Raw genomic sequence first — 115,343 nt, 5'->3', positions numbered from 1 at the left:
CATGGCCGTGGTGTTGTCGCGGCCCCAGACGAAACGCGGCCGCAGCACTTTCACCGCGAACTGCGGTGTGGACAGCGCCAACGCCACGCGCTCTGCCTCGGCCTTGCTGGCGCCGTAGGTGCCAGCCGCCCGCGCGGGATACGGCTGGTCTTCGCGTGCCTGCTGCAGCGGCGCGCCGCTGGTCAGCGCCGACTCGCTGCTCAGCACGATGGCAACGGGCACGCCCGCGCTGCGCGCCGTCGTCAGCACGTTGCGGGTGCCCTCCACGTTGGTCTGCCACTGGCTGGACGAGGCATTGCGATGATCAGTGTCGGCGGCCGCGTGGATCAGCGCCGCGCAACCCGACATCGCTGCGGCGATGCCCGGGTCCAGCAGATCACCGTGCACGGGCTGGGCGCCCAGTGCCTGTACCGCTGCGGCGGCCTGTGGGCTGCGCACCAGCGCACGCACGTGGTGACCTTCGGCGCACAGGCGGCGAATCAGATTGCGGCCCACATAGCCGCTTCCTCCGGTCAGGAAGAGGGTGGAAGAACTCATCGGGGTACCTCGAGGGGAGAGAACGGATTCAGCGCGGCGGTGCGTCGATCAACGCGCCGATGTCCTGCAACAGCTGCTGTCGCTGCGCCGGTGGCCACTGCACGTAGTCCAGCGACTCCAGCAGCTTCATGCCTTCCAGCGCCAGGTAAGCCAGCATCGCGCTGCGCGGGTGGCGCGCCTGCTGCTGGATTTCGGCCAGGATCTGCGCCTGGTTGTGCTGGATGGGGGCGCGCAACTGCGGGTCCTGCGCCATGGCGGCGCACAGCGCCAGCGCCACGGGTTGGAATGCTTCGGGAAAGGGTTGGGCGGCAGCGGCAAGGCGCCCGCGCAGCACCGCATCCTGGTCGAACCCGGCTGCCGCCTCGCGATTGAAGGCGTTGTCGCGGGCGACCGCACGTTCCACCACCGCCTGGATGAGGCCGGCCTTGGACTGGAAGTCGTAGACCACCGACGCCTTGCTCACCCCGGCCTCGGCGGCCACGGCATCCAGGGTCAGGCGCGCGGCGCCCACCTGGGCTACCACGCGCTCGGCAGCGTCCAGCACCTGCTGCGGATCAATACTCTTGCGGCGACCCATGGGCGCGCTCCATTTTTAACCATCCGGTCGATTATAAATGGAGCCCTGGCCATGTAAAGCCTGCGTGCGGCTTACAGCGCGTCGTACAGGGCCCCAAGCTGCCCCAGGATCTGCGTGGCCGCCGCCAGTTCGGCATCGGAATGCTGTGCCAGGGCCAGCTGCATCCACTGTTGGATGCGTGCTTCGCGCTGCCGGTGCCGGGCGCGCCCGGCAGCCGTGAGCTTCACCCGTACCTTGCGGCGGTCCTCGGCCGATTCCTGCTTGTCCACGTAGCCAGCCGCAACCAACCCCTTCAGCAGTTGGGTCACCGCAGCCGTGGACGTTTCAGTGCCTTCGGCCAGCGCGGTCACCGACAGCGGTCCGCGCTCGTCCAGCAGCTTCAGCACGCGTGCGTGGGTCATCGACAGCGCGCCTGCTTCGCGGGTGGCGCGGCCGCGCAACCGCGCGTCGGCCGCACTGAGCTGATAGGCGGCACGGGCCAGGGCATCGAACGCGGCGCGCTCGACAGGCGGGACAGCATGAACCATGGCAGACCACGGGCTGGAAACGGTTTGACAGGATAGCGCACGGAATTTAGTTTAGTACTTAGCGAATGGCCATCGCGCTTCCATCCTTTCTGGAGACACCGCAATGAGTTCACGTTCCGCAGCACAAAGCTGGGTGCTGGATATCGCCCTGGCCCAGGGCGGTTTCGACGCCCTGCATCCGGAGGCCAAGGCCACCCTGGTCCAGCTGGGCCATGACCCGGCCGATTTCGACCGGGTGTTTTCCCTGGTGAAGAGCGGCGCCATGCTGCCCAAGGCCTGGGCGACGGTGGCCGGCGAAATCGAGCGCAAGGCCGCCCATTACGACCGCGATGGCCACGCACAGACCGCGGCCGACCTTTACGTGCGCGCGGCGGTCATGTGGGGCCGCGCGCAGTACTCGATCTTCGATGCGGCCGATCCGCGCAAGCACGCCTTCCGCGCGCACGCCAACCATGCGGTGGCCCGCATCGGTGCGCTGCGCCAGGGCCGCGTGCGCCGTGTCGAGATTCCGTTCGAAGGCAAGACCCTGTATGCCCTGCTGCACCTGCCTGCCGGCCCGGTGCGGGGGGCGGCCGCAGTCATCCTGGGCCCGGGCATGGACATGATCAAAGAGGACTACATCCATGCCGCCGACCGCTACTACACCTCCCGCGGGGTGGTGGCGCTGTCCATTGAAGGCCCGGGCCAGGGCGAAACCCGCGCCAACGGCCTGGTGGTGACCCTGGACAACTACGAGCGGGCGATCAGCGCCTACATCGACCATCTGGCCGCGCTGCCGGAAGTGGATGCCGATCGCATCGCCATGTTCGGCATCAGCATGAGCGGCTACTGGGGCCACCGCGCCGCCACCTGCGAGCCGCGCCTGAAAGCCTTGGCCAGTTTCGAAGGGGTGACCGGCGATTTCACCACGATCTTCGAACGGGCCCAGCCCACCTTCAAGACCAACTACATGTACATGTCCGGGCACACCGATGCGGCCACCTTCGACCACGAGCTGGCCGAGCGCATGCCGCTGGGCCAACGCGTGGCCGATATCCGTTGCCCGGTACTGGTGGGCATCGGCGAATTCGACGAATTGACCCCACTGGCCGATGCCATCGCCAACTTCGAGCGTATCCGCGCGCCTAAGGAACTGCGCGTCTACGAAAACGAGTTCCATCCGCTGGGCGGTGTTGCCGCCGAGATCTTCCGTTACGGCGCGGAGTGGCTGGAACGGGTGCTGGCTGGCGAATTGAGCGATGCCGGCCGCGATGTGCGCCATTACGTGCAGCGTGACGGCACGGTCCGCGATGGCAGTGCCGACCCGCGCTGGTGGCTGGACCAAGTGCCGCCGGCCATCGCCCAGCTGCGCACGCCCGCCTGAGGCAGCACCGGGGCCGGATCACCTTGCGGGTGACCGGCTCCCCATCCCGCCCGTTTGCGCGCATCATCGGCGTACATGCCGACATCCCCCGCGCGCACGGCGTTCAGCCAGCCTTGATCCGCCCCGCCGCATACGGCCACAAGGGCCTCGGCGAATTTCAAACGCTCGATTGAAACGCCGCAAACTTCGCCGAACTGGACACCATCCTCAGCTTCCGCCAGACTGCCGCCCTTTCCCGTTGATCGGATTCCATGGCGAAGCTGCTGGTCCTGCACGGCCCCAACCTCAACCTGCTCGGCACGCGCGAGCCGGAGGTCTACGGGCACACCACGCTGGCCGATATCGACCAGGCCCTGGCCGCCCAGGCGGGCGCCGCCGGCCACGCCGTGGACAGCCTGCAGTCCAACGCCGAGCACGTGCTGGTGGACCGTGTGCAGGCCGCACGTGCTGATGGAACCGCTTTCATCCTGATCAACCCGGCCGCCTTCACCCACACCTCGGTCGCCCTGCGTGACGCGCTGGCTGCGGTGGCGGTGCCCTTCATCGAAATTCACCTGTCCAACCCGCACACCCGCGAACCGTTCCGCCAGCACAGCTATTTCAGCGACAAGGCGGTAGGCGTGGTGTGCGGCTTCGGCGCCGACAGCTACCGCTACGCGATGGACGCGGCCCTGCTGCGGCTGTCGGCCACCTGATTGTCGAACCCGGCGCCCAAGGCGCCCTCCTCACCTAGATAGAAACCAAAGAGGCCCTCATGGATCTGCGCAAAATCAAGAAGCTGATCGACCTGCTGGAAGAGTCGAACCTGGCAGAAATCGAAATCAAGGAAGGCGAAGAGTCCGTGCGCCTGTCGCGCGCCCCGGTGGCCGGCTACGCCGCCCCGGTCGCTGCCCCGGTGTACGCCGCTCCGGCGGCCCCGGCCGCGCCGGCCATGCCGATGCAGTCGCCCACCGAAGCCTCCACCGGCGGCACCGCCAAGCCGGGCCCGGCCCTGCCGGAAGGCCACGTGCTGCGCTCGCCGATGGTCGGCACCTTCTACGCCTCGGCGGCCCCGGACAAGCCGGCCTTCGTCACCGTTGGCCAGCAGGTCAAGGAAGGCGAAACCCTGGCCATCATCGAAGCGATGAAGATGTTCAACCCGATCGAAGCCGACAAGTCCGGCACCATCGTCGCCATCCTGGGCGAGAACGGCCAGCCGGTGGAATTCGACCAGCCGCTGTTCGTGATCGGCTGAGGGGCACGCCATGCTCGACAAAGTCGTCATTGCCAACCGAGGGGAGATCGCGCTGCGCATCCTGCGCGCGTGCCACACCCTGGGCATCCGCACGGTGGCCGTGCACTCCACGGTCGACCGCAACCTCAAGCACGTGGCCATGGCCGACGAGTCGGTCTGCATCGGCCCGGCACCGTCGCCGCAGAGCTACCTCAACATTCCGGCACTGATCGCCGCCGCTGAAGTCACCGACGCCCAGGCCATCCACCCGGGCTACGGCTTCCTGTCGGAGAACGCCGATTTCGCCGAGCGCGTGGAAGAGTCCGGCTTCATCTTCATCGGCCCCAAGGCCGACACCATCCGCATGATGGGTGACAAGGTCGAAGCCATCCGCGCGATGAAGTCCGCCGGCGTGCCGTGCGTGCCTGGCTCGGGCGGCCCGCTGGGCGAAGACATCGTGGCCAACACCAAGATCGCCCGTGAGATCGGCTACCCGGTCATCATCAAGGCGGCCGGTGGCGGCGGTGGCCGCGGCATGCGCGTGGTGCACGCCGAAGCCTCGCTGAAGACCTCGATCGAAACCACCAAGAGCGAGGCCAAGGCCGCGTTCGGCAATGGCGAGGTCTACATGGAGAAGTTCCTGGAGAATCCGCGCCACGTGGAAATCCAGGTGCTGGCCGACGGCCAGGGCAACGCCATCCACCTGGGTGAGCGCGACTGCTCGATGCAGCGTCGCCACCAGAAGGTGGTGGAAGAAGCGCCGGCACCGGGCATCACCGCCGAGCAGCGCGAGCAGATCGGCAAGGTGTGCGTGGAAGCCTGCATCCGCATCGGCTACCGCGGCGCGGGCACGTTCGAGTTCCTGTACGAGGACGGCCGCTTCTACTTCATCGAAATGAATACCCGCATCCAGGTGGAACATCCGGTCACCGAAATGGTCACCGGCATCGACCTGGTGGCCGAGCAGCTGAAGATCGCCGCTGGCCAGAAGCTATCGATCAAGCAGAGCGACGTGGTCCTGACCGGCCATGCCATCGAGTGCCGCATCAACGCCGAAGATGCTGAAACCTTCGTGCCGAGCCCGGGTACCATCACCGGCTTCCATCCGCCGGGCGGCCCCGGCGTGCGCGTGGACACCCACATCTACAGTGGCTACCGCGTGCCGTCGAACTACGACTCGATGATCGGCAAGCTGATCGTGCACGGCCCGGACCGCGAAACCGCCATCGCCCGCATGCGGGTGGCGCTGAGCGAAATGGTGGTGGACGGCATCAAGACCAACGTGGCGCTGCAGCAGCGCATCATGCGTGACAAGGGCTTCCAGGCCGGTGGGCAGAACATCCACTACCTGGAAAAGCGCCTGGCCGAACGCAAGAACAAGCCGATCGCACTGACCTGATCGCGCGGCCAACGCTGGACACGAAAAGGGCGGGGATTTCCCCGCCCTTTTCTGTTGGGTGCGACGAACGATCGACGACGACGCCGGGCAGGGCCCGGCGCTGTCCAGCGCGCATCAGCGCTTGTCGGCCACTTCGGCGGGAATCTGCGAATTGGCCAGCGGGCGTACGCCATTGGGTGAGGTCGGATCGACAATCACCATGGTTTCGGTAGAACCATCGGGCCAGACCACCTGGAAGGTGCTGCCGGCCGGCAGCGAAGCAAACGGCACCCCACTCTGCGCGCGGTACACCGCGGCAACCTGGCTGGCACCGGCGCGGCGCACTTCTTCCTGCGCCTTCACCGTGGTCAGCTCCACTTTGGACAGGTGCCGGTAGCGATCTTCGTAGGTATCGATCATCAACAACCCGACCGCGCCGGCCGAATAAGCCACGAACAACACCACCCAGAACCAGAACTTGGCGCCATGTAGTAAACGACGGTAGTTCATCGCCCTGCTCCCGTACCAATCAATCGCTTGATCCACTCTTTCATCTTCCCCGCACCTTGCCGCGAAACCGCGGCGTCATACACGAAATCCCGGAAATCCTGCGTTCCACTCTGCGAACAGATCCCTCCGTTCGCGCAATAACTGTTCACCAGCACGCTGTCAGCGCCACACGGCAGCCCCAGCTCGCAGGCGGCAACCCGCCAGGCCATTTCACTCAGCTGTTCGCCGGCAATCAGGCCGGACATCGCCTTGTCGCCGGCCGCGCGCAGGCCCATCGCCGGGGCCAGCGCCATGTATGCCTCCGGGTCGCGCGAATCCTGCACGCGCTGCACCAGGTCACGCCGGTACTGCTCGCTGTCCTGCAGCGGTTCGCCCTCGGCGAACAGCGACGCTTCGGCAGCCAGGTTGCCTTCCTGTGCCGCACGGCGGCGTTCACCGATCACCAGCGCCGGGCCCAGCCGGTCGCCCGGCACGAAGCCGCCGCAGCGCTGGGCCACGCGTTCGCGCGCCTGCACCATGGCGGGCGCCGCGCTCAGGCCCAGGCCGGCCAGCACGTTGTTGTCCAATCGGTAGCCGCCCGGATCCACCGCATACTGGGCGCAGTAGTCATACACGCGGCTCAGCATCCAGCGCGCTTCGTGGTTGCCGTTGTCGGCCTGTACGCGCAAGCGCTGTGCATAGGCGAACAGGTCGGTATCGCCTTCGATATCGGCGCGGATATCCAGCGGCAACCCCGACGGCAGTGCGCTGCTGCGCTCGATGCCCGACAGCCGGCGTGCCAGGGCTTCCGGCATCACTGGCGCCAACGCATCACCCACCGAAGGCGCGGACACGGCCATCGGTACCGCCACGCCGTCCCGCACCTCATGACCATGGCCGCTGGCCCGGTAACCGGCCACGCCAAGCACCGCCACGGCCGGCAGCACGAGCAACCAGGTTTTGAGGGTGGGAGCGAAGGCCATGGGCGACAGAAGTGGACGCGGGACACAGCAAAGCCGGCATTTTAGCAAGGCCCCGAAGCGCTGTCTGAACCGCTTGGACCCATCTCAGGGCATACGGAGACGCCCGGATGGTCTAGCATGGCCCCCTTTCCCGCGATTGCCCCCACCGCCATGCCGTTCCTGGAACTGACCCTGCGCTGCACCGAAGCCACCCAGCCCCGCTATGAAAACGCGCTGGAGGACGTGGGCGCGCTGGCGGTCACCCTGCTCGATGCCGAGGCCGATACCAGCAACGAGCAGGCCATCCTGGAACCGGGCGTGGGCGAAACCCCGCTGTGGGACACCCTGGTGCTGAGCGCCCTGTTCCCGGCCGACAGCAATGCGCTGTTGCTGCTGGCCGCACTGGAAGCGTTCGATCCCGAACTGGACTGGAGCGGCGGCAGCTTCCGCGCGGTCGAAGACGAAGACTGGGAACGCGCCTGGCTGGACCAGTTCCAGCCGATGGACTTCGGCAGCCGTACCTGGATCGTGCCGTGGAACCACGAACTGCCCGACGCTGCGCAGGCCGCCGATGCGGCGGTGGTGCGCCTGGACCCGGGCCTGGCCTTCGGCTCGGGTACCCACCCGACCACCGCGCTGTGCCTGCGCTGGCTGGACCAGCTGGCGGTATCAGGCCAGTTGCAGGGCCAGCGCGTGCTCGACTTCGGCTGCGGTTCCGGCATCCTGGCGTTGGCGGCACTGAAGCTGGGTGCGGCCGAAGCGATCGGCGTGGACAACGACCCGCAGGCGCTGGTGGCCACCGCCGACAACGCCGAGCGCAACGGCGAACAGGCGCGCATGCACGTCTACCTGCCGCAGGACGAACCGGTCGCCACCTACCCGATCGTGGTCGCCAACATCCTGGCCTCGGCGCTGGACGCACTGGCCGAGCTGCTGGCCGCGCGCGTGGCCGCAGGTGGGCGCATTGCGCTGTCGGGCATCCTGCATGGCCAGGAAGGCGAACTGCTACAGCGCTACGCCGTCTGGTTCGATGACCTGCAGGCCACCCAGGACGGTGATTGGATGCGCATCACTGGCGTGCGCCGCGCCTGATCGTGGTTGAATGAGCGCTGGATCCGAGCCGGTGCCCTGACCATGTCCGAGCCGAACCCGCCGCGCCGCCCGCTGGCCACCTTCCTGCGCACGACGCCGGGAGACGATGCCACGCCCGCAGACAGCACCGATCGCGCCGAGCCACCGATCGTGGATGACGCTGCCGCGGCGCCGGCGCACCACGACGTCGCGCCGCCGGCGGTGGACCTCGACGCAGCCGTGGTGCGCCCGGAACTGGACGCAGGCGAAGCTGGGGCCGACAGCGCCGACGGCGCCGAGGACGACGCGACCGACGCCGTGGCCGTTGCCAACGACGCACCCAGCTTCCTGGGCATGCGCCCGCGCGCACGCCCCACACCGCGCTGGCACTGGGCACTGGTGGCCGGGCTGGCCCTGCTGCTGGTGCTGCAGAGTGTGCTGGCCGACCGCGCACGGCTTGCCGCCGATGCCAGCCACCGGCCCTGGATCAGCGCACTGTGCGGCGTCCTGCGCTGCAGCCTGCCGGCCTGGCGCGAGCCGACGGCATTGACCATGACCAGCCGCGAGATCCGCCCCCTGCCGGGGCAGGCCGGCGTGCTGCAGGTGCAGGCCAGCATCCGCAACGATGCGCGCTGGGCACAGGCCTGGCCAGACCTGCGCCTGTCACTGTCCGACGCCGATGGCCGCCTGATCGGCAGCGGCGTGTTCACCCCGGCGCAGTACCTGGGCGAAGCCCCGGCTGCCACCCTGGAGCCCGGGCAGAGCGCGCGTGTCGCCTTCCGCGTACAGGAGCCGGCGGCCTCCACCGTCGCATTCACCTTCGAGTTCCTCTGACCAAGGTCGAGGCGTCAGGCCGTGGCAGCTCGAGCACGCTCGCGCTAGACTGACGGCCAATCACACGTCCGCCTGCGCGCACCGCGCGCACCGGCCTTCAGATCGGGAACCCCCTTGAACGCTGTCCTCACTCGTCCTGACACCAGTCGTGGCGCTGCCCGGCCACCGCTGCGCGAACACGTAGCCCAGTCCGTGCGTCGCTACCTGCGCGACCTTGATGGCTGCGACGCGGACGACGTGTACGAGATCGTGCTGCGCGAGATGGAGATTCCGCTGTTCGTGGAAGTGCTCAACCACTGTGAAGGCAACCAGAGCCGCGCCGCGGCGATGCTGGGCATCCACCGCGCCACCCTGCGCAAGAAGCTGAAGGAATACGGCATCAGCGCGTAAGCGCACTGATGTGTAGCGTCGAGCCATGCTCGACTGCTTCTGCGCCGGGCAACCCGTGAAAGGCAGTCGAGCATGGCTCGACTCTACCCGGTAGATCCACGCCATGCGTGGATGAAGGCCTCAACCCCCGCCCGCCTTCCAGTAGTACCGCACCACATGGAAAAACACCGGCGCGGCGAAGCACACTGAATCCAGGCGATCGAGCATGCCGCCGTGGCCCTCGATCATGTGCCCCCAGTCCTTGATGCCGCGGTCGCGCTTGATGGCCGACATCACCAGGCCGCCCCAGAACCCCATCAGGTTGATCAGCAGCGACAGCCCGAACGCCTGCAGCGGCGTGAACGGGGTGATCCACCACAGTGCCGCCCCCAGCGCGCTGGCACTCAGCACCCCGCCCACGAAGCCTTCCACCGTTTTCGACGGCGACAGTTTCGGCGCGATCAGATGCCGGCCCAGCAGCTTGCCCCAGATGTACTGCAGCACATCGGACGACTGCACCACGATCACCAGGAAGGCGAACAGCAGTACATTGCGCGCCGGGTCATGGCCCGGCACCTGCAGGTTCAACAGCAGCGGCACGTGCGAAATACAGAACACGCAGATCATCAGGCCCCACTGCACCTTGGCCGTGCGCTCGAGGTAGTGGGTGGTGTCGCCGCCGATGGTCGACAGGATGGGCAGGAACAGGAATGCGTAGACCGGAATCAGCAGCGTGTACATGCCGTACCAGTCGATCCAGACCAGGTAGTACTGCCAGGGCAGCACGATGTAGAACGCCGCCAGCAATGCGTAGTAATCGCCCGACCGGGTCGGCGCCAGGGTGATGAACTCGCGCAGCGCGAACAGCGAAATGATGGCGAACAGCACGATCACCCCGGCGCGGCCGAACAGCAATGCGCCGCCCACCACGATCGCCATCACCCACCACGCACGAATGCGCGAGACCAGGTTGGCGATGACCGCGTTGGGCCGCCCGCGCTGGCGCCAGCGCAGGGTCTCGGCCACCACCGTGGCCAGCACCAGCACCGCGCCGATGCCAGCAAACAGCAGGCCGGTCTGCTGGCCGACGCTCTGCGTGGCCAGATCGCCGGACACATCGATCATGAAACTCATGCCCGGCCCCCGTTCGGTGCCAGGTCAAGCAGTGCCTGCCGGCTACGCGCCAGGAAGGCCGCCTTGTCTTCCTCGGCCTGCAGGCGCAGCGGCGTGCCGAAGGTGGCCGTGCACAGCAACGGCAGCGGCAGGAAGCGGCCCTTGGGCATCACCCGCTTCAGGTTGTCGATCCACACCGGTACGAACTCCAGTTCCGGGCGCTGCCGCGCCAGATGGTAGATGCCACTCTTGAACGGCAGCAGCGGCTCCTCGCCGGTGTTGCGCGTGCCTTCCGGGAACAGGATCAGCGAGCAGCCTTCGTCCACCGCATCGCGCAGCACCTGCAGGGGATCCTGCTGGCGGTGCGCCGCCTCGCGTTCCACCAGCACGCCATTGAACACCGCATCGATCAGATAGCGGCGCAGGCCATCGCGCTGCCAGTATTCGGCCGCGGCCACCGGCCGCACCTGGCGGCGCAGGGCGGGCGGCATCGACGACCAGATCAGCACGAAATCACCGTGGCTGGCGTGGTTGCCGTAGTACACGCGGTGGTCGCTGGACGGCGCGCAGCCGATCCACAGCGCACGCGCGCCGGTCAACACATGGATGGCGCCACTGCAGGCGCGGGCGATCAGTCTGGCGAACATCGCTTTCCCCTTACGTCTGCGGCCACAGCACGGCCAGCAGCAGCGCTACGAACTGCAGCCCAGTGAACAGGTACTGCCGCAGCAGCAGCCCGCGCATGCCGAGCCAGCGCGCGTTCCAGTCGCGCAGCGGCGCATCGGCAGGCTGGCGGCGCAGCCCGGCCACGTGCAGCGTCTGGTCGACCCGCTGCGCGGCGGCCTCGTCGCTCAGGCCTTCGCGCAGCAGCAACTGCAGCAGGCCGGCATCCAACTGCACGCGCACGGCGAAGTACGCCTGCACCATGCCCAGCGCCACGCTCAGCAGCACCAGGCCGGCGGCCACCATCGCCAACCCCGGCTCGATGCCCAGCAGCAGCAACCCCAACAGCAGCAGGCCCAGCGACATCGCGGCGGGCCAGCGGCCCTGGCGCAGCAGCAGGTGCATCATCGGCAGGTCCGGGGCCTGGCTCATACCGTTGTCTCCTGTGCGGCAGCGGCCGCGATCGCCAACAGGTGAACGTCGTGCAGCACGATGGACGGCCGTGCCTGGCGCACCTGCGCCACCGCCTGCGCGGCATTGCCCGCGCGGCCACTGCACAGCAGCCACGTCGCCACGCTGGCGGCACTACGCGAATAACCCAGCGCGCAGCACACCAGCAGCGGCCCCTGCGCGTGCAGGCGCTCGATCGCGGCGGCCGCCGCGCGCAGCTGCTCCGCCGTGGGCACCACCAGATCGAGCATCGGCACCCCGGCATACAGCGCGCCAGGGGCACGACAGGACAGCTCCGCGCAGGTATCGACCACGCCCTGCAGCGGCAGCGGTAACGATGCACTGGGCAGACGACCCAGCCACACGCCATCGGCCACCTGCACCGGCTGCGGCGCGCGCCGGGTCCACAGCCGTGAATTGATCCACGCCGCCGCCAGGTAGGGCGCCAGCAGCCAGCGCGCGGCCATGCTCAAGCGACCATCGGCGCGCTTCTGGAACACCGCCGTGCCCAGCCCGGCATAGGCCAACGCCACCAGCAGCAGCGACAGCACCGGCCACAGCAGCCACAACGCCGCGCCCCGCCACAGCAACGCCGGCAGCAGCAACAGCACTGCACCCAGCAGATACATCACCGCCAGGCGCCAACGCTTCGGGTCACGCGCCGTGCGCCATGCGCGCAACAGCGGCTCACCCTGGTCGGGCCACAGCCACACACACAGCCAGCCCACCAGCAACCCGGTGGGTACATCGATGAAGTGGTGCTGGAAGGTCGTCAGCACGGACACACCGATCAGCAGCGCCCAGATGTGCAACAGCCAGCGCCACGCGCCGTGCAGGTACTGGGCGAACTTCACCCACAGCACGATCAGCAGCACGATGTGCAGCGACGGCGCCTGGTTGAACGGCTTGTCGAAGCCCAGCAGCACATCGAACAGCCAGCCGAACACCCCGTCGATTTCGGGGCGCTGGAAGCTGAAGCGCAACGGCCACAGCAGGAAACAGCTCACCGCGATCAGCTGCGCACTGAACAGACGCAACGCGTGCCGGTCCAGCTCCAGCCGCTGCCGGCACAGGAACAACGAAATGGCGTAGAACAGGTCGATCGACCAGTACGGCACGATGGTCCAGGCCACGAACGGAACGCGGGCTTCCCAGGCGAAAACCATTACCGGCACGTCCGGCTGGCGGCCGGCCATCCAGTTGGCGAACCCATAGCTGGCGAAGAAGAACGGCCCCAGCAGGACCAGCCACAGCAGGGCGCGCCGCCAGGGACGCGCCGCTGCGGTGGTGGGCATGGCAGCAACGGTGGCCATCAGCCGACCCGGCGCGCCAGCGAAACGGTGAAGATGCCGAACTCGTCGATGCGCTGGGCCACTTTCTGGAACCCAGCCAGGCGCACCAGCTCGTCCATTTCCTGCTGGGTACGACGGCGCATCACCCAGGCCGCGCCGCCGCGGTGGCTGGTGAGTGCCCGCGCGATGAACTCCAGCTGCGGGTGCCAGGGCTGGCCGGTGTAGGCCAGGTAGCCGCCCACCGGTACGGTCGCGGCAATGCCCTGCAGCGAGCGCAGCACCGCATCGTTGTCGGGGAACAGTTCGTACAGCCCCGACACCACGGCCAGCGTCGGCGCCGGGTCCACCTTCGCCAGCTGCGCCGGGTCGAACGCATCACCCTGTTCGAAGCGGGCGATGTCGGTTGCCCCCAGGCGTTCGATCAGGGCCTGGCCCTGGGTCACGTTCAATTCGCTGAAATCGCGCAGCACGATGCGCTCGGCGCGCTGTTCGCCCTGCCCCAGCGCTTCCAGCACGTAGCGCCCGTGGCCGGCGGCCACGTCCAGCACGCGCACCGGCGTGCCCTGCCCGCGCAGGCGCTGGGCGGCGTCGCGCAGCAGTTCCTGCAGGTGCTGGCCGCGCACGCGGATGCCGCGCCAGCCGATCGCGTCCAGGTAGTTGCGGTCGACCATGCGCCCCAGCGGGCCCTTGCCACGTGCCTGGTCGCGGTAGATGTAATCCAGCGTGCTGCCCGAATCGAAGCCGGTCTGCAGGCCCAGTGCGATGCCCTCGGACAGCGTGCCACCGAAGCGCAGGCCGCCACGCACGACGCGCCAGCGCAGGTCGGCCAGGCTGTGGCGTTCGGGCGGCCACGACAGAATCTCCGATTCCTCGAAGGTCGGACCGTGGCGATGTGCATCGCGGCGCGACAGCTCACGCAGCGGTTCGGCGAACCGCGCCTGGATGAAGCTGCGGATGCGTGCCAGCGCCGGCGCGCGGTCACGCTCGCCCAGGGTGTCGTGGAAGAAGCCCGGCAGGTGCACACGCTCCTTGATCGGGCTGGACAGGCGCTCGTAGAAGCGGTCCTGCGGGCCGCGGTGCACGACGAAATCCGAGCCGGAGACCAGCAACTGCACCGGCACGCTGATCGCCTGCGCATCGGCCACGATGCGGTCGGCCGCCTCGTACAGGCCCAGCAGCACGCGCACCGAAATCGGCCGGGTGATCAGTGGATCGGTGCGGTAGCTTTCCACCCGCGCCGGATCGTGGGTCAGCCACTGCGGCTTCACATAGCTGTTGACGAAGAAGTTGCCGCGCAGCTTCTGCATCAGCCCCAGCCCGGCCCGCGCGAACGGCACGTACAGCTTCACCTTGAACGCCGGCGATGCCATGACCAGCGCGCGCAGGCGCGGCGCGTAGTCGTGCACCCAGGTCGCGGCGACCACCGCGCCCACGCTCTGCGCGATCACCACGATGTCTTCCACCGCGATACCGTGCTCGGCGCCGATGTGGGCAATGAAGCTGTCCAGATCGCGTACCAGCGCCGGGAAACCGGGGGCATCACCGCGCGCACCGGGCGAACGGCCGTTGCCACGCGCGTCCCACGCGAAGAAGGCGGTATCGGGCAGGTCCAGTTCGTCCACCAGGTGGGTGACCCGCCCGGAATGCTCGTGGCCGCGATGCAGCAGCACAACGGCCTTGCTGGCCGTAGTGCCCGTGGTGCTCGCCCAGTACCGGTAGAACAGCGGTACCTGGTCGAAGCTGTGGAATTCCCGTTCCTGCGCCTGACGCATGCAATCTCCGTATTGTCGTGGTGTTTATTGCGGTGAAACCGCCGATTCCTGCAGCCCCCGGCGCACCCGGTTGAACAGCGTCACTGCGCACAGCAGCGCAGCCACACCGGCCACCCAGCCCACCGTGACCGCCCCCACCCAGCCGAAAGCCAGCAGCAGGCCCAGTACGCCGATCACGAAGGCGCGATCGCTCTTGCCCATGGGGCCATCGTAGCGCCGGCTGGCGCCGACCATCAGGCCCAGTACGCCGCCGTATTCGCTCAGCGCCGCCGCCCAGGCCAGCAGCCACAGCGCCACCGGGTTCACGCCCGGCACGCTGAGCAGGCTCAGGTACAGCGCGGCGTCGGCAATCACATCGCACAATTCGTTCAGATAGGCGCCCAGCCGCGACTGCTGGCCGAATTCGCGCGCCAGCATGCCGTCCACGGCGTTCAGCGCCATGCGCAGCAGCATCCACAGCGGCAGCAGCAGGTACAGCAGCGGCTGTGCCGGGGCACAGCACCACACGGCGGCGGCCACCAGCAGCGAGACCACGGCGGCGGCCACGGTGACCGCGTTGGCGGTGATGCCCAGGCGGTAAAGACCGCGTACGGCCGGACGCAAGAGGTCCTGGAAACGTCCTTTCAATGCATAGATCGACACGATCTGAACCCGCTGATCCCTGGCAGTTCGGGCATAGCCTACCCCATGCCGCGTTCAGCCCGGCATGCCGATACGGGTGGTTGCCATGGCACGCGCCGGCAAACGGCCCCGGCAGCGCCCGCCAAGGCCCCCCAGCAACTACAATATCGGCCCCGCTCCGCTGCCGATTGCCCTGTCCCCATGACTGCTGATCTGTTGCCCGTCCGCCGGGCCCTCCTTTCCGTTTCCGACAAGACCGGCCTGGTCGAGCTGGCCACTGCGCTGGCGGCACGCGGCGTCGAGCTGCTGTCCACCGGGGGTACGGCCAAGGCCATCCGCGATGCGGGCCTGGCCGTGAAGGACGTGGCCGATGTCACCGGCTTCCCGGAAATGATGGACGGCCGGGTCAAGACCCTGCACCCGATGGTGCATGGCGGCCTGCTGGGCCGTTCGGGCCTGGACGATGCGGTGATGGCCGAGCATGGCATCGGCGCCATCGACCTGCTGGTGCTGAACCTGTACCCGTTCGAAGCGGTCACCGCCAAGGCCGACTGCACCCTGGCCGACGCGGTGGAAAACATCGACATCGGCGGCCCGGCCATGCTGCGCTCGGCGGCCAAGAACTTCGCCCGCGTGGCAGTGGCCACCGACCCGTCGCAGTACGCCGAACTGCTGGCCTCGCTTGAAACCAACGACGGCCAGCTGAGCGCGGCCACCCGCTTCGCGTTCTCGGTGGCCGCGTTCAACCGCGTGGCCCAGTACGATGCGGCCATCAGCAACTACCTGTCGGCGGTCACCGCCACCGACGCCGCCGTGCCGGTGCGTGCCGAATACCCCGCGCAGATGAATTCCACCTTCGTGAAGGTGATGGACCTGCGCTACGGCGAAAACCCGCACCAGAGCGGCGCGTTCTACCGCGACCTGTACCCGGTGCCGGGCACCCTGGCCACCTTCCAGCAGCTGCAGGGCAAGGAGCTGAGCTACAACAACCTGGCCGACGCCGATGCCGCATGGGAATGCGTGCGCCAGTTCGACGCGCCGGCCTGCGTGATCGTCAAGCACGCCAACCCGTGCGGCGTGGCCGTCGGTGCCGGCAACGGCGATGCCTATGAACTGGCCTACGCCACCGACCCGACCAGCGCCTTCGGCGGCATCATTGCCTTCAACAAGCCGCTGGACGCTGCCACCGCCAAGGTGATCCTGGACCGCCAGTTCGTGGAAGTGCTGATCGCCCCGGACTACGAGCCGGCCGCGCTGGAATACGCGCAGAAGAAGGCCAACGTGCGCGTGCTGCGCATCCCGCACGGCGATGGCCTGAACAACTTCGACAGCAAGCGCGTGGGCTCGGGCCTGCTGCTGCAGTCGTCGGACAACCGCGGCATGACCCGCGACGAACTGAAGGTGGTCAGCAAGCTGGCGCCGACCGACAAGCAGTTCACCGATCTGCTGTTCGCCTGGAAGGTGGCCAAGTTCGTGAAGTCCAACGCGATCGTGTACGCCAAGGACAACCGCACCATCGGCGTGGGCGCCGGGCAGATGAGCCGCGTCTATTCCGCACGCATCGCCGGCATCAAGGCCGCCGACGCCAACCTGGTGGTCGAAGGTTCGGTGATGGCGTCCGACGCGTTCTTCCCGTTCCGCGACGGCATCGATGCCGCCGCCGCCGCCGGCATCAAGGCGGTGATCCAGCCGGGCGGTTCGATGCGCGATGCTGAAGTCATCGCCGCCGCCGACGAACATGGCCTGGCCATGGTGTTCACCGGCGTTCGCCACTTCCGTCACTGATACAAGGAGCGACACGGATGTCTGCAGTCTCTTTCAACACCCTAGCTGTGCTCGCCCTGGCCGGCACGGCCCTGCTGGCCGGCTGTACGCCGGCCGCCGACCCCGCACCGGCTGCGGCCCCTGCGGCGCCGGACGCTGCGGCTGCGGCCGCCGAACCGGCGTCCCAGCTCAGCCGTACCGCCCGCCTGCAGGCCTTCCTGGCCCAGCGTTACGGCAAGGGCGCCGCCCTGTCGGGTGACTGGCGCGGCAGCTGGACCCAGGACGGCCAGACCCGCCCGGTCAGCTGGCAGGTCTGCGCCGAACAGCCGGTGGTGACGGGCGACAGCTGGCAGCAGCTGCTGGCCGTCTGCGGCGCGCTGGTCGAAGCCGGCCACCCGGAGCCGGGCACCATCGACTTCTACGTGCTGCGCCCGAAGGCCGACGGCTTCGACGTCGCCGCCGAACTGACCGGTGGCACCTATGGCAGCAGCGGCCAGCCGGGCACCGTGCAGGTCGTGCGCGCCGGCAGTGATTTCTACGGCTTCCGCGTGGAAGACGGCTGGTTCGGCCAGGGCTATTCGCTGATCTCGCAGTCGCTGATCCTGCCCGGCCCGAAGGGCCTGGTCGATACCGGCAGCATGCGCAGCCATATCGACAATGGCGCGGCCTACGACTGCGACGACACCGAATCGGCCGAGGACTGCCGCAGCAAGGTGTTCAACATCGACTTCACCCAGCGCTTCGACGACAGCGACCGCACCGCGCGCGTCTGGCCGCTGCAGGTGGAGGAAACCGGCAGCACCTGCGGCGGTGCCGCCGTGCGCCAGCAGCACCGCTTCACCCTGGACCCGAAGACGTGGACCTATTCCTTCCCCGAGGCGCTGCTGCGCGAGGGCTGCGAGTGAGGCACCGCGCCCGCCCATGAACAGCCCCCTCGGCGAACTGATCCTCTACCGTACCGACGATGGCCGGACGGAGGTGCATCTGCGCGCTGCGGAAGGGACGGTGTGGATGACCCAGGGCGAGATGGCCGAGCTGTTCGACACGACGCCACAGAACATCACCCAGCATGTGCGCGCCATCTATGACGATGGTGAGATTGAGGAGGACGCAACCTGTAAGGATTACTTACAGGTTCGCCAGGAGGGCGCTCGCGAGGTCCGGCGCACCGTCAAGACCTATCGCCTCGAGTTGATTCTGGCAGTCGGCTTCCGCGTACGATCCCCGCGCGGCCGCCAGTTCCGGCGTTGGGCCGGTTCGTCACTCGCCGAGTACCTGACCAAGGGCTTCCTGCTCAACGATGTCCGGCTCAAGGATGCCGAGCGCGCGGATTACTTCAAGGAACTGCTGAGTCGCATCCGCGATATCCGCAGTTCGGAAAAGCGTTTCTACCAGACCCTGCGCGATCTGTTCAAAGCCAGCAGCAGCGACTACGACGGCAGCGCAGCCACCGCCAAAACGTTCTTTGCCACCATCCAGAACAAGCTGGTCTACGCTGTCACCGGCCGCACTGCCGCCCAATTGATCGTGGAACGTGCCGACGCCAACGCCCCTCATATGGGCCTGACCAACTGGACAGGCGACAAGCCTCGCAAGTCGGATGTCGTCGTTTCCAAGAACTACCTGCATCGACAAGAGCTGGAACAGCTTAATCGTCTGGTTTCCATGTTCCTGGATTTCGCTGAAGATCGCGCCGAACGACGGCTTGAAACCCGCATGCTGGACTGGCTCAATCAGACCGATCGCTTCCTTGACTTCAACGAGCGCGCCATTCTCGATGGCCCCGGCCGCGTGTCCAACCAACAGATGGAAGCGATCATCACGGAGCGCTACGCCGAATTTGACGCTGCACGACGCGCTTCCGCAATGATCGCGTCCGAGCGCGACGCCGAGCTTGATCTTGCGGACCTGACGGCTGAGGCAAGACGCCTGGCGTCCATCAAGAAAACCAGCTGATTGATTCCCCCGATCCCTTTCACTTCTGCCCCCAGGATCTCCCCTCAATGAAAATCCTCGTCATCGGCTCTGGCGGCCGCGAACACGCCCTGGCATGGAAGCTGGCCCAATCCCCCCGGGTCAGTGAAGTGCTCGTGGCGCCCGGCAATGCCGGCACCGCCACCGAGGACAAGTGCCGCAACGTGGCGGTGAAGGTGACCGACATCGACGGTCTGCTGGCGCTGGCCCAGGCCGAAGGCGTGGCGCTGACCGTGGTGGGCCCGGAAGTGCCGCTGGTGGCCGGCGTGGTCGACCGCTTCCGCGCCGCCGGCCTGCGCATCTTCGGGCCGACCGCCGCCGCCGCGCAGCTGGAAGGCAGCAAGGCCTACGCCAAGGACTTCCTGGCCCGCCACAACATTCCCACCGCGTTCTACGCCGTGCACACCGACGTGGACGCGGCGCTGGCCTACATCCGCGACAAGGGTGCCCCGATCGTGGTCAAGGCCGACGGTCTGGCCGCCGGCAAGGGCGTGATCGTGGCGATGACCCTGGCCGAGGCCGAAGACGCCGTGCGCGACATGCTGTCCGGCAATGCCTTCGGCGACGCCGGTGCGCGCGTGGTGATCGAGGAATTCCTGGACGGCGAGGAAGCCAGCTTCATTTCCATGGTCGATGGCGTGCATGCGCTGCCGATGGCCACCTCGCAGGACCACAAGCGCGTGGGCGACGGCGATACCGGCCCGAACACCGGCGGCATGGGCGCCTATTCGCCGGCACCGGTGGTGACCGCCGAGGTGCATGCGCGGGTGATGCGCGAGGTGGTGAACCCGACCGTGCAGGGCATGATTGCCGACGGCATTCCGTTCACCGGTTTCCTGTATGCCGGGCTGATGATCGATGCCAGCGGCGCACCGAAGGTGATCGAGTTCAACGTGCGCTTCGGCGATCCGGAAACCCAGCCGGTGATGCTGCGCCTGCAGTCGGACCTGGTGGACCTGGTGGAAGCGGCCATTGACGGTCGCCTGGACCAGGTGGAGGCGCAGTGGGACCCGCGCCCGTCGCTGGGCGTGGTGCTGGCCGCCAAGCCGTACCCGGAATCGCCGATCACCGGCGATGTGATTTCCGGCCTGGCCGATGTGCCGGCCAGCGCCAAGGTGTTCCATGCCGGCACCACGCTGGACGCGCAGGGCAAGGTGCTCAGTGCTGGTGGCCGCGTGCTCTGCGTGGCCGCACTGGGCGACAGCGTGCGCGAGGCGCAGGCCAATGCCTACGCCGGCGTAGCCAAGGTGCGCTGGGCCAACGAGTTCCACCGCACCGACATCGGCTGGCGCGCGATCGCACGCGAGGGGTGATGTGCGGGGTGCAGCCACGCGTGGCTCTACAGTAGATCCACGCCATGCGTGGATGAGCCCCACCGACGCAAAGGCCCGGCAACGCCGGGCCTTTGCTTTAGAGGACTGCGTCCAGACCCTTGCGGTCGATCAGGTTCAGAAGCTTCAGCGAGGGCCCGCTCGGCTTCTTTTCGCCCTGCTCCCAGCTGCGGACTGTCGAAACGCTGGTATTGAGCACACCGGCGAATACGGGCTGGCTGAGTTGCAGCGACGTGCGTAGTGCACGGATCTGCGCACTGCTGTATTCGGGTACGGGCTCCAGACACAGGGCCTCGTACATCCCCATGCGTCGCTTGTCGATGAAGCCGCTGGCATAAAGGCCAGCAGCACCTTCATGCACCGCATCAAGGATTGGGCTCTTTGCACGTCTACGTTCAACACGCTTGGTCATGGCATATCTCCTGCAGATCGCCGCACATCACTGCCCTGTCCAACTGTGCAGGGCTCATCTTCAAGAACTCAGACGCATATAGCTCAAGTGCATCCCGTTCCGCCCTGCTGAGGTTCGCGCGCTCGTTCTTTTCATAGCAGAAGAGGAAGAACCAGTAGCGCCCCAACTGGGTCGCCACGATGGTGCGGGCGCTACCGCGCTTTCCGCGGCCCGGCAGCGCGACACGCTTCTTGATAAGACCGCCCCCCAGATCGGCATCAACCAGCCCTTGACGTATTTCGCTTACCGCGCGACACAATGCCGAGTTGGTCAACGCAGACCTTCGTGTGCTGCGGTTGAAGCTTCGGGTTCGGAAAACACGTAGCATGAGCATACCGTGCCACCGAGTGGTACGGCGTGAATATCAGCCTCAAGCACATGCTTACGTGGGAATTGCCTGTGGCTGATCGTCGGTCTGGCGGCAGGCGGGAACAGAAACGACCCGGCATGGCCGGGCCTCGGCTTCAGGGACGGGAGCAGGCAGAATGAGCCAACATCAGGAATATCCGGATGGCTTTGATTGCGTCTGGCTGGGCGTGGACCAGACCGGCGCCGTGGCGGCATTCATCACCGCAGGCGAGGGAGACATCCCTGCCGCACTTCTGCGCCAGGCCGCGGTGGACATCTTCGATATCGAAATGATGTTGATGGAGCTGCCGGTGGTTGGCAGGGCCATCATGCACATGAAGGTTCCCCGGGACGATGACGGTGTGGCCATGGCTTCGCGCGGCATCCATGTGTACGACTGGAACCGCGGCGGCTACGCGCGCTTTGCCACCCCTACCCTGGCCATTCAGCGCTCGGCGCTCCGCCGGGACCTGCAGGTGCTGGCGGGTCTGGCGACCTTCAACACGATCGATTTCCGGCAACACGCCTCGATCCCGGTCTGGGCGCTGATGGAGACGACGGGAAAGCCGATGCCATGAGGCAGGATCAGTAGATCCACGCCATGCGTGGATAAGCCCCGCCAACGAAAAGGCCCGGCATTGCCGGGCCTTTCGTCTTTGCAACGCTGCACCGCGTTACGCGTTGAACAGCGCCTTCATCTTCTTCAGCGCGTTCGCTTCAACCTGGCGGATGCGCTCGGCGGAAACACCGTACTCATCGGCCAGCTCCTGCAGCGTCACCTTGCTGTCGGCATCCAGCCAGCGGCGGCGGATGATGTCGCGCGAACGGGCGTCCAGTTCGGCCAGGCCTTCGCGCAGCAACTGCAGCTGGTTGTCTTCGCTGTCGGCACGTTCATAGGCCATCGACGGATCTTCGTCGTTGGCGACCAGGAACGCGGCCGGCGACGGCGGGGCGTGTTCGTTGTCCTCATCGCTGGGCGCATCGAAACCGATATCGCGACCGGACAGGCGCGATTCCATTTCCATCACTTCGCGCTCGGACACGTTCAGGTCCTTGGCCACCGCGCTGACTTCGGCCGCGTTCATCCAGCCCAGGCGCGTCTTCGACTTGCGCAGGTTGAAGAACAGCTTGCGCTGCGCCTTGGTGGTGGCGACCTTCACGATGCGCCAGTTCTTCAGGATGAACTCGTGCATCTCGGCACGGATCCAATGCACGGCGAAGGACACCAGGCGCACGCCCATGTCCGGGTCGAAGCGCTTGACCGCCTTCATCAGGCCGATGTTGCCTTCCTGGATCAGGTCGCCCAGCGCAAGGCCGTAGCCGTTGTAACCGCGGGCCACGTGCACCACGAAGCGCAGGTGCGAATGCACCAGCTCGCGCGCAGCGTCCAGATCGTCACCGTCGCGGAAACGACGGGCCAGGTCCTGTTCGTCATCGACCGACAGCACCGGAATCTGGTGCACGGCACCGATGTAGGCGTCCAGCGAACCGAGCGCACTGGGAATCGGGAGATTGTTTGCCACAAGGGCAGTAGAGGTGTTCTGGCTCATAGGGCTCATCTTAGCAGTCCGGGTTTTGGACTGCTAAAGCGGTAGGAAGTTCCAGTGTTCCGCAGGCGAAACAATGGGCCGTTCAACATCCCTACCCTATCGCGAATTGATGACAATGGCGAGCGCACGCCGCAACACATAAAATCAATTAAAAACAATGACTTACGCCCTCATCAGTGGATGAATTGTGGTTTTGGGCCGCAAAATCCCACCACGGCGCCCCATTCAGCCCGGGGATGTTGCCGGTCATTCAGCCGCAGGCGGCGCAACCCGGTCGTGCCGGGCCATGCCCGGCAGGCCAAGCCCCGTCCGCAACTCAGTAATAGCCGGACAGGTTCAGGAAGAAGCCCTTGCTCTCGTACCGCAGCTCGGTCAGGTCGTCGCTGAACTCGGTGAAGTTGTAGCCGGCACCGATCTTGAAGTTCTGCCCGACCTGGCGGTCCACGCCCAGCAGCCAGCCCTTCTTGTCGCCGCCCTCGCGCACATCCAGCCAACGGTATTCGGCCAAGCCTTCCCACTGCGACCACAGCCGGTAGCGCAACTGCAGCGCAGAGAAGTTCACCCGGCTGTCCAGCCAGGGGCCTTCGCCGCGGCCGGTGCGGTAGTCACCCCAGCGCGCGGCCAGCTTGGCCGCCACTTCCCAGCGTTCGCCGATCTGCCGCACGCCTTCCAGCGAGATGATCTGCGACTTCTGGTCGTACACGTTGCCGCCTTCCTGGCCCAGCGACGCCACGTCGTACAGATAGGTGTACTTGCCGAACGCGACCCAGCGCGTGTTGTCGTGCGGGCGCCAGGCGAAGCCCAGGTTGGATTCCACCAGCTTGGCATCGGCCAGGGCGTTGATCTTGTCCTGGGTATCGGCGTAGTTGGCGCGCAGCGCGATGCGCCAGTCCTCGTTGATCTTGTACAGCAGGCGGTTGGTGGTCACCCACTGCTCGCGCTGCTCGGCGCCCTGGTCGCGGCGGTACTCCAGCTTGCTGGTCCACTGCGTGTTCGCGTCGGTGCGCCCACCACTGACGCTGTAGGCGCGGCGGTCCACGCGGCCGGTGGTGGCGTCCAGCTTGCCATCCATCACGCTGAAGCCCAGGTTCCAGCCCTGCGCTGGGTAGAAGTCCATGCCGAAGGTGTTGACCAGGCCCGCCGTGTCCTCGCGCCGGTCCTTCAGGTACTGGCTTTCGTTGAACACATTCACCTGGTTGCTCAGGCGCCAGCGCTGGCCCAGCGTCCAGCCCGACTGCAGGCCGGTGTCGTACAGCGGGTCGGTGGTGGTGCGGTCGGTGCTGTAGCTGTAGTTGCCGTAGAAGCTGTGCTCGGGCGTCATCCAGTACTCGGCTTCCAGCTTGGCGCCGTCGCCGCGGCTGCCGCTGCTCACTTCGGCGCCCACGCTGGAACGATCGCCGAACAGATAGCGCGTGCCCAGGGTCAGCAGGTTGTTGTCCTCGTAAGCGCCGCCGTCATCATCCACGGTCAGCTGGCCGGTACCGTACAGCTCCCATTTGGCGCCGAAGCGCTGCCGGTAGCTCAACGCAGCCAGCGTGCCGTCCACATCCACGCCTGCGTTTTCCTCGCGCACCCGGCGCAGCTCCGCACCCAGCTGGCCGTTGTTGCCCAGCCGCCAGTCCAACGTCAGCTGCGACTGTTCCAGCGCCACATCACCCCGTTCGGCGCGGCTCTGGCGGCCATACAGGCTCAGGTTGTCGGTGAAGTAGCCGAGGAATTCGGCACCGTACTCCTCCAGCGCCACCCCGGTATCCATGCGCGATACCGAGAAGCCGGCATCCACGTCGCGCCACCAGGCGCCGAAGCTCCAGTCCTGCGTGGTCCAGCCCAGCTCGCGCAGGTTGGCGCGTGCTTCCACCGCACGTGCATCGCCCTTGCGCGCGGCATTCACCGGGTTGCGCTGGATGAAGCTCAGGCCGCCGTTGTCGGAATAGAAGATCGGCGCGGCGGTGGCTTCGCTGCGGGTCTGTTCCAGTTTCAGGTAGGTACCGCGCCCGGCCTGCAGGGTCAGGTCGGCGCCCATCAGGCTGTAGTCGTCGCCGCTGCGGTTTTCGTCCACGTAGGTGCCGCCCACCGCGACGTGGTCGCCGAACCATTGCTTGCCGCGCAGGCCGGCGCTGACATCGTCGGTGCTGAAGCCCACCGGCACGTACTCGTAATCGACCAGCAGCACCTGGTCGTAGCCGTCCAGCGGCGTGTCGCGGGTGAGCGTACGCACGTTCTCGCGGGTGATCTGCGAAAGCGCGCGGGTCAGCAGGATGCGGCCCTGGATCTCGTTCACCTCGTAATCCACGCCGCGCTGCAGGGTGCTGCGCACTTCGGTACGGCCGGTGGTGCGGTCGCGCACTTCCAGCACCACCTGTTCCGAGCCCGGCAGCAGATCGGTATGGCGCAGGTAGTACAGGCTGCCGCCGGTGCCCAGGAACTCGCTGTGGCCCAGCGCCGACTGCGCCTCCGACCCGAAGGCTTTCAGATACGAACGCGGATCGCCCAGCGGGGTCGTCGCCCGCGATCGCCAGCTCAGTGCCGCGCCATACAGCGAGCGCACGTACTGGCCGTACTCGGTACCGGTGAACCCGGTGGCGAAGTTGCCCCACAGCGCCTGGTTCTGGTCCCAGTCCACGCGCACGTACAGCTTGCCCTGGGTGTCCACATCGCGGTAGGTGGTCGAATCATCGCCGTACACCGGGTAGTACTGGTCCGGGTCCAGGCGGCGGAACACATCGCGTGCATCGGCGTCCAGGAAGCCACTGAACAGACGCTTCAACTCGCGGTCGTAGGTGTCGGCCTGCGCGGTCACCAGGTACTTGCCGCGCAGCTTGCTCTTCAGGTAGAACGCCAGGCGACCTTCGCTGAGGAAGCTGTCGTCGCGGTCCTGGTCGGCCACCAGCGGGTCCAGGTTGCCACTGGCGGTATTCTTCGACAGGGTCACATCGGCCAGCGCCACCAGGAAGCGGTAGCTGCCGGTCACCTCCACGTCCAGCGTGCGCTGCAGGGGCGGCGCGTCCTGCGCTTCCACTTCCACCTGGTAACGGTGCTGGCCGATCGGCTCCAGGAATTCGGCGGCGAACTTCTGCTCCAGGTCGACCGGGAAGCTCTGCCCGTTGATCAGCACCCGTGCGTTGGGCGCCAGCCCACGGCCATAGATGCGCACGCGCGAACCGTAGATGGCGATGTTCTGCTGGCGCAGCGCGTTCTGCCCGTAGATGGCATTGGTCAGCTGCTGGTCGCGCGCATCCTCACCGTTCAGCACCTTGCCCAGGGTCTTCTGCACGTTGTCGCGCACCTGCTGGGTGCCGCGCTCATAATCGGTGGGCAGCACCAGCTGGAAGCGCTGCGCGCTGGTTTCATCGAATGCGCCGTCGTGGCCGTAGGCGCGGGCGATGTACTGCAGTTCATCGCCTTCGCGCAGGTTCAGCCCGGCCGGCAGCTGGCCATCCCATTCGGTATTGCCCACGTAGTCCACCGGCATCGGAATGCGCGCCAGCGGCGTGACCAGGTCGGTATCGGAACCGCGGTACAGGGTGATCTCGATGCGTTCGATGAACGAGGCGTAGTTGTTGTAGCCATGGAAGCGCAGCGGCTTGGTCAGCCGCCCGTTCTCGAACGGCGCCATGGAGCCGGTCTGCACGTTCAGCACCGGCGCCGACAGCGACGGATCTTCGGTGGCCCACACCACTGCGCCGTCAGGCAGTTCGGTCACGAACTGCCCACCCGGTGCGGCAGCGCGCGCGTCGGCAGGCGTCGGCACCATCTGCGGCGTCGGATCGCCGTGCACCTGCAGCAGCAGATCGTTGCCGCGCCGGCAGCCTTCGGCGCCACACAGGGTCTGCGGCAGTTCCGGTGCCGGTGCTGCGGTGCCGGTCTGCGCCCACGCAGAAGGCAGCAGCAGTGCGGTGGCCAGGGTGATGAGTGCGGTCGTCTTGATCATGGCCCTCTCCTCAGCGGTCCGCGCGGTCAACGGTGGCCGGCGCAGGCAGTACCTGCACCTGCACCCGGTCAGCCCACCCGTCCGGCAACCGCGCCAGCACGGCCCGCTGCAGCACCTGCCCGCGTTGTTCCGCCAACGCCTCCTGCCCTGGCTCGGCCCGCACCTGCAGCACCCCGCCCTCGCGTGCCTGCAGCGCGTTGGCCGCCTGTACCAGCACCGCCTCGTTGCCCTCGGCCAGATCGGCGCGGCCCGGCACGAACAGGGCCGGCGCGAACTCCAGCCGCAGCGCCGGGCGACCGCTGTCGAACCGGGCATCGGGCAGCTGCACACCGAAGTCGAAGCGCACCGGCAGCCCCGGGGTGATCCGCCGCAACAGCGGGTTGCGCGTGGTGAAGCGCGCATCGGCCGGCAGCGTGGTCGGGTCCACCTTCAGGATGAAGTTGCGACCGCGGGCCTGGCCGCCGTTGATGCCCACCAGGTGGTAGCGACCGAAGGCATCGGTCTCCATTACCAGGCCTTCCACCGATGCCACCCGCACGCCGGGGATGCCGCGCTCGCCGGCATCCTGGATGCCGTTGCCGTTGCGATCCTCGAACACGCTGCCCAGGATCAGGCTCTCGTCCAGCAGCGGGTCGCCAACCACTTCCACGTCGGCCGACGCCACGTTGCCGATGCTGGCATTGACCGCATCCACCGCGGTCACCCGGTTGGTGTGGATGCCCTGGCCCACGCCCGCCCCCACGCGCAGGTAGTACACCAGCGTGGCGCGGCCACCGGCGGCGATATCCACCCGTTCCACCCGCAGCGGCGAGCGCGCGCTCACGAACGCGGCGTTGTCCAGATCGCGGGCCTCGAAGCCTTCCTGCACGAAGGTGAAGCCGGCCGGCAGCGTATCGATCACGTTCACGCCCAGTGCGTCCACTTCACCCAGGTTCTCTACGGTCACCACGTAGCGCACCAGTTCGCCCACCTTCACCGTGCGCTGCGCTGCCTGCTTGGTCAGGCGCAGCACGGCACCACTGGCGGTCACGGTGATGTTGACCCGGCCGTCGGCGCAGACGGGGGTAGGAATGGAGACGTCGCAGATGTTGTAGGTGAAGGCGTCCTGGCCGCTGTAGCCGACGAAGGCGGTGTAGATGCAGACGCCATCGGTGCAGCCCAGGCGGCCGTAGCGCGGCTCGGCCAGCACGCGCAGCGAGCGCGGGTTGATCGGCGCGCCGCTGGTGCTGATGTTGTCCAGCAGCGAGATCGTGACCGGCTCGCCATCGGGCGTGGTCACGGTCTCATCCACCACTTCAACGGCGTTGGCCTGTACCTGGACCGTCACGCTGGCGGTGCCGCACTGCACTGGCGCCGCTTGCGTGCAGACGGTGTAGGCGAAGGTGTCGCTGCCGCTGAACGTCGCCGCCGGCGTGTAGCGCACGGTGCCATCGGCCAGCACCTCGGCGGTGCCCGAGGTGGGCGCGGTACTGATGGTCACGGCCACCGACGACGGCACCACCGGGCTGCCGGAGACCAGATCGTTGGCCAGCACCGGCACGACCACCGGGCTGTCCTGCGGCGTGCTGGCGGTGTCGTCGGCCGGTTGCACGGTGCTGCCAGCTGGCGGGCTGGCCAGGGTCACCGTCACCGTGCCGATATCGCAGACAGCAGGCTGGCTGACCAGGCAGATCTGGTAGGTGGTGGTGTAGGTGGCACCGGCCACACCGGCGGCCACGTCCACGCTGCCATTGGCCTGGATGGTGATGGCCGTGGTGTTGGTGGGGGTCAGCAGCACCGTGGTCGGGTCCAGCGCGGCGCCGTTGAACGTGTCGTTCACCAGCACGTTCAACACCGCCGTCGCGCCGGTGGCCGGCACATCGGCAATCGCATCATCGACCGCGACCAGGGTGCCGCCCACGGCGGTGACCGTGATCGACAGCGTGGCGGTATCACACACGCCGGCATACGGTGCAGGCAGGCACAACTGGTAGATGAAGGAATCGCTGCCGCTGAAGCCTGCGTTGGGTGTGTAGGTGTAGCTGCCATTGGCACTGAGCACCACGGTGCCCTGCACCGGTGCGGTCACCAGCGAGAACACCGAACCGCCACTGGCGTTGTCATTGCCGGCCACGCTGCCGCTCAGCGCCTGTCCGGCCGGCGTGGTGCCCACATCGTTCACCGCATCCGGACGCACCAGCACCAGTGCCGTCGCCTGCGCACAGTTGCCCGTGTTGCTGGCCTCGCAGATCTGGTAGGTCAGGCTGAGCGCGCCGGCCGCCGCACTGCCGGCAATGCTGATGATGCCGTTGGCGTCGATGCTGATGCCTGCAGGCGGTGCGATCAGGGACACGGTGACCTGCGCCGGCTGCACCGGCACACCATTGATCAGGTCATTGCCCAGCACCGACGGCGTGGAACCGCCGGCACCCGGCAAGGTTGGCGTACCACTGAAGTTGTCGCTCACCGCCTGCAGGGTCGTGGCGCTCACGGTCACGCTCACCGACGCGGTATCGCAGACATTGAGGTTCGGTGCAGGCAGGCAGACCTGGTAGGTGAAGGTGTCGGTGCCGGTGAAGCCCGGGTTCGGGGTATAGCTGATGGTGTTGTCACCGTTCACCACGGCGGTCCCGTTCAAGGGCGCGACGATCACCGTGAACACCGGGTTCACCGGCAGCGTGTCGTTGGCCGCAACGTTCAGCGCGGTGGTGCCGGTACCGGCCGACAGCGTGTCATCGGCCGCGTTCGGGCGCACCGCCACCAGTGCAGTGGCCTGCGCGCAGTTGGTCGCCACCGCGTTGTCGCAGACCTGGTAGTTCAGTGTGGTGGCGACCGGAACCAGACCCGCAGCGACGGTGATGACGCCGCTCGGGCTCATGCTGTAGCCGGTGGGCGGCGTGATCAGCGCGGCGGTCACCGGCGTGGTGCCCGGTACGATGGGGGCCCCGTTGAAGCTGTCATTCAGCAGCACGCTGGCGGTGGTGCCGCCGGTGGCCGGCACGATGGGCGTAGCACTGAAGTCATCGTTCAGCGCGCTCACACTGGTCGTGCCCACATTGACGGTGACGGTGGCGGTCGAGCACACCCCTGCTGCCGGTGCGGGCAGGCAGACCTGGTAGGTGAAGGTGTCGCTGCCGGTGAAGCCTGCCGCAGGCGTGTAGCTGATCGTGTTGTCGGCGTTGACGACGGCAGCCCCACTGCCCGGCGCCACCAGCACGGTCAGCGTCGGGTTGGAAGGCAGCGTGTCGTTGGCGGTGACATTGAGCACCGTGGTGGTGCCAGCGGTCGCCGTGAGCGTGTCGTTGGCCGCAGCGGGGCTGACCGCGACCACTGCGGTGGCCTGCGCGCAGTTGGTCGGCACTGCGTTCTCGCAGACCTGGTAGGTCAGCGTTGTCGCCGCGGGCGGGGTGCCCGGTGCCACGGTGATCTGCCCGTTGGCGGCCATGGTGTAGCCCGTCGGCGGGGTGACCAGCGTGGCGGTGACCGGCGTGGTTCCGGGGGTGATCGGCAAACCGTTGAAGGTGTCGTTGAGCAGCACGCTGGCGGTGGTGCCGCCGGTGGCGGGCGCGATCGGCGCGGCGGTGAAGTCATCGGCCGTGGCCACCAGGGTGGTGGCGGCGACGGTGAGGCTGACCGTGGCCGAATCGCAGACACCGGCGGCCGGTGCCGGCAGGCACAGCCGGTAGGTGAAGCTGTCGGCCCCGGTGAAGCCTTCCGAAGGCGAGTAGCGGATGGTGCCGTCTGCCAGCACGGTGGCAAGACCGTTGGCAGGCGCCGCCGTCACCGTCACCACCGGGTTCAACGGCGCGGTGTCATTGGCCAGCACGTTCAGGATGGTGCTGGTACCGGCGGCAGCCAGCAGGGTGTCGGCCACCGCGTCCGGGCTGACCGCCACCACGGCCGTGGACTGCGCGCAGTTGGTGGGCACAGCGGTCTCGCAGACCTGGTAGTTCAGGGTGACCGCCGCCGGCGTAGTGCCCGCCGCGACAGTAATGACGCCGGAGGCGTTCATGACGTAGCCGGTGACCGGGGTCACCAACGAGGCGCTGACCGGGGTGGTGCCCGGTACGATCGCCACCCCATTGAACGTGTCGTTCAACAGCACGCTGGCGGTACTGCCACCGGCGGCGGGCGCAATCGGGGTGCCCGTGAAGTCATCGGCGAGCGCGGTGATGCCGTTGGCGCTCACGGTCAGGCTGACCGTGGCGGTGTCGCAGACCGCACTGCCGGGCGCCGGCAGGCACAGCTGGTAGGTGAAGCTGTCTGCGCCGGTGAAGCCGGGCGTCGGGGTGTAGTTGATGCTGCCATCGGCATTGACCGTGGCGGTGCCATTGGCCGGTGCGGCCGACACGGTCACCACCGGGTTCAGCGGCGCGGTGTCGTTGGCCAGCACGTTGAGCAACGTGGTGGTCCCCGCCGTTGCGGTCAGGGTGTCCGCCATGGCCTCCGGGCTGACCGCCACGATGGCCGAGGCGCCGGCGCAGTTGGTCGGTACGGCGTCTTCGCAGACCTGGTAGTTCAACGTCACTGCGGCAGGCGTGGTGCCGGGTGCCACCGTGATCACCCCCGCCGGGTTCATGCTGTAGCCGTTCACCGGCGTCACCAGCGAGGCGCTGACCGGCGTAGTGCCGGGCACGATGGCTGCGCCGTTGAACGTGTCGTTCAACAGCACGCTGGTCGTGCTGCCACCTGCCACGGGGGCGATCGGCGCCGTGGTGAAGTCATCGTTGAGCGCGGCGAGCGTGGTCGCACTGACGGTCACCGTCACCGTCGCCGAATCGCAGACCGTGGCGCCAGGGGCCGGCAGGCACACCTGGTAGGTGAAGCTGTCGGTACCGGTGTAGCCTGCGGTCGGGGTGTAGCTGATGCTGCCGTCGGCGTTCACCGTGGTGCTGCCGTTGCTCGGCGCAACCGACACCGTCACCGTCGGGTTGGCCGGGGCGCGATCGTTGGCCAGCACGTTCAGCACGGTGGTGCTGCCGGCGGCGGCGGGCAGCGCATCGGCCACCGCCTCCGGGCTGACCGCCACCACGGCGGTGGCGGCCGCACAGTTGGTCGGCGCCGCGTTCTCGCAGACCTGGTAGTTCAGCGTGGTCGCCGCCGGCGTGGTGCCCACCGCAACGCTGATCACCCCGCTGGCCGACATGCTGTAGCCGCTGGGCGGCGCAAGCAGCGAAGCCGTCACGGCAGTCGTGCCCGGCACGATGGGCGCGCCATTGAACGTATCGTTGAGCAGCACGCTGGTCGTGCTGCCGCCGGTGTCCGGCGCGATCGGCGCTGCGGTGAAGTCATCGTTGGTCGCCACCAGCCACGTGTTGCTGACCGTAAGCGATACGGTTGCAGTGGCGCAGACCGTTGCCGCCGGCGCGGGCAGGCACAACTGGTAGGTGAAGCTGTCGGCACCGGTGTAGCCTGCCGTCGGCGTGTAGCTGATGCTGCCGTCGGCATTCACCGTAGTGGTGCCGTTGGTCGGCGCCACCGACACGGTCACCACCGGGTCCTGCGGTGCGGTGTCATTGGCCAGCACGTTCAGCACGGTGGTGGTGCCGGCGGTGGCCGGCAGGGTGTCGGCCACCGCCACCGGGCTGACCGCGACCACGGCCGAGGCCGACGCGCAGTTGCCCGGCACCGCGTTTTCGCAGACCTGGTAGTTCAGCGTCGTTGCCGCCGGCGGTGATCCTGCGGCCACGGTGATCACGCCGTCGGCTGCCATGCTGTAGCCCGGCACCGTGGTCAGCAGCGACGCGGTTACCGCCGTGGTCCCGGGCACGATGGCCACGCCATTGAACGTGTCGTTCAACAACACACTGGCGGTGCTGCCGCCCGCTGCGGGCGCGATCGGGCTGCTGCTGAAATCATCGTTGGCCGCCGCCAGTGTCGTGGCTGCCACGGTGACGGTCACCGCAGCGGTATCACAGACCGCTGCAGCGGGCGCCGGCAGGCAGACCTGGTAGCTGAAGGTATCGGTGCCGGTAAAGCCGACGGTGGGCGTGTAGCTGATGGTGCCGTCGCCATTGACGAGGGTCGTGCCGTTGCCCGCGGCCACCGACACCGTCACCACCGGGTTGAGCGGCGCTGCATCGTTGGCCAGCACGTTCAGTACGGTGGTGGCGCCAGCGGCCGCCGGCAGTGCATCGGCCACCGCGTCCGGGCTGACCGCCACCAGTGCGGTGGCCGCGGCACAGTTGCCCGGCACCGCGTTCTCGCAGACCTGGTAGTTCAGGGTGGCCGCGGCCGGTGTGGTTCCCGCGGCCACGGTGATCACACCGCTGGCCGACATCGTGTAACCGGCCGGCGCGGCAATCAGGCTCGCCGTGACCGGGGTGGTGCCCGGCACGATGGGCGCGCCACTGAAGGTGTCATTCAACAACACGCTGCTGGTGCTGCCTCCGGTGGCCGGTGCAATCGGGCTGGCGCTGAAGTCATCGTTGCTGGCCACCAGCGAGGTGGCGCTGACGTTGACGGTCACCGTGGCGGTATCGCACACGCTGCCGCCCGGGGCGGGCAGGCACAGCTGGTAGGTGAAGCTGTCGGTTCCGGTGAAGCCGGCGGTCGGCGTGTAGCTGATCGTGCCATCGCCATTGGCCACGGCCGTGCCCTGGCTCGGGCCGGCACTGACGGTAACCACCGGGTTCAACGGCGCGGCGTCATTGGCCAGCACGTTCAACACGGTGGTGGTGCCTGCGGTGGCCGGCAGGCTGTCGGCCACCGCATCGGGGCTGACCGCGACCAGCGCGGTAGCGGCAGCGCAGTTGGTCGGCACCGCGTTCTCGCAGACCTGGTAGCTGAGCGTGGTCGCGGCTGGGCGCGTGCCCGCGGCCACGCTCACCACACCGTCGGCCGACAGGCTGTAGCCGGTCACCGGCGTCACCAGCGAGGCGGTGACCGGCGTGGTGCCCGGCACGATCGCACTGCCGCTGAAGGTGTCGTTGAGCAGCACGCTGGCGGTGCTGCCACCGGCAGCAGGATCGATGGGCGTGGCCAGGAAGCTGTCATTCACCGCGACCAGCGAGGTCGTGCTGACCGTCACCGCCACCGTGGCGGTATCACAGACGCTGCCGTGGGGTGCCGGCAGGCACAGCTGGTAGGTGAAGCTGTCCGGCCCGGTGAAACCGCCCGTGGGGGTGTAGCTGATGCTGCCGTCGGCGTTGACCACGGCGCTGCCATTCACCGGCGCCACGCTGACGGTCACCACCGGCGTGGCCGGTGCCACGTCGTTGGCCAGTACGTTCAATACCGTGGTCGCACCGGCCGCGGCCGGCAGCGCATCGTTCACCGCATCCGGGCTCATCACCACCACCGCGGTGGCGGTGGCGCAATTGGTCGGCGCGGCGGTCTCGCAGACCTGGTAGCCCAGCGCGACCGAGCCCGGCAAGGTACCGGCCGCGACGCTGATGACGCCATTGGCGGCCATGCTGTAACCGGACACCAGGGTGGTCAGGCTGGCGGTGACCGGAGTGGTGCCCGGCACGATGGCCGCCCCATTGAAGGTGTCGTTGAGCAGCACGCTGGCGGTACTGCCACCGCCCGGCGGGACCGGGCTGGCACTGAAGTCGTCATTCACCGCTACCAGCGCGGCAGCGGCCAGGGTGAGCGTGACCTGGGCGGTATCGCAGACCGCACCGTCCGGCGCGGGCAGACACACCTGGTAGGTCAGGGTATCGGTACCGCTGGCGCCGGCGTTGGCGGTGTACTGCAGGCTGCCGCTGGTCGCCAGCACCGCGGTGCCCAGCGTGGGCGGCGAGGTGACGGTATAGCTGGCACCGGCAGGCACGTTGTCGTTGGCCGCCAGATCAAAGGTACCGGGCTGGGTGCCGGTCACGCTGCCGCTGTCATCGACGGCATCGGGCGCAACCAGCACCTGCACGGCGGCGCTATCGCAGGTGCTGCCGCCCTGCTCGCACAGCGAATAGGTGAGCGTGGTGGCACCGGCCGGCGCGTAGCTGGCCACGGTGATGATGCCGTTGCCATCGATGCTGAAACCGGTGGGCGGGGCCACCAGATTGGCCGTGACCTGCAGCGGATTGACCGGGCCGCCGTTGAAGGTGTCGTTGCCGAACACCGTGGGCGTGGTGCCGCCGGCCCCCGGTGCGAACACCGGGCTGCGGAAGTTGTCGTCCACGGCATCAAGGGTGTTGGCCACCACGTTGATCGTGACCGTGGCAGTGGAACAACTGGCGGCGTCCGGTGCGGGCAGGCAGACCTGGTACTGTACGGTCTGCGTGCCGGCGGCGCCGGGCACATAACTGAAGCTGCCATTGCCCTGCAGGGTGAACGTACCCGCAGCCGGCGGGGTCAGTACGCTGTAGGTCGCGCCCGCCGGCGCGTTGTCGTTCAGACCGACATCGCCCACCAGGGTCTGCCCGGCCGAGGTGCTGAAACCATCGTCCACCGCAGCAGGCGCCACCACCAGCGCAACCTGGGCGGTATCGCAGTTGCTCGTGCCCGCCTCGCACAGCTCGTAGGTGAGCGTCTGCGCACCGGCAGCAGCGCCGGCCGGCACGTTGATCACCCCGGCACTGGTGACGGTGTAACCCGGCGGCGGCGTGTTGACCAGGCTCACGCTCACCTGCGCGGCCGTCACTGCAGCGCCATTGAACAGATCGTTGCCCAGCACGCTGGGGGTACTGCCGCCGGTCACCGGCGAAATGGCCGGCGTGCCGAAGGCATCGTCCACCGCATCGACCGTGTTGGCGGTAATGACAAACGTGACCGTTGCAGTCGAGCACACCGCACTGTTCGGTGCGGGCAGGCAGACCTGGTAGCTGGCGCTGTCGGTGCCGCTGCTGCCGGCTGCCGAGGTGTAGGTGAAACCGCCATCCGCGGCCAGCACCAGCGTTCCCTGGGTGGGGGCGACCAACACGCTGAATTCCGCACCGGTACCGGCACTGTCATTGCTGGCCACCGAGCCGGTCACCGCCTGCCCTGACTGCACGGGCACGTTGTCGGCTACGGCGGTGGGCGCGACCAGCACCTGCACGCTGGCGGTATCGCAGTTGGCAGGCGCTGCGGTTTCGCACAACTGATAGGTCAAGGTCGCCGCACCCGGCGTCGTGCCCGGCGCGACGGTGATCACGCCGCTGGAAGCATCCAGACTGAAGCCCGCTACCGGTGCCTGCAGCGTTGCAGTGACGGTGCCTGCGGTAACCACCACACCATTGAGGGTGTCATTGCCCAGCACGCTGGGCGTCGTGCCACCGGCAAGTCCGGGCACTGGGGTGGCAAACAGATCGTCGTTGGCCACCAGCGCATTGGCGCCGAGGGTGACGGTGACCGCCGCGGTATCGCACACCGCAGCATTCGGTGCGGGCAGGCAGACCTGGTAGCCGAACGTGTCGCTGCCGGTGACGCCGGCATTGGGCGTGTAGGTGTAGCTGCCATCGCCACTCAGCGTCACCACACCCTTGCCGGCAGCGGTGCCCAGGGTAAAGGTCGAGCCGGCCGGGGTGTTGTCGTTGCTGCCGACATTGGCCGACACCGGCTGTCCGGCGCCCGGTGTCGCGATGCTGTCGTCCACCGCGTCGGGGGCAATGACCAGCTGCACGCTGGCGGTATCGCACAACGTCGGCGCGGCCGTCAGGCAAATGCGGTAGCCCAGGGTGACCGGACCGGCCACGGCGTTGGCCGGCACCGTGACCACGCCTGCCGCGTTGATCAGGTACCCCGCCGGTGCGGTGATCAGCGTGGTGGTCAGGTTGGCCGGCACCACCGCCGCGCCATTGAACGTGTCGTTGCCCAGCACGCTGGCCGTGGTGCCGCCGCTGGCCGCGGCGATCGGCGCGGCGCTGAAATCATCGTTCACCGCATCGATGGTGTTTGCGGTCAGGTTCACCGTCACCGTGGCGGTGTCACACACGGCCGCGTTCGGGGCCGGCAGGCAGAGCTGGTAGCCGAAGGTATCGGTACCGGTGGCGCCCGCATTGGCGGTGTAGGTGAACGCGCCCGTGGGTTGCAGCACCACGCTGCCCTGGCTGGGCACCGCGCCACTCTGCACGAAGGTGGAACCGGCAAAGACATTGTCATTGCTGGCAACGTTGCCGTTCACTGCCTGCCCGGCCTGCACGGCCACGCTGTCATCCAGCGCATCGGGGCTGACCAGCAGGCTGACCGTGGCGCTGGCGCAGTTGCTGGGCGAAGCCGCTTCGCAGATCTGGTAGGTCAGGCTGACCGGCCCGGCTGCGGCGGTGGCCGGCACGCTGATGGTGCCGTTGGCCGCGATGGCATAGCCGGACGGGGCGTTGGTCAATGTGGCCACCACGGCGGCATCGGCGAACGCCGCACCGCCCAGGGTGTCGTTGCCGAACACGCGCGGTGTACTGCCACCGCCGCCCGGCGGGAACGGCGTGGCGCTGTAGTCATCGTTGTTGGCGACGATGGCCGCCGCCTGCACGGCGATGGTGGACGTGGTGGCGGTGTTGTCACCCGGGCTCGGATCGGTGGTGCCCGAAGGCGGCGTGATGGTGGCCACGTTGGCGGAAATGGTGGCCGGGGTGACCGTCGGTGCGGTGCCATTGACCAGCACCACCAGCACATCGCCCACGCCCACGTTGACGCCGACATTCAGACTGCCGGTGCCCGACGCCGCCGAACAGGACGTGGCGGCGGAAACGGCCGCGCAGGTCCAAGTGACCGCGCTCAGCTGCGAGGGCACCGAATCGGTCAGCGTGGCGCCCACCGCCTGCGACGGGCCGGTGTTGCGCACTTCGATGCGGTACTGCACGGTGCCACCCGCGGCGACCGGCACCGGCGTGGTGATGGTCTTGATGATGCTCAGCTGCGCGCTGGCGGCCAGTGTGTTGCTGTCGCTGCTGCTGTTGTTGCCCGGGGTGGGATCGGACACATCGGCCGGCGCCGTCACCGTGGCGGTGTTCACCAGCGGGTTGCGGTACGCCTGTGCCTGCGCGCCGGTCATCGCCAGGGTGGCCAGCAACGCCGCGCCCCACTGCAGCGCGCGCACGCGCAGGCAATCGTGGCCGGGCAGGCGGTTCAAGCGACGGGCGCGGGCGGTGTGCATGCTGTCATCCTCGAAAGCACCGTGCAGGCTCTGGCGTTCCCCGCCTGCGCGTCACATGGAGCGTCGTTGCTGCCGGGCCGCGCACTGCGCAGCGGCCCGGGTGGATACGGCTAGTACGCGCCCGGATCGGCGCTGAAGCTGACAGGCACGGTGATCGTGGCCTGCCCCCCATTGATCAGGTTGACCCCCAGGCTGACGCTGGTGCCGCCGGCCGCACCGCCACTGGCGGCACTGCATGCGCTGCCGGCCGAGGCACTGCAGGTCCACGGCGCGCTCAGCGTGGCGCCTGCCGGCAGCGTGTCGCTGACCTGCGCGGCGGTCACCGCATCGGGGCCGGCATTGCTAACGGTGAGCACGTAACTGGCGCTGCCGCCCGGTGTGTAGGTCGCACTGCCATCGCTCTTGCTGATCGAAAGATCGGCCTGGCGCGTGCGGTTGGTGATGCGGCAGACCACGGTGAGTGGCTGCGCGGCCAATGCGGGCGCGGTGAAGTTGAAGCTCTGGCCAGTGCCGCTGCTGAGGGTGGTACCGCCTTGGTCCTTGCACTCCCAACTGCTGGCGTAGCGCGCCAGAACGGTGGCGGTGCCGGCGGTTTCAGCCAGGGTGTAGACCGTGCCGGGCGTGGTGACCACGGCGCTGGTGGCGCCGTTGTTGCCGACGTTGGCCACGCTGGCCAGCACCGTCGCGCCCTGTGCCACGCTCAGGTTGAACACGCCGGTGTCGGTGGTCGGCGCCAGCGTCTTCACCAGCTGCACGGTGGCCGCGCAGCTCTGCGAAATGCTCTCTACGGTGAACACCGCCTGGCCGATGCGGATGCCCAGCAGGGCCAGCAGGTTGTCGACCACCCCGCCCAACACCGTCGTCAGCACCGGTCCCACCAGTGCATTCACCACGGTCCGCAAGGGCGGCAGCAGCGTGGATACCAGCGCGTTGACGATGGTGTTCACCGGCAGCGGCAGCGTGATCAGCGCATTGACCAGGCGCACCACCGGCGTGCCACTGGTGATGGTCACGTCCAGCGAATTGATCAACGAGGTGACCATGGTGCTGGCGCTGACCGTGCCTGCGGTAAGCGTGCGTGTCTGTGGAAATGCACCGGGTACCACCACCGATTGCAGGCCGGGCGTGGCCGTGGCGACCGCGCGCACCGACACGGTCAACGGCACATCCACGTCGGCGACCTTGAGGCTGCTGGACAGCAGGCTGACCGCCACGGTCACGTTCAACGTGGTGGCATTGATGGGGGTCACGCTGGCCGGGGTGAGCACCGCGCTGCGGTTGAAGAACACCGCGTCGCTGATCGTGCCCACGTACACGTTCACCAGGCCCGGCCGCGCCTGCAGGGTCACCGCATTGCTGGCCAGGCTGACCGCGCTGATGGTGCCTTCTGCGCGCGCCACATCGGCGTACACCGACAGATGCACCAGCGACGCATTGATGCTGGTGCCCGACAGCGAGACCAGCCCGCCCACGTTCAGTCCGTTCACCGCCGAGATCAGCGGCGCCACGTTCAGGCCCTGCACGATGTCGAAGTCCAGCTTGATGCGGATCGCGGCGCTGTGGAAGCTGGTGCCGACCGGGCCGCAGTTGAACACCGGCGGTTCCACCACCTGCGCCCACACGCGCACATTGGCCAGCCCGCCCAGCCCCAGCGGCCCCAGCTGCGCGGTGGTCAGGGTGATCGGCGTGGGCGTGGTGACCACGTTGCGGAAGTTGTACAGCTGCACGCCGCCGGTGATCAGGTCCAGCACGTCCAGGTTCACCGTGGCCAGCGAGCCGGGCGGCAGGCTGACCTGCAGCAGATCGGCCAGGCGGATGTTGCCGGTCAGCCCACCGATGGACGGGCTGAGCAGGCCCAGCGCGCTGGCGGCCGCGGTCTTGCCGTCGGCCTGCAGCACCGACACCATCGCCGCCTGCAGCTGGGCCAGGGTGATGTTGGCGTTGAGCACCTGGCTGGGATCGCTGACCACCACCCCGCCGTTGAGCTGGGTGAGCAGCGCATTGAGATTGATGTCGGCGCCGGCCAGGTTGTTCCAGTCCAACGCGGTCAGCTGGACGCTGGTGGCGGGCAGCAGCGTGCTGAACAACAGATTCAAGACGGGGCTCTGGGTGGAATCCACCGACACCAGGCGCGGCCCGGCGGAAACACAGGCGCCATTGGCGGTACAGGCATCCTGGGCGCGAGCCGTCGGCACGGCCATTATTAATGTGCACAGGATCACACTAAATAGCAGGACATTTACTTTGGTGAGTAACGCTGACACCCGCTTCACAACTGAAGCCTTATCCATCGCCCATTCCCTGCGCCGCGGCTGCACGCGCCCAACACCGCCCGGACATTGCCGGTGATGAGGCATGTGACGCACACTGGCTTCGATGTTTCTGATGTTTTCCGACGCTGCGTGGCCGGTTTGGCGATTAATTACGTTTGCGCGCGCGGGGGTCAAACAAGACGGCGTGAAGACCGTAGTAAGCAGCACTGTCGCCAGGGAGGAGACGATGGGAAACCCAGGTGCGGCAAGGGCAGACAGTCATTCTGTACAGGCACGTAAAAGAATCGCTGCCCGGTAAGTATCGATAACCACCCATCAACTAGGGACAGGGAAAGGGGGAATACCGATGTTGTCGATGGCTGATCGAATCCGCGGTGCGCGCACGGCGGCCGGACTTTCACAGACACAGCTGGCGCAGGAAACCGGGGTAAAGCGCAGTGCGGTCGCGCAATGGGAGCGGCGCGGCGGCACCCATCCCAGCGTGTCGCATCTGGCCCGGATCGCGGTGGTGACCCAGGTCCGCTTTGAATGGCTGGCCACCGGCCGCGGCTGCGGCAAACCCGATGATGAGGAGCTGGGTGCGGCGCCGCCCAGCGCCGATTACGCGCGCAACGACCTGGAGGGCAACATCCTGTCGCTGGTGCGGCGCCTGCCACCGCGCAAGCGCCAGGTGGCGCACGACATCATCGAAATGCTGGGGGTATGACGCTGCGGCGGGCCCGCCCGGGGTTACAGGCGGGCGCGCGGCGGCAGTGACCAGTCGATCGGCGCCTGGCCATGGCGTTGCAGGTATTCGTTGGCCATGGAGAAATGGCGGCAACCCAGGAAACCGCGGTGCGCCGACAACGGCGAAGGATGCGGCGCCTTCAGCACGCGGTGGCGGCCGGTGTCGATCACCTTGCCCTTCTTCTGCGCGTAGGCGCCCCACAGCATGAACACCAGGCCGTCGCGCTCACGGTTGAGCACGTCCACCACGTGGTCGGTGAAGCCTTCCCAGCCACGGCCCTGGTGGGCGCCAGCGCTGCCCTCTTCCACCGTCAGCACGGCGTTCAACAGCAGCACGCCGCGTTGTGCCCACGGCATCAGGCAACCGTGGTCGGGCCGGGGAATGCCCAGGTCGCCCTCGATCTCTTTGTAGATGTTCAGCAGCGAAGGCGGCACCGGCACGCCGGGCTGCACCGAGAAACTGAGCCCGTGTGCCTGCCCCTGGCCGTGGTACGGGTCCTGGCCCAGCACCACCACCTTCACCTGCTCGAACGGCGTGGCATCGAATGCCGCGAACATCTGCGGGCCGGGCGGGAACACCGCCGCGCCACTGGCATTGCGCTGGCGAAGGAAGGCGGATAGCTCGCGCATCTGCGGCTGCAGCAGATAATCGCCCACGCGCGCTTTCCAGCTCGGCTCCAGCTGGATCGCCGGGGTTTCCACGACATCGTCGATCATTTCAATACGGGTCCATCGTTCAAGCGGGCCAGGCGCAACTGGAACAGCACCTTGGTCACCAGCAGGCGTTCTTCGATCGGCTTGAGCACCAGATCGTTGGCGCCGGCCTGCAGCAGGCCGGTCTGGTTGTGCGGGTTGCCATCGCCGGTCATCACCAGCACCGGCAGGCGGCGCTTGCCGTAACCGAAATCCACGCGCACGCGCTGCACCACGTCACGGCCACTCAATTCGCCCTTCAGGGTCACGTCGGTCAGCACCAGATCGATGCGATGGCGGCTGCGGCCCAGCGATTCGGCGGTAAGCAGGGTGAAGGCTTCTTCGGCGCTGACTACGTGCAGCACGTTCAACTGCTGGCGCTCCAGCATGCGCTTGGTGGCTTCGGCCACCACGCGGCTGTCCTCGATGTAGAGGATGGTGGCGCCGGGAATGGTCTGTGGCTGCACGTAGCCACGAATGAACGTCGCCAGGGCTTCGTGGCCCAGCGCCTTGTCGAAATAGTCGGTGACGAACTCGGTGAAGCGGCGCTGCTCCAGGTGCTGCTGCGCGTCACCGGACACCACGATCACCGGCACGTAGGCCTGGCCGGCGGCCTCGCGCACCTTGCGGGCCAGGTCCAGGCCGTCGCCATCACGCAGGGTGAGCGAGGTGGTGACCAGATCGACCGGCCCCTGCGCCAACACCTGCTGGGCCTCTTCGATGCTGTCGCAGCCGATCACGTCCACACCGGGCAGGTCGCGCTGCAGCACGTCGGCAATCAGCTTGCGCACCAGCTTGGAACCATCGACCACCATCACCCGCGTCGCGGGCCCTTCAAGATGCTTCAGCGCTTGCGGTTGCATGCCGGTCTCAGGTGTCGGTAGGGCGGGTCTGGCGCAGGAAGTGGCCGGTCACCAGCCACGCCCCCAACCAGCCCAGCAGCAGCGTGCCCAGCAGCACCAGGCTGCCGTGCAACAGGTCCAGGCCATGCAGCACGAACGGGCTGCCATAGCTGCGGGAGAGATCGGCCAGCGGCGCGCGCAACGCGGCACCGGCCACACCTATCAGGGCGAGCGCCACGGCGCCGGCACCCAGGCCGTACCACGCGCCCAGGTACAGGAACGGTCGGCGGATGAAGCCATCGCTGGCACCCAGCAGCTGCAGCACGCCGATTTCCTCGCGGCGGGCCTGGATATCCAGGCGCACGGTATTGCCCACCACCAGCGCGGCGCCCGCGCCCAGCAGCGCCGACAGCACCTGTACCAGGCGCGCGCCGAATGCCAGCCAGGCGTCCAGGCGCTTGCGCCACAGCGCATCGTGCTGCACCAGATCGGCACCGGGCAGGCTTTCCAGCGCGCGCGCCAGGCGCGCATCGTCCTGGCCCTGCGCCGGGGTCACCACCAGCAGCGAGGGCAGCGGGTTGTCGTTGAGGGCGTCGATCGCCTCGCCCAGGCCGGCCTGGCGCAGCTCCTCCAGGCCCTGTTCGGGCGTGCGCACGGCCACGTTGGCCACGTCCGGGCGGTCGCGCAGTTCACCGGCCAGGCGCAGCGCGCCGGGGCCATCCACGTCGGCCTTCAGGAACACGTTGATGTCGCGCGACTGCTGCACGCTGCCGGCGAACTGCTTCAGGTTGTCCAGCGCAATGGACAGCCCCAGCGGCAGGGCCAGTGCCAGCGCCATGACCATGACGGTCAGCAGCGTGGCCCACGGCTTGCGGCAGGCGCGGCCAAGGCTGAACACCACGCTGTGGGTATGGTGCTGGATCCAGACGCCCAGCCGCGACGGCGCGGCCGCTTCGGTGTTTTCGTTCTTGGCCATGCCTTACTCCGCCAGGTCCTGCGGCGAGATGTCATCCACCAGCCGGCCGTGGTCCAGGATCAACACGCGCTTGCGCATGCGGCGCAGCAGCGGCAGGTCGTGGCTGACCACCAGCACGCTGGTGCCGCGCGAAGGCAGTTCAGCGAACAGGGCCATGATCTCGGCCGCCAGGGTGGGATCCAGGTTGCCGGTGGGTTCGTCGGCCACCAGCAGCTTGGGCTCGCCGACGATGGCGCGGGCAATGCCCACGCGCTGTTGCTCACCGGCAGACAGCTGCGACGGCAGCGCCTTCTCGCGGTGGCCCAGGCCCATGCGTTCCAGCACCGAGCGCACGCGCTTGGCAATGTCGGCCCGGCGCGTTCCGCGCAGGATCAAGGGCAAGGCCACGTTCTCGGCGATCGACCGGTCCATCAGCAGGCGATGGTCCTGGTAGACCGCGCCGACCGCACGACGGTGGCGCGGCACATCGCCGCCACGCACCTTCAACAGGTTGCGATCGTCGAACACCACCGCGCCGCGGCTGGGCCGTTCGTCCAGATGGATCAGCCGCAGCAGGGTGCTCTTGCCGGCGCCGGAATGGCCGGTGACGAACAGCATTTCGCCGGGAGCCACTTCGAAGCTGACATCGATCAGCGCCTCGTGGCCACCGGCGTACTGTTTGCTGACATTGTCAAAGCGCAGGACACTCATGCCCCGATTATGCAGGACCAACGCGGCGGATCGGTAGCGCCGGGCCATGCCCGGCGGATACTTCAATCTGCCGCTGCGCTCGCCGGGCATGGCCCGGCGCTACCCGCTGATCGGCTGCTGCCGCTGCGCTCGCCGGGCATGGCCCGGCGCTACCCGCTGATCGGCTGCGCCGATCAGCTGCCCGACAGCATGCGGCGGATCTTGCGGCCAATGCGGGTCAGGAACGAATCGCCGGTATCGGCGGCGGTACGCACCGGCTTGGCCACCACCTGCACCGGGGTGACCGGGCCGGCGGCGGTGTTCTGCACGCCCTCGGCACCCTCGACCGGACGGCCGTGGCGACGACGACGACGCTTGCGCGGCTTGTGCTCGCCATCAACGGCACCTTCCACTGCGCCTTCGGCACGCGGCGGACGGGGCGGACGCGGGGCCTGGGCCACCGCAGCGTCGGCACCGGCAGCCGACGCAGCCGCGCCCTGCTCGCCTTCCACGCGCGGCTTGCGCGGGCCACGCGAACGGCGCTCGCCGCTGCGCTCGCCATCACGCCCGCCACGGCCACCACCGCCACTGCCGGAACGGCCGCCACTGCGGCCACCGCCACGACGCTCTTCCTCGGCGGCGCGGGCTTCGCGCGCTTCACGGAAGATCTGGCCGACGCTCTCGTTCTCCTCGCCTTCCTCGCCAGCGGCCGGGGCCGGACGTTCCGGGCGCGGCAGCGGGGTCATCAGTTCCTTGGTGACCGGCTCGGACGGAATCTTCTGCTCGATGTAGGCCTCGATGTCCGGCAGGCCCATCGCATAGCGCTCGCAGGCGAAGCTGATCGCATCACCCTCTTCGCCCAGGCGCGCGGTACGGCCGATGCGGTGCACGTAATCTTCGGCGTCGAACGGCAGATCGTAGTTGTAGACGTACTTGATGCCGTCGATGTGCAGGCCGCGGGCGGCCACGTCGGTGGCCACCAGGATTTCCAGCTGGCCCTTCTGGAAGCGGTTGAGCAGGCTCTCACGCTTCTTCTGCGGCACGTCGCCGGACAGCACGCCCACGCGGTAGCCGGCCTTTTCCAGCGAACGCGCCACGCGCTCGACGAACACCTTGGTGTTGACGAAGACCATGGTGCGCGCGCCTTCGCTGCGCGACAGCAGGCCCAGCAGCAGCGGGATCTTTTCGTCGTCGGCCGGGAAGTAGATGCGCTGGCGCACGCGCGCAGCGGTGATGGTCTCGGCTTCGACCACCAGCTTCTGCGGCTCGTTCATGTGCTCGTAGGCCAGCTCCAGCACGCGGTGGCTGAGGGTGGCGCTGAACAGCAGGGTCTGCCGGGTGGTGCGCTCGGGCATGCGGCGCAGCAGGAAGCGGATGTCCTTGATGAAGCCCAGATCGAACATGCGGTCGGCTTCGTCCAGCACGCAGATCTCGCAGGCGTGCAGCGACACCACCTTGTGCTGCTTCACGTAGTCGATCAGGCGGCCCGGGGTGGCGATGATCACGTCCACGCCCTGCTGCAGCAGCTCGCGCTGCTTGTCGTAATCCACGCCGCCGTAGACCAGGGCGAAACGCAGGCCCAGGTCGGAACCGAACTTCACGGCATCCTTGTGGATCTGGATGGCCAGTTCGCGGGTCGGCGCCAGGATCAGCGCACGCGGGTCTTCCGGCTTGCGGTCGGCCAGGGCCGGGCGCGTCAGCAGGCGGTTTACGACAGCGACCAGGAAGGCCAGCGTCTTGCCGGTGCCGGTCTGGGCCTGGCCGGCAACGTCGCCACCGGGCAGCGCGACCGGCAGGGTCAGCGCCTGGATGGGGGTGCAGCGGGTGAATCCGGCTCCTTCAAGGCCCGCCTGCAGGGCCGGGTGCAGCTCGAAGGAGGAGAAGGTCAAATCGGTCAGCGGTTTGTCGCTCATGAGTCCGTCTTGGTATGGCCGCCGGCCCTATGGGGCGGCTGGCACTTCATCGTCTAGGGGCACCGTCGCAAACTGCGGCCCCTGCGGCGGGTTGGCAGGCTGGGACCACCCGGTCCGCACGCCGCACGATGCCTCAGTTTACCGCACTCGGGGCGGCAAACCGCCGCACCCGTCTCACCGCGCCAAGAGACGGACGGGAATACCCCCTCTTCACCCAGCCACACCGCACTTGAACGCCCATACCGGGGCGGGCTGGGCGGCCACGGCGGCATCCCCATATCAGGCCAGGACAGTGAAATCCGACACATACCGTCGTCGGACACGGTCACGATACGCTGGGTTCCAGCCAGCCTCTGTCCCCGCGCTGCGATAGGGGTACACTGCCGGCCGTGAGCGTCCAGGCATCCCGCCGAACGCACCGTGGTGGACCGCCACGAGGCAACGACGAGGGTCGCGCCACCGGGCATGGCCCAGTTCACCCACCTCCGGCCTGGCCGGGTGCAATCCAAGACGAGAAACCAAGATGAGCGACAAGGTTGTACACGTCGGCGATGCCGACTTCGATAGCGCAGTGCTGAATTCCAAGGAACCGGTGCTGGTCGATTTCTGGGCCGAGTGGTGTGGCCCGTGCAAGATGATCGCCCCGGCGCTGGACGAGCTGGCCGACGCCTACCAGGGCCGCGCCAAGATCGCCAAGGTCAACGTGGACAACAACCGTGCGCTGGCCGCCAAGTACCACGTGCGCTCCATCCCCTACCTGGTCGTGTTCAAGGACGGCGAGAAGGTGGGCGAGCAGATCGGTGCCGTCGGCAAGGCCCAGCTGGCTGGCCTGCTGGACAAGGCGCTGGCCTGATCCTGTTGTTCCACGGCAGCCGCTGACCGCGGCTGCCGCTGGGCGCCCCGCGCCCGCATGAATGCCATTCCCGGTGACCCTTGCAAGGCGCCGCGGGCCGATGATAGTGTCGGCATATCCGGCCGCGTTCGCGTGCCGCACCCTCTGGACGCAGTTTCTTCCAGACCCATTCCCAACGTTCGCCGCCCCAGCCGGGCGCTCGCACCTTCAAGCGAGGAATAACGCTCTTGTCCGATCACACTTCCGAAACCGGCAGCGCCGATGCGCCCGCCGAAAAGCGCGTGCGCAAGCCCCGCGTGAGCAAGGCCGCCGCTCCGGCAGCCGCCGAAACCAGCGCTGCCCCCGCGCAGCCGACCCTGCCGCTGGCAGCCGCGCCCGAAGCGCCGGCACCGGCCGCAGCCGCCCCCGCGCCGAGCGCGCCCGCCGCTGAAGCCCCCGCCTCCGGCGGCGGTGACGCCGGCGAAGGCCGCGAATCCGGCCAGCCGCGCCAGCAGAACCACCAGGGTGGTCAGGGTGGCGGCCAGAACCAAGGCCAGAACAACAACCCGTACAACCAGAACGGCCAGCAGGGCCAGGGCAACCGCCGCGACCGCTTCCGCAACCGTCGCGACCGTGACCGCAACCGCGGTGGCCGCGATGACGGCATGCCGCAGGACGGCGGCGAGCAGCAGCCCTTCGTGCCGCGCCCGCACGCCAACGTGCCGGAAGGCTTCCCGGTCTATTCGCTGAGCGACCTCAAGCGCATGCCGGCGCAGAAGCTGCTGGAAATCGCCGAGCAGCTGCAGATCTCCGAAGGCGTCGCCCGCGCCCGCAAGCAGGACGTGATCTTCGCCCTGCTGAAGGTGCTGACCCGCCACGGTGACGGCGTCGCCGCCGACGGCGTGCTGGAAATCCTGCCCGACGGTTTCGGCTTCCTGCGCGCCGCCGAGGCCAGCTACCTGGCCGGCCCGGACGACACCTACATCTCGCCCAGCCAGATCCGCCGCTTCAACCTGCGCACCGGCGACCACATCTCCGGCCGCATCCGCTTCCCGAAGGACGGCGAGCGCTACTTCGCACTGAACATCGTCGACACCATCAATGGTGAGCCGATCGAAGCGTCGAAGAACAAGGTGCTGTTCGAGAACCTGACCCCGCTGTTCCCGCGCCGCCGCTTCACCCTGGAGCGCGGCAACGGTTCGTCCGAAGACATCACCGGCCGCATCCTCGACCTGATGGCGCCGCAGGGCAAGGGCCAGCGCTCGCTCATCGTTTCGCAGCCGAAGGCTGGTAAGACGATGATGATGCAGCAGGTGGCCACGGCCATCACCACCAATCATCCGGACGTGCACCTGATCGTGCTGCTGATCGACGAGCGCCCGGAAGAAGTGACCGAAATGCAGCGCACCGTGCGCGGCGAGGTCATCAGCTCGACCTTCGACGAACCGGCCGCGCGCCACGTGCAGGTGGCGGAAATGGTGATCGAGCGCGCCAAGCGTCTGGTCGAACACAAGAAGGACGTGGTGATCCTGCTGGATTCGATCACCCGCCTGGCGCGCGCCTACAACAACGTAGTGCCGAGCTCGGGCAAGGTACTGACCGGTGGTGTGGACGCCAACGCCCTGCACCGCCCGAAGCGCTTCTTCGGTGCCGCACGCAACGTGGAAGAAGGCGGCAGCCTGACCATCATCGCCACCGCGCTGGTCGACACCGGCTCGAAGATGGACGAGGTGATCTACGAAGAGTTCAAGGGCACCGGCAACAGCGAAGTGCACCTGAGCCGCCGCATCGCTGAAAAGCGCGTGTTCCCGGCCATCGACATCAACCGTTCGGGCACCCGCCGCGAAGACCTGCTGATCGAACCGGAACTGCTGCAGAAGATCTGGATCCTGCGCAAGCTGCTGCATCCGATGGATGAAATGGCCGCGATGGAATTCCTGCTGGACAAGATGAAGAACACCAAGTCCAACGACGAGTTCTTCGGTTCCATGAAGCGCTAAGAGAAAGCCCCGCAGTGCGGGGCTTTTTTTTGCATCCGGGAGGGCCCCCATCCACGCATGGCGTGGATCTACTGGCGTGCCTTTGCGCATCCACGCATGGCGTGGATCTACTGGCAGCGCCGGGCCATGCCCGGCGGCATGCGTCTACGCGCAGACCTCGCGCGGGTCCAGGCCCAGGTCGCGGCAGATGCGGTCGTGGGCCAGGCCGGCACAGCGCAACGTGCCACCCAGCATTTCACTGAGCATGCTGCTGCCGCGGTAGGCCAGGTAGCACCACGGCTCCACCGGAACCTGCCCGCCCTGCGCCTTCATCACCACACGCGCTTCCTCCCACGCACCGCTGAAGTACAGCGCCAGCGCGAACTGGCTCAGGTGGCGGCGTTCGCGCAGCGACGTGCGCCCGGCCAGCGCGCGCTCCAGCCCGTCCGGCTGCACATCCAGCCAGTCCAGCAGTGCCTTGCGCACCAGATCGGCCAGCCCGGGCACATTGCCCGCGCGCACCACGCCGACGATCTCCAGCGGCGCACTGCACTCATCCACCCACGTTTCGGCCCATTCCACCACGTGCCAGGCGATGACGGTATGCGCATCGCGGCCACGCGGTGCATGCGCGCTGACCCAGCGCAGGTAGGCCCACATTTCCTCGTCGCTGCCGTCCCACTTGCCCATGCTGGCCTTGGCCAGCATATGCACCGACGGCGCGTGGAAGGGAGCCATCGCCATCACCTGTGCGAAGCGATCGCTACGCGCATCACGTTCGATGCCACACACCACATCGCAATGCAGCAGCCCGTAGAACGCCAGCGCCGGTGCATCGGTGCGCGCGGCCAGTGCCTTGAACCGCGTCTGCGCGGCCTGGAACTTCAGCGGAAACGCGCGCCTGCGCGCCGCGGGAATGTCGTCGTAGTAATCCTCGCCGCGTACGCGCCACGCTTCCCCCAGTTCGGCGAAGGCCATCAGCAGCGTTGCATCGGCGGAGTCGGGTTCGGCGGCGAGCCACTGCGCGGCAATCGCCATGGCGCTCTTCTGTTCGCCCAGACAGGCATAGAAGTTCACCTGGTCGCCTTCATGCACCGCGGCCATGCTGGCCGAGGCCGCTGCGTAGGCGCCGTCGCGCACCTGCTGCAGCAGGTGCTGCGCTTCGCTGACAAGCCTGACATTGACGGTGGTGGCGTACGGCTGCAGCCGGACGCTTTGCAACAAGCGGCGCATGGATATCCCTATCGTCGTTGCGTGCCGGCCTGGCGCGCGGCTGCGTAGTGTAGAACGCAACAGACGACGGATGAATGACCCTCGTCACGCTGTGGACAGCGCCGCGGGATCCAGGCCCAGATCACGACAGACCCGGTCATGCACGCGTCGAGCACGACGCCGGGGGGAACTCAGGGCATGCAACAGTATCGGCAGGGTCGCGACGAAGTTCTCCCAGTCATCGCACTGCAGTTGAGCACCCAGTACCGAGAGCAGCATCCGTGCTTCTTCATTGGCGCCAGCGAAGTACGCGGCCAGCGCGAACTTTTCCAGGCACACGAACGTGTAGTCGTCACGGCGGTCGCGCCCGATCTCTGCCAGTCGCGATGCAAGCGTGGCCGGCGTTGCATCTGCCCAGCGCAGGATTGCGCGTCGAATCCAGGCCGCGGTCGCCTGATCCGCCAGATGCCCGACCACCCGTCGGGGGGTGAACAGTTCCTCTGAGAGGGTGAATGCATCATCCAGCACCGCATCTGCTGCCACCACATGGGCACTGCTGCCCGCTGGTGCATGTTCCAGCACCCAGTTGGCGAAGTGGATGTGCTGATCGTCCTGCCCACCCCACCGGGGCCATGTGCCGCGGGCATACTGGCGGATGGCCGGCCCATGGAAATGCCCCCCAGCGAGGGTTTCATTCAACCAGGCATCGCGCTGTCCTTCACCGATGCCGATCACCACATCGCAATGGATCAGACCCGCCAGCGCCATCGGGCAGCCGGGGTGCTGATCGATGATCTGCTGGAACTTCGCATAGGCCTTGGCCATGATTTTGGGATAGCGTCGCCTGCGCAGGAGCGGGATGGCGCTGACATAGGTTTCTCCACGGACCGCCCAAGCGTCGCAGATATCCGTGTACGCCGAGATCAGCGGCGGATGCCGCGATGCCGGGCGCGCCGCCGCCCACGCAGCCAGCCAGCGCGGCATCTCCCGCTCACGGCATGCCCGCCATATCAGGTGCTCGTACATGTCTTCGCCCAGGCCGGACAGCCGCACGTCGACAGCGGCAAAACGGCCCGCCCGCAACTGCTCCCGCAACCAGGCAACATGCGGTTCGATGAAGTGGGAACGATGGGTCGCGCAGGGCAGGACCCGCATTGCGCTCAGCAGGCGTCTCATGATGGCAGCCCTATCCAAAACGGTGATCCTGCAAGCCCGAGCTCGCGCATGGCCATGCAACAAGTTGCAATTGTCGGCAGCACCCGACCTGGCAGGGACCGCGCGGCGGCCAGGGTTTAACCCCGCCGCCGGCGAATATGGCCATAATGGCGATTCCCCCACCCTTCGCGCCGGCAGCGACTGTTCGCGCCGCGCGCCGCTGCCCCATGCCACCGATCTCCAACCGCCTGAACCTGGGCAAGCTGATTCTTGCGCTGGCCCTGCTGAGTACGCTCATTGCATTGGCCAATACGCTGCTGGCCAGCTACCGCGTGCAGCGCGACCAACTGGTGGGCAATACCCTGGAAGCCAACCGCGTCTACACCAGCAAGCTGGCCGAGACGACCCAGACCTTCCTGTTGTCCGCACAGCAGCAGCTGGCCTACGCGGCAACGCGGCTGGGTGAAACCGGCCTGGAGCCGGAGCAGGCGCAGCGCGAGGCCAGCCGCCTGCAGCTGCAGTCCAGCAGCTTCAACTCTTCGCTGGTGGTGAACGTGGATGGCCGGGTCATCGCCACCTCGCCACAGACCCTGCAGCTGCAGGGCGAAGTGTTGAAGAGCGTGGGCAGCCAGATGGCCCTGGCACGGCGCCAGCCGCTGATCAGCGATCCCTACCAGTCGGCCACCGGCAAGCTCCTGATCTCGCTGTCGCACCCCGTCTTCGATCGCCAGGGCACCTACCTGGGCTATGTCAGTGGCACCCTGTACCTGCGCCAGCGCAGCGCCCTGCACACGCTGCTGGGCAAGCACTATTACCGCGATGGCTCGTACCTGTACGTGGTCGACCACAACGGCCGCATCATCTACCACAACGATCCGAAGGAAGTGGGCACCTACGCGCTGGACAACCCAGCGGTGAAGGCGGTGATGCGCGGTCGTTCCGGCAGCCAGCAGCTGGTCAACAACCATGGCGTGGCCCAGCTGTCCGGCTATGCGCCGGTACCCGCCACCGGTTGGGGCATCATCGCCCAGCGCCCCACCGAAGCAACGCTGCAGCCGCTGTCGCGCCTGATGACCTCGGTCATCTGGAACGCCATTCCGCTGGGCGTGTTGTCGCTGCTGATCACCTGGTGGTTCGCGCGGCGCATCTCGATGCCCTTGTGGCAGCTGGCGCGCAACGTGCAGGAAGGCGAGGACACCGGCAACGCGATCAACCACGTGACCGGCATCCGTGCCTGGTACTTCGAAGTGGCGCAGTTGAAGCAGGCGGTGCTGTACAGCTTCAACGCCCTGCAGGACCGCATCGGTTCGCTGAACCGCGCCAGCCGCACCGACCCGCTGACCGGGCTGCTGAACCGCCGCGGCCTGCAGCATGCGCTGGAAGTGCTGCAGGCGCAGGGCGCGCCGTTTGCGATCGTGGCGCTGGACATCGACCGCTTCAAGTCGATCAACGATACCCATGGCCACGATGTGGGCGATGCAGCCATCGTGCATATCGCCGAACAGATGCGCCGCCATTCGCGCGACACCGACGTGCTGTGCCGTGCCGGCGGCGAAGAGTTCCTGCTGTTGCTGCCCGGCATTGGCACCGACGCGGCCAGCCATGCCGCCGAACGCCTGCGCCGGCACATCGCCGACGAGCCGTTCGCACCGGTCGGCACCATCACCGTCTCGCTGGGCGTGGCCCATTTCCCCAGCTTCCACGCCGATGTGGAACAGGCGCTGCGGCTGGCCGACAAGGCCCTGTACCTGGCCAAGGAACAGGGCCGCAACCGGGTGGTGGTGTACCCGCACGCGGACTGAGCGTGCGGGCGCGCCCGCCGTCGCCTCAGCCCAGCGGGGTCAACAGGCGCGGGCCGTCATTGCGGCCGACCATGTAGACGCCGCCTTCGGGCAGCAGGTCGGTGCCGGTGGCTTTCTCGTCTTCGCCGGTCTTCCACGGCGCCTTCTGGCGCGGACCGGGGATATAGGCTGACCAGCGGCCGTAACGCGTTTCCCTGGGTTCGAACGTGTAGTTGACCGGCACCCGCAGGGTCCAGAACTCGCGGTCCTTGTCCTCGCCGGTGGTCGGCGGGTTGAAGATCCAGCCACGGGCCGCGCTGACGCTCGTCTTGGCGAACGCGTCACGCAGCATCTGCATGGTGCGTTCGGGTGCAACCACGGTCAGGTTGGTCTGCTCGGCGATCACGTCGGCAACCTTGCCATCGCGCCCCACCCTGAGCAGCAGCATCACCTGGCCCTGGCCACGGATCGCCGCAGCAGTGGCAGGAAACGCCGGCGCCCGCATCCGCACCGCGGTGACATCGTTGGTGTCCTTCGCGGGGGCATCGGGCGACTTGCCGAAATGCGCGTCCGCCAGCCGCACCTGCATCGTGCCGTCGGCCAGGTTGGAGGCCAGCAGGCGCAGCTGGACATAGGTGCGCGCAGCCACGGGCTTGCCATCGACCTGACCCGGCTCGAAGCGCCACGACTTCACGGCGCCATCCACCATCGCCGCCACGTCAACGGCGACCTTTTCACGATGATCCAGCTGGAAGCCTTCGACCTGGCCTTCGCGTCCGATGTCGATGACGCCACTGAGCGTCATGCTGGCTTCGGCCTGCTTGCGTACCTGCCGCGCGTTCTGCGCTTCGGCGGTATCGATGCTGGCCGCACCGCCGCCAAGGGCCAGCGCCAGGGCCAGGAAAAGAGATGAACGCATCACTGCCACTCCTTGTGCATGAGGCCAACAGCCTACCCCATCGCCTACCGCCACTCCAAGGTTCAGGCCAGCCGGTGCGCGCCTGCATACGGCGGTGTATCCGGGTAGTCGCCGGCGGCGAAACGGGCCTGCAGCCCTTGCCACCACGCGGGATCGAACAGATGCCGGTAGTGCTCGCGCACCGCGGCCAGCTCCTGCGCCGGCAACCCCATGAACGGGCCGAAACGCTCGGGAAAAACGTCACGCGGCCCGACATGGAACCAGGGCTCGTCGGCCATCGCCTCTTCCGGTGAACGTGGCTGCGGCCAGGCGCGGAACACGCATTCGCTGACCAGGCACAGCTCGTCGTAGTCGTAGAACACCGCGCGCCCATGCCGCGATACACCGAAGTTCTTCGGCAGCATGTCGCCCGGGAAGATGTTGTTGCGGGCCATGTCGGTGATCGCCTGCGCGTAATCCAGCACCGCTGCGCGCACGGCGTCCCCGCTCTGTTCGCGCAGGTACAGATTCAACGGACGGAACCGACGCTGCACGTAGCACAGCGCGATCTCGATCTCATCGCCATCTGCGCGCACGCTCTGCGCGCACTGCTGCAGCAGCTCGTCCAGCAGCGCAGGGGCAAACCGCGCCCGCGGAAAGCGCAGATGGCGATAGGGCTGCGCGTCCAACAGGCGACCCACGCGGTCCAGGTTGAACACCAGCGCGTACTTCTCTTCCACCTGCTGCCGCGACATCGCCTTGGGCCAGGCGAAGCGGTCGCGGATCAGTTTGAACACCAGCGGGTAGCTGGGCAGGGTGAACACCGCCATGACCATGCCCGGCGTGCCCTCGGCGTGTACCAGCTGTTCATTGCCGTGTTCAGTGAAGTGGCGGAAGAAGGTCCGGTAGCGCTCGGTCTTGCCCTGTTTGGCACGGCCCAGCACGGTGTACAGCTCATCGATGGGCTTGCCCGGCAGCAGACTGCGCAGGAACACCACCGCATCGCCCACGGTGGCCAGGTCTGCCTGGAAGTAGCTGCGCGACACACCGAACAGATGCGCCACATCGCGGCGGCGGGTCAGCACCGCGTCGGCACGCAGGCCGCCCGCGTCGTTCACCAGTGCGATCACGCAGGGCGAGAAGCGATGTTCGCCAAACACGCGACCGACCAGATAGGCGCGGCGCTCGCGGTAGAAGACCGTATCGAGCAGTTCGATGCTGCGCACCGGGGTATCGCCCCAATGGGCCAGGTCGTCCTGCAGGCGCACCGCAATGGCGGCGGCGCAGCGCAGCTGGTGGGCATACGGCACGTCGAAGCGATAGTCGGCCAGCACCCGTTGCAGGGCTTCCACCGGACGCGTGGCTGACACCGCGTAGGTGTGCCGGGCCACCGGGTGGGTGATCGCATCGGACGGCTCGACATCGAAGGCAATGAACTCCACGGCCGGGTCCACGCCACGGGTGGCGAACAGGCGCCGCGACAGCGTGTTGTAGAACGTCTTGAACAGCTCGGCGTCGATCAGCCCCTGCAGCCGTGCGCTGAAATGTGCGTGCACCTGCAGCCACAGCGCGCGCTCGCCGATGCTGTCGCCGGCCAGCCGCCGCAGCGAGTCCATGCACGCGGCGATGCACAGGTCGTACAGGGCGATGCGCTCCACTGCGTCCTGGCGCGCACCGGTCCAATCGCGTTGCTCGAAGCGGCTGCGCGCACGCGCGGTGATGGCGGCGAAGCGTGCGTGGTAATCCTCGAAACCGGCGGCGATGGCCTGGGCGAGGCGCAGGGGCAGTTCCGGCGGAAGGTCGAGGGCGGCCATGGGCCCACCATACGCCGGCGTGGGGTGGGTTGTGTAGAGTCGAGCGCGGCGGCTGCTTTTCCGTAGAGTCGAGCTTGCTCGACTGCTTTGGGCAAGAGCAGTCGAGCAAGCTCGACTCTACGAAGGGCCAGAGCAAACCAGTCGAGCAAGCTCGACTCTACGAAAGCTGGCGGTCAGATCGCCAGTTCGGTTTCCACGTCCTGCACCTTGCGCCGGGCCAGTGCCAGGTTGCTCTTGGTCCGGTCCAGCACGATGTAGAAGAACAGGCCTTTCTTCTTCGCCACCGGACGCATGATGTGGTACGCCTTGCCCAGCGAGATCAGGATGTCCTCGATGCTGTCATTGAGATTCAGCGAGGCAGCGGTCTTCATCTTGGCGCGGATCACTTCGGTGTTGCCGGCGGCCGCCACCTCCATGTCCATGCCGGTGCCGGCCTCGCCCAGCAGCATGCCGCTCTCGTAATCGACCAGTGCCACGGCCTGTGCGCCGTCGATCCCCATCAATGCATTCAGCGATTCAGTCAGTCCAGCCACGTGCGCACCCCTTTTCGATGTAGGTTCGAGCCCCTCGTTCCCCTGCGGCCGGGCTCACGGTCCGCCGAGTTCGGCCAGGATCGCCCGGCCACATTCCCTGCTCTGCCACAGCACCTGGCCGATCACGCTGCGCTGGTCGCACGCCGCCATCAGCAGCAGCGGCGCGCGTCCTTCGGCGGTGATCGCCAGCATCAGCACCTTGCCGCCTGCCGCCTCCAGCATCAGCGTCTGCAGCTCACCCAGTGCCAGTTCGCGACCCACCGCACCGGCCAGCGCCAGCATCGCGCTGGTCATCGCCGCCAGGCGTTCGCCACGCCCTTCGGCACCGGCGCTGACCACGGCAAAACCATCCACGCTGCCCAGCACCACCGCCCGCACGCCTTCCACGCGTTGGCGCAGGTCGTGCAACAGCGGTTGCAGGCGTGCACGTTGTCGTTCGTCCGGCAGCAGCGCCGGCTGTCCGTCAGCCATGCGCGGCCACCAGGGCATGGGCTTCCATTTCACTCATCAACAGATCCATCAGCATCAGTCCCTGCTCGCGGTCGCGCGCATCCAACGGCAGCAGCGGCAATGGCTGTCCGTCCAGCACGGCATGTTCACTCCAGGCGTCCAGCACCGCCGTCGGCGCCTGGTCCAGATGGGTGACCGCCACCACCAGCGCCAGCGTGCCCGCGAAGGGCTGCAGCGCCTGCAGGTAGGTATCGAGTTCGGCCGCCACACCCGCACGGCGGGCATCGATCAGCAGCACCGCGCCGCGTGCGCCCTGCAGCAGGATCGGCCACAGGAAGTCGAAGCGCTGCTGGCCGGGCGTGCCGTACAGGCGCAGGCGCTCGCCATTGGGCAGGTCGATATCGGCGTAATCCAGCGCGACCGTGGTGGATGCTTTGTCTGCCCCCGTGCGATCACTGTTGGCGACGTCGGTGTCGACCACGGCACCGGCAGCGATGCTGCGCACCAGTGTCGACTTGCCGCTGCCCATACCGCCCAGCACAACGACCTTGTGCTCACGCATGGCGCTCGTTCCCGCGCAGGCTGCGCCACAGGCGTGCCAACAGACCGGTGTCGCCTGCCGCGGTGCGCGGGGCCAGCGGCGCGGTGGCAGCGGCCGGCTGCAACTGCGCATAGCCGCACAGATAGGCGGCATGCACGAAGTCACGCACCGCAGTAGCAGGAAGATCCAGCAGCATCGCGCACTCTTCCACCGTGCTGGCGCGCTTGAGCAGCAGCGAGCACAGACGGAAGGCGTCGTGGTCGTGGCCCAGCACGCGGAAGTCCGGCCAGCGCAGCAGTTTCACCGTGGTGACGCGCAGGCGTTCATCCAGCGCCTGCCAATGCGGGCTGCGCTGCGCCCATTGCCAGAGCAGCGGGCGCAGCGGTTGCCGCGCGCGGGTGCCGGCCAGGGCCTGCAGCTGCGCGCCGGTCAACGCATCCAGATGCAACTGCTCGAAGCCGTGGGCCAACTGTTCCACCAGCACCGCAGGCGGCTCGCGCAGCAGCACGGCCTGGTCCTGTTCGATATCCATCAGCAGCACCGGTTCCCCGCCCAACCCCAGCAGTGCCTGGCCCTGGCGCAGCGGCAGTCGCTCGCGCAGCAGGCGGGTGATGGCATGGGCACCGTCGGCCAGGCGCACCGGCGTGGGTTCGACTGCACGCTGCATGCCGCGCAGGGCATGGCCGATGGCGCCGTCATCCAGTACATCCTGGCCACCATCGCCGCGGCGCAGCTGCCCACCCGTGCTTTCGATCCAGCATTGCAGGCGGGGCCGCTGCTGGCGCATGCGCAGCGCCGCGTTGCGCAGCGCCGGCGTATCGCGGATCACCAGCAGATCGCAGTCATCCAGATCCTGGCTGCGGCGGATCTGCCCGGCAGGCAGCGCCGACGCCACCCGCAAGCGCTGCAGCAGCGCTTGTTCGCCCTGGATATCGGTTCCCACCACCAGTACGCGCGCCATCCGAGTTCCCCGGCAACCGCCTCCCCGGCGGTTTCGCAGGCCAAGGCTAGGACAAGTGAGACACGGCCGGCCGTGACCCATTGCTCAGATTGCAGCGCGTGGTGAAAGGGCACACAGCGGTTCTGCGACGGCGATCGGGGGCAAGTTTCATGCCGTTTTGACGATGATGGGGAATGGGGTCAGAGCCCTCTGCTTCGCAGAGGGATCCGACCCCAGGCGACAAGGGGTCAGATCCCTTCTGCGTGCAGAAGGGCTCTGACCCCATCGCCGCAGGCAAAAAGAAACCCGCGCCGAAGCGCGGGTTCCGTTTCCACAACCGGGCGGCGCTGGATCAGCCGCGCAGCTGTTCCAGCGCAGCATTCAGGGTGGCGCTCGGGCGCATGGCCTGGCTGGCCTTGGCCACGTCCGGGCGGTAGTAGCCGCCGATATCCACGGCCTTGCCCTGCACCGCCACCAGCTCGTCAACGATCTTCTGCTCGTTGTCGGTCAGTGCCTTGGCCAGCGGAGCGAAGCGCGCCTTCAGTGCGGCATCGTCGTTCTGGGTCGCCAGCGCCTGCGCCCAGTACAGGGCGATGTAGAAGTGGCTGCCACGGTTGTCGATGCCACCGAGCTTGCGCGACGGCGACTTGTCGTTGTCCAGGAACTGGCCGTTGGCTTCGTCCAGCGCCTTGGCCAGCACGCGGGCGGCGGCGTTGTCGTAGCGGTTGCCCAGGTGTTCCAGCGACGCGGCCAGGGCCAGGAATTCACCCAGCGAATCCCAGCGCAGGTAGTCCTCTTCCACGAACTGCTGCACGTGCTTGGGGGCCGAACCACCGGCGCCGGTCTCGAACAGACCACCACCGGCCATCAGCGGCACGATCGACAGCATCTTGGCGCTGGTGCCCAGTTCCATGATCGGGAACAGGTCGGTCAGGTAGTCACGCAGCACGTTGCCGGTGACCGAGATGGTGTCCTCGCCCTTGCGGATGCGATCCAGCGAGAACGCGGTGGCTTCCACCGGCGGCAGGATGCGGATGTCCAGACCGTTGGTGTCGTGGTCCTTCAGGTACTTCTCGACCTTGGCGATCACCTGCGCGTCGTGGGCGCGGGCAGCATCGAGCCAGAACACCGCCGGGGTGCTGCTCAGGCGCGCACGCTCGACGGCCAGCTTCACCCAATCCTGGATCGGCGCGTCCTTGGTCTGGCACATGCGCCAGATGTCACCGGCTTCCACCGCGTGTTCGAACACCACGTTGCCGGCATCGTCGGTGACCTTGACCACGCCGTCGGCGGCGATCTGGAAGGTCTTGTCGTGCGAGCCGTACTCTTCGGCCTTCTGCGCCATCAGGCCGACGTTCGGCACCGAACCCATGGTGGCCGGGTCGAAGGCACCGTGGGTGCGGCAGTCGTCGATGACGGCCTGGTACACGCCGGCGTAGCAGCGGTCCGGAATGATCGCCTTGGTGTCCTGCAGCTTGCCCTCGGCATTCCACATCTTGCCCGAGTCGCGGATCATCGCCGGCATCGAGGCGTCGACGATCACGTCGCTGGGCACGTGCAGGTTGGTGATGCCCTTGTCCGAGTTGACCATGGCCAGGCCCGGACGCTGTGCGTACTCGGCCTTCAGATCGGCCTCGATGGCGGCGCGGGTGGCTTCCGGCAGCGACGGCAGGCGCGCGGCCAGGTCACCGATGCCGTTGTTGGCATCGAAGCCGGCCTGCTTGATGGCATCGGCGTGCTTGGCCAGCACGTCCTTGTAGAACTCATTGACCACCACGCCGAACATGATCGGGTCGGAGACCTTCATCATGGTGGCCTTCAGGTGCAGCGAGAACAGCACGCCCTGCGCCTTGGCATCTTCGATCTGGGCAGCGATGAAGCTGGCCAGCGCCTTGCGGCTCATCACCGCGGCATCGACGATCTCGCCGGCCTTGACCGCGGTCTTTTCCTTCAGCACGACGGCGCTGCCGTCCTTGCCGTGGAAGGTGATCTTCAGCGAACCGGCGCTGGCCAGGGTGGCCGACTTCTCGCTGCCGTAGAAATCACCGGCCGCCATGTGCGAAACGTGCGACTTCGAATCGGACGCCCAGGCGCCCATGCGGTGCGGGTGCTTGCGGGCATAGTTCTTCACCGACAGCGGCGCGCGACGGTCGGAATTGCCTTCGCGCAGCACCGGGTTCACCGCGCTGCCCTTGACCTTGTCGTAGCGCGCCTTGTAGTCGCGCTGCTGGTCGTCAGCCGGGCTTTCCGGGTAATCCGGCAGCGGATAGCCCTGGTCCTGCAGTTCCTTGATGGCCGCCTTCAGCTGCGGCACCGAGGCGGAAATGTTCGGCAGCTTGATGATGTTGGCGTCCGGGGTGGTCGCCAGCTGGCCCAGCTCGGCCAGGTCGTCGCTGACCTTCTGCGCATCGCTCAGCAGTTCGGGGAACTGCGACAGGATGCGGCCGGACAGCGAGATGTCACGGGTCTCCACCACGATGCCAGCGGTGGCGGTATAGGCGTCGATGATCGGCAGCAGCGACTGGGTCGCCAGGAACGGTGCTTCGTCGGTCAGCGTATAGAGGATCTTGGACATGGGGGACTTGGACTCTGTAGCAGTTCTCAGGGGAAGGCCGGCGCCAGCGCCGGGCCACGTGCAACCGTGTCACTTTCCCTCGTCGCCGTCAGGGTGGGCGCGCGCCGGGGAAACCCCTGCATTGTCGCGTTTTCAGCCGCGCGGGGCAAAGCCATGCCATACGCCCGCGTATCCCACCGGAAAAGGCCGCGTGCCAGCGACGTCAACGACGTGGGAGCATGCTCACCTGGCTGGAGGATGCGTTATTGCGATCGGCGGCAATCCACTCGGCCAACCGACGCCCCCACTCTGCCTGCCTGGGACAAACCCGCGTCTGCTCGGTACGGCTTACCTCGAAACGACAGAGGCGGAACCCACCCAATGTCCTTACCAGATCTTCCTGCTGGGATTCATCACCCACTTCACCACTGAGGTGCAGGGACATGTCGGATTCGCGCCGGGACGTGATGTACACGTCGTAGTGCGTGATCAGTCCGACTGTCTGGCGGAACCCCTCCAATCGATAGCCACCGCTCCCCCACTCAACGTCGGGAGAAGCCGTCGATGCAGGGCGCTCGGGCGCATCGCCCTCGTAGATCGTCAGAATTCTCTGCCCGTCGCGTTCAACCGCATGCAGGCTGAAGTCGGCAGGCACGGAATGCTTCGCCGATGTGCCATTGGGCAGGCGTAGACAGGCGCCGTGAAGGAAGTGATCGCAGCTGTAGGCCCAAAGATTGCGATCCTGCGCAGCGGCTTCAGCGGCATGGAACAACAGGGAGAACGCCAGGCACCAGACACCGCGCATCATTTCATTTCTCCTGCCTGTGGATGTTTGATCCAGAGTCGATCATTCCATTGATCACATGATCATCCACCACAGCTCGCTTCTCTTCCAGCCAGAGGCATTCGGCCCGTTGGCGCAGTGGGTGCCAGAAACAAAAAAGACGCAGCCTCGCGGCTGCGTCCATCGTGAGTCCAACCGGGAGAGAGTCGGCGGGACTTACTTGACCTCGAACTCCTGCGGCGTTCCTGCCGCCTTACCATCAACCATGACTTCGGCGCGGTACTTGCCGGCCGGCCAGCCATTGGCATTCTTGAACGTGATGTTGGTGGTTTCGGCACCACTGGTATTGAGGGTCGCGCTCTGCTCGCCTGCCACCTGGCCATCCTGGAAGGTCAGCTTGGCGCCCACGTTGACGTTGCTGGCCGCGCCATCGGTCTTCACCGACACTACGACGTCATCCTTCGGGGCGAACAGGGCGGCGGTGGCCACCGATTTGTCCGCAGCGGCGCTCTTGCCCACGGTCACCGAGGACACGGCAACCGCGCTTGCGGCCGCCATCGGCGGCGGTGCACCCGTCATCGGCGCCGGTGCCGGCTCTGCCGGTGCGGTGGCGGCCGGAGCGGCGTTGGTATCGGTGGATTCTTCTTTCTTCTTGCAGCCCACCAGGGCAACACTGCCCAGCAGGGCGGCCATCAGGGCATTCTGAAGCGGCGTGGTCTTGATCATTCGTGGTTTCTCCCAGGCATGTTCGGATAGCGTTCGTGGGCCGGTTGCGGGGCCGGCTTACTTCGGCGGCAGCTTCAGGGTCTGGCCCGGGAAAATCTTGTCCGGGTCGTCAAGCACATCGCGGTTGGCCTCGAAGATCTTCTTCCAGGCATTGGCATCGCCCAGGTGCTGCTTGGCGATCTTCGACAGCGAATCTCCCTTCTGCACGGTGTAGGTGCCGCCGCTGACGACGTCAGCAGTGCTGTCCACCGATGCGCTTACGCCGGAAAAGTCCGCCTTGTGAACCTGTTGGGCGGTACTGTCGACGCTGGCGCTTACGCCGGAGAAATCGGCCTTCTTCTCGGTACTCATCCACACACTCCCGTCTGCATGACTACGTGTTACGCACGGTGCCACGACGGTTGTTAAATGGGGATGGTGCAGATGTGAAGCCGCCCCCGGGGGCGGCTGAACAATCGGGGCGGATGGGCGTGTGGAAGCCCGCCGGGCGTGGCCCGGCGCTACCGGTCAGCGCCTTCGGCGGTTACTGGCGCAGTTCGCGGTAGGTCTCAGCCGGGGCTGCGATACCCGGGCTGGCACGCCACGGGTTGATGTCCAGGCCGCCGCGGCGGGTGTAGCGCGCTTCCACTTCCAGCCACTGCGGCCGGCAGCGCGCCGATACCTCGCTGAAAATGCGTTCGACGCACTGCTCGTGGAACTCGGCGTGCTCGCGGTAGCTGACCAGGTACCGCAGCAGGCCGGCGCGGTCGATCTTCGGGCCACGATAGCGCAGGCTGACGGTCGCCCAGTCCGGCTGGCCCGTCACCGGGCAGTTGGACTTCAGCAGCGCCGAGACCAGCGTCTCTTCGACCACCTCGGCATCGTCGGCGGCAAGGAAATCCGCCTGCGGCGGACCGTAGCAGGCGATCTCCACCTCCAGCCCATCGATGGAGTCGCCCAGCGGCGCCTCGCGCAGCGGCGGCAGGCCGAACGCCACCTCGACCGGTGCGCCGGCACACGCGGAAAGATCGGCGACCAGGCGCTCGCGCAGGGCCTGCGCACTGTCGATGCGGGTGCTGTTGAGGGAGTTCAGGTACAGCTTGAACGACTTCGATTCGATCAGGCGCGGCGAGGTGCACGGCACCTGCACCGTGGCCACGGCGACCTGAGGCTTGCCACGCGGATCGAGCCAGCTCAGCTCGAAGGCATGCCAGCGGTCGTGGCCGACGAACGGCAGCGCGGCGTCGTCCAGGCCGATTTCCGTACGGGCGCCGATGCGCGGGATGGGAAACAGCAGGCCGGGATCGTACTGCGACGGGTAACTGACCTCGCGACCGAGGCTGGAATCCTGGGGGGTGTTCATGCTGCGCATTGTATCGCGCGGAGGGCGCGCCTTCGGCCGGGCCGGCCAACGGCGGGGCCCCTCCGTGGTGGTTAAGAGCAGGATCTCGGGGTTGGCCGGGAGGGTGGGTTGGCTGGGGGACGCTGCAAGTACGTCCATGTAAGCTCGGTCGCGCCATCCATGGCGCTCACGCCCCCAGCCAACCCACCCTCCCGGCCACGGACAGTTTCCCGCGCCACCACGGGAAAGATCAGGAAAATCAAAATCAAAAGCAGAAGCCGGCCGTTCAGACGTTCATGACGTCTGCCGTGTCGACCAAGGTCGACACCTACCAGAGCAGAAATGGGGTCAGAGCCCGTTGCCAAGCAACGGGATCCGACCCCGTGCCGAATACGTCCATGTAAGCTCGGTCGCGCCGTCCATGGCACTCACGCCCCCAGCCAACCCACCCTCCCGGCCACGGACAGTTCCTGCGCCACCACGGGAAAGATCAGGAAAATCAAATTCAAAAGCAGAAGCCGGCCGTTCAGACGTTCATGACGTCTGCCGTGTCGACCAAGGTCGACACCTACCAGAGCAGAAATGGGGTCAGAGCCCGTTGCGAGGCAACGGGATCCGACCCCGTGCCTTTCCGACAGTTGCGGGAAACTGTCGGGGGCGGGGTGGTGTGGGCTTGCAGGACCGCAGGCGCCATGGATGGCGCCTACGAGCCCCCATGGACGGGTTTAAGGCGTGTCCTGCAAGCCCACACCGCCCCGCCCAATCCCACAGAAAACCAGCCCCGCTTTTGACGTTGCCGTTGCCGTTGCCGTCAGCGGGTGCAGGGCTGCAAGCCCTGCCGTTACCCTCACCCCGCCGGGGTGCCGGCGCCGTGCAGGTAATCCAGGCTGACCTGCAGCAACGCACGCAGGCCCACATCCAGCGCCTTCTCATCCAGCAGGAACTTCGGCGAATGGTTCGCCGGCGCCGTCGCCGGGTCGATGCCCACGCTGGTGGAGCCAACAAAGAAGAACATGCCCGGCACTTCCTTCGCGTACAGCGAGAAATCCTCCGCCCCCATCTGCAGCGGCGGCTCGTAGACATTGTCCTTGCCCACCACCGCCTGCAGGCTCGGCAGCATCTTCGCGGTCAACGCCGGATCGTTCACCGTGGCCGGGTTGCCTTCGGCCTCGTAGATCTCGGTCACCGCCTTGGCCCCGTGCGCGGCAGCCGTGTGCTCGGCCACGTTGCGCAGATCGGCGAAGATCTGCTGGCGCATGCCTTCATCGAAGGTGCGGATGGTGCCGACCATTTCCACTTCGTCGGGAATGATGTTGTAGCGGATGCCACCGTTGATCGCGCCGAAGGTCAGCACCGCCGGCTGCTTGGACAGATTGGTGCGGCGGCTGACGATGGTCTGCGCGGTGCCGACCAGGTCGGCGGTGGCCACGATCGGGTCCACCCCGTTCCACGGTGCCGAACCATGGGTCTGGCGGCCGATCACCTTGATCCCGAAGCGATCAGAAGCCGCCATCAGCGGGCCACCGCGCACCGCGATCTGCCCGGCCTGCACGCTGGAGAACACATGCAGGCCGAACACGGCCTCAGGCTTGAAGTCGGCGAACAGGCCTTCCTTCAGCATCAGCGCCGCGCCACCCTCTTCCGGCGGCGGCGCGCCTTCTTCGGACGGCTGGAAGATCAGCATCACCTGGCCCGGCAGATCCTTCTTCATCGCCACCAGTGCTTCGGCCACGCCGAGCAGGGTGGCGGTGTGCGCGTCATGGCCACAGGCATGCATCACCCCCACGGTCTGCCCGCGGTACTGAGCCGTGGCCTTGGAGGCAAACGGCAGACCGGTCTGTTCGGTCACCGGCAACGCGTCCATGTCCGCACGCAAGGCGATCTTCGGGCCCGGCTTGCTGCCCTCGATGATCGCCACCACGCCATGGTGGGCAATGCCGGTCTTCGGCTTCAGGCCCATCGCGCGCAGGCGCTTGGCCACTTCGGCCGACGTGCGCACCTCGCGGTTGGACAACTCCGGGTGCGCGTGGAAGTCACGGCGCCATTCCACCACCTGCGCCTGCAGGCGCTGCGCGGCGGCGGTCACCTCCGGGCGCTCGGCCACGTCGGCATGGGCAAGGGCCGGCAGAGCCAGCAGCAGGGCGGACAGCAGCAACGAACGGCGCATCACGGGCTCCACGGAAGGGGGGTGCACCTGAATGTAGGGCAAGGCCGCCCTCACGGGAACCTCTTTCGCCGCGCCGGGTCTGAGCGCCCGTCCCATCCGTCATGCAGGAAATGGCATGGGTCACAGGTATGCTTTGCGCATTGCCAACCGGGGCGCCGCCCCGTCCAGCCTTCTTGGAGTCCTTGAATGTCACGTGTTTGGAAGATCGTGCTGCTGGTCGTTGCAGTGCTGGTGCTGGCGGTGGTGGGCCTGCGGGTGCTGGGCGGCGGCAAGGACAAGGCCGCAGGCCCGGGCGCCGCAGCGCGCCAGGGCGGCGAAGATCCCGATGCCGGCCCGGTGCCGGTTACGGTGGTCGATGCCACCCGCCAGGACGTGCCGGTGTATGCCAGCGCCCTGGGCACGGTGACCGCCATGAACACTGTCACGGTCAGCCCGCAGGTGGGTGGCCAGCTGATGAGCCTGAATTTCCGCGAAGGCCAGGAAGTGAAGCAGGGCGACCTGCTGGCGCAGATCGACCCGCGCAGCGCACAGGCCAGCTATGACCAGGCCGTGGCCGCCAAGCGCCAGAACGAGGCGCTGCTGGCCACCGCCCGTTCCAACTACCAGCGCTCCAATGCGCCGGAGTACCGCCAGTTCGTGGCGAAAACGGATCTGGATACACAACGAAACCAGGTGTCACAGTACGAAAGCGCGGTGGCTGCCAATGAAGCCAGCGCGCGCGCCGCACAGGTGCAGCTGCAGTACACCCGCATCACCGCGCCGATCTCGGGCATCGCCGGCATCCGTGCAGTGGATGCGGGCAACGTGGTCAATGCCGGTACCGCGCTGGTCACCCTCACCCAGATCCACCCGATCCATGTGCTGTTCAACCTGCCCGAACGCCAGCTGGGCGATGTTCGCCAGGCGCAGGCCGCAGGCAAGGTGCCGGTAACCGCGCTGGACCGCGCCGACTCGCACGTGCTGTCCGGCGACGGCTCGCTGGATGTGGTGGACAACCTGATCAGCGCCGACAGCGGCACGTTCAAGGCCCGCGCGATCTTCGAAAACACCGACAACGGCCTGTGGCCGGGCCAGTTCGTCAACGTGCGGATGCAGCTGCGCACCATTGCCGGTGGCGTGGTCATTCCCACCCAGGCTGTGCTGCGCGGGCCCGATGGCGAGTACGTCTATCTGGTGCAGGGCGACAACACGGTGAAGATGCAGACCGTGCGCAGTGGCGTGGAAGTGGGCGACAGCCACGTGCAGATCACCGAAGGCCTGAAGGGCGGCGAGCGGGTGGTCAGCGAAGGCCAGTTCCGCCTGAAGCCGGGCAGCAAGGTGACCGCGCTGAAGCCGGGCGAAACCCCCGCTGCGCCCACCGAGGCCGAACTGAAGGCCGCCGAACAGAAGAGTGGCGGCCGCGGCCGTCCCGGTGGTGGCCCGCGCTGAGCGCAGGCCACCCTTTCCTTCCGCGCCGGCCTCGATGCCGGCGCAGCCATTGAAGCACCAGCAAGGATCCGTCCGTGGGCTTTTCGACGATCTTCATCCGCCGTCCCATTGCTACCTCGCTGTTGATGGCGGGTCTGTTGCTGCTGGGCATCCTGGGTTACCGCAAGCTGCCGGTGTCGGCGCTGCCGGAAATCGATGCCCCCAGCCTGGTGGTCACCACCCAGTACCCCGGTGCCAACGCCACCACCATGGCCTCGCTGGTCACCACCCCGCTGGAACGCCAGTTCGGGCAGATTTCCGGGCTGGAACTGATGACCTCCGATTCGTCGGCCGGGTTGTCTACGATCATCCTGCAGTTCTCGATGGACCGCGACATCGACATCGCCGCGCAGGACGTGCAGGCGGCGATCCGCCAGGCCACCCTGCCCTCGTCGCTGCCCTACCAGCCGGTCTACAACCGGGTGAACCCGGCCGACGCGGCCATCGTCACCCTGAAGCTGACCTCTGACACGCGACCGCTGCGCGAGGTCAACAACTACGCCGATTCGATCCTGGCCCAGCGCCTGTCGCAGGTGCAGGGCGTGGGCCTGGTGTCGATTGCCGGCAACGTGCGCCCGGCCGTGCGCATCCAGGTCAATCCGGCGCAGCTGTCGAACATGGGCCTGACCATGGAGGAGCTGCGCAGCGCGCTCACCCAGGCCAACGTCAATGCGCCCAAGGGTTCGTTGAACGGCAAGACCCAGTCCTACAGCATCGGCACCAACGACCAGCTGGCCAGTGCCGCCGAATACCGCGACACCATCATCAGCTACAAGAACGGCCGCCCGGTGCGGCTGTCCGACGTGGCGCAGGTGGTCGATGGCGTGGAGAACGACCAACTCGCCGCATGGGCCGATGGCAAGCCGGCGGTGCTGCTGGAAGTGCGCCGCCAGCCCGGTGCCAACATCGTGCAGACCGTCGAGCGCATCCGCGCCATCCTGCCGCAGCTGCAGGGCGTGCTGCCGGCCGACGTGCACCTGGAGATCTTCAACGACCGCACCGAAACCATCCGCGCGTCGGTGCATGAAGTGCAGTTCACCCTGATCCTCACCATCGGCCTGGTGGTGGCGGTCATCTTCGTGTTCCTGCGCCGGCTGTGGGCCACCATCATTCCCTCGGTGGCGGTACCGCTGTCGCTGGCCGGCACGTTCGCGGTGATGGCCTTCACCGGTATGTCGCTGGACAACCTTTCGCTGATGGCGCTGGTGGTGGCCACCGGCTTCGTGGTGGACGATGCGATCGTGATGATCGAGAACATCGTGCGCTACATCGAACAAGGCAAGAGTGGGCGCGAAGCAGCAGAGATCGGCGCGCGCCAGATCGGCTTTACCGTGCTGTCGCTTACCGTCTCGCTGGTGGCCGTGTTCCTGCCGCTGCTGCTGATGCCCGGCGTCACCGGCCGCCTGTTCCACGAATTTGCCTGGGTGCTCAGCATCGCCGTGGTGCTGTCGATGCTGATCTCGCTGACGCTCACCCCGATGATGTGCGCCTACCTGCTCAAGCCCGACGCACTGCCCGAGGGCGAAGACGCGCATGAGCGCGCGGCGGCCGCCGGCAAGCAGAACCTGTGGACGCGCACCGTGGGTGTGTATGAGCGCAGCCTGGACTGGGTGCTGGACCACCAGCGCGCCACGCTGGTCGTGGCGGCCGCTGCGCTGGTGCTGACCGTGCTGCTGTATGTGCTGATCCCCAAGGGTCTGCTGCCCGAGCAGGACACCGGCCTGATCACCGGCGTGGTGCAGGCGGACCAGAACATCGCCTTCCCGCAGATGGAACAGCGCACCAAGCAGGTGGCTGAGGCGCTGCGCCAGGACCCGGACGTGACCGGCGTGTCGGCCTTCATCGGTGCCGGCAGCATGAACCCCACGCTCAACCAGGGCCAGCTGTCGATCGTGCTGAAGGAGCGCGGCCAGCGTGATGGCCTGGATGAGATCCTGCCGCGCCTGCAGAAGGCCGTGGCCGGCATTCCCGGCGTGGCGCTGTACCTGAAGCCGGTGCAGGACGTGACCCTGGATACGCGCGTGGCCGCCACCGAGTACCAGTACTCGCTGTCGGACGTGGACAGTGCCACCGTGGCCACCCAGGCCACGCGCCTGACCGAGGCACTGCGGCAGCGCCCGGAACTGGCCGACGTGGACAACAACCTGTCCAACCAGGGCCGTGCGCTGGAACTGAACATCGACCGCGACAAGGCCAGCGTGCTGGGCGTGCCGATGCAGACCATCGACGACACGCTCTACGATGCGTTCGGCCAGCGCCAGATCTCCACCATCTTCACCGAGCTCAACCAGTACCGCGTGGTGCTGGAAGTGGCGCCGGAGTTCCGTACCAGCACCGCGCTGATGGAACAGCTGGCCGTCGCCTCCAACGGCGCCGGCGCGCTGACCGGCACCAATGCCACCAGCTTCGGCCAGGTCACCTCGTCGAACTCGTCCACCGCCACCGGCATCGGCGCGCAGAACACCGGCATCACCGTGGGTGCCGGCAGCATCATTCCGCTGTCGGCGCTGGCCGAAGGCAAGGTGACCAGTGCACCGCTGGTGGTCAGCCACCAGCAGCAGCTGCCGGCGGTCACCGTCTCGTTCAACGTGGCGCCGGGCTATTCGCTGTCCGATGCGGTCAAGGCCATTGAAGAGACCAAGGCCAGCCTGGACATGCCGGCCCACCTGCACGCCGAATTCATCGGCAAGGCGGCCGAGTTCACCGGCAGCCAGACCGACGTGGTGTGGCTGCTGCTGGCCTCGCTGGTGGTGATCTACATCGTGCTGGGCGTGCTGTACGAAAGCTACATCCACCCCATCACCATCATTTCCACCCTGCCGCCGGCCGGCGTGGGCGCGCTGCTGGCGCTGATGGTGTGCGGCCTGAGCCTGTCGGTGGACGGCATCGTCGGCATCGTGCTGCTGATCGGCATCGTGAAGAAGAACGGCATCATGATGGTCGACTTCGCGATCGAAGCCCGCCGCGCCGGCGCCAACGCCCATGAAGCGATCCGCCGCGCCTGCCTGCTGCGCTTCCGCCCGATCATGATGACCACCGCCGCGGCCATGCTGGGCGCGCTGCCGCTGGCACTGGGCACCGGCATCGGTTCGGAACTGCGCCGCCCGCTGGGCATCGCCATCGTCGGCGGCCTGCTGCTGTCGCAGCTGGTAACGCTGTACACCACGCCGGTGATCTACCTGTACATGGAACGGTTCTCGGAATGGCTGGCCCGCCGCCGCGAGCAGCGCGCGTTGCGCGACGGTTCGCTGCAGGAGCCGCAGGCATGACCCAGGCCCCGCACCTGCGGGGGGCCGCACGATGAACCTGTCCGGCCCCTTCATCCGCCGCCCGATCGGCACCGCGCTGCTGGCCATCGGCTTGTTCATCATCGGCCTGATCTGCTATCTGAAGCTGGGCGTGTCGGCCCTGCCGAACATCCAGATTCCGGTGATCTTCGTGCACGCCAGCCAGTCCGGCGCCGACGCGGCCACCATGGCGTCCACGGTCACCGCGCCGCTGGAACGCCACCTGGGCCAGCTGCCCGGCATCGACCGCATGCGCTCTTCCAGTTCGGAAGGCAGCTCGCTGGTGTTCATGATCTTCCAGACCGACCGCGATATCGATTCGGCGGCGCTGGACGTGCAGACCGCGATCAACTCGGCGCAGGCCGACCTGCCCTCGGGCATGGGCTCGCCGATGTACCAGAAGGCGAACCCGAACGACGATCCGGTCATCGCCATCGCGCTGACCTCGCAGACGCAGTCGGCCGACGAGCTGTACAACGTGGCCGATTCGCTGCTGGCCCAGCGTATCCGCCAGATCGGCGGCGTGGCCTCGGTGGACATCGCCGGTGCTTCAACGCCGGCCGTGCGCGTGGACGTGAACCTGCGCCTGATGAACGCGCTGGGCCTGACCGCCGACGATCTGCGCAACGCCGTGCGCGCGGCCAATGTCACCTCGCCCACCGGCTTCCTCAGCGACGGCAACACCACCACCGCGATCATTGCCAACGACTCGGTCGCGCGTGCGGCCGACTTCGCCAACCTGGTGGTGAAAACCCAGGGCGATGGCCGGGTCATCCGCCTGAAGGACATCGCCAACGTCTACGACGGCCAGCAGGATGCCTACCAGGCCGCGTGGTTCGACCACAAACCTGCGGTGGTGATGTACGTGTTCACCCGCGCCGGTGCCAACATCGTGGAAACCGTGGACCGGGTGAAGGCGCAGATTCCCGCGCTGCGCGACTACCTGCAGCCCGGCACCACCATGACCCCGTACTTCGACCGCACGCCGACCATCCGCTCGTCGCTGCATGAAGTGCAGATCACCCTGCTGATCAGCCTGGCCATGGTGGTGCTGACCATGGCGCTGTTCCTGCGTCGCCTGGCCCCGACCCTGATCGCCGCGGTCACCGTACCGCTGTCGCTGGCCGGTGCGGCGCTGGTGATGTACGCGCTGGGCTTCACCCTGAACAACCTGAGCCTGCTGGCGCTGGTGATTGCGATCGGCTTCGTGGTGGACGATGCGATCGTGGTGATCGAGAACATCATGCGCCACCTGGACGAGGGCATGCCGCGCCTGCAGGCGGCCTTCACCGGTGCGCGCGAGATCGGCTTCACCATTGTTTCGATCACCGCCTCGCTGGTGGCGGTGTTCATTCCGCTGCTGTTCGCCAGCGGCATGATGGGCGCCTTCTTCCGCGAGTTCACCGTCACCCTGGTGGCGGCCATCGTGGTGTCGATGATCGTCTCGCTGACGTTGACCCCGGCGCTGTGCAGCCGCTTCCTGAGCGCGCACGACCACACCGCTGCGCCGTCGCGCTTCGGCCGCTGGCTCGATGCTGGGCACGAGCGCATGCTGCGCATCTACACCGTGTTCCTGGATTTCTCGCTGCGCCATGCGCTGCTGCTTTCGCTCACCCCGCTGATCCTGATCGGCGTCACCATCTTCCTGTTCGGTGCAGTGAAGAAGGGCGCGTTCCCGCCGCAGGACACCGGCCTGATCTGGGGCCGCGCCAATTCCAGCGCCACCGTCTCCTTCGAAGACATGGTCAGCCGCCAGCGCCGCATCACCGACATGCTGATGGCCGACCCGGCGGTGAAGACCGTGGGCGTGCGCCTGGGCAGTGGCCGCCAGGGCTCCAGCGCGCAGTTCAACGTGGAACTGAAGTCGCGCAAGGAAGGGCGCCGCGAGACCACCGCCCATGCCCTGGCACGCCTGAGTGCCAAGGCCGACCGCTACCCCGACCTGCAGCTGCGCCTGCGCGCGATCCAGGATCTGCCCAGCAACGATGGTGGCGGCAGCAGCCAGGGCGCGCAGTACCGCATCTCGCTGCAGGGCAACGACCTGGCGGCACTGCAGGAATGGCTGCCCAAGCTGCAGGCCGAGCTGAAGAAGAACCCGAAGCTGCGCGACGTGGGCACCGACGTGGACAACGCCGGCCTGCGCCAGAACATCGAGATCGACCGCGCCAAGGCCGCACGCCTGGGCGTATCGGTCGGCGCCATCGACGGTGCGCTGTACGGTGCGTTCGGCCAGCGGCAGATTTCCACCATCTACTCGGACATCAACCAGTACAGCGTGGTGGTCAACGCCCTGCCCTCGCAGACCGCCACGCCGGCGGCACTGGACGAGGTGTACGTGAAGGCCAGCAATGGGCAGATGGTGCCGATCACCGCGGTGGCCAGCCAGGTGCCCGGGTTGGCGCCTTCGCAGATCACCCACGAAAACCAGTACACCACGATGGACCTCAGCTATAACCTGGCGCCCGGCGTCAGCATGGGCGAGGCGAAGGCGATCATCGACGCCACCGTGAACGGCATGCGCATGCCCGGCGACATCCGCCTGGCCGACGATGCGGGCTTCGGTTTCAACTCCGACCCCAGCGACATGCTGATCCTGGTATTCGCAGCGATCCTGACCGTGTATCTGGTGCTGGGCATGCTGTACGAGAGCCTGATCCACCCGGTCACCATCCTGTCCACCCTGCCGGCGGCGGGCGTGGGTGCGCTGCTGGCGCTGTTCGGCACCAATACCGAGCTGTCGGTGATTTCGATGATCGCGCTGGTGCTGCTGATCGGCATCGTGAAGAAGAACGCGATCATGATGATCGACTTCGCCCTGGTGGCGCAGCGCGAACATGGGCTGGCCCCGCGCGATGCCGCGCGTGAAGCCAGCATCGTGCGCTTCCGGCCGATCATGATGACCACGATGGTGGCGATCCTGGCCGCGGTGCCGCTGGCGATCGGCCTGGGCGAAGGCTCGGAGCTGCGCCGCCCGCTGGGTATCGCGATGATCGGCGGCCTGCTGTTCTCGCAGAGCCTGACCCTGCTGAGCACGCCGGCGCTGTACGTGATCTTCTCGTGCCTGGCCGAACGCTGGCGGGCACGCCGCGCACGCAGGCGCGAGGCGAAGCTGCTCAAGCGCGCGGCCCGCGCATAGTCCAGGGGTCAGATCCCTCGCTCTGAGAGGGCTCTGACCCCGTGCGACGATCACGGTTTGACGCGCTGTAACGAAAAGAGAACAATTCGCAACCAGCCATGGTCCTGCGCCCCTGCGGCGCCCCGCTTCCGGTTCCCGGTCAGCCTGCGTGATCCCAGCCACTGCCCCTTCCCCCAACCATGGGTGGATGGCCTGTGGCCGTCCGCCGAGGAACCTGATCGATGCCTCCGTTCCGCACCCCGCGCGTGGCCCTGCTGGCCGCCGCCCTGTCCGCCGCCTGCGCGGCCCACGCTGAAGCCCCGGCTGATACCCGCAGCGCCACCGACCTGGACGCCATCAAGGTGGTCGGCGAACGCACCCATACCGAAGCCGGTGCGCTGGGCGACCGTGCCCTGCGTGACACCCCGTTCGCCATTACCGCGGTCGGCCGCGAGCAGTTGGAGCAGCGCCAGGTCGTATCGCTGGGCGAAGCCTTCCTGTTCGATCCGTCGGTCACCACCCAGGTCAGCGCCTACGCCAGCGGCTGGAGCTCGCCCATCCGCAACCGCGGCATCGATCTGAACTACGACAGCTACCGCGTGAACGGCCTGCAGGTGTCCTCGTGGGGCACCGAATGGCCGCTGGAAGTGATGGAACAGGTCGACCTGCTGAAGGGTCCCGGCGGCTTCCTGTACGGCTTTGGCGCGCCCGGCGGCATCGTCAACTACATCACCAAGAAGCCCACCGACACCCCCACCTTCTCGGCGCAGCTGGGCTGGCGCGAACAGGGCATCGTCAGCGGCGGTGTCGACGCCGGCGGCCGCTTCGGCAACGAAGAAATGTTCGGCTACCGCTTCAACGCCTACCAGGAGAAGGGCGAAACCTTCAACGGCGGCCATGTCGACCGCAAGGTCGGCGCGCTGTCGCTGGACGCGCGCCTGAGCGATGCGCTCACCTGGACCTTCGACGGCGTGTTCCAGTCGCGCGACCTGAGCGAAGAATCGCCGCAGTACTACTTCATCGGCATGACTTCGCTGCCGCGGCCGATTGCCGGCGACGTCGACAACAGCGTGCCGGGCACCTACTACGACACCCGTTCCAGCCTGCTGTCCACGGCGTTGAACTGGCAGATCAACAGCGACTGGAAGGCCAGCCTGAGCTACGGCGTCACCACCTCGTGGAACGACGTCAACAAGATCTTCGCCTACATCGACGATCCGAACGGCGACTACAACGTGAACGTGTACGAGCTGGGCGGCAAGAGCGAATGGAAGCTTGCGCAGGCGCTGGTGCAGGGCAGCTTCCGCACCGGTCCGCTGCAGCACCAGCTGGTGGCCGGCGTCAGCCACCAGACCGGGCTGGGCTGGGACCGCCCCTACGAGTGGAACACCATCGGTCGCGCCAACCTGTACCAGCGCTCGTCCATCCGCCACGACGCGGTGGGTTCGCGGGTGATGACCCGCGGCGATGAAACCGTGCAGCAGGCCGTGTTCGCCAGCGATACGGTGGACTTCGGCGGTGGCTGGTCGGTGCTGGCCGGCTGGCGCTACAACGACTTCGAGACCAAGGGCCGTTACCACACCTACCCGGTCACCCCGACCTATGCGGTCATGTTCAAGCCCAGCGAGGCGGTGACCCTGTACGCCAGCTACATCGAATCGCTGGAAGCCGGCAGCCGCGTGGGCAACACCTACATCAACGCCGGTGATGTGCTGGACCCGACCATCAGCAAGCAGTACGAGGTCGGCGCCAAGGTGGAAGCCTCGCGCTGGAATGCGAACGTGGCCGCGTTCCGCCTGGAGCGAGGCGCCAACATCGACCAGCCGACCGACGCCGGCCTGCGCCTGGTGCAGGATGGCATCACCCTGTACGAAGGCGTGGAAGCCAGCGCCGACCTGCACCTGACCGATGCACTGACCGTGGGCGGCGGCGTGACCTGGCTGGACCCGACCTACGACAAGCTGTCCCCCGACAGTGCCGCGCAGGAAGGCAACCGCACCGTCGGCGCCGCACGCTGGAGCGGTGTGCTGCATGCCAGCTACCAGCTGCCGTGGGTCGATGGCCTGGAAACCTATGCCGCCGTGCGCTACTACGGCGATGTCTGGTACGACGCCGACAACACCCTGAAGCTGCCCGACTACACCCTGGTCAATGCCGGTGTGGGCTACCGCCTGATGGCGTCGGGGCACCCGGTCACCCTGCGCGCCAGCGTGGAAAACCTGGCCAATCGCAAGTACTGGTCGAACGCGGGCGTCGGCCTGCCTCGCACCTTCGCGGTGAGCGTGCGCTGGGAGATGTAACCCGGTTCCGGTGGGTGCGGACCGTTGGTCCGCACCTCGAACACCCCGCACACGCGCGCACCGCCATAATGGGGGCACTTCGCCCCCCGAGCCTGCATGTCCGCGCCCCATTCCCGCCTCAGCCGCCTGTGGGCCCATGAAAAGGCCAGCTACGGCCTGCGTGTGTTCATCGCCCTGACCACCGCGCTGGGCGTGTGCTGGCATCTGCAGGCCCTGCCCGCGCTGCCCGGCGTGTTCCTGGGCATCATCGCCAGCGCGATCGCCGAAACCGACGACAACTGGTGGGGCCGCACCAAGGCGGTGCTGCTGTCACTGCTGTGCTTCTGCATCGCCGCCGCGTCGGTCATCTGGCTGTTCCCGTGGCCGTGGCTGTTCATCGGCGCGCTGGCGCTGTCCACCTTCGGCCTGACCCTGCTGGGCGCGCTGGGCGAACGCTACGCCTCCATCGCCCAGGCCACGGTCACCCTGGCCATCTACACCATGATCGGGCTGGAACAGCATGGCGGCGCCGGCGACCTGCCACGTGCCCTGCATGCGGTCAGCCACCTGCTGGCCGGTGCCGTCTGGTATGGCCTGCTGTCCATCGTCTGGACCGCGCTGTTCGCCAACCGTCCGGTGCGCGAACGCGTAGCCCGTCTCTACCAGGAACTGGGCCGCTACCTGCAGTTGAAGGCCGCGTTGTTCGAGCCGGTGCGCGAAGCGGACCTGCACCGTCGCCAGCTGGATCTGGCCGAGCAGAACCGCCGGGTGGTGGGCGCGCTCAACGAAGCCAAGACCGCCATCATGGCGCGCTTCGGCCGCTCCGGCCGCCCCGGCGTGAACTCTGGTCTGTACCTGCGCCTGTACTACATGGCGCAGGATTTCCATGAGCGTGCCAGCTCGTCGCACTACCCCTACGGCGCTCTGGTGGATGCGTTCTTCCACAGCGACGTGCTGTACCGCTGCCAACGTCTGCTGGACCTGCAGGGCCAGGCGTGCGCACGGCTGGGCGAGGCGATCCGCCTGCGCCGCCCGTTCGTGTACGGCGAAAGCAACCAGCAGGCCGGGCGCGATCTGGCCGACGCGCTGGCCTACCTGCGCGACCAGCAGCGCCCGCAGTGGCAGCGCCTGCTGGGCTCGCTGGACCTGCTGGTGCACAACCTGCGCAGCATCGAACGCCGCCTGCTGGATGCCGAACGTTCGGAGGCCAGCCTGGACAACGTCGATACCCGCCTGCGCGACAGCAACCCGCACACGCTGCGCGAAATGGGCGTGCGCATCCGCCAGCAGCTCACCCCCGGCTCGGTGCTGTTCCGCCACGGCCTGCGCATGGCCCTGGCACTCATCGCCGGCTTCCTGGCCATCCGCCTGTTCAATGCACAGAACGGCTCCTGGGTGCTGCTGACCATCGTCTTCGTCTGCCGACCGAACTTCGGCGCCACCCGCCAGCGCCTGGCCCAGCGCATCGTCGGCACCCTGGCCGGCCTGGTGCTGACCTGGGCACTGCTGCAGCTGTTCCCGCAGCTGCACGTGCAGCTGCTGATCGCGCTGCTGTCGGCCCTGCTGTTCTTCTTCACCCGCACCGACCGCTACCTGGTCGCCTCGGCGGCGATCACGGTGATGGCACTGACCTGCTTCAACCTGATCGGCGATGGCTTCGTGCTGATCGTGCCACGCATGGTCGACACCCTGCTGGGCTGCGCGATCGCGGCCGCAGCGGCCTTCCTGATCCTGCCCGACTGGCAGGGCCGGCAGCTGCACAAGGTCCTGGCGCGGGTGCTGGACACCGCCGCGCGCTATCTGGAATCCGTGTTGGGCCAGTACCGCAGCGGCATGCGTGACGACCTGGCCTACCGCATCGCCCGCCGTGACATGCACAACGCCGACGCGGCCCTGTCCACGGCCTTGTCGAACATGCTGCGCGAGCCCGGCCATGTGCGCCGCAACCTGGATGCCGGTTTCCGCTTCCTGGCCCTGTCCAACACCCTGCTCGGCCACCTTTCCGCGCTGGGCGCGCACCGCGATCAGGTGGACAGCTTCGCCGCCGACCCTCTGGCGCTGGCCGCCGGCGAACGCGTGCGCAAGGCCTTGGAACAACTGGGCAGCGCGCTCGGCGCACGGCAACCGGTCAGCGAGGACGACAATGATGCCGATCGTGCCGTGGCCGCCGAACTGGAACAGACCGACGACAGCATGGCGCCCAAGCTGCAGCTGATCCGCACGCAGATGGCACTGGTGCTGCGCATGCTGCCGAAGATGCGCGCAGCGGCCAATGAAGCGGTGCGCGGCCTGACCTGATCGCGGGCGCATGGGGGGGCGGATGCCGGTGGCCGCTCACGCGCCGGGCGCACGTGCCGGGCGCACGTGCCGGGGTCGGGGTCGGTGCCCCATGCGGGTGGCAATGGCTGTGGGTGTGGGTGTGGGTGTGGGTGTGGGTGTGCCGATGCCCGATGCCGGTGGCAATGGCGTTGCCGATACCGATGCCGATGCCGATGCCGATGCTGATGCCGATGGCGATGGCGATGGCGATGGCGATGGCGATGGCGATGGCGATGGCGTTGCCGATGCTGATGCTGATGCTGATGCTGATGCTGATGCTGATGCCGATGCCGATGCCGATGCTGATGCCGATGCCGAATCCCGTAGAGTCAAGCTTGCTCGACTGCTGTTCGCAAAGCAGTCGAGCAAGCTCGACTCTACGACGGGCAGCATCGCGGCATCGTTCGGGCCAGGCATCGCGGCAGCATCGCGGCATCGTTCGGGCCAGGCATCGCGGCAGCATCGCGGCATCGTTCGGCCCAGGCATCGCGGCAGCATCGCGGCACCGTTCCGCCCGGGCATCGCGACAGCATCGCGGCACCCTTCGGCGCGGCGCCATGGCGGTGCCCCCCCATCGTTCGGATGGGCACCAACCCTGCGTGTTCCCCCGCCCCGCACCCGCCGTGCGGGCAGGAATGCTAGGCTGCGGCGGTCCAAGGAGGTTCCATGTCCGGCCACAATCAGTTCGCCCTGCTGCGCCAGCGCCGCTTCCTGCCGTTCTTCATCGTGCAGGCGCTGGGCGCCTTCAACGACAACGTCTACCGGCAGGCGATCATCGGCCTGTTGTTCTACCTGGGCGTCTCGGAAGAGCAGCGTTCGCTGTACACCACGCTGGCACCGGCCATCTTCATCCTGCCCTACTTCCTGTTTTCAGCCCTTGCCGGCCAGATCGCCGACAAACTGGAAAAATCGCGCCTGATCGTGATCACCACCACCATGGAGATCGTGATCATGTCGATGGCGGCGGTCGGTTTCCTGACCGAAAGCCTGCCGTTCCTGCTGGTGGCGCTGTTCTGCACCGGCATGCAGTCCACCCTGTTCGGGCCGGTGAAGTACTCGGTGCTGCCGGCGGTACTGAAGCCGGAAGAACTGACCGGCGGCAACGGCCTGGTCGAGATGGGCACCTCCATCTCGATCCTGTCGGGCATGATCCTGGGCGGCGCGGTGTTCCTGCTCGCCGGCAGCCATGGCCCGATCGTGGCCGCCACCGCGGTCATCGCGCTGGCAATCTGCGGCAACATCGCCGCGCGCATGATCCCCAAGGTCGATGCCGGCGACCCGGACCTGAAGATCAACTGGAACCCGCTGCCGGAATCGCTGGTGGTGCTGCGCATGGCGCGCCAGCAGAAGGCGGTGCGCAACGCCATCCTGGGCGTGTCCTGGTTCTGGTTCGTCGGCACCGTGCTGACCTCGCAGCTGCCCAACTACGCGCTAGCCAACCTGGGCGGCGAACCGAAGCTGTACCTGTTCGCACTGGCGCTGTTCTCGGTCGGCACCGGCGTCGGCTCGCTGCTGTGCGAGAAACTGTCGGCGCGCACCGTGGAAATCGGTCTGGTGCCGCTGGGTGCGTTCGGCATGACCGCCTTCCTGCTGGATCTGTACTTCGCCCGTCCGGGTGAGGCCGCGGTTCACGGGCTGGGCATCCTGGCCTTCCTGCAGCAGGCCGGCAGCGTGCGCATCGTGGTTGATCTTGTCGGAATCGGCCTGTTCACCGGCGTGTTCGTGGTGCCGTTGTTCGCGCTGATCCAGAGCCGCACCCCGAAGGCGCAGATGTCGCGCGTGTTCGCCGCGCTGAACATCCAGAACTCCGGCTTCATCGTCGGCGCCGCACTGATCTCGCTGGCCGCGCGCGAATGGCTGCACTGGACCATCCCGCAGTTGTTCCTGGCCCTGGCCATCGCCAATGCCGTGGTGGCGATCTACATCTTCACCATCGTCCCCGAATTCCTGATGCGCTTCCTCAGCTGGGTGATGGTGCGCACGCTGTACCGGCTGCGCCCGCACGGCATTGAAGCCAACGTGCCCGACGACGGCCCCGCGCTGCTGGTCTGCAACCATGTCAGCTACATGGACGCGCTGATCCTGTCGGCGACGATCCCGCGCCCGGTGCGTTTCGTCATGTACTACCGCATCTTCAACATTCCGGTGATGCGCTGGATTTTCCGCACCGCCAAGGCAATTCCCATCGCCGGCGCGCGCGAAGACCCCGCCCTGATGCAGCGCGCGTTCGATGAAGTGGATGCGGCGCTGGCCGAGGGCGAACTGGTCTGCATCTTCCCCGAAGGCGCGTTGACCCGCGATGGCGCGATGGCGCCGTTCAAGTCAGGCGTCGAGAAGATCCTGGAACGCAGGCCCGTGCCGGTGGTGCCGATGGCACTGCGCGGCATGTGGTCGAGCATGTGGAGCCGGCGCGATACCCGCCTGGGCCGCATGCGCGTGCCGCGCCGCTTCCGCGCCACCGTGGAAGTGGTGGCCGCGCCGGCCGTGGACGGTCAGCACGCCACGGCGGCCACACTGGAAGCCCAGGTGCGCACCCTGCGCGGCGACAACGCCTGACGCGTCTGCCCGATGGGCAGACACCCCTCCCGGCGCCCCGCTGAAGCGAGCAAAGCACCACTCGGCGGGCATGTAAACGCATACATGAGGCTCCGGTTGCGGTAGATTACGCACCCACAGGGGGGAGGTTCGGCCTGTCCGCGACAGACCGACCACCAAGGAATGGAGTCTTGCTTTGAATCAACCGCCACCCATCGAGCGCCCGGTCTACATCCCCAACCATCTGGTCTGGGCGATCGTGACAACGCTGTTCTGCTGCCTGCCGTTGGGCGTGGTGTCGATTGTCTATGCGTCCCAGGTGGATGGCCGCCGCGCGGCCGGTGACCTGCCGGGGGCCTTCAGTGCGTCACGCAAGGCGGGCTGGTGGGCGGTGGCTTCGGCCCTCGCACTGCCGGCCCTGTTGCTGTTGTGGTTCGGGCTGTTCGGCGGCATGGCTGCGCTGGGCGCTCTTTCCGACCTTTGATTCACACCACCACCCATCTAGGAGCTTGAACCATGAACACCACCACCCCGCAGGTCCCCAACAATCTGGTCTGGGCCATCCTGTCGACCCTGTTCTGCTGCCTGCCGGCCGGCATCGTGTCGATCGTCTACGCCGCCCAGGTCAACGGCAAGCTGGCCGCTGGCGACATCGCCGGTGCGCGTGAATCGTCCGAGAAGGCGAAGAAGTGGGCCATCTGGTCGGCCATCGCCGCCGTTGTCGTCGGCATCCTGTACGGCATCCTGATCGCCGTGGTCGGCGTGATGGGCGGCGGCAGCAGCTACTGATGCACCCGACGGGATCCGGCAGCGCGCCGGGTCCCGTTGTCGCATGTCCGTGTTCCCTGTCCGCTCCCGACTGGCCCGCTGGGCCCCGCTGCTGGCCGCTTCCGGCCTGGCCGCCGGTGCCGCCGTGGTGCTGCGCCACGTCAACCCCTACGTCTCGGGCAATCCGCTGCCCGGCTGCCCGCTGTATGCACTGACCGGGCTGTACTGCCCCGGCTGCGGCAGCACGCGCTGCCTGTATTCGCTGGTGCACTTCGACCTGCCCGGCGCGATGGCGATGAACCCGCTGCTGGTCATCAGCCTGCCGTTCCTGTTCCTGATGCTGCTCAACAGCGCCGGCATCCGCCCACGCGTGCTCGACCCGCTGATGCGGGTGCTGGCCAACCCGATGTTCTGGCTGTGGCTGCTGCCCGGCTACGCGCTGCTGCGCAACCTGCCCTGGGCCCCGTTCACCGCCCTGGCCCCGGTCTAGGGTTCCAGCCAACGGCGCAGCCCATCGTGGTGGGGCGTTGCTTGTCGATCATGGGATTGTCCGGCCACGGACAGTTTCCGTGCGCGTCCACCACGGAAAAGAAGAAAAGATCAAAAGCCACAGCGGGTCGCTGCGCTCGGTATCCACGCATGGCGTGGATCTACTGTGTCGACCAAGGTCGACACCTACCAACAGCAGAGTGAACCTGTCAGAGGTGGGGCGGTGTGGGTAGGCAGGACCGCAGGCGCCATGGATGGCGCCTACGAGCCCCCATGGACGGGTTTACGGCGTGTCCTGCCTACCCACACCGCCCCGCCATCCCACGGATCCCCAGCTTTTGACGTTGCCGTTGGCGGGTGCAGGGCTGCAAGCCCTGCCGGAATACCTACGTCACCCAGCCGGCAATCACCAGCAGGGCCAGCACTGCCAACCACAGCAGCAGCATGCGCCAGACCAGGCTCATCGCGTCGCGCAGGTCCGGCAGCCGCTGCCACACCGGCAACAGCCCCGCTTCGGTGTAATCGTGCGCGTCCTCGCGCAGCTCGGCGTTCACGCTGGCACGCGCCACCGCGCCCAGGAAACCGATGCCGCCGGCCAACCGCTCGCCGTGGGCCTGCCGCCAGGCCTTCCACGCGGTATCGAAGTTGCCCACCAGCGCCATCGAGAACGCCATCAGCTGCGCCACCGGCCACTCGATCCACGACAGCACGCGCTGCGCCAGGGCCAGCGGTTCCACCGGTACCCGCGCGCGCATCGGGCTCTCGGCCATCAGCGCCAACAGGCGATAGGCCAGCGCCCCGACCGGGCCCAGCAACAGGAACCAGAACAGCACCGCGAACCAGCGCCGCAGCGCATTCAAGACGGTCGCTTCCACCAGCGACGGAACATCTTCACGCAGGCTGCCACCGGCCGCCTGCAACTGCCGCACCGCCGCCTGCCGGGCACTGGCCTCGTCGGCATCGATGATCGCCTCGACATCACGGTCCAGGTCACGCGGTCCCCAGCACCAGGCCAGCACGGCCACCCCCAGCAACAGCGCGGGCAGCCCGAACAGCACCCCGCTCAGCAGCCACACCAGCAGACCCATCAGCAGCAGCGGCGGCAGCAACGCCACCACCACCCCCGCCGGCCCCTGCCAGGCCCGACCGCCATGCGCATCCAACCAGCCCAGCCAATGCCGGAACCCCTCGAAGCGGCGCAGCGAGGCGGCAGCGGCCGGGGCTACATGGCCCAGGGCCAGCGCCACCAGCACGGCAACCAGAGTGGTGAACATGGCGGGTCTCCCGGTGAATAAGCGTTCGGCGCCGCTACCTTACCTGCCGCAGCCGCGCCTTCAGCGATGGATTCCACTCTACCTTGCCGCGTGTTCAGGTGGCGGCAATGCTCAGCCGCGCTGCTGCCGGTACCAGTGTTCGATCAGACCGCGCGAGATCGAGATCGGCGGCGACAGACGGATGCCCTGGCCATCGTCTTCCACATCGCGCGCCAGGGCGGCACCCACTTCATCGACGGTGAACCAGCGGGCGTCTTCCAGCTCACCATCCACGGTGGGCACATCGTCGTGCGCCTGCGCGCGGAAGCCGACCATCAGCGCGCCGGGGAACGGCCACGGCTGCGAGCCCAGGTACTGCGCAGCGATCACGCGCACCTTGCTCTCCTCGTGCACTTCACGGGCCACGGTCTGTTCAAAGGTTTCGCCCGGCTCGACAAAACCGGCCAGCACCGAATAGCGGCGCGGGGCCCAGTTGGCCTGCCGCCCCAGCAGCAACCGCCCCTGGTTTTCCACGGCCACGATCACCGCCGGGTCCACCCGCGGGTAATGCTCGGTGGCGCACTGCGGGCAGCGGCCGACGAAGCCACCGCGGGCGAAGGCCACGGCACTGCCACAGACGCCGCAGAAGCGCGTGCGCGACTGCCAGTACGACATGCCGCGCGCGTAGCTGAAGGCCGTGGCATCGGCCACCGTCCACAGCAACGCCGCCTGCCGCAGGTCCAACCGTCGCGGCGCGGTCACACTCACCTGCGCGGCATCCACACCGAACCACGCCTGGCCCTCACGCAGGCCAAGGAAGATCGCAGCACCCGGCCCGCCCCCCAGTGCAGCGCCGGTCAGCGGCAGGGGCTGGTCATCTTCATCGGTGAAGGCCGTGCCGTCCTGGTCCAGCACAAGAATGCGCGCATCCGGCCACAGGCGCGCCAGAGCATCGGCATCGGCGCGCAGGGCATCGGCGCGCTCCAGCGGTTCGTCCACGAAGGCGAAACCGGAAAGCGGCGAAGGAGTCGTAAGCATTCCACAAGCCTGCCGCCATTCGCCGCAGGTGGCAAGGTCGGCGTTTGCCGATCCGCGCGCCGTTGTTACATGCTGAAGCTGCTGCCGCAGCCGCAGGTGGTCTTCGCGTTCGGGTTGCGGATCACGAACTGCGCACCGGTCAGGCTCTCGGTGTAATCCACCTCGGCGCCCATCAGGTACTGCAGGCTGAGCGGATCGACCAGCAGGGTGACCCCGCTGGTCTGTACCGCCAGATCATCCTCGGCACGGTTCTCGTCGAACTCGAAGCCGTACTGGAAGCCGGAACAGCCACCGCCTTCGATGTACACGCGCAGGGCCAGGTCGGGGTTGCCCTCGTCCTGGATCAGTTCCTTCACCTTGGCCGCAGCGGATTCGGTGAAGTTCAGCGGCCGCTCCAGCGACTGGTAGTCGGGAGCGGCGGCCGGCGTGGCGCCGGGCAGGGAAACTAGCGTGCTCATGGCCCCAGCATGGGGGCGCCGAGGGCCGGTTTCAAGCCATGGCCTCGGCCAGCTTGCGGCGGGCTGCGTCGCCGCCCTTGCCCTTGCCAGCGGTGTCTTCGCCCTCCGGCGCAGGCAGCGCGGCAACCGGGCTGCTGGCGTGGATCAGGCGGCCGTTCAGCTGCGCGCCGGCATTCATTTCCACCACCTGGTAGTGCACGTTGCCGTTCACCCGTGCGCTGGGGGTCAGTTCCACCTTCTCGGTGGCATGTACATCGCCATCCATGCGGCCACTGATCACCACCACCTGGGCGCGGATCTCCCCCTCGATCACGCCATGCTCGGCCACCGTCAGGGTGGCACCGCTGGCGCCTTCCTGGGCGATCACCTTGCCGTGGATGCGGCCTTCCACGTACAGGCCCCCACTGAATTCCACATCGCCACGGATCACCACCTGGTTGCCGATCAGGGCATCCACCACCAGCTGGCCATCACGGCTCGACTTGCTGTTTCCGAACATCTGCCTACTCCCCATTGCTGGCCGGTGCACCGGCCTGTTTCCAGTCAAATACCTGGGTCGTGCCCCCCGCACCCCCACCCAATGTCACCCGCACGCGTTGCGGGGTGAAGTCTGTCGGCAACATGACGCTGCCGCTGAGCTGCTGGAAGTACCGGAACGAGTAGTCCTGCCCCGGTACCTTGTTGCGCTGGTGCAGCTCGTCCCAGCTGATCGTGGCCAGCTTGCCGTTCTTCACACCTTCCACCGTGAAGCGCATCTGCCCCTGGCTGATCGCACCGCGGTTGAGGTTCTGGGTCAGCACGGCGGTGTAGTGCCAGGTGCCGGCCGATTCCGGGCTGAACTCGATGGAATGGGTGTTCAGCCCTTTGCGCTGGCTGGTGGACCCCACCAGGCGCTCATAGAACGCCACGTCGGCGCGCAGCCCGGCGATCTCTTCATCGCGCTCGGCCAGCGACGACTGCACCTCGGTGTTGGCGGCGCGGCTGATCCGGTCGGAGGCTTCCAGGGTGGCCTGCTTCTGGCGCAGCTCGGTCAACTGGGTCTGCAGGGTATCGGCGCGCTTCTCGGCGGCCTGCAGGCGCTGGCCCTGGGCATCGCGCGGTGCGCCCAGCCAGCAGCCGCCCAGTACGGCCAGCACCAGGCTCAGCAGCCAGATACCGGCCAGTATCAGCAGGCGACGGCGGTCGGTCGGCGGTTGTGGCGCGCCCGGCAGGCGCACCTGCACACGCATGGGTGGGCGGTTGTTCATGGGTAGTCTCCGTGGCATCGCATTGGCAACACCGTCACGGCCCCTGTGGCAAACGACGGGCTAGTGTAAGTCAGGAACGGCGGGATTCCCCGGGGGCGGCCGCCAACGGCCTGTGGTGTTCAGGCACGCCATCGCCGATAGTGTGGCACCCCGCACAGTTCCGCCGCCGGAGTCCGCCATGACCGAAGCCCACCTGTTCGTGATCGGCATCCTGCTGGCCTGGCTGGCCGGCATCCGCGTCTACCTCACGGTCTTCGGCGTTGGCCTGGCCGGCCTGCTCGGCTGGGTGGACCTGCCCCCTGCCCTGCAGGCCACCGAATCGTGGTGGGTACTGGGCACCTCGGCGGCGCTGGCGGTGGCCGAATTCTTTGCCGACAAGATTCCCGGCGTCGATTCGATCTGGGACCTGCTGCAGACCCTGGCCCGCGTTCCTGCGGGTGCCTTCCTGGCGGCGGCCACGCTGTCGCCCGATGGCGATCTGGGCACCGGCGCCCTGGTTGCTGGCGCGGGCGTGGCCCTGGCCAGCCATGGCCTGAAAGCCGGCACCCGTGCACTGTTGAACACCTCGCCGGAACCGGCCAGCAACTGGATCGCTTCGGCAGCAGAAGACACCGTGGTGATCGGCGGGCTGGCGCTTGCCCTGGCCCACCCGTGGATTGCGTTGATCGTGGTGCTGGCGTGCAGCCTGGCCGGGGCCCTGCTGGTCTGGCTGGTCTGGCGCACCCTGTGGAAGGGCGTGCGCTGGCTTGCCCGTGCTGGCGGCAGCGCTGGCAGCGGGCCCGCCCGCGCGGGATGACGGCTGGCCTTGCCGCATAATGGCCGCGAACATCAGGAGCCCCCATGGCCGCAAATGAATTTCCCGCGGGCGCCCGCCAAGGACGCGCTGAAACCCCACCTGCCGATCACTGGCAGCGCTGGGCCGCGCCCCACGCCGCACCGGCCGTGGCGGTGACCCCACCGGCGCCGCTGAGCGTGGTGCAGGCGGGTACTGAACCCAACGCTGGCAGCGAGCTGTCGGCGCCGCCGCCGCTGCCGTTCCCGCCGCCGCACGGCGAAGCCGGCAACAGCGACGCCGCACCGCCTCCGGCCGATTCACCGTACCGCGTGCTGATCGTTGAAGATGACCGCGCGCAGGCGCTGTTCGCGCAGAGCGTGCTGCACGGCGCGGGCATGCAGGCGGTGGTGCTGGGCGACCCGGACGCCGTACCGCAGGCGATCCGCGAACAACGCCCCGACCTGATCCTGATGGACCTGCACCTGCCCGGCGTGGACGGCATGCGCCTGACCGCGATGATCCGCCAGCAGCCCGGCATGCAGTTGCTGCCGATCGTGTTCCTCAGCGGCGATCCCGACCCGGAGCGCCAGTTCGAAGTGCTGGACTGCGGCGCCGATGATTACCTGAGCAAGCCGATCCGGCCGCGCCACCTGATTGCCGCGGTGGCCAACCGCATCCGCCGCGCCCGCGCGCAGGCCGCCACGCTGCCCGGCGCACACGGTGCACCGGCCACCAGCAACCCGGAAACCGGTCTGCCCACCCGTCATCACGTGCTGCAGCAGCTGAGTGCTGCACTGGCCCATCACGGCCATGGCGGCGTGTTCTTCATCGAGATTTCCAGCGCGCTGGGCCTGCGCGAACGCTACGGCTACGCCGCCTTTGAACGGCTTATGGTGCAGGCCGGCCAGCGCCTGGCCGAAGCCGGCCATCCACACCTGCTGGCACGCCTGAACGACAACAGCTTCCTGCTGCTGGCCCGCGATGCCCACGAAGACCATCTGGAAACGCTGGCCGCCAACCTGCGCGAGCAGCTGTCCGCGCGCGCCTTCGTGATCCGCGATGACGAATCGGTGCACCTGCGGGGCGTGGTCGGCTATGCACCGCTGTCGCCCGGCTTCGACGATGCCACCAGCGCGCTGGAGGCAGTCGAACGCACCACGCTGCAGGCGCGGCTGCTCAGTTCCGGCGTGGCCGGCCACGTGCACCGCCCCACGGTGAACGAGGAAGAGCATCTGGCCCTGCTGGAAGGCCAGCTGGAACTGGCCTACCAGCCGATCGTGGCGGTGGCCGGCGGTGGCAGTGCGCAGTACCAGCTGCTGCTGCGCCTGCGCCAGGAAGACGGCACCGTGCTGACCGCCGGCCAGGTGATTCCCGCCGCCGAAGCGGCCGGGCGCATCGCCGACCTCGACCAGCAGGTGCTGGAACATGCCATGGGCCTGCTGGATCTGTACCGCCATGCCACCCACCCGCTGAACCTGTTCGTCTCGCAGTCGCTGCGTACCCTGCAGCGCGATGCGTTCGCCGATTGGCTGCTGGAATCGCTGCAACAGCGCGAGCTGCCGGGCAGCGCGCTGGTGATCGACGTGCGCCTGCCCGACGCGCTGATCCACACCGTGCCGCTGCAGCAGTTCTGCCAGCGCATGGCCAGCGCCGGCGTGCGCTTCTGCCTGAGCCAGTTCGAGCCCGGCAGCGAAGCCGATGCTCTGCTGACCCAGCTGCCGCTGTCCTTCGTGCGCATGGCCGCGCGCTTTTCCAGCAGCCATTCCAACCCGGGCACGCGCGAGGAACTGCGTCGGGCGATCGAACAGGCGCATGCCGCTGGCCTGCAGATCATCGGCCAGCAGATCGAAGATCCGCAGGCCGCAGCGGCCATGTGGGTGGGCGGTGTCGATTACATCCAGGGCAACATGGTGCAGTCGGCCGGCAGCGACCTGAACTTCGACTTCCAGAACGCGGTGCTCTGAGTGCCGCTGACGGTCGCGCTGCTTGCGGCGCTGGGCCTGGCTGCGGTGAGCCTGGCGGTACTGGCCCTGCGCCTGCGCACGCGCGGCCGGCAGCTGGCCGCCAGCCAGCGCGAGCGCACCGTGCTGGCCAGCGAGCGCGACCAGCTGCGACGCACCACCGAACGCCAGGGGCAGCTGGAACACCAGCTGCTGCAGGCCAAGCAGGCCGCCGAAGCCGCGGTGCTGGCCAAGGGTGAATTCCTGGCCACCATGAGCCACGAGATCCGCACCCCGCTCAACGGCATCCTGCCGATGCTGGAACTGATCGCCCGCGGCCCGCTGGGCGAGGACCAGCGGCAGATGCTGGCCACTGCATCGGCCAGTTCGCAGCAGCTGCTGCGCATCGTCGATGACATCCTGGATTACTCGCGGCTGGAAGCGCAGGCACTGGAACTGGAAATCACCACGTTCAACCTGCGCGAACTGCTGGATGGCGTGGTGCAGCTGATGCAGCGTGCCGCCGAATCGAAGGGGCTTTCAGTAAGCCTGCAGCTGGACCCGGCGGTACGCCTGTCGGTGCGTGGCGATCCGGTACGGCTGCGCCAGGTCCTCAGCAACCTGCTGGCCAATGCCATCAAGTTCACCGCGCGCGGCCACGTGCAGCTGCGCGTGCAGCGGCTGGGCGAAGGCCCGGCCCAGCACCAGCTGCGGTTTGAAGTGGTCGACACCGGCATCGGCATCGACCAGGCACTGCAGGCGCGCCTGTTCCAGTCCTTCAGCCAGGCGGATGCATCGACCACGCGCCTGTATGGCGGCACCGGCCTGGGCCTGGCCATCTGCAAGCGCATCATCGACCTGATGCACGGGCAGATCGGCGTGCAGTCCACGCCCGGCCAGGGCGCCACGTTCTGGTTCGAGATTCCGCTGCTGAAAGTGCCCGGCGACCTGCCGGCCTCTGCCCGCGGCCCGGCCGCACTGCTGCTGTACAGCGCCGACCCGGTGCTGCAGGCGCGGGTGGAACGCATCGCCGTGCACCACGGCCTGCAGGCACAGGCACTGCCCGAGCTGGACGCGCTGGTGCAGCGTCTGCGCAGCGCGCCTCGGCCCGGCCAGCCCGCCCCGGCGTGGCTGCTGGTGGACGCGCGCCAGCGCCGCCAGGGCGAGGCCACGCTGCAACGCGCGTTGGCCGAGCGCGGCGACGATGATGCACTGCAGGTGCTGTGGCTGCAGGATGACGCCGCACCGGCGCGGCCGCGCCAGCTGCAGTTGCCGGCAGCCTTCACCGATGCCGCGCTGCATGCGCTGCTGGGCGCCCCGGCGGCGCCTGCGCGACCGGCTCCGCTGCTGTCTGCCGAGGGCGGCGCACCGATTGCCGCGCTGCCCCCGCTGGGACTGCGGGTGCTGCTGGTGGAAGACAATGCGGTGAACCGCATGGTGGCCGAACAACTGTTGAAGGTTTTCCAGTGCCAGGTGCGCAATGCCGCCGACGGCGAACAGGCACTGCACGCATTGCGCGACGGTGGCATCGACGTGGTACTGATGGATTGCCAGATGCCGGTGCTGGACGGCTACAGCGCCACGCGTCACTGGCGGCATGAGGAAGCACAGACCGGACAGCCCCGCCTGCCGATCATCGCCATGACCGCCAACGCCATGGCCGGCGATCGCGAGCGCTGCCTGCAGGCAGGCATGGACGACTACCTGTCCAAGCCGATCAACCGCGAAACACTGCATGCCCTGCTGCAGCGCTGGGGCAGCGCACCCGCGCCGGTAGCGTCGAGCGTGCTCGGCTGCCCGCCCCCCGTAGAGTCGAGCTTGCTCGACTGCGATAGGCATGGCGATAGTCGAGCAAGCTCGACTCTACCAGCGCCCGACAAAGACACTCAGCCGCAGCCGGTGCTCGACCGCAGCGTGCTGGACGAACTGCAGTCGGTGATCGGCGCCGCCGCCACGCAGATCGTGGCCGTGTTCCTGGAAGATGCGCCGCTACTGGTGCAGCAGCTGCAGCAGGCCGCACAGGGCGAGGACATCGAGCGCCTGCAAGCGCTGTCGCACAGCCTCAAATCGTCCAGCGCGAATGTAGGTGCGCTGTCACTGTCGGCCGTGGCCACCCGCATCGAACGCGAAGCCCGAAGCGGTACGCTGCAGCGCCCCGCCGTGGCGGTGGCGCTGCTGGTGGCCGAATTCGCCCGTGCGCGCGTGGCGCTGACCGGCTACCTGGGCCAGCACCGGTAACCGGTAGAGTCGAGCTTGCTCGACTGCCTTGGCCCCTCGGTAGAGTCGAGCTTGCTCGACTGCCTTGGCCCCTCGGTAGAGTCGAGCTTGCTCGACTGCCTTGGTCCCTCGGTAGAGTCGAGCTTGCTCGACTGCTTCAGGCAAAAACAGTCGAGCAAGCTCGACTCTACAAACCGCGGGTAGAGCAGTCGAGCATGGCTCGACTCTACAAAGGGCCGGTGGCAGTCACTCTTCCAGCTTGCTCAGCAGGTACTTGGGTTCGCCGATGCGCTCGATCAGGTCCAGCTGGGTTTCCAGCCAGTCGATGTGCTCTTCTTCCGAATCCAGGATCTTCACGAACAGCTGGCGGCTGACGTAGTCACCGACCGAATCGGCGTAGGCCACCGCGTCGCGCAGGGTCACCACGCCGTCGCGTTCCAGCGACAGGTCGCACTGCAGGATCTCGGTCGGGTTTTCGCCGATGCGCAGCTTGCCCAGCGCCTGGAAGTTGGGCAGGCCTTCCAGGAACAGAATGCGGTCGGCGAGCATGTCGGCATGCTTCATCTCGTCGATCGATTCCTTGTACTCATGCTCGGCCAGCTCCTTGATGCCCCAGTTCTTCAGCATCTTGGCGTGCAGGAAGTACTGGTTGATCGCGGTCAGCTCGTTGTAGAGGACCTTGTTGAGGAATTCGATGACCTTGGTGTCGCCCTTCATGGGGATGCTCCTGCACGCTGAAAACGCGGGCACTGTAGCGCCTTGCGCGCGGGCGTGAAGGAACGCGAATCGTGCGCATTGGCCAGTGCAGCCAGCGGTGAAGCAGGAGTGAGCGTGGCGTCAGTGCCGCGCGACAGGCGGATCAGGCCGCCTGCAGGCCCAGCACGGGCAGCGGCAGGTCGTGCGTGGCCAGCGCCTTGGCCAGCAGGTCGCCGGCCATGTCCAGGCAGGAACCGCAGGTGGCGCCGCAACCGGTACGCATGGTCAGCTCGCCCACCGACGTGACGCCCTGCGAGGCGGCTTCACGGATCTGGTGGTCGGTAACACCATTGCAGATGCAGACGTACACGGGCAGGAACCAGACTGACAGGCCGGAAGCGGCCTGGTGGCTATTCCAATGCAAACGAGAATGGTTGTCAATCAAGGACCTGAACCATTCTCGCTACCGTTCAGGCCACTAGGTGGCCGGACCGTCGCCCTGGGCCTTCTTCGGCCAGTACCCGCGGCTGCGCGGGCGCTTGCGTGGGCGGTCATGGCCGGCGGCCTGGCCGGGCATCCACGCCTCGGCCGCGCTCTTGGGCATGGACGTGACCCCCTGCCCGGCCACCCCGCGTGCCAACGGCGCCAGATGGCGCAGGGCACGGGCATAGACGCCACGCTTGAACATGACCACGTGCTCCACCGGGTACCAGAAATCGACCCAGCGCCAGTGGTCGAACTCCGGCGAGTCGGTATGGTCCAGCCGCACATGGGATTCGTCGCCGGTCAGGCGCAGCAGGAACCAGACCTGCTTCTGGCCGATGCACACCTGCCGCTCGTTGCGACGTATGGCCCGTGCCGGCAGTTTGTAGCGCAGCCAGCCCGGTGTCGCGCCCAGCACTTCCACGTGCTCGGGCAGCAGTCCGGTTTCTTCCTGCAGTTCACGATACATGGCCTCGACGGGGGTCTCGTCGGTGTTCATTCCGCCTTGCGGGAACTGCCAGCCATCCCGGCGCACACGTCGTGCCCAGAATACCTGCCCGTCCTGCCGCATCAGCACAATGCCGACGTTCGGTCGATAGCCGTCCGGATCGATCACGATGCGGACTCCTAAGAAAATCTACTGGCTGGGACTATCCCATGACGCCTGTCAGGCCACAAGCACGTTACAAAGGTGTTGACAGACCCCGTACACATGCGCAGAATAGCGGGCTCACCAAGGCTATGTAGCTCAGCCGGTTAGAGCACAGCACTCATAATGCTGGGGTCGGTGGTTCGAGTCCACCCATAGCCACCACATTGAAGTTGTTTTTCAATGTGAAAAATGTGAGAATAGTTGTTCGCGACATTGCCCCGTCGCCAAGCGGTAAGGCACCTGACTCTGACTCAGGCATTCGGTGGTTCGAATCCATCCGGGGCAGCCAAATTAGAAAAGAAAAGGCCTGATCGAAAGATCAGGCCTTTTCTTTTCTAATCTGGTCGCGCATTCCACCCAATCCCCGCGCCTGTCGGCGCACCCCTTGAACATCAAGGGGGCTCTCCCCCAGAGAGAGATCGGGGTCAGAGCCTTTTCCTGCGGAAAAGGATCCGACCCCCAATCCCCAGAACGACAAAAGCCCGGCCGAAGCCGGGCTTTTGCGTTTCCAACCAGCGGGCTCCCGAGGGAGCCCAACCAGGCGCAATGGATCAGCGCTTGGAGAACTGGGTGGCGCGACGGGCCTTGTGCAGACCGACCTTCTTACGCTCGACTTCACGGGCGTCACGGGTCATGAAGCCAGCCTTGCGCAGCTCGGACTTCAGGGTTTCGTCGTACTCGACCAGTGCACGGGCGATGCCCAGACGGATCGCACCGGCCTGGCCGGTGGTGCCGCCGCCAGCGGCGGTGACCAGGATGTCGAAGCTTTCGGTGTTCTTGGTCAGCTCGAGCGGCTGGCGCACGATCATGCGCGCAGTCTCACGACCGAAGAACTCGTCCAGCGGACGGCCATTGACGGTGATGTTGCCCGAACCCTTGCGCAGGAACACGCGAGCGGTGGAGGACTTGCGGCGGCCAGTGCCGTAGTTTTGAGTGATAGCCATGATTAGATATCCAGAACCTGCGGCTGCTGTGCGGCGTGCGGATGCTCAGTGCCGGCGTAGACCTTGAGCTTGCGGTACATCTGGCGACCCAGCGGGCCCTTCGGCAGCATGCCCTTCACGGCGATCTCGATCACGCGCTCCGGGTGGCGCTCCAGCGCCTGTGCCAGGGATTCGGTCTTCAGGTTGCCGATGTAGCCGGTGAAACGGTGATACATCTTGTCCTGCAGCTTCTTGCCGGTGACGGCAATCTTTTCTGCATTGATGACGACCAGGTAGTCGCCGGTATCAACGTGGGGGGTGTAGACCGGCTTGTGCTTGCCGCGCAGACGGCGGGCCAGCTCGGTGGCGAGACGGCCCAGGGTCTTGCCCTCGGCGTCGACGAGGTACCAGTCGCGCTGGACGGTCTCGTTCTTGGCAGTGAAAGTGCTCATGAAGAACTCTAGGTTAGGTCGGGCTCATTGCGGCGAAAGGCTCGCCGGAACTCTGCCACGCGTTGTGAAAAGGTGAAGCGTAAGAGGCGGGATTGTACGCATCCGGCCTGCCCGGTGCAAGCGCCCCCTGTCCTGGGTTGGCAGGGCCCGGGCGCCGGGCGAGAATCGCAGGTCTCCCCGCCCCACCCGTGCTGCCATGACCGCGCTCCGCCAGACCACCCCGCTGGACCACCTGCTGACCGAGGCGCAGCGCGCCCTGGACACGGTGTTCGGCAACCCGCCGGCCGCCCGCCCCTACCCGGCCGCGGACACCGACGAACCGGGCATGGACCGCGCGCAGCGGCGCCATGCGGCGGGCCTGATGCGCATCAACCACGTGGGCGAGGTCTGCGCGCAGGGCCTGTACTTCGGCCAGGCCGCCGTGGCCCGCGACCCAGCCACCCGCGAACACCTGCTGGAAGCGGCACAGGAAGAAACCGACCACCTGGCCTGGTGCGCCACCCGCCTGGGTGAGCTGGACAGCCGGCCGAGCCTGTTCAACCCGCTCTGGTACGCCGGCAGCTACACCATCGGCACCTTGGCCGGGTTGCGCGGTGACGGCTGGAACCTGGGCTTCGTGGTGGAAACCGAGCGCCAGGTGGAGGCCCATCTGGACGAGCACCTGGTGGACCTGCCCGCGGGCGACCTGCGCAGCCGCGCGGTCATCCAGGTGATGAAAGAGGACGAAGCCCGCCACGCCGAGCACGCCGAACACGCCGGCGCACGGCGCCTGCCGTTCCCGATTCCGGGCGCGATGGCACTGGCATCGAAGGTGATGAAGACCATCGCCTACCGGCTGTAAGGGCAACCGGGGTCGGATCCCTTTCCCATCGGGAAAGGGCTCTGACCCCATCGATGGGAACCCGCCGGGCATGGCCCGGCGCTACCGGACAGTAGAGTCGAGCTTGCTCGACTGCTTAATTGGGCGACACCAGCTTCAGCCCGATCACGCCCGCCACGATCAGGGCCACGCAGCCCAGCCGCGCCGGCGAGGCGCTGTCGTTGAACAGGAAAATGCCCAGCACCGCCACGCCCAGCGCGCCGATACCGGTCCAGATGGCGTAGGCCGTGCCGACCGGGATGCTCTTCATCGCCTGGCTCATCAGATACAGGCTGATCAGCGCCGAGACGACGGTGGCGGCAGTGGGCAGGGGCTTGCTGAAGCCTTCGGAGTACTTCATTCCGATCGCGAAGCCGATCTCGAACAGGCCGGCCAGCAGCAGATAGATCCAGGGCATGGGTGGGGTCCTTACCTTGTTGAACAAAAACGAAACGGCCCGGTGTTTTCACACCGGGCCGTGGGTCGGTACATCGCCGTGGAACCACTGAACTGCGAAGATCGCGGTTCCACGGGGCGGGTCGTCCCGCCTGGGTGAGCGATGCCATCGGGCACCGCGCACGGGTGTTACTCGGACAGATTGCGCCCGTGGAACAGCTCTTCGATCTCGCGCTTGAGCAGCGCTTCGATCTTCATGCGTTCCTTGAACGACAGGTTCTTGGCCTTTTCCTCGAACAGGTACTGGTCCAGGTCGAAGTCCTTCAGGTGCATCTTCGTGTGGAAGATGTTTTCCTGGTAGACGTTGACATCGAACATCTCGTAACGCGACTTGATGTTCTTGGCCAGGAAGTTCTGGATCGAGTTGATCTTGTGATCGATGTAGTGCTTCTTGCCCTTCACATCGCGGGTGAAGCCACGGACGCGGTAGTCCATGATCACGATGTCCGATTCCAGGCTTTCGATCAGGTAGTTCAACGCCTTCAGCGGCGAAATGACGCCACAGGTAGCCACGTCGATGTCGGCGCGGAAGGTGGCGATGCCTTCCTGCGGGTGCGTTTCCGGATAGGTGTGCACGGTGATGTGCGACTTGTCCATGTGCGCGACCACGGCATCGGAGATCAGCTCCTTGCCGGCCTGCTTCTTGTCGATCACCGGTTCTTCGGAGATCAGGATGGTCACCGAGGCACCCTGCGGATCGTAGTCCTGGCGGGCCACGTTCAGGATGTTCGCGCCGATGATCTCGGCGACATCGGTCAAGATTTGAGTCAGCCTGTCGGCGTTGTACTCTTCATCGATGTATTCAATGTAACGCTGACGCTCCTCTTCGGTGCGCGCGTAACACACGTCATAGATGTTGAAGCTCAGCGCCTTGGTGAGGTTGTTGAAACCCTGCAACCTCAGGCGAGGCAACGGCTTGACCACGGCGGTCGATTCCTGTGTGAGATGGGAAAGGGGGAATTATGGGGCAAACTGCCCGCCGGGGGAACGTGAAGGGCTCACGCATCTGGCACACTATTTGCCCTTAACAGGTGCGCTGGTTAAGCTCCGCCATCGAACCCGTGAATCCGTTCATGCGCAGAGGGAGCGCCCCTATCGTGTCAACCGTGCGCCTAGCTAGCAGCCCATTGGCCTTGGATATCGCCACCATCGATCGCTTTTTGGCGCACAGCCATCGGCGGCGTTACCCCACCCGTACCGACGTTTTCCGCCCTGGAGACCCGGCCGGAACCCTGTATTACGTCATCAGCGGCTCCGTTTCGATCATGGCCGAGGAGGACGACGACCGTGAACTGGTGCTGGGCTACTTCGGTGCCGGCGAGTTCGTGGGCGAAATGGGCCTGTTCGTGGAATCGGACCGCCGCGAGGTGATCCTGCGCACGCGCACCGCCTGTGAACTGGCCGAGATCAGCTACGAACGACTGCACCAGCTGTTCCTGGGCCCGCTGTCGGCCGACGCCCCGCGCCTGCTGTACGCGCTGGGCCAGCAGATTTCCAAGCGCCTGCTCGATACCAGCCGCAAGGCCAGCCGCCTGGCGTTCCTGGACGTGACCGACCGCATCGTGCGTACCCTGCACGATCTGGCCCAGGAGCCGGAAGCGATGAGCCACCCGCAGGGCAGCCAGCTGCGCGTTTCGCGCCAGGAACTGGCGCGCCTGGTCGGCTGCTCGCGTGAAATGGCCGGCCGGGTGCTGAAGAAGCTGCAGACCGACGGGCTGCTGCATGCCCGCGGCAAGACCGTGGTGCTGTACGGCACCCGTTGATCGACAGATGTCCGCCGGGCCATGCCCGGCGGATCACCGTAGCTGCGACACACCATCGCACGCCCCGCACACGCGCTTCCGCTAGGCTCGGTCCATGGAACTGAGCAGCGAATTCTGGTGGTTCATCCTCATCGGCCTGGGCGCACAGCTGGTCGATGGCGCGCTGGGCATGGCGTTTGGCCTGGTGTCCTCGTCGGTGCTGCTGGCCATGGGCATCCCGCCGGCGCAGGCCAGCGCGGCCATCCACACCGCCGAGGTGTTCACTACCGGCGCGTCCGGCGTGTCGCATCTGGTCGCCGGGAACGTCGATAAACGCCTGTTTCTGCGCCTGGCCCTGCCCGGCGCGGTGGGCGGTGCGGTCGGCGCCTACATCCTGACCCAACTACCAGGCGACGTCATCCGCCCACTCATCTACCTGTACCTGCTGGTGCTGGCCATCCTCATCCTGGCCCGCGCGGCCGGGCGCTGGATGCCCAAGGGCGAGATCCGCCGGGTTCCGGTGCTGGGCTTCTTCGCCGGCCTGCTGGACGCCAGCGGCGGCGGTGGCTGGGGCCCGGTGGCCACCTCCACCCTGCTGGCCCGCGGCGGCCAGGCGCGCACCACCATCGGCACGGTCAACGCCGCCGAGTTCGTGGTGACGGTGACCGTGTCGGCCACCTTCCTGCTGTCGATGGGCCTGCAGCACCTGCAGATCGTCGCCGGCCTGTTGATCGGCGGCATGATGGCCGCGCCGGTGGCGGCGATCCTGGTCAAGCGGGTGCAGGAGCGCTGGGTGCTGGTGGCGGTGGGCGTGCTGGTGCTGGGCATCAGCCTGTTCCAGATCGGCCATGCGCTGGGCGGCTACCTGGGGCGCTGACGACACGCCGGGCATGGCCCGGCGGCTCTTCGCGAAAAGCAGTCGAGCATGGCTCGACTCTACAACAGACGCCGGTCAGGCCTTGTCGCCACCGCGGTCGACGCAGCCCCAGTTGAGGATGCGGGTACCGGCCGGCAGCACGCTGCGGAAGAAATCGACCTTGGAGCGCTTCGGGTTCACCACCACCGGCGCCTTGGCCGCCAGCAGCAGCGGCAGGTCCGCGGTGCTGTCCGAATAGGCGATGTCGATGTTGCCGTAGCCGCGCTCGCGCAGCATGCGCATCTTCTCTTCGTTGTGGCAGTGCCGGGTCGGGCCGACCCCGCCCAACCGCGGGCCCACTTCGGTGCCGATGACCGGCACGTCCTGGTGGGCCACGAACGCCAGGATGGCGCGGGCCAGCTCCGGCGGTGCGCCGGTGGCCACGACCACCCGGTCACCCTTGGCACGGTGCGCGGCAAAGACCTCCAGCGCCTGCGGCAGCAGCTTGGCCCGCATCTGCTGCTCGTTGCGGATCACGTAGGCATCGATCACCCGATTGAACTCACGCGCCCGGTGCAGGCCGAAACTGCCGATCCACACATAGACCGAAATACCGGTACGGCGGGTCGGCAGCATCGCCACCAGCGGCCCGGCGATCGGCGTGACCAGCAGCGCGGCCAGCATGCGCAGCGGATTGCGCTTGATCAGCGAGGCGAACAGGTGGGTGCCCGAATCCCCGTCGTAGAGAGTGTGGTCGAAGTCGAAAACGACCAGCGGCGCATCCTCGCGCGGCGTTGGATAGTGCGTTGTCATGCCCCGAAGAATAGCTGACGCAGGCCCTCGCCCGGCTCTTCCACGCGCATGAAGGCCTCGCCCACCAGGAACGCGTGGATGCCGGCGTCGCGCAATAGGGCCACGTCCTGCGGGCCCAGGATGCCGCTCTCGGTCACCAGCAGGCGGTCGCGCGGCACCGCCTTCTGCATGTCCAGGGTGGTCTGCAGCGAGACCTCGAAGGTGCGCAGGTTGCGGTTGTTGATGCCGATCATCGGCGCCGGCACCTGCAGCGCACGCTCCAGTTCGTCGATGTCGTGCACTTCCACCAGCACGTCCATGCCCAGCGACAGGGCCAGTTCGGACAGGGTGGCCAGCTGGGTGTCGTCCAGCGCGGCCACGATCAGCAGGATGCAGTCGGCGCCCAGCACGCGGGCCTCGTACACCTGGTAGGCGTCGATCACGAAGTCCTTGCGCAGCACCGGCAGCGTGCAGGCCTCGCGGGCCTGCTGCAGGTAGGCATCGGCGCCCTGGAAGAAATCGACGTCGGTCAGCACCGACAGGCAGCTGGCACCGCCGAATTCGTAGCTGACGGCGATGTCGGCCGGGCGGAAGTCGGGACGGATCACGCCCTTGGACGGGCTGGCCTTCTTCACCTCGGCAATCACCGCCGGGTCGCCATTGGCCACCGCCGCCTGCAGCGCGCGCACGAAGCCGCGCACCGGGGGGGCACTGGCCACGGCGGCCTGCAGCGCCTCCAGCGGGCGCTGGGCGCGGCGCTGGGCCACTTCTTCGGCCTTGCGGGCCAGGATCGTCTGCAGGATGTCGCTCATCGTCGTCGCTTCGGTACTGGGGCGGTGAGGACGGCCATTATCGGCCATCGGGTGGGTCAGGCTGAACCGCGCGCTCAGGCAACCAGCGCGCGGGTGGTGTCAACGTACTGCTGCAGGCGCTGGCGGGCACTGCCATCGGCAATCGCGGCGCGGGCACGGGCCAGGCCGTCGCCGATGTCGCTGGCCACGCCGGCCACGTACAGCGCGGCACCGGCATTGAGTGCCACGATGTCCAGCGCCGGGCCGGCCTGGTTGTCCAGCACCGCGCGCAGCATCTGGATCGACTGCTCCGGGCTGTCCACGCGCAGGTTGCGGCTGGCCGACATGGCAATGCCGAAATCTTCGGGGTGGATCTCGTACTCGCGCACCTTGCCGTCGCGCAGCTCGCCCACCAGGGTGCCGGCGCCCAGCGAGATCTCGTCCATGTTGTCGCGGCCCCAGACCACCATGGCGCGCTCGGTGCCCAGCTCGCGCAGCACGCGCGCCTGGATACCCACCAGATCGGGATGGAACACGCCCATCAGCACCGACGGTGCACTGGCCGGGTTGGTCAGCGGGCCGAGGATGTTGAAGATGGTGCGCACGCCCATTTCGCGGCGAACCGGCGCGACCACCTTCATCGACGGGTGATGGATCGGCGCGAACATGAAGCCGATGCCGGTCTGCTCGATCGCCGCAGCTACCTGCGCCGGCTGCAGTTCGATGGCCGCGCCCAGCGCTTCCACCGCATCGGCGCTGCCGGACTTGGACGACACGCTGCGGTTGCCGTGCTTGGCCACCCGCGCACCCGCGGCCGCGGCCACGAACATCGCGCAGGTGGAGATGTTGAACGTATGCGAGCCATCGCCACCGGTGCCGACGATATCCACCAGGTGGGTGGTATCGGCCACCGGCACGGCCAGCGCGAATTCGCGCATGACGGTAGCGGCTGCGGCGATCTCGTCGATGGTTTCCTTCTTCACCCGCAGGCCAGTGAGGATGGCGGCGGTCATCATCGGCGAGACATCGCCGCGCATGATCTGCCGCATCAGGTCGACCATTTCGTCGAAGAAGATTTCGCGGTGTTCGATGGTGCGTTGCAGGGCTTCCTGGGGGGAGAAGCTCATCGGAATGCTCCTTGGATCAGGCCGCCGGGCGCTGCAGGAAATTGCGCAGCAGGGCGTGGCCGTGTTCGGTGAGGATGGATTCGGGGTGGAACTGCACGCCTTCCACCGGGAACTGGCGATGGCGCAGGCCCATGATCTCTTCGATCGAGCCGTCCTCGTTCTCGGTCCAGGCGGTCACTTCCAGCGCGTCGGGCAGACTGGTCTTGTCCACCACCAGCGAGTGGTAGCGGGTGGCCTGGTAGCGGTCCGGCAGGCCGGCGAACACGCCCTTGCCTTCATGGCGGATGGGCGAGGTCTTGCCGTGCATGATGTTGCCGGCGCGGATGACCGTACCGCCGTAGACCTGGCCGATGCTCTGGTGGCCCAGGCACACGCCGAGGATCGGCGTGGTCGGCCCCAGCCGCTGGATCAGTTCCAGCGACACGCCCGCTTCATTGGGCGTGCACGGGCCGGGCGAAATGACGATGCGCTCGGGTTTCTGCGCGGCGATCTCGTCCACGCTCATCGCATCGTTGCGCACCACCTTCACTTCGGCGCCCAGCGTCTGCAGGTACTGCACGAGGTTGTAGGTGAAGCTGTCGTAGTTGTCGATCATCCACAACATGGTCAGGTTCCGTCGCTTATCAGGAAAATGGCGTACACGTTTTCGGTGTAGGTGATGGGGCCGGCTTCGATGGATTCGCGCGTGCCAGGCTCAGGCGCTGCGGCGTAGCCGTGACTGGCGGTCACCGAGACCCGGTCGAGATTCTGGCCATCCTCGTCCAGCTGGGGCCACTGCCCGGCCTGGATGCCATAGGCGAAGTCCGGTGCCACATCGGAAATGCTGTACAGACCGCGCAGCGACGTTCCATAGGCTTTGGCCAGGCCCTGCGCCGATTCACGGGTCTGGGCCGCTGCTTCGGTCTTCAGCTCGCGGCGCAGTGCGACCTCACCCGAGTAGGTCGGGGCCACGCTGCTGACCTGCACATGCTCATTGGCTTTCAGCGCGGCCAGCACGTCCTGCATCTGCTTCACGCTGGCAAAGCTGGCACGCAACTGGCGCGAAACGCGGGTACCGATGAATACCTGTCGACTGTCCTCATAGCGCGTGGCGGGGCCGATGCGCAGGTTGTCCGCACGCACGCTGCCGTCCACCGCCTTGTGCTGCTTGAACAGCGCCAGTGCGCGCGCCACGTTGTCCTGCACGCGACGGCGCGCCGCATCGGCGTCCATGTCGGTCTCTTCGATGTTCAACTGCAGGCCGAAGCGGTCGGGCATCACCGTACGGGTGCCCTGCCCCTTCACCAGCAGATGCGGCTGTGAGGGAATGGTATTGGCCTGCGCCCACGCGGACGGGGCCATCGTGGCCAGCAGCGACGACCACAGCAATGCGCTCAGCAGCTTCATGCGGTACTCCTTGTCTTGGGTGGGAACAGCGGAAGGTGCCGCGGCGCAGGCCACGGCACAGGGAAACTCACAGGCCCTTGGCGGCCTGGGCGACGGCGCGGAACAGCGCGCGGCCCTTGTTCATCGTCTCGTCCCATTCCTTGTCCGGGTCCGAGTCGTAGACGATGCCGGCGCCGGCCTGCACGTACAGGCGGCCGTCCTTGATGACCGCGGTGCGGATCGCGATCGCGGTATCGGCATCGCCATGCCAGCCGATGTAGCCGATGCTGCCGGCGTAGACATTGCGCTTGATCGGCTCCAGCTCGCGGATCACTTCCAGCGCACGGATCTTCGGCGCACCGCTGACCGTGCCGGCCGGGAACGTGGCACGCAGCACGTCGGCGTAGCTCAGGCCCGGCTGCAGCTGGCCGGTCACTTCGCTGACGATGTGCATGACGTGGCTGTAGCGTTCGATCACGAACTGCTCGCCCACTTCCACGGTGCCGGCCTTGGAAACACGGCCAGCATCGTTGCGGCCCAGGTCGATCAGCATCAGGTGCTCGGCGCGCTCCTTCGGATCGGCCAGCAGCTCGGCTTCCAGCGCCAGGTCCAGCTCGGGCGTGGCGCCGCGCGGGCGGGTGCCGGCGATCGGGCGCACGGTCACTTCGCCATCCTGCAGGCGCACCAGGATTTCCGGCGACGAACCGACCACCTGCAGGTCGCCCACATCCAGGAAATACATGTACGGCGACGGGTTCAGCGCACGCAGTGCGCGGTACACATCCACCGGGCGCGCCTTGAACGGCACGCTCAGGCGCTGGCTCAGCACCACCTGGAAGATGTCACCGGCGCGGATGTATTCCTTGCTGCGCTGGACCGCATCGACGAAGCCTTCGCGGGTGAAACCGGAAACGAAATCGGATTCGTCCAGCACATCGCTGTTCAGCGGTGCGGGATAGCCCGCACCCGGTGCGCGCAGCTTGGCGGTCAGCGCATCCAGGCGCGCCTGCGCCTGCTCGAACGCGCCGTCGAGCCGCGGGTCGGCATGCACGATCAGGTACAGCCGGCCCTTCAGGTTGTCGAACACCGCCAGTTCGTTGGAATCCAGCAGCAGGATATCCGGCGTGCCCAGCTCATCACGGCCGGCCGGCGGGGCCAGGCGCGGTTCGATGTAGCCGATGCACTCGAAGCCGAACCAGCCGACCAGGCCGCCGGTGAAGCCCGGCAGGCCGTCTAGCTTGGGCACCGAGTGGGCGCTGCGCAGCGCCTCGACCTCGGCGAAGGGGTCGGCCACCTCGCGGGTATCCACCACCTGGCCATCCTCGCGCACGGTCAGGGTGTGGCCGTGGAAGGCGTACACGCGGCGTGCCGGCAGGCCGATGATCGAGTAACGACCAAAGCGCTCGCCGCCTTCGACGGATTCAAACAGGTAGGTATTGGGGCCGTCGGCGAGCTTCAGATAGACCGAAAGCGGCGTGTCCAGGTCGGACAGCACTTCGCGTACAACGGGGATATGGGTGTGGCCTTCAGCGGCCTGCTGCTGAAACTGAGCGTGCGAGTTCAAGACGACTTTCCTTCCGGGACACAGCGTTATGGGGGCGGACGACGGCAACGGGCCACCATCGCCACCAACGGCGTGCGGAAGAAAGGGTATGCGGGGTCGTCAGGCTGGACACCCGTTGACTGTAACGCAGGTTCGGCGGCAGGGAAACCCTGCGAAACTGAACCACCGCAAGCGCGGTGCCGGTTGCAGGGATCGGGGTGGAGACCGGTAGCGGTGGCAATGACCGGGGCGGAGACCGGTGCGACGACCGGTGTGGCGATGACCGGGGCAACGACCGGTGGCAATGACCGGGGCGGAGGCCGGTAGAGTCGACTGTTAGTCGACTGCTCTTCCATCGGTGGCGGAAATGCCCGCGCTACGCGAGTTAGTCGACTAACAGTCGACTCTACCCAGTCGACTCTACCCAGTCGACTCTACCCAGTCGACTCTACCCAGTCGACTCTACCCAGCCGACGCTACCCCTGCCCCGGACAGCAGCGCGCAGTCGGCCGGCAGGTGCATGCGCACCCGGGCCGGCACGCAGTCGATGCGGAAGCGACGGGCCTGCACTGGCTCACCGTCCAGGTTCAAGGTCAGCGCCTGCGTGGCCTCGATCTGCACCCACGGCAACTGCGCGCGCGTTGCCACGCGCTCCAGCGCGGCTTCTTTGCCACCGGTCAGCATCTGGCCGATCGTGGCAGCCACCTCGCCTTCCAGTTCGGGCACCACGGTCACGTCCAGCAGGCCATCATCGATCAGTGCCTGCGGGCACAGCTGCTGGCCGCCACCGGCCTGGCGGCCGTTGCCGATGCCCAGGGCGATGAAGCCGCCTTCCCATTCGAAATCCGGGCCGGTCAGGCGCGCGGTGATCGGCTCGATGCGGCCCAGCTTGGCGATGCCGGTGATGACGTAGGCCAACCCACCCAGCATTTTCTTCAGGCCCGCATCGGTTTCCACCGTCACCTGCGTGCCGAAGCCACCGCTGGCCAGGTTGGCGCACCACCAGGTCCGCCCGTCGGCGTCCACGCGCAGCAGGTCCACAGCGCGCGCGGGGGCCTGCCCGATCAATGCAAAGGCCTGCTGGGGTTCGGTGGGAATGCCGGCGGATGTGGCGAAATCATTGGCCGTGCCCATCGGCACCAGCGCCAGCGAGGGCAGCGTCTCGGCTGGTTCATCGCGATGGGCCAGGGTTTCGGCCACGGCGCTGAGCGTGCCATCGCCGCCGGCGGCCACGATCACGTCCACGCCATGGTCGATGGCTTCGGCCACGTAACGCTCGGCGTCGCCCTCTTCCCAGGTCACCCGCACTTCCAGCTGTACGCCCTGCTGCCGCCAATGGCCGACGGCACTGCGCAGGTCGTCATCGCCTGCGGATTTGCCGTTGAGGATCATGCGCCAGCGCGGGGTGGTCATGCAGTGCTTCCGGGAGGGGGGACGCCCAAGGCTAGCAGCGCCCGATGTCGGGTCCGGTGAAGCCGGTGAAGCCGTTCAGCCGAGCGGGATGACCGCGACCCTCAAGGGCCGCTCCTCGGTGTACATCGGGCCGTCTGCGTTGGCACCGGCTGCGTCGATGCCATCGTGGTCTTCAAGACACAGGTATCGAGGGTTGTTCCAATCGTCGACCACGATGGCCTGCACAATGCTGCGGACATCCGTCGTTGCCACATGGTGGCAGCCGAATGGCAGATGCCCGTGCTGGGAAGACACCAGGCTGAGGCGCAGCTGGCGCACCATGGCGTCGTGCCAGCAGTAGAACGTCATGGCGTGGCCTGCGACCTGCGCGGCGCGGTACGCGGCAACCCGGTGAACGAAGGCTACGACTGGTGCAACGTCCAGAAAGGTGTCTGGCGGTGGGGAGAACGCGCAGAGATTCCCTCGTGCCTCCGCAGTGATGCAGCCAGGGTCGATGACCAGTGCATCTTCTGCCGCAAACTGAAACCAGGATTCAAGCAGCGCAACAACATCCGCATCATTTTCCATCGCTCCATTCTAGTGCCCGTGCACGGCTCGCCGCAGGGGCATTGGCGACCCCCTGTCATCAGGCTGTCACCGATGAGCCGGAGAATGGAAGGCCATAGCAGGGATGATGGATGGAGGCAGGATCAGCCTCCCACGCATGCAGCGAAGCCGCGCCGGGGATTGGCGCGGCTTTTTTTTGGGGTGCACAAGCAGTGCGAACCAAGGTTCGCACCCACCGGGTTGCGGTTCGCACCCACCGGGTTGCGGTTCGCACCCACCACAAACATCAACCGTTGGCGAAATCGTGCAGGGCCTGGCCCTGCAGCCGGTAGACGGTCCACTCGTCCTGCGGCCTGGCGCCGGCGGCGGTGTAGAACTCGATGGCCGGGGTGTTCCAGTCCAGCACCGACCATTCGAAACGGCCGCAGCCTTCGGCCACGGCCTGGCGCGCGATGTACTTCAGCAGTGCCTTGCCGGCACCGCCGCCGCGCTTTTCCGGGCTGATGTACAGGTCTTCCAGGTAGATGCCCTTGCGGCCCAGCCAGGTGGAATAGTTGTAGAAGTACACCGCGTAGCCGATGGCTTCGCCGTCGGCTTCGCAGATCAGCGCGCGGGCACTGGCATCGGCGCCGAACAGGCTCTCGGCAATGCCGATCTCATCGGTCTGCACCGCGTGCTCGGCCTTCTCGTAGATGGCCAGTTCGCGGATGAAGCGCAGGATCAGGCCGGCGTCGGCCACGGTGGCCGCGCGGATGTTCAACACGGCCGCCGTGCCCATGGCTCAGCCCCGCGCCGCAGAGACATTCGCGCGCATCTGCGCGATCACGTCCTGGTAGCTGGTCTTGGCGTTGAAGATGGCCGAACCGGCAACGAAGGTGTCCGCACCGGCGGCGGCGATCGCACCGATGTTGTCGGCCTTCACGCCACCGTCGATCTCCAGGCGGATGTCCTTGCCGCTGGCATCGATCTTCTGGCGCACCACGCGCAGCTTGTCCAGCGCCGACGGAATGAAGGCCTGGCCACCGAAACCGGGGTTGACCGACATCAGCAGCACCAGGTCCAGGTCGTCCAGCACCCAGTCCAGGATGTCCACCGGGGTGGCCGGATTCAGCACGATGCCCGGCTTGCAGCCCAGCGAGCGGATCAGCTGGATGGTGCGGTGCACGTGGCGGCTCGCTTCCGGGTGGAAGCTGATGTAGGTGGCACCGGCTTCGGCGAAATCGGGAATGATGCGGTCCACGGGCTCGACCATCAGGTGCACGTCGATCGGCGCGGTCACGCCGTGCTTGCGCAGGGCCTGGCAGACCATCGGGCCGATGGTCAGGTTCGGCACATAGTGGTTGTCCATCACATCGAAATGGACCCAGTCCGCACCGGCGGCCAGGACGTTGTCCACTTCCTCGCCCAGACGGGCGAAATCGGCGGACAGGATGGACGGGGCGATGAGGCAGTTGGACATGGCCGGGGCCTTGGGCACGAGGGGAAAGGGGTTCAGCGCTTGCGCAGGGTCTTGATGTGGTCGTAGGCAGCGTTGATGCGCCGCGACTTCTGTTCGGCCTGCTGCTGCAGCTCGGGGGCGGCGCCGCCAAGCTTGTCGGGGTGGTACTGGGAAATCAGCTTGCGGTAGGCGCGCTCGATCTCGGCGTCGGTGGCCTCGGAGGTCAGCCCCAGCTCCCGGTACGGGTTTTCCTTGTTCAGGCGGAACCAGTCGCTGTCGAAGGCGTGGCCCAGCAGCAGGCCCACCACCGCCCCGAACAGCGGATTGGGCCGGAACAGCAGGGCCCCGGCGATGAATCCGAGCAGTTTTCCGTACCAGCGCATGGCGTTCCGGGGGTGACCGACGAAATGGACCATCATTTTACGTCACAGCGGGCCCGGACCGCTTTACACTAGGCCGCCCGCTGGTCAGCGGGCCCGCCGGGTCCGTTGGGCAGCCGTATCGACAAAGCCCCAGGAGTGCCCGTGCCGACCACGCTGTTGCAATCCGATCTCCCCGGCCTGCCCTTGCGCCATCGCGGCAAGGTGCGTGATGTGTTCGATATCCCGCGCGAGCGGCTGCCGGCAGGGACCCCGCCGGGCGACTACCTGCTGATGGTGGCCACCGATCGCCTGTCGGCGTTCGACGTGGTGCTGCCCGACCCGATTCCGGGCAAGGGCGAGATGCTCTGCCAGGTGTCCAATTTCTGGTTCGCCAAGACCGCGCACCTGATGCCCAACCACCTGACCGGCATCGATGTGGCCAGCGTGCTGCCCGAGGGCGTGGACCCGGCCCTGTATGCCAAGCGCGCCGTGGTGACCCGCAAGCTGAAGCCGGTGCCGGTGGAAGCGATCGCCCGCGGCTACCTGATCGGCAGCGGCTGGAAGGACTACCAGCGCACCGGCAAGGTGAGCGGCATCGACCTGCCCGACGGCCTGCGCCAGGCCGAGCAGCTGCCCGAGCCGATCTTCACCCCCTCGACCAAGGCCGCCGTGGGCGACCACGACGAGAACATCGACTTCGATGCGATGGTCAAGCAGGTGGGTGCGGACCTGGCCGAGCGCGTGCGCGACGCCACCCTGCGCATCTACAAGTTCGCCGCCGATTACGCCCGCGAGCGCGGCATCATCCTGGCCGATACCAAGTTCGAGTTCGGTACCGATGCCGATGGCCGTCTGTACATCATGGACGAGATGCTGACCCCGGATTCGTCGCGTTACTGGCCGGCGGACGAGTACGAAGTTGGCACCAGCCCGCCGAGCTACGACAAGCAGTTCGTGCGCGATTACCTGGAGACGCTGGACTGGGGCAAGACCGCCCCGGGCCCGACCATTCCGGCCGAGATCATCGAGCGCACCCGCGCCAAGTACGCCGAGGCGCTGCAGCGCCTGGCCGGCATCAGCGTCGATTGATGCCCCTGCGCCCCCGGCCCGCGCGGCTGGGGGCGTGAAATGCGGTCGATGAAATGGACCCGGTAGAGTCGACCGTTGGTCGACTATCGCGCGCAGCGCGGGGTTTTCGCGATCTGAATGGAGAGCAGTCGACCAACGGTCGACTCTACCCCGTCACCCCACCCTTCCCCGCCCCCCATCACCGCGTGGCGCTGCGGGAGTATGCTGGCCGCATGCAGACCACCACCCAGCTTGCACGCCCCGTCGATCGCTACTTCGCCAGCTATTCCGACGACCACCAGAACCCGATCAACCAGGCCATCCATGTGGTCGCCGTGCCGGCCATCCTGTGGTCGGTGGTGGCCCTGCTGTGGTGCGTGCCGCCGCTGATCACCTGGTTCCAGTACGGCATCTGGGCGGCGTTTGCGATGTTCAGCGCCTGGTGCTTCTACAACAAGCTGTCGCGCCCGCTGGGCATCGGCATGCTCATCCAGTTCTTCGTGTTCGGCTGCCTGTGCCGCCTGCTGGAAGCGGAAATCGGCCTGCAGGCGCTGCGCTGGCTGGCGGTGGGCGTGTTCGTGGTGGCCTGGATCGCCCAGTTCATCGGCCACAAGTTCGAAGGCCGCAAGCCCAGCTTCCTGACTGATCTGACCTACCTGCTGATCGGCCCGGCCTGGGTGATGGCCAAGCTGTACCGCAAGCTGGACTGGCGCTACTGAGCGCCGCGCGGCTTTCCTGAACGGGGCCGCGCGCTCACTGCGGCTGTACGCCGTGCCTGCCACGCTGCAGCGCAGGCCGTGGCTGAACCCATCTGCTGCTGACCCACGTGAACCCGCAGCCCCTGTGGTGCAGGGCCTGCGCCCTTCCGTGCGCAGGCGTAGGGGCCGATTCGGCAAAGCCGCCGCACGTACCCGGCAAGGCCGCAAACGCCCCCTGTTGCACCGCAAAAAACATGAATACCGCACGTTACATGCTGTTTGTCGCCGTTACATGGGTTTCGGCGACATTTGACTGACTGTTAGACTCACTGACCTGCTCGTGAATCATGGATTCCCTGCATGCTCCCCAGCCTGCCCCTGCTGCTGGCCCTGCCGTTCCTGATGGCAGTGGCTGTTGCGGCCTTCCCCCGTAGTTCGCGCTCGACTGCTGCCTGGCTGGCGGCGCTGGCGCCGTTGGGCGGGCTGGCCATCCTTGGCTGGCTGACCCCGGCGGTGATGGACGGCCAGGTGGTACGCAGCGTGGTGCCCTGGTTGCCGCAGATCGGGCTGGATTTCGCCCTGCGCCTGGACGGCCTGGCCTGGATGTTCGCCGGCATGGTGCTGGGCATCGGCGCATTGGTGGTGCTGTACGCACGCTACTACCTGAGCAGCCAGGACAACGCCCACCGCTTCTACTGTTACCTGCTGCTGTTCATGGGCGCCATGCTGGGCATGGTGATCTCCGGCAACCTGCTGTTGCTGATGATCTTCTGGGAAATGACCAGCATCAGCTCGTTCCTGCTGATCGGTTTCTGGTCGCACCGGCAGGATGCCCGCGAGGGCGCGCGCATGGCGTTGGTGATCACCGGTGGCGGTGGCCTGGCCCTGCTTGGTGGCGTGCTGCTGATCGGCCGCATCGTCGGCAGTTTCGACCTGGACGTGGTGCTGGCCGCCGGCGAGCAGATCCGCGCCAGTGCGCTGTATCCCTACGCGCTGTTCCTGGTGCTGGCCGGCATCTTCACCAAGAGCGCCCAGTTCCCGTTCCATTTCTGGCTGCCGCACGCGATGGCCGCCCCCACCCCGGTATCGGCCTACCTGCATTCGGCCACCATGGTGAAGGCCGGCGTGTTCCTGCTGGCGCGCCTGCATCCGGCGCTGGCCGGCAGCGATCTGTTCTTCTACACGGTCAGTGGCATTGGTGCGCTCACCCTGCTGATCGGTGCCTGGAACGCGATTTTCCAGCACGACCTGAAGGGGCTGCTGGCCTACTCGACCATTTCCCACCTGGGCCTGATCACCCTGCTGTTCGGCCTGTCCACGCCGATGGCAGTGGTGGCCGGCGTGTTCCACATCCTCAACCACGCCACGTTCAAGGCGTCGTTGTTCATGGCCGCCGGCATCATCGACCACGAGACCGGCACCCGCGACATGCGCCGGTTGGGGGGACTGCGCAGGTTGATGCCGTTCACCAGCGCACTGGCCATCATCGCCTCGCTGGCGATGGCCGGCATTCCGCTGCTCAATGGTTTCCTGTCCAAGGAAATGCTGTTTGCCGAGGCGCTTACCGCCGGTGGCCCGGGCACCATGCGCATGGCGGTGTCGATCGCCGCGCTGCTGGCCGGTGTGTTCGGCGTGGCCTACAGCCTGCGCTTCGTGCACGACACCTTCTTCGGCGATGGCCCGCACGACCTGGACCACGTGCCGCATGAGCCACCGCGCTGGATGAAGGTGCCGGTGGAGATCCTGGTGGTGATCTGCGTGGCGGTGGGCATTGCCCCGGCGCTGACCATCGCCCCGGTGCTGCATGCCGGTGCGGCCGCCATCCTGGGCCCGGCCATGCCCGACTACAGCCTGTCGGTGTGGCATGGCTTCAACCTGCCGCTGGCGATGAGCGCGGTGGGCGTAGTGGGCGGCGTGGCGCTGTACTTCGGCCTGCGCAAGCTGATCAACCTGCACGGTGTGGAGAACACCAGCACCGGCCGCAACGTGTTCCATGCGCAGCTCGATGCCCTTTCCGCGCTGGCCATGCGCCTGACCAACGGGATTGCCAACGGCAGCCTGCAGCGCATGCTGCTGGGCCTGGTGCTGGTGGCGGTGGTGGTGGGTGCGGCGCCGTTCGTGGCCAACCCGGGCTCGCCCAACTGGACCCGACCGCAACCCATTCCCCTGCTGGGCTGGGCGCTGTGGCTGGTGATGATGGGCTGCGCGGTGGCCACCCTGCGCATCTACAAGCAGCGCCTGCTGGCAGTGTTGCTGGTGGGCGGCGTGGGCCTGATGGTCGCGCTGACCTTCGTGTTCCTGTCTGCACCCGATCTGGCCCTGACCCAGCTGCTGGTGGAAATGGTGACTCTGGTGCTGATGCTGCTGGGCATGAACTACCTGCCCGCGCAGTCCGGCCCGGAGCGGCCGCGCTGGCGCAAGCGCCGTGATGCGGTGATCGCCATCATCGCCGGCGCCGGCCTGGGTGCGCTGGCCTACACCGCCATGACCCTGCCGCCGAACACCATGGCCGGGGAAATGCTGGCGCGCTCGCTGCCCGAGGCCTATGGGCAGAACGTGGTGAACGTGATCCTGGTGGACTTCCGCGGCTTCGATACCTTCGGTGAGATCACCGTGTTCGGCATCGCCGCGCTGGTGGTGCACGCCCTGCTGCGGCGTACCCGCATGGCGCCGGAGCAGATCATGCCCGGCCCGCCGATCAAGCTGCCGGTGCCGGCCGACCTGGCCCAGATCATGTTCCCGCTGACGCTGACGGTGTCGATCTTCCTGTTCCTGCGCGGCCACAACGCGCCCGGCGGCGGTTTCATCGCCGGCCTGGTGCTGGCGGTGCCGCTGCTGATCCAGTACGTGATCCAGGGCTCGGCGTCGGTGGAATCGCGCTTCGGCTTCGACTACATCCGCTGCATCGGTGCCGGCCTGCTGATCGCCCTGCTCAGCGGCAGCGCGTCGATGCTGTTCGGCGTGCCCTTCCTGACCAGCGGCCATATCGACCTGCACCTGCCGCTGATCGGCGAGGTGCCGCTGGCCAGCGCGATTGGTTTTGATATCGGCGTGTACCTGGTGGTGTTCGGCGGCGCCATGCTGATGCTGTCGATGATGGGCACGATCAAGCCCTCGCGCACCCGCACCGCGCGCAAGGGTGAAATCGATCTGCAACGCCGTTCGGCCCTGACCGGGGAGATGCACTGATGGAACTGGCCCTGGCCACCGCGATCGGCGTACTGACCGCCATCGGTATCTACCTGCTGCTGCGTGCGCGCAGCTTCGATGTGATCCTGGGCATGACCTTCCTGTCCTACGCCACCAACCTGCTGATCTTCGCCGGTGGCCGCGTGGTGCAGGGCAAGGCGCCGGTGCTGCAGGAAGGCATGGACAGCCACCTGGGCAACTACACCGACCCGTTGCCGCAGGCGCTGGTGCTGACGGCCATCGTGATCGCCTTTGCGATGACGGCCGTCAGCATCGTGCTGGCCATGCGCAGCCGCAGCGACAACCACAGTGACCACGTGGACGCCCACGAACCGGACGACGACGCACCGCCGCGCCGGGGCGAGGACCAGGCATGAACCATCTGGTGATCCTGCCGATCCTGGTACCGCTGCTGGGCGCTGCGCTTTCGCTGTTCGTCGAACACCGCCGCTATGGCCCGAAGGTGCAGCGCGCGGTGGCCTGGAGCGCACTGGGCGCGCTGGCGCTGGTGGTGGGCCTGCTGTTTGCCGGCACCGCCGGCGGTGATATCCAGGTCTATCTGCTGGGCGACTGGCCCTCCCGCCTGGGCATCGCGCTGGTGGCCGACCGCCTGTCGGCGTGGATGCTGCTGACCACCCTGCTGCTGGCCATTCCCTGCCTGCTGCATGCGTGCTCGGGCTGGGACCGGCGCGCACCGCACTTCCACGCGCTGTTCCAGTTCCAGCTGGTGGGCCTGAACGGTGCCTTCCTGACCGGCGATATCTTCAACCTGTTCGTATTCTTCGAGGTGATGCTGATCGCCTCCTACGGCCTGCTGCTGAGTGGCGGCCGCGGCCTGCGCATGCGCATCGGCCTGCATTACGTGGTGTTCAACGTCACCGCCTCCACCCTGTTCCTGATTGCCCTGGGCCTGCTGTACGCCTCGCTGGGCTCGCTGAACATGGCCGAGCTGTCGCAGCGCATCGCGCAGGTGCCGCCGGCGCAGCTGACCCTGGTGAAGGCCACCATGGGCCTGTTGCTGCTGGTGTTCTGCGCCAAGGCCGCGCTGATGCCGCTGTACCTGTGGCTGCCCGAGGCCTATTCGCGTGCGCCGGCCGCGGTGGCGGCCCTGTTTGCGATCATGACCAAGGTCGGCCTGTACGCGGTGCTGCGCATCCAGATGCTGTGGTTCGGTGAGGATGCCGGCGCGATGGCCGGCTACGGCCGTGACTGGCTGCTGTGGGCCGGCGTGGCCACGCTGGTGCTGGGCGGCCTGGGCGCACTGGCCGCCACCCGCCTGCGCGTGCTGATTTCCTATCTGGTGATCGTCTCGGCGGCCACGCTGTTCATCGCCTTCGCGGTGGGCACGCCACGGGTGCTGTCCGCCGGCCTGTACTACCTGCCGCACAGCAGCTTCGTGGCTGCGGCACTGTTCCTGGTGGCCGACCTGATCCGGCGCCGCCGCGGCGGTGCCAGCGACCGCAAGGAAGTGGTGGCGCCGATGCCGGGCAAGGAAACGCCGGCGGTGCTGTTCCTGATCGGTGCGGTGTCGGTGGCGGGCCTGCCGCCGCTGTCCGGCTTCCTGGCCAAGGCGGCCCTGCTGGCCGGCATGCCGGCGCAGTACACCGGCGTGGTGTGGACAGCGGTGCTGGTCAGCAGCCTGCTGGTCATCATGGGCCTGACCCGCGGTGGCATCCGCCTGTTCTGGCGCGTGCCGGCACCCGATCCTGCGCTGCCGCCGCCGCGCAAGGCGCCGCTGCGCCGGGTCGAACTGTATGCCGCCTGCCTGCTGCTGGCCTACGGCATCGGCATGACCCTGGGCGCCGCCCCGCTGATGCGCCACACCGATGCCATCGCCGCGCAGCTGCTGCAGCCGGGCGAGTACGTGCAGCAACTGCGTGCGACCACGCCGGAGATCCGCCAGCCATGAACGCACAGCGCTCGCTGTTCCGCCGCATCATCCCCTCGCCCGCCCTGAGCATCATGGTGGTCGCGTTCTGGGTGCTGATGTCCGACAGCTTCACCCTGGGCCAGATCGTGCTGGGCCTGGTGCTGGGCGTGGTGGTGCCGCTGTTCGCCGCGCGCCTGGATCGCGAATTCGCCCGCATCGGCACGCTGCGGCCGGTGCCCAAGCTGCTGTTCGTCACCCTGTGGGACATCCTGGTGTCCAACATCCGGGTGGCGATCCAGGTGCTGGGGCCTGAGAAGAACATCCACCCCGGTTTCATCTGGTTGCCGCTGGACATCGCCAACATCCACGGCATTGCCGCGCTGACCAGCATGATCACCCTGACCCCCGGCACGGTGTCGGCCGCGTTGAGCGACGACCGCCGCTTCCTGCTGGTGCACGTGCTGCACCTGGACGACCCGCAGGAGCTGATCGACACGATCAAGCGCCGTTACGAAGCCCCGTTGATGGAGATCTTCCCATGACTGGATTCCAGATCATCCAGACCACGCTGGTGGTGTGCATGCACGTGGTCGGCCTGGCCATGCTGCTGGCCACCTGGCGCCTGCTGCGCGGGCCCACCGTGCCCGACCGCATCCTGGCGCTGGACACCCTGTCGGTGACCGCCATCGCCGAGCTGATGCTGTTCGGCATGTACCTGAACTCGGCCATCTACTTCGAAGCGGCGCTGGTGATCGCCATGCTCGGCTTCGGCAGCACGGTGGTGCTGAGCAAGTTCGTGCTGCGGCGGGACATCGTCGAATGATCACTTTCATCCAGATCGCGCTGTCGGTGCTGCTGCTGTTCGGCTGCTTCTTCATCCTGGTGGGCGCGCTGGGGCTGGTGAAGCTGTCCACGTTCTTCAAGCGCCTGCATGCCCCGACCAAGGCCAGCACGCTGGGCGTGGGCTGCGTGCTGGTGTGTTCGGTGTGCTACCACATCTTCCTGGGCCAGGACCCGCAGCCGCGCGAGCTGCTGATTACCGTGTTCCTGTTCATCACCGCACCGATCAGCGCGCACCTGATGGCCAAGGCCGCGCTGTCGCTGCTGATGGAAACCCGGCCCAGCCTGCCAGGCAACGAACGCGCAGAAGAAGAGCAGTTGCCGCCGCCGGAACCGGAGCGGGAAGAGGAAACCACCGCGCGTTGAGGGTAGGTCCGGAGCGGGAAGAGGAAACCACCGCGCGTTGAGGGTAGGTGCGGTGGGTGCCGACCGTTGGTCGGCACGATTCGATGGTAGGTGCCGACCGTTGGTCGGCACATGGGTAGAGTCGAGCTTGCTCGACTGAAGCGCGAAGAGCAGTCGAGCAAGCTCGACTCTACAAAAACGAACGCGCCGCCGAAGAGCAGTTGCCGCCGCCGGAACCGGAGCGGGAAGAGGAAACCACCGCGCGTTGAGGGTGGGCGGGTAGAGTCGAGCTTGCTCG

At 67.2% G+C, this 115,343-nt stretch carries 98 protein-coding genes and 2 tRNA genes (1 of these 100 running past the window's edge); 41 read left to right on the top strand and 59 right to left on the bottom strand.

Going from position 1 to position 115,343, the window contains the following annotated elements; all coding sequences use genetic code 11:
- The 3 genes from AC06FA_RS00500 to AC06FA_RS00490 all read right to left on the bottom strand — a co-directional run.
- Positions 1 to 537, bottom strand: the 5' portion of a protein-coding gene (locus AC06FA_RS00500; RefSeq protein WP_478066645.1) for an NAD-dependent epimerase/dehydratase family protein. It extends 450 nt beyond the left edge of the window; only the first 537 of its 987 coding nucleotides appear in the window; it begins with the start codon at positions 535 to 537; its stop codon lies off the left edge, out of view.
- 28 nt (positions 538 to 565) lie between these two features.
- The gene (locus AC06FA_RS00495) at positions 566 to 1,114 is read right to left on the bottom strand and encodes a TetR/AcrR family transcriptional regulator (protein ID WP_478066644.1); all 549 of its coding nucleotides are present in this window, start codon (positions 1,112 to 1,114) and stop codon (positions 566 to 568) included.
- Between the two features lie 71 nt (positions 1,115 to 1,185).
- Positions 1,186 to 1,641 carry a MarR family transcriptional regulator gene (locus AC06FA_RS00490; protein WP_478066643.1) on the bottom strand — a complete coding sequence of 152 codons (456 nt, stop codon included), beginning with the start codon at positions 1,639 to 1,641 and terminating at the stop codon, positions 1,186 to 1,188.
- A 103-nt stretch (positions 1,642 to 1,744) separates the two neighbouring features.
- On the opposite strand from AC06FA_RS00490, the gene AC06FA_RS00485 reads away from it, so the two are divergent.
- The 4 genes from AC06FA_RS00485 (at position 1,745) to accC (ending at position 5,616) form a co-directional block, all read left to right on the top strand.
- On the top strand, positions 1,745 to 3,004 hold the full coding sequence (locus AC06FA_RS00485) for an alpha/beta hydrolase (protein ID WP_478066642.1): 1,260 nt from the start codon (positions 1,745 to 1,747) through the stop codon (positions 3,002 to 3,004).
- A gap of 251 nt (positions 3,005 to 3,255) precedes the next feature.
- Positions 3,256 to 3,699: a type II 3-dehydroquinate dehydratase gene (gene aroQ / locus AC06FA_RS00480; protein WP_108763040.1), complete on the top strand. Its 444-nt coding sequence runs from the start codon at positions 3,256 to 3,258 to the stop codon at positions 3,697 to 3,699.
- Between the two features lie 59 nt (positions 3,700 to 3,758).
- The gene (accB, locus tag AC06FA_RS00475) at positions 3,759 to 4,238 is read left to right on the top strand and encodes an acetyl-CoA carboxylase biotin carboxyl carrier protein (RefSeq protein WP_108754331.1); all 480 of its coding nucleotides are present in this window, start codon (positions 3,759 to 3,761) and stop codon (positions 4,236 to 4,238) included.
- Between the two features lie 10 nt (positions 4,239 to 4,248).
- Positions 4,249 to 5,616 (top strand): acetyl-CoA carboxylase biotin carboxylase subunit, encoded by a 1,368-nt coding sequence (accC, locus tag AC06FA_RS00470; RefSeq protein ID WP_010481079.1) that lies wholly within the window; start codon positions 4,249 to 4,251, stop codon positions 5,614 to 5,616.
- Between the two features lie 114 nt (positions 5,617 to 5,730).
- On the opposite strand, the gene AC06FA_RS00465 is transcribed toward accC, so the two are convergent.
- Entirely contained in the window at positions 5,731 to 6,105 is a 375-nt protein-coding gene (locus AC06FA_RS00465) for a hypothetical protein (protein WP_312707028.1), read from the bottom strand.
- On the bottom strand, positions 6,102 to 7,067 hold the full coding sequence (locus tag AC06FA_RS00460; protein ID WP_478066641.1) for a hypothetical protein: 966 nt from the start codon (positions 7,065 to 7,067) through the stop codon (positions 6,102 to 6,104). The genes AC06FA_RS00465 and AC06FA_RS00460 overlap by 4 nt, the downstream gene beginning before the upstream one ends.
- Before the next feature lie 150 nt (positions 7,068 to 7,217).
- On the opposite strand from AC06FA_RS00460, the gene prmA reads away from it, so the two are divergent.
- The 3 genes from prmA (at position 7,218) to fis (ending at position 9,341) form a co-directional block, all read left to right on the top strand.
- Complete coding sequence (gene prmA / locus AC06FA_RS00455; RefSeq protein ID WP_478066848.1) at positions 7,218 to 8,138, top strand: 50S ribosomal protein L11 methyltransferase; 921 nt, start codon at positions 7,218 to 7,220, stop codon at positions 8,136 to 8,138.
- A gap of 42 nt (positions 8,139 to 8,180) precedes the next feature.
- On the top strand, positions 8,181 to 8,951 hold the full coding sequence (locus AC06FA_RS00450) for a DUF3426 domain-containing protein (RefSeq protein ID WP_478066640.1): 771 nt from the start codon (positions 8,181 to 8,183) through the stop codon (positions 8,949 to 8,951).
- Positions 8,952 to 9,065: 114 nt separating this feature from the next.
- Positions 9,066 to 9,341: a DNA-binding transcriptional regulator Fis gene (gene fis, locus AC06FA_RS00445; protein WP_108751030.1), complete on the top strand. Its 276-nt coding sequence runs from the start codon at positions 9,066 to 9,068 to the stop codon at positions 9,339 to 9,341.
- Between the two features lie 120 nt (positions 9,342 to 9,461).
- Here the strand turns inward: fis and AC06FA_RS00440 are convergent, their stop codons facing one another.
- From AC06FA_RS00440 to AC06FA_RS00415, 6 genes are read right to left on the bottom strand one after another with little or no spacing between them, the layout of a single operon-like run.
- Positions 9,462 to 10,454 carry a phosphatidate cytidylyltransferase gene (locus tag AC06FA_RS00440; protein WP_478066639.1) on the bottom strand — a complete coding sequence of 331 codons (993 nt, stop codon included), beginning with the start codon at positions 10,452 to 10,454 and terminating at the stop codon, positions 9,462 to 9,464.
- Complete coding sequence (locus AC06FA_RS00435; RefSeq protein ID WP_478066638.1) at positions 10,451 to 11,080, bottom strand: lysophospholipid acyltransferase family protein; 630 nt, start codon at positions 11,078 to 11,080, stop codon at positions 10,451 to 10,453. Before AC06FA_RS00435 ends, AC06FA_RS00440 begins: the two co-directional genes overlap by 4 nt.
- A gap of 10 nt (positions 11,081 to 11,090) precedes the next feature.
- A complete protein-coding gene (locus AC06FA_RS00430) occupies positions 11,091 to 11,528 on the bottom strand; it encodes a hypothetical protein (RefSeq protein WP_478066637.1) in 438 nt (145 codons plus the stop codon).
- Entirely contained in the window at positions 11,525 to 12,859 is a 1,335-nt protein-coding gene (locus tag AC06FA_RS00425) for a phosphatase PAP2/dual specificity phosphatase family protein (RefSeq protein ID WP_478066636.1), read from the bottom strand. The genes AC06FA_RS00430 and AC06FA_RS00425 overlap by 4 nt, the downstream gene beginning before the upstream one ends.
- A complete protein-coding gene (locus tag AC06FA_RS00420) occupies positions 12,859 to 14,610 on the bottom strand; it encodes a bifunctional alpha/beta hydrolase/class I SAM-dependent methyltransferase (RefSeq protein ID WP_478066635.1) in 1,752 nt (583 codons plus the stop codon). The genes AC06FA_RS00425 and AC06FA_RS00420 overlap by 1 nt, the downstream gene beginning before the upstream one ends.
- 24 nt (positions 14,611 to 14,634) lie before the next feature.
- Entirely contained in the window at positions 14,635 to 15,252 is a 618-nt protein-coding gene (locus AC06FA_RS00415; protein WP_478066634.1) for a CDP-alcohol phosphatidyltransferase family protein, read from the bottom strand.
- A 180-nt stretch (positions 15,253 to 15,432) separates the two neighbouring features.
- Here AC06FA_RS00415 and purH point away from each other — a divergent pair, with 180 nt between their 5' ends.
- The 4 genes from purH to purD are packed head-to-tail and all read left to right on the top strand — an operon-like array spanning position 15,433 to position 20,282.
- Positions 15,433 to 17,016 carry a bifunctional phosphoribosylaminoimidazolecarboxamide formyltransferase/IMP cyclohydrolase gene (purH, locus tag AC06FA_RS00410; RefSeq protein ID WP_478066633.1) on the top strand — a complete coding sequence of 528 codons (1,584 nt, stop codon included), beginning with the start codon at positions 15,433 to 15,435 and terminating at the stop codon, positions 17,014 to 17,016.
- A 17-nt stretch (positions 17,017 to 17,033) separates the two neighbouring features.
- Complete coding sequence (locus AC06FA_RS00405; protein WP_478066632.1) at positions 17,034 to 17,900, top strand: hypothetical protein; 867 nt, start codon at positions 17,034 to 17,036, stop codon at positions 17,898 to 17,900.
- Positions 17,901 to 17,916: 16 nt separating this feature from the next.
- On the top strand, positions 17,917 to 18,951 hold the full coding sequence (gene rhuM / locus AC06FA_RS00400) for a RhuM family protein (RefSeq protein WP_478066631.1): 1,035 nt from the start codon (positions 17,917 to 17,919) through the stop codon (positions 18,949 to 18,951).
- 47 nt (positions 18,952 to 18,998) lie between these two features.
- Positions 18,999 to 20,282: a phosphoribosylamine--glycine ligase gene (purD, locus tag AC06FA_RS00395; protein WP_478066630.1), complete on the top strand. Its 1,284-nt coding sequence runs from the start codon at positions 18,999 to 19,001 to the stop codon at positions 20,280 to 20,282.
- A gap of 97 nt (positions 20,283 to 20,379) precedes the next feature.
- Here the strand turns inward: purD and AC06FA_RS00390 are convergent, their stop codons facing one another.
- Together AC06FA_RS00390 and AC06FA_RS00385 are read right to left on the bottom strand one after the other, a co-directional pair.
- Entirely contained in the window at positions 20,380 to 20,712 is a 333-nt protein-coding gene (locus tag AC06FA_RS00390) for a helix-turn-helix domain-containing protein (RefSeq protein WP_478066629.1), read from the bottom strand.
- Positions 20,696 to 21,079 carry a type II toxin-antitoxin system RelE/ParE family toxin gene (locus AC06FA_RS00385; RefSeq protein WP_478066847.1) on the bottom strand — a complete coding sequence of 128 codons (384 nt, stop codon included), beginning with the start codon at positions 21,077 to 21,079 and terminating at the stop codon, positions 20,696 to 20,698. The genes AC06FA_RS00390 and AC06FA_RS00385 overlap by 17 nt, the downstream gene beginning before the upstream one ends.
- 157 nt (positions 21,080 to 21,236) lie before the next feature.
- Here AC06FA_RS00385 and AC06FA_RS00380 point away from each other — a divergent pair, with 157 nt between their 5' ends.
- On the top strand, positions 21,237 to 21,677 hold the full coding sequence (locus AC06FA_RS00380; protein ID WP_478066628.1) for a hypothetical protein: 441 nt from the start codon (positions 21,237 to 21,239) through the stop codon (positions 21,675 to 21,677).
- 96 nt (positions 21,678 to 21,773) lie between these two features.
- Here AC06FA_RS00380 and rpoH read toward each other — a convergent pair whose 3' ends face one another.
- The 4 genes from rpoH to AC06FA_RS00360 all read right to left on the bottom strand — a co-directional run bounded on the left by rpoH (position 21,774) and on the right by AC06FA_RS00360 (position 39,669).
- Positions 21,774 to 22,649 (bottom strand): RNA polymerase sigma factor RpoH, encoded by an 876-nt coding sequence (rpoH, locus tag AC06FA_RS00375; RefSeq protein WP_108751041.1) that lies wholly within the window; start codon positions 22,647 to 22,649, stop codon positions 21,774 to 21,776.
- A 316-nt stretch (positions 22,650 to 22,965) separates the two neighbouring features.
- Entirely contained in the window at positions 22,966 to 26,580 is a 3,615-nt protein-coding gene (locus AC06FA_RS00370; protein ID WP_478066627.1) for a hypothetical protein, read from the bottom strand.
- Positions 26,581 to 26,590: 10 nt separating this feature from the next.
- Positions 26,591 to 37,573 carry an Ig-like domain-containing protein gene (locus tag AC06FA_RS00365; RefSeq protein ID WP_478066626.1) on the bottom strand — a complete coding sequence of 3,661 codons (10,983 nt, stop codon included), beginning with the start codon at positions 37,571 to 37,573 and terminating at the stop codon, positions 26,591 to 26,593.
- 110 nt (positions 37,574 to 37,683) lie between these two features.
- Positions 37,684 to 39,669 (bottom strand): hypothetical protein, encoded by a 1,986-nt coding sequence (locus AC06FA_RS00360; RefSeq protein ID WP_478066625.1) that lies wholly within the window; start codon positions 39,667 to 39,669, stop codon positions 37,684 to 37,686.
- Positions 39,670 to 40,201: 532 nt separating this feature from the next.
- Between AC06FA_RS00360 and AC06FA_RS00355 the strand changes: the two genes are divergently transcribed.
- Entirely contained in the window at positions 40,202 to 40,552 is a 351-nt protein-coding gene (locus tag AC06FA_RS00355) for a helix-turn-helix domain-containing protein (RefSeq protein ID WP_233614767.1), read from the top strand.
- A gap of 23 nt (positions 40,553 to 40,575) precedes the next feature.
- Here AC06FA_RS00355 and ung read toward each other — a convergent pair whose 3' ends face one another.
- The 5 genes from ung to rhlB form a co-directional block, all read right to left on the bottom strand.
- Positions 40,576 to 41,289, bottom strand: a complete 714-nt coding sequence (ung, locus tag AC06FA_RS00350) for a uracil-DNA glycosylase (protein ID WP_478066624.1) — start codon at positions 41,287 to 41,289, stop codon at positions 40,576 to 40,578.
- On the bottom strand, positions 41,286 to 42,128 hold the full coding sequence (locus tag AC06FA_RS00345; protein WP_478066623.1) for a response regulator: 843 nt from the start codon (positions 42,126 to 42,128) through the stop codon (positions 41,286 to 41,288). Before AC06FA_RS00345 ends, ung begins: the two co-directional genes overlap by 4 nt.
- 7 nt (positions 42,129 to 42,135) lie before the next feature.
- Entirely contained in the window at positions 42,136 to 43,083 is a 948-nt protein-coding gene (gene ftsX / locus AC06FA_RS00340) for a permease-like cell division protein FtsX (RefSeq protein ID WP_478066622.1), read from the bottom strand.
- 3 nt (positions 43,084 to 43,086) lie between these two features.
- Positions 43,087 to 43,773, bottom strand: coding sequence for a cell division ATP-binding protein FtsE (gene ftsE, locus AC06FA_RS00335; protein ID WP_478066621.1), 687 nt, complete (start codon positions 43,771 to 43,773; stop codon positions 43,087 to 43,089).
- Between the two features lie 173 nt (positions 43,774 to 43,946).
- A complete protein-coding gene (gene rhlB, locus AC06FA_RS00330; protein WP_478066620.1) occupies positions 43,947 to 45,665 on the bottom strand; it encodes an ATP-dependent RNA helicase RhlB in 1,719 nt (572 codons plus the stop codon).
- A gap of 523 nt (positions 45,666 to 46,188) precedes the next feature.
- Here rhlB and trxA point away from each other — a divergent pair.
- Together trxA and rho are read left to right on the top strand one after the other, a co-directional pair.
- The gene (gene trxA / locus AC06FA_RS00325; protein ID WP_025878607.1) at positions 46,189 to 46,518 is read left to right on the top strand and encodes a thioredoxin; all 330 of its coding nucleotides are present in this window, start codon (positions 46,189 to 46,191) and stop codon (positions 46,516 to 46,518) included.
- A gap of 227 nt (positions 46,519 to 46,745) precedes the next feature.
- Positions 46,746 to 48,497, top strand: coding sequence for a transcription termination factor Rho (gene rho / locus AC06FA_RS00320; protein WP_108754357.1), 1,752 nt, complete (start codon positions 46,746 to 46,748; stop codon positions 48,495 to 48,497).
- Between the two features lie 144 nt (positions 48,498 to 48,641).
- Here rho and AC06FA_RS00315 read toward each other — a convergent pair whose 3' ends face one another.
- On the bottom strand, positions 48,642 to 49,709 hold the full coding sequence (locus tag AC06FA_RS00315; protein WP_478066619.1) for a hypothetical protein: 1,068 nt from the start codon (positions 49,707 to 49,709) through the stop codon (positions 48,642 to 48,644).
- A gap of 84 nt (positions 49,710 to 49,793) precedes the next feature.
- Positions 49,794 to 50,864, bottom strand: a complete 1,071-nt coding sequence (locus AC06FA_RS00310) for a hypothetical protein (RefSeq protein WP_478066618.1) — start codon at positions 50,862 to 50,864, stop codon at positions 49,794 to 49,796.
- A 206-nt stretch (positions 50,865 to 51,070) separates the two neighbouring features.
- On the opposite strand from AC06FA_RS00310, the gene AC06FA_RS00305 reads away from it, so the two are divergent.
- Complete coding sequence (locus tag AC06FA_RS00305; protein ID WP_478066617.1) at positions 51,071 to 52,645, top strand: sensor domain-containing diguanylate cyclase; 1,575 nt, start codon at positions 51,071 to 51,073, stop codon at positions 52,643 to 52,645.
- Positions 52,646 to 52,670: 25 nt separating this feature from the next.
- Here the strand turns inward: AC06FA_RS00305 and AC06FA_RS00300 are convergent, their stop codons facing one another.
- The 12 genes from AC06FA_RS00300 to AC06FA_RS00245 all read right to left on the bottom strand — a co-directional run bounded on the left by AC06FA_RS00300 (position 52,671) and on the right by AC06FA_RS00245 (position 65,352).
- Positions 52,671 to 53,543 (bottom strand): energy transducer TonB, encoded by an 873-nt coding sequence (locus AC06FA_RS00300; protein WP_478066616.1) that lies wholly within the window; start codon positions 53,541 to 53,543, stop codon positions 52,671 to 52,673.
- Between the two features lie 62 nt (positions 53,544 to 53,605).
- A complete protein-coding gene (gene aceK / locus AC06FA_RS00295; protein ID WP_478066615.1) occupies positions 53,606 to 55,336 on the bottom strand; it encodes a bifunctional isocitrate dehydrogenase kinase/phosphatase in 1,731 nt (576 codons plus the stop codon).
- A gap of 173 nt (positions 55,337 to 55,509) precedes the next feature.
- Positions 55,510 to 55,869 (bottom strand): hypothetical protein, encoded by a 360-nt coding sequence (locus AC06FA_RS00290; protein ID WP_478066614.1) that lies wholly within the window; start codon positions 55,867 to 55,869, stop codon positions 55,510 to 55,512.
- A gap of 54 nt (positions 55,870 to 55,923) precedes the next feature.
- Positions 55,924 to 56,340 carry a roadblock/LC7 domain-containing protein gene (locus AC06FA_RS00285; protein WP_478066613.1) on the bottom strand — a complete coding sequence of 139 codons (417 nt, stop codon included), beginning with the start codon at positions 56,338 to 56,340 and terminating at the stop codon, positions 55,924 to 55,926.
- Positions 56,333 to 56,881, bottom strand: a complete 549-nt coding sequence (locus AC06FA_RS00280) for a GTP-binding protein (protein WP_478066612.1) — start codon at positions 56,879 to 56,881, stop codon at positions 56,333 to 56,335. Before AC06FA_RS00280 ends, AC06FA_RS00285 begins: the two co-directional genes overlap by 8 nt.
- Complete coding sequence (locus tag AC06FA_RS00275; protein WP_478066611.1) at positions 56,874 to 57,821, bottom strand: hypothetical protein; 948 nt, start codon at positions 57,819 to 57,821, stop codon at positions 56,874 to 56,876. The genes AC06FA_RS00280 and AC06FA_RS00275 overlap by 8 nt, the downstream gene beginning before the upstream one ends.
- A 331-nt stretch (positions 57,822 to 58,152) precedes the next feature.
- Positions 58,153 to 60,375 carry an NADP-dependent isocitrate dehydrogenase gene (locus tag AC06FA_RS00270; protein WP_478066610.1) on the bottom strand — a complete coding sequence of 741 codons (2,223 nt, stop codon included), beginning with the start codon at positions 60,373 to 60,375 and terminating at the stop codon, positions 58,153 to 58,155.
- A gap of 202 nt (positions 60,376 to 60,577) precedes the next feature.
- A complete protein-coding gene (locus AC06FA_RS00265) occupies positions 60,578 to 61,162 on the bottom strand; it encodes a hypothetical protein (RefSeq protein ID WP_478066609.1) in 585 nt (194 codons plus the stop codon).
- A 192-nt stretch (positions 61,163 to 61,354) separates the two neighbouring features.
- Entirely contained in the window at positions 61,355 to 61,864 is a 510-nt protein-coding gene (locus AC06FA_RS00260) for a hypothetical protein (RefSeq protein WP_312706979.1), read from the bottom strand.
- Positions 61,865 to 61,921: 57 nt separating this feature from the next.
- Positions 61,922 to 62,215: a LysM peptidoglycan-binding domain-containing protein gene (locus tag AC06FA_RS00255; protein WP_478066608.1), complete on the bottom strand. Its 294-nt coding sequence runs from the start codon at positions 62,213 to 62,215 to the stop codon at positions 61,922 to 61,924.
- Positions 62,216 to 62,387: 172 nt separating this feature from the next.
- Entirely contained in the window at positions 62,388 to 63,206 is an 819-nt protein-coding gene (queF, locus tag AC06FA_RS00250) for an NADPH-dependent 7-cyano-7-deazaguanine reductase QueF (protein ID WP_478066607.1), read from the bottom strand.
- Between the two features lie 826 nt (positions 63,207 to 64,032).
- Positions 64,033 to 65,352: a M20 family metallopeptidase gene (locus AC06FA_RS00245; protein WP_478066606.1), complete on the bottom strand. Its 1,320-nt coding sequence runs from the start codon at positions 65,350 to 65,352 to the stop codon at positions 64,033 to 64,035.
- Positions 65,353 to 65,538: 186 nt separating this feature from the next.
- Here AC06FA_RS00245 and AC06FA_RS00240 point away from each other — a divergent pair, with 186 nt between their 5' ends.
- From AC06FA_RS00240 to AC06FA_RS00200, 9 genes are all read left to right on the top strand, one after another.
- Positions 65,539 to 66,780: an efflux RND transporter periplasmic adaptor subunit gene (locus AC06FA_RS00240; RefSeq protein ID WP_478066605.1), complete on the top strand. Its 1,242-nt coding sequence runs from the start codon at positions 65,539 to 65,541 to the stop codon at positions 66,778 to 66,780.
- 74 nt (positions 66,781 to 66,854) lie between these two features.
- The gene (locus AC06FA_RS00235) at positions 66,855 to 70,088 is read left to right on the top strand and encodes an efflux RND transporter permease subunit (RefSeq protein ID WP_478066604.1); all 3,234 of its coding nucleotides are present in this window, start codon (positions 66,855 to 66,857) and stop codon (positions 70,086 to 70,088) included.
- Positions 70,089 to 70,119: 31 nt separating this feature from the next.
- Positions 70,120 to 73,242 (top strand): efflux RND transporter permease subunit, encoded by a 3,123-nt coding sequence (locus AC06FA_RS00230; RefSeq protein WP_478066603.1) that lies wholly within the window; start codon positions 70,120 to 70,122, stop codon positions 73,240 to 73,242.
- 221 nt (positions 73,243 to 73,463) lie between these two features.
- Entirely contained in the window at positions 73,464 to 75,521 is a 2,058-nt protein-coding gene (locus tag AC06FA_RS00225; protein ID WP_478066602.1) for a TonB-dependent siderophore receptor, read from the top strand.
- 96 nt (positions 75,522 to 75,617) lie between these two features.
- Positions 75,618 to 77,798, top strand: coding sequence for a YccS family putative transporter (gene yccS / locus AC06FA_RS00220; protein ID WP_478066601.1), 2,181 nt, complete (start codon positions 75,618 to 75,620; stop codon positions 77,796 to 77,798).
- A 687-nt stretch (positions 77,799 to 78,485) separates the two neighbouring features.
- A complete protein-coding gene (locus AC06FA_RS00215; RefSeq protein ID WP_478066600.1) occupies positions 78,486 to 80,375 on the top strand; it encodes an MFS transporter in 1,890 nt (629 codons plus the stop codon).
- Between the two features lie 175 nt (positions 80,376 to 80,550).
- Positions 80,551 to 80,838 carry a CD225/dispanin family protein gene (locus AC06FA_RS00210; protein ID WP_478066599.1) on the top strand — a complete coding sequence of 96 codons (288 nt, stop codon included), beginning with the start codon at positions 80,551 to 80,553 and terminating at the stop codon, positions 80,836 to 80,838.
- A 32-nt stretch (positions 80,839 to 80,870) separates the two neighbouring features.
- Complete coding sequence (locus AC06FA_RS00205; RefSeq protein ID WP_108751076.1) at positions 80,871 to 81,143, top strand: CD225/dispanin family protein; 273 nt, start codon at positions 80,871 to 80,873, stop codon at positions 81,141 to 81,143.
- Positions 81,144 to 81,186: 43 nt separating this feature from the next.
- Positions 81,187 to 81,612, top strand: coding sequence for a DUF2752 domain-containing protein (locus tag AC06FA_RS00200; RefSeq protein WP_478066598.1), 426 nt, complete (start codon positions 81,187 to 81,189; stop codon positions 81,610 to 81,612).
- A 385-nt stretch (positions 81,613 to 81,997) separates the two neighbouring features.
- Here AC06FA_RS00200 and ampE read toward each other — a convergent pair whose 3' ends face one another.
- The 5 genes from ampE to AC06FA_RS00175 all read right to left on the bottom strand — a co-directional run bounded on the left by ampE (position 81,998) and on the right by AC06FA_RS00175 (position 85,607).
- The gene (gene ampE / locus AC06FA_RS00195) at positions 81,998 to 82,885 is read right to left on the bottom strand and encodes a regulatory signaling modulator protein AmpE (RefSeq protein ID WP_478066597.1); all 888 of its coding nucleotides are present in this window, start codon (positions 82,883 to 82,885) and stop codon (positions 81,998 to 82,000) included.
- A 111-nt stretch (positions 82,886 to 82,996) separates the two neighbouring features.
- Positions 82,997 to 83,902, bottom strand: coding sequence for an NAD(+) diphosphatase (gene nudC / locus AC06FA_RS00190; RefSeq protein WP_478066596.1), 906 nt, complete (start codon positions 83,900 to 83,902; stop codon positions 82,997 to 82,999).
- A gap of 65 nt (positions 83,903 to 83,967) precedes the next feature.
- Entirely contained in the window at positions 83,968 to 84,360 is a 393-nt protein-coding gene (erpA, locus tag AC06FA_RS00185; protein WP_108747525.1) for an iron-sulfur cluster insertion protein ErpA, read from the bottom strand.
- 31 nt (positions 84,361 to 84,391) lie between these two features.
- Positions 84,392 to 84,859, bottom strand: a complete 468-nt coding sequence (locus AC06FA_RS00180) for a bactofilin family protein (RefSeq protein ID WP_478066595.1) — start codon at positions 84,857 to 84,859, stop codon at positions 84,392 to 84,394.
- 4 nt (positions 84,860 to 84,863) lie between these two features.
- Complete coding sequence (locus tag AC06FA_RS00175) at positions 84,864 to 85,607, bottom strand: DUF6776 family protein (protein ID WP_478066594.1); 744 nt, start codon at positions 85,605 to 85,607, stop codon at positions 84,864 to 84,866.
- A 178-nt stretch (positions 85,608 to 85,785) separates the two neighbouring features.
- On the opposite strand from AC06FA_RS00175, the gene AC06FA_RS00170 reads away from it, so the two are divergent.
- The 3 genes from AC06FA_RS00170 to AC06FA_RS00160 are packed head-to-tail and all read left to right on the top strand — an operon-like array spanning position 85,786 to position 90,560.
- Positions 85,786 to 86,403: a DUF4126 domain-containing protein gene (locus AC06FA_RS00170; protein ID WP_478066593.1), complete on the top strand. Its 618-nt coding sequence runs from the start codon at positions 85,786 to 85,788 to the stop codon at positions 86,401 to 86,403.
- Between the two features lie 44 nt (positions 86,404 to 86,447).
- A complete protein-coding gene (locus AC06FA_RS00165; RefSeq protein WP_478066592.1) occupies positions 86,448 to 88,346 on the top strand; it encodes an EAL domain-containing protein in 1,899 nt (632 codons plus the stop codon).
- Positions 88,347 to 90,560 (top strand): hybrid sensor histidine kinase/response regulator, encoded by a 2,214-nt coding sequence (locus AC06FA_RS00160; protein ID WP_478066591.1) that lies wholly within the window; start codon positions 88,347 to 88,349, stop codon positions 90,558 to 90,560.
- Between the two features lie 225 nt (positions 90,561 to 90,785).
- On the opposite strand, the gene bfr is transcribed toward AC06FA_RS00160, so the two are convergent.
- The 3 genes from bfr to AC06FA_RS00145 all read right to left on the bottom strand — a co-directional run bounded on the left by bfr (position 90,786) and on the right by AC06FA_RS00145 (position 92,334).
- Positions 90,786 to 91,256: a bacterioferritin gene (gene bfr, locus AC06FA_RS00155; RefSeq protein ID WP_108754386.1), complete on the bottom strand. Its 471-nt coding sequence runs from the start codon at positions 91,254 to 91,256 to the stop codon at positions 90,786 to 90,788.
- A 142-nt stretch (positions 91,257 to 91,398) separates the two neighbouring features.
- Positions 91,399 to 91,605: a (2Fe-2S)-binding protein gene (locus AC06FA_RS00150; protein WP_057497541.1), complete on the bottom strand. Its 207-nt coding sequence runs from the start codon at positions 91,603 to 91,605 to the stop codon at positions 91,399 to 91,401.
- Between the two features lie 108 nt (positions 91,606 to 91,713).
- Complete coding sequence (locus AC06FA_RS00145; RefSeq protein ID WP_108751086.1) at positions 91,714 to 92,334, bottom strand: RNA pyrophosphohydrolase; 621 nt, start codon at positions 92,332 to 92,334, stop codon at positions 91,714 to 91,716.
- 121 nt (positions 92,335 to 92,455) lie between these two features.
- Between AC06FA_RS00145 and AC06FA_RS00140 the strand changes: the two genes are divergently transcribed.
- Positions 92,456 to 92,532: transfer RNA gene (locus AC06FA_RS00140), tRNA-Met, on the top strand.
- Positions 92,533 to 92,584: 52 nt separating this feature from the next.
- Positions 92,585 to 92,659: transfer RNA gene (locus AC06FA_RS00135), tRNA-Gln, on the top strand.
- Between the two features lie 262 nt (positions 92,660 to 92,921).
- Here the strand turns inward: AC06FA_RS00135 and rpsI are convergent.
- Together rpsI and rplM are read right to left on the bottom strand one after the other, a co-directional pair.
- Positions 92,922 to 93,314 carry a 30S ribosomal protein S9 gene (gene rpsI, locus AC06FA_RS00130; protein ID WP_005411311.1) on the bottom strand — a complete coding sequence of 131 codons (393 nt, stop codon included), beginning with the start codon at positions 93,312 to 93,314 and terminating at the stop codon, positions 92,922 to 92,924.
- A gap of 2 nt (positions 93,315 to 93,316) precedes the next feature.
- A complete protein-coding gene (gene rplM / locus AC06FA_RS00125; protein WP_005414692.1) occupies positions 93,317 to 93,745 on the bottom strand; it encodes a 50S ribosomal protein L13 in 429 nt (142 codons plus the stop codon).
- A 196-nt stretch (positions 93,746 to 93,941) separates the two neighbouring features.
- On the opposite strand from rplM, the gene coq7 reads away from it, so the two are divergent.
- The gene (coq7, locus tag AC06FA_RS00120; protein WP_478066590.1) at positions 93,942 to 94,586 is read left to right on the top strand and encodes a 2-polyprenyl-3-methyl-6-methoxy-1,4-benzoquinone monooxygenase; all 645 of its coding nucleotides are present in this window, start codon (positions 93,942 to 93,944) and stop codon (positions 94,584 to 94,586) included.
- Positions 94,587 to 94,701: 115 nt separating this feature from the next.
- Here the strand turns inward: coq7 and AC06FA_RS00115 are convergent, their stop codons facing one another.
- The gene (locus AC06FA_RS00115; RefSeq protein WP_108751088.1) at positions 94,702 to 95,022 is read right to left on the bottom strand and encodes a DMT family transporter; all 321 of its coding nucleotides are present in this window, start codon (positions 95,020 to 95,022) and stop codon (positions 94,702 to 94,704) included.
- A gap of 167 nt (positions 95,023 to 95,189) precedes the next feature.
- Positions 95,190 to 95,984, bottom strand: coding sequence for an adenosylmethionine decarboxylase (gene speD / locus AC06FA_RS00110; RefSeq protein ID WP_006473908.1), 795 nt, complete (start codon positions 95,982 to 95,984; stop codon positions 95,190 to 95,192).
- 149 nt (positions 95,985 to 96,133) lie between these two features.
- Between speD and crp the strand changes: the two genes are divergently transcribed.
- A complete protein-coding gene (crp, locus tag AC06FA_RS00105) occupies positions 96,134 to 96,823 on the top strand; it encodes a cAMP-activated global transcriptional regulator CRP (protein ID WP_010482649.1) in 690 nt (229 codons plus the stop codon).
- 94 nt (positions 96,824 to 96,917) lie between these two features.
- Positions 96,918 to 97,679, top strand: coding sequence for a sulfite exporter TauE/SafE family protein (locus tag AC06FA_RS00100; protein ID WP_478066589.1), 762 nt, complete (start codon positions 96,918 to 96,920; stop codon positions 97,677 to 97,679).
- A 75-nt stretch (positions 97,680 to 97,754) separates the two neighbouring features.
- Here AC06FA_RS00100 and AC06FA_RS00095 read toward each other — a convergent pair whose 3' ends face one another.
- The 11 genes from AC06FA_RS00095 to AC06FA_RS00045 form a co-directional block, all read right to left on the bottom strand.
- A complete protein-coding gene (locus AC06FA_RS00095) occupies positions 97,755 to 98,471 on the bottom strand; it encodes a haloacid dehalogenase-like hydrolase (RefSeq protein ID WP_478066588.1) in 717 nt (238 codons plus the stop codon).
- A complete protein-coding gene (gene trpC, locus AC06FA_RS00090; protein ID WP_478066587.1) occupies positions 98,468 to 99,262 on the bottom strand; it encodes an indole-3-glycerol phosphate synthase TrpC in 795 nt (264 codons plus the stop codon). Before trpC ends, AC06FA_RS00095 begins: the two co-directional genes overlap by 4 nt.
- 74 nt (positions 99,263 to 99,336) lie before the next feature.
- Positions 99,337 to 100,368 carry an anthranilate phosphoribosyltransferase gene (gene trpD / locus AC06FA_RS00085; protein ID WP_108754391.1) on the bottom strand — a complete coding sequence of 344 codons (1,032 nt, stop codon included), beginning with the start codon at positions 100,366 to 100,368 and terminating at the stop codon, positions 99,337 to 99,339.
- 16 nt (positions 100,369 to 100,384) lie between these two features.
- Positions 100,385 to 100,972 carry an anthranilate synthase component II gene (locus AC06FA_RS00080; RefSeq protein WP_108754392.1) on the bottom strand — a complete coding sequence of 196 codons (588 nt, stop codon included), beginning with the start codon at positions 100,970 to 100,972 and terminating at the stop codon, positions 100,385 to 100,387.
- A 2-nt stretch (positions 100,973 to 100,974) separates the two neighbouring features.
- Positions 100,975 to 101,754 (bottom strand): SIMPL domain-containing protein, encoded by a 780-nt coding sequence (locus AC06FA_RS00075; RefSeq protein WP_478066586.1) that lies wholly within the window; start codon positions 101,752 to 101,754, stop codon positions 100,975 to 100,977.
- 67 nt (positions 101,755 to 101,821) lie between these two features.
- The gene (trpE, locus tag AC06FA_RS00070) at positions 101,822 to 103,297 is read right to left on the bottom strand and encodes an anthranilate synthase component I (RefSeq protein WP_478066585.1); all 1,476 of its coding nucleotides are present in this window, start codon (positions 103,295 to 103,297) and stop codon (positions 101,822 to 101,824) included.
- A 441-nt stretch (positions 103,298 to 103,738) separates the two neighbouring features.
- Complete coding sequence (gene yegS / locus AC06FA_RS00065; protein WP_478066584.1) at positions 103,739 to 104,689, bottom strand: lipid kinase YegS; 951 nt, start codon at positions 104,687 to 104,689, stop codon at positions 103,739 to 103,741.
- A 75-nt stretch (positions 104,690 to 104,764) separates the two neighbouring features.
- Positions 104,765 to 105,256 (bottom strand): hypothetical protein, encoded by a 492-nt coding sequence (locus tag AC06FA_RS00060; protein WP_107232906.1) that lies wholly within the window; start codon positions 105,254 to 105,256, stop codon positions 104,765 to 104,767.
- A gap of 265 nt (positions 105,257 to 105,521) precedes the next feature.
- Positions 105,522 to 106,013 (bottom strand): GNAT family N-acetyltransferase, encoded by a 492-nt coding sequence (locus AC06FA_RS00055; RefSeq protein WP_107232905.1) that lies wholly within the window; start codon positions 106,011 to 106,013, stop codon positions 105,522 to 105,524.
- Positions 106,014 to 106,016: 3 nt separating this feature from the next.
- Positions 106,017 to 106,694, bottom strand: a complete 678-nt coding sequence (rpe, locus tag AC06FA_RS00050; RefSeq protein ID WP_107232904.1) for a ribulose-phosphate 3-epimerase — start codon at positions 106,692 to 106,694, stop codon at positions 106,017 to 106,019.
- 32 nt (positions 106,695 to 106,726) lie between these two features.
- Positions 106,727 to 107,056, bottom strand: coding sequence for a J domain-containing protein (locus tag AC06FA_RS00045; protein ID WP_478066583.1), 330 nt, complete (start codon positions 107,054 to 107,056; stop codon positions 106,727 to 106,729).
- Between the two features lie 141 nt (positions 107,057 to 107,197).
- Between AC06FA_RS00045 and AC06FA_RS00040 the strand changes: the two genes are divergently transcribed.
- The 8 genes from AC06FA_RS00040 (at position 107,198) to AC06FA_RS00005 (ending at position 115,066) form a co-directional block, all read left to right on the top strand.
- The gene (locus AC06FA_RS00040) at positions 107,198 to 108,124 is read left to right on the top strand and encodes a phosphoribosylaminoimidazolesuccinocarboxamide synthase (RefSeq protein ID WP_029379835.1); all 927 of its coding nucleotides are present in this window, start codon (positions 107,198 to 107,200) and stop codon (positions 108,122 to 108,124) included.
- A gap of 212 nt (positions 108,125 to 108,336) precedes the next feature.
- Entirely contained in the window at positions 108,337 to 108,822 is a 486-nt protein-coding gene (locus AC06FA_RS00035) for an Mpo1 family 2-hydroxy fatty acid dioxygenase (protein WP_478066582.1), read from the top strand.
- Positions 108,823 to 109,161: 339 nt separating this feature from the next.
- Positions 109,162 to 111,990: a monovalent cation/H+ antiporter subunit A gene (locus AC06FA_RS00030; protein ID WP_478066581.1), complete on the top strand. Its 2,829-nt coding sequence runs from the start codon at positions 109,162 to 109,164 to the stop codon at positions 111,988 to 111,990.
- Positions 111,990 to 112,367: a Na+/H+ antiporter subunit C gene (locus AC06FA_RS00025; protein ID WP_108754400.1), complete on the top strand. Its 378-nt coding sequence runs from the start codon at positions 111,990 to 111,992 to the stop codon at positions 112,365 to 112,367. The genes AC06FA_RS00030 and AC06FA_RS00025 overlap by 1 nt, the downstream gene beginning before the upstream one ends.
- Complete coding sequence (locus AC06FA_RS00020) at positions 112,364 to 113,899, top strand: monovalent cation/H+ antiporter subunit D (RefSeq protein ID WP_478066580.1); 1,536 nt, start codon at positions 112,364 to 112,366, stop codon at positions 113,897 to 113,899. Before AC06FA_RS00025 ends, AC06FA_RS00020 begins: the two co-directional genes overlap by 4 nt.
- Entirely contained in the window at positions 113,896 to 114,402 is a 507-nt protein-coding gene (locus tag AC06FA_RS00015; protein WP_108751103.1) for a Na+/H+ antiporter subunit E, read from the top strand. The genes AC06FA_RS00020 and AC06FA_RS00015 overlap by 4 nt, the downstream gene beginning before the upstream one ends.
- Positions 114,399 to 114,683 carry a K+/H+ antiporter subunit F gene (locus AC06FA_RS00010; protein ID WP_006399171.1) on the top strand — a complete coding sequence of 95 codons (285 nt, stop codon included), beginning with the start codon at positions 114,399 to 114,401 and terminating at the stop codon, positions 114,681 to 114,683. The genes AC06FA_RS00015 and AC06FA_RS00010 overlap by 4 nt, the downstream gene beginning before the upstream one ends.
- A complete protein-coding gene (locus AC06FA_RS00005) occupies positions 114,680 to 115,066 on the top strand; it encodes a Na+/H+ antiporter subunit G (protein WP_478066579.1) in 387 nt (128 codons plus the stop codon). Before AC06FA_RS00010 ends, AC06FA_RS00005 begins: the two co-directional genes overlap by 4 nt.
- The last annotated feature ends 277 nt before the right edge of the window (positions 115,067 to 115,343 follow it).

Source organism: Stenotrophomonas sp. Steno-C17 (genome assembly GCF_056393165.1).
This window is presented reverse-complemented; position numbering and strand designations above follow the sequence as displayed.

Coding starts and splice junctions, on each gene's coding strand:
- AC06FA_RS00045 (WP_478066583.1), bottom strand. CDS start 107,056: ATGCGCTGGTACGGAAAACTGCTCGGATTCATCGCCGGGGCCCTGCTG.
- AC06FA_RS00200 (WP_478066598.1), top strand. CDS start 81,187: ATGTCCGTGTTCCCTGTCCGCTCCCGACTGGCCCGCTGGGCCCCGCTG.
- AC06FA_RS00345 (WP_478066623.1), bottom strand. CDS start 42,128: ATGCAACCGCAAGCGCTGAAGCATCTTGAAGGGCCCGCGACGCGGGTG.
- AC06FA_RS00080 (WP_108754392.1), bottom strand. CDS start 100,972: ATGTTGTGGATGATCGACAACTACGACAGCTTCACCTACAACCTCGTG.
- AC06FA_RS00265 (WP_478066609.1), bottom strand. CDS start 61,162: ATGATGCGCGGTGTCTGGTGCCTGGCGTTCTCCCTGTTGTTCCATGCC.
- ampE (WP_478066597.1), bottom strand. CDS start 82,885: ATGTTCACCACTCTGGTTGCCGTGCTGGTGGCGCTGGCCCTGGGCCAT.
- AC06FA_RS00495 (WP_478066644.1), bottom strand. CDS start 1,114: ATGGGTCGCCGCAAGAGTATTGATCCGCAGCAGGTGCTGGACGCTGCC.
- rpoH (WP_108751041.1), bottom strand. CDS start 22,649: ATGAGCCAGAACACCTCTACTGCCCTTGTGGCAAACAATCTCCCGATT.
- crp (WP_010482649.1), top strand. CDS start 96,134: ATGCGCAGAGGGAGCGCCCCTATCGTGTCAACCGTGCGCCTAGCTAGC.
- AC06FA_RS00300 (WP_478066616.1), bottom strand. CDS start 53,543: ATGCGTTCATCTCTTTTCCTGGCCCTGGCGCTGGCCCTTGGCGGCGGT.
- AC06FA_RS00385 (WP_478066847.1), bottom strand. CDS start 21,079: ATGCTACGTGTTTTCCGAACCCGAAGCTTCAACCGCAGCACACGAAGG.
- AC06FA_RS00440 (WP_478066639.1), bottom strand. CDS start 10,454: ATGAGTTTCATGATCGATGTGTCCGGCGATCTGGCCACGCAGAGCGTC.
- AC06FA_RS00015 (WP_108751103.1), top strand. CDS start 113,896: ATGAACGCACAGCGCTCGCTGTTCCGCCGCATCATCCCCTCGCCCGCC.
- aceK (WP_478066615.1), bottom strand. CDS start 55,336: ATGGCCGCCCTCGACCTTCCGCCGGAACTGCCCCTGCGCCTCGCCCAG.
- AC06FA_RS00240 (WP_478066605.1), top strand. CDS start 65,539: ATGTCACGTGTTTGGAAGATCGTGCTGCTGGTCGTTGCAGTGCTGGTG.
- bfr (WP_108754386.1), bottom strand. CDS start 91,256: ATGAAGGGCGACACCAAGGTCATCGAATTCCTCAACAAGGTCCTCTAC.
- AC06FA_RS00485 (WP_478066642.1), top strand. CDS start 1,745: ATGAGTTCACGTTCCGCAGCACAAAGCTGGGTGCTGGATATCGCCCTG.
- AC06FA_RS00285 (WP_478066613.1), bottom strand. CDS start 56,340: ATGGCTGACGGACAGCCGGCGCTGCTGCCGGACGAACGACAACGTGCA.
- AC06FA_RS00165 (WP_478066592.1), top strand. CDS start 86,448: ATGGCCGCAAATGAATTTCCCGCGGGCGCCCGCCAAGGACGCGCTGAA.
- AC06FA_RS00425 (WP_478066636.1), bottom strand. CDS start 12,859: ATGGCCACCGTTGCTGCCATGCCCACCACCGCAGCGGCGCGTCCCTGG.
- AC06FA_RS00095 (WP_478066588.1), bottom strand. CDS start 98,471: ATGACAACGCACTATCCAACGCCGCGCGAGGATGCGCCGCTGGTCGTT.
- AC06FA_RS00370 (WP_478066627.1), bottom strand. CDS start 26,580: ATGATCAAGACGACCGCACTCATCACCCTGGCCACCGCACTGCTGCTG.
- AC06FA_RS00115 (WP_108751088.1), bottom strand. CDS start 95,022: ATGCCCTGGATCTATCTGCTGCTGGCCGGCCTGTTCGAGATCGGCTTC.
- rhlB (WP_478066620.1), bottom strand. CDS start 45,665: ATGAGCGACAAACCGCTGACCGATTTGACCTTCTCCTCCTTCGAGCTG.
- rhuM (WP_478066631.1), top strand. CDS start 17,917: ATGAACAGCCCCCTCGGCGAACTGATCCTCTACCGTACCGACGATGGC.
- AC06FA_RS00315 (WP_478066619.1), bottom strand. CDS start 49,709: ATGCGCCGCTTGTTGCAAAGCGTCCGGCTGCAGCCGTACGCCACCACC.
- AC06FA_RS00245 (WP_478066606.1), bottom strand. CDS start 65,352: ATGCGCCGTTCGTTGCTGCTGTCCGCCCTGCTGCTGGCTCTGCCGGCC.
- AC06FA_RS00030 (WP_478066581.1), top strand. CDS start 109,162: ATGCTCCCCAGCCTGCCCCTGCTGCTGGCCCTGCCGTTCCTGATGGCA.
- AC06FA_RS00260 (WP_312706979.1), bottom strand. CDS start 61,864: ATGATCAAGACCACGCCGCTTCAGAATGCCCTGATGGCCGCCCTGCTG.
- AC06FA_RS00270 (WP_478066610.1), bottom strand. CDS start 60,375: ATGTCCAAGATCCTCTATACGCTGACCGACGAAGCACCGTTCCTGGCG.
- AC06FA_RS00305 (WP_478066617.1), top strand. CDS start 51,071: ATGCCACCGATCTCCAACCGCCTGAACCTGGGCAAGCTGATTCTTGCG.
- AC06FA_RS00225 (WP_478066602.1), top strand. CDS start 73,464: ATGCCTCCGTTCCGCACCCCGCGCGTGGCCCTGCTGGCCGCCGCCCTG.
- rpsI (WP_005411311.1), bottom strand. CDS start 93,314: ATGGCTATCACTCAAAACTACGGCACTGGCCGCCGCAAGTCCTCCACC.
- yccS (WP_478066601.1), top strand. CDS start 75,618: ATGTCCGCGCCCCATTCCCGCCTCAGCCGCCTGTGGGCCCATGAAAAG.
- AC06FA_RS00075 (WP_478066586.1), bottom strand. CDS start 101,754: ATGAAGCTGCTGAGCGCATTGCTGTGGTCGTCGCTGCTGGCCACGATG.
- AC06FA_RS00055 (WP_107232905.1), bottom strand. CDS start 106,013: ATGGGCACGGCGGCCGTGTTGAACATCCGCGCGGCCACCGTGGCCGAC.
- trpC (WP_478066587.1), bottom strand. CDS start 99,262: ATGAGCGACATCCTGCAGACGATCCTGGCCCGCAAGGCCGAAGAAGTG.
- AC06FA_RS00355 (WP_233614767.1), top strand. CDS start 40,202: ATGGCTGATCGAATCCGCGGTGCGCGCACGGCGGCCGGACTTTCACAG.
- AC06FA_RS00175 (WP_478066594.1), bottom strand. CDS start 85,607: ATGAACAACCGCCCACCCATGCGTGTGCAGGTGCGCCTGCCGGGCGCG.
- AC06FA_RS00435 (WP_478066638.1), bottom strand. CDS start 11,080: ATGTTCGCCAGACTGATCGCCCGCGCCTGCAGTGGCGCCATCCATGTG.
- accB (WP_108754331.1), top strand. CDS start 3,759: ATGGATCTGCGCAAAATCAAGAAGCTGATCGACCTGCTGGAAGAGTCG.
- accC (WP_010481079.1), top strand. CDS start 4,249: ATGCTCGACAAAGTCGTCATTGCCAACCGAGGGGAGATCGCGCTGCGC.
- AC06FA_RS00035 (WP_478066582.1), top strand. CDS start 108,337: ATGCAGACCACCACCCAGCTTGCACGCCCCGTCGATCGCTACTTCGCC.
- queF (WP_478066607.1), bottom strand. CDS start 63,206: ATGAACACCCCCCAGGATTCCAGCCTCGGTCGCGAGGTCAGTTACCCG.
- AC06FA_RS00255 (WP_478066608.1), bottom strand. CDS start 62,215: ATGAGTACCGAGAAGAAGGCCGATTTCTCCGGCGTAAGCGCCAGCGTC.
- purD (WP_478066630.1), top strand. CDS start 18,999: ATGAAAATCCTCGTCATCGGCTCTGGCGGCCGCGAACACGCCCTGGCA.
- AC06FA_RS00170 (WP_478066593.1), top strand. CDS start 85,786: ATGACCGAAGCCCACCTGTTCGTGATCGGCATCCTGCTGGCCTGGCTG.
- nudC (WP_478066596.1), bottom strand. CDS start 83,902: ATGCTTACGACTCCTTCGCCGCTTTCCGGTTTCGCCTTCGTGGACGAA.
- AC06FA_RS00310 (WP_478066618.1), bottom strand. CDS start 50,864: ATGAGACGCCTGCTGAGCGCAATGCGGGTCCTGCCCTGCGCGACCCAT.
- AC06FA_RS00230 (WP_478066603.1), top strand. CDS start 70,120: ATGAACCTGTCCGGCCCCTTCATCCGCCGCCCGATCGGCACCGCGCTG.
- yegS (WP_478066584.1), bottom strand. CDS start 104,689: ATGACCACCCCGCGCTGGCGCATGATCCTCAACGGCAAATCCGCAGGC.
- AC06FA_RS00450 (WP_478066640.1), top strand. CDS start 8,181: ATGTCCGAGCCGAACCCGCCGCGCCGCCCGCTGGCCACCTTCCTGCGC.
- AC06FA_RS00420 (WP_478066635.1), bottom strand. CDS start 14,610: ATGCGTCAGGCGCAGGAACGGGAATTCCACAGCTTCGACCAGGTACCG.
- AC06FA_RS00365 (WP_478066626.1), bottom strand. CDS start 37,573: ATGCACACCGCCCGCGCCCGTCGCTTGAACCGCCTGCCCGGCCACGAT.
- ftsX (WP_478066622.1), bottom strand. CDS start 43,083: ATGGCCAAGAACGAAAACACCGAAGCGGCCGCGCCGTCGCGGCTGGGC.
- AC06FA_RS00275 (WP_478066611.1), bottom strand. CDS start 57,821: ATGGCGCGCGTACTGGTGGTGGGAACCGATATCCAGGGCGAACAAGCG.
- aroQ (WP_108763040.1), top strand. CDS start 3,256: ATGGCGAAGCTGCTGGTCCTGCACGGCCCCAACCTCAACCTGCTCGGC.
- rpe (WP_107232904.1), bottom strand. CDS start 106,694: ATGTCCAACTGCCTCATCGCCCCGTCCATCCTGTCCGCCGATTTCGCC.
- erpA (WP_108747525.1), bottom strand. CDS start 84,360: ATGAGCACGCTAGTTTCCCTGCCCGGCGCCACGCCGGCCGCCGCTCCC.
- AC06FA_RS00205 (WP_108751076.1), top strand. CDS start 80,871: ATGAACACCACCACCCCGCAGGTCCCCAACAATCTGGTCTGGGCCATC.
- trpD (WP_108754391.1), bottom strand. CDS start 100,368: ATGAGCTTCTCCCCCCAGGAAGCCCTGCAACGCACCATCGAACACCGC.
- AC06FA_RS00380 (WP_478066628.1), top strand. CDS start 21,237: ATGAGCCAACATCAGGAATATCCGGATGGCTTTGATTGCGTCTGGCTG.
- AC06FA_RS00460 (WP_478066641.1), bottom strand. CDS start 7,067: ATGGCCTTCGCTCCCACCCTCAAAACCTGGTTGCTCGTGCTGCCGGCC.
- AC06FA_RS00490 (WP_478066643.1), bottom strand. CDS start 1,641: ATGGTTCATGCTGTCCCGCCTGTCGAGCGCGCCGCGTTCGATGCCCTG.
- AC06FA_RS00405 (WP_478066632.1), top strand. CDS start 17,034: ATGTCTGCAGTCTCTTTCAACACCCTAGCTGTGCTCGCCCTGGCCGGC.
- AC06FA_RS00025 (WP_108754400.1), top strand. CDS start 111,990: ATGGAACTGGCCCTGGCCACCGCGATCGGCGTACTGACCGCCATCGGT.
- AC06FA_RS00465 (WP_312707028.1), bottom strand. CDS start 6,105: ATGAACTACCGTCGTTTACTACATGGCGCCAAGTTCTGGTTCTGGGTG.
- purH (WP_478066633.1), top strand. CDS start 15,433: ATGACTGCTGATCTGTTGCCCGTCCGCCGGGCCCTCCTTTCCGTTTCC.
- trxA (WP_025878607.1), top strand. CDS start 46,189: ATGAGCGACAAGGTTGTACACGTCGGCGATGCCGACTTCGATAGCGCA.
- AC06FA_RS00005 (WP_478066579.1), top strand. CDS start 114,680: ATGATCACTTTCATCCAGATCGCGCTGTCGGTGCTGCTGCTGTTCGGC.
- AC06FA_RS00390 (WP_478066629.1), bottom strand. CDS start 20,712: ATGACCAAGCGTGTTGAACGTAGACGTGCAAAGAGCCCAATCCTTGAT.
- AC06FA_RS00215 (WP_478066600.1), top strand. CDS start 78,486: ATGTCCGGCCACAATCAGTTCGCCCTGCTGCGCCAGCGCCGCTTCCTG.
- AC06FA_RS00100 (WP_478066589.1), top strand. CDS start 96,918: ATGGAACTGAGCAGCGAATTCTGGTGGTTCATCCTCATCGGCCTGGGC.
- coq7 (WP_478066590.1), top strand. CDS start 93,942: ATGACCGCGCTCCGCCAGACCACCCCGCTGGACCACCTGCTGACCGAG.
- AC06FA_RS00020 (WP_478066580.1), top strand. CDS start 112,364: ATGAACCATCTGGTGATCCTGCCGATCCTGGTACCGCTGCTGGGCGCT.
- AC06FA_RS00180 (WP_478066595.1), bottom strand. CDS start 84,859: ATGTTCGGAAACAGCAAGTCGAGCCGTGATGGCCAGCTGGTGGTGGAT.
- rplM (WP_005414692.1), bottom strand. CDS start 93,745: ATGAGCACTTTCACTGCCAAGAACGAGACCGTCCAGCGCGACTGGTAC.
- AC06FA_RS00430 (WP_478066637.1), bottom strand. CDS start 11,528: ATGAGCCAGGCCCCGGACCTGCCGATGATGCACCTGCTGCTGCGCCAG.
- prmA (WP_478066848.1), top strand. CDS start 7,218: ATGCCGTTCCTGGAACTGACCCTGCGCTGCACCGAAGCCACCCAGCCC.
- ung (WP_478066624.1), bottom strand. CDS start 41,289: ATGATCGACGATGTCGTGGAAACCCCGGCGATCCAGCTGGAGCCGAGC.
- AC06FA_RS00060 (WP_107232906.1), bottom strand. CDS start 105,256: ATGGAAAATGATGCGGATGTTGTTGCGCTGCTTGAATCCTGGTTTCAG.
- AC06FA_RS00010 (WP_006399171.1), top strand. CDS start 114,399: ATGACTGGATTCCAGATCATCCAGACCACGCTGGTGGTGTGCATGCAC.
- ftsE (WP_478066621.1), bottom strand. CDS start 43,773: ATGAGTGTCCTGCGCTTTGACAATGTCAGCAAACAGTACGCCGGTGGC.
- AC06FA_RS00280 (WP_478066612.1), bottom strand. CDS start 56,881: ATGCGTGAGCACAAGGTCGTTGTGCTGGGCGGTATGGGCAGCGGCAAG.